Genomic DNA, 110,719 nt, shown 5'->3' on the forward strand with positions numbered 1-110,719 from the left:
TTATCCGCACGTCGGCAAGCTGGCCTTCATCGACAACGCCCTGGACGCCAAGAGCGGCACGATCAGCGGCCGGGCGATCTTCGCCAACGCCGACGGCCGGTTCACGCCGGGCCTGTTCGCCCGCATCCGCCTGGTCAGCGCCGCCGCCCAGACGGTGGCCCTGGCCCCGGACCGGGCGATCGCGACGGATCTCGGCAAGCGCTACGTCATCGTGGTCGGGGCCGACAACAAGGCCCAGTACCGCCCGGTCGAGGTCGGCCCGCTGGCCGGCAACCTGCGGGTCATCCGCCAGGGCCTCAAGCCCGGCGACCGGGTGATCGTCGGCGGCCTGCAGAAGGTCAAGCCCGGCGACGCCGTCGCCCCGGTGGCGGTGAAGACCGAAGCCGCCGATCTGGGCCAGCTGGAAGCCGGCCCCCGCAAGGTGGCCGCGGTCGCGACCGCCACGAGCCAGAACTAAAGCCCTCTCCCTTCCCCCTCGATGGGGGAAGGGCCGGGGATGGGGGGGTGACAGCAGCGCTGGCCGACAGACGCCGGCGCCTCTCACCGCCCTCAGCAGACACCCCCACCCCTGCCCCTCCCCCATCCGCCGACGGGAGGGGTCTCCAAACTCGTCCCTCCCCTCTCCGGACGCCCGCCATGAACTTCGCAAAATTCTTCGTCGGCAGGCCGCGGTTCGCCGCCGTCCTGTCCATCGTCATCTTCATCGCGGGGCTCGTGGCCCTGCCCAACCTGCCGATCAGCGAGTACCCCGAAGTGGTGCCGCCGACCGTGGTCGTGCGCGCGGCCTATCCCGGCGCCAACCCGTCGGTGATCGGCGAGACGGTCGCCGCGCCGCTGGAGCAGGCCATCAACGGCGTCGAGGGGATGATCTACCAGTCGTCCCAATCGGCCTCGGACGGGGCCATGATCCTGACCGTGACCTTCGCGCTCGGCACCGACCTGGATAAGGCCCAGGTGCAGGTGCAGAACCGCGTCGCCCAGGCCCTGCCGAAACTGCCCCAGGAGGTGCAGCGCATCGGCGTGACCACCAACAAGGCCTCGCCCGACCTGACCCTGGTCGTGCACATGATCTCGCCTAACAACCGCTACGACATGCTCTATCTCAGCAACTACGCGCAGCTGAACGTGCGCGACCGGCTGAAGCGCATCGACGGCGTGGGCGACGTGCAGATCTTCGGCGCCGGCGCCTACTCCATGCGGGTGTGGCTGGATCCGGAGAAGGTTGCCGCCCTGGGCATGACCGCCGGCGACGTCGTGCGGGCCCTGCGCGAGCAGAACGTCCAGGTGGCCGCCGGCCAGCTGGGCGCGCCGCCCTCGCCCAATTCGGGCGCCGAGTTCCAGCTGTCGATCAACGCCCCCGGGCGCCTGACCGACGAGGAGCAGTTCCGCGACGTGATCATCCGCGCCGGCGCCGACGGCCAGATCACCCGCCTGGGCGACGTGGCCCGGGTGGAGCTGGGCGCCAACAACTACGCCCTGCGCAGCTTGCTCGACAACAAGTCGGCCGTGGCCGTGCCGATCTTCCAGCGCCCCGGCTCCAACGCCCTGCAGATGGCGGCCGACGTCAAGAAGACCATGCAGGAGCTGAAGAAGGATTTCCCTGAAGGCGTCGACTACGAGATCATCTACGACACCACCGCCTTCGTGCAGGAAAGCATCGACTCGGTGGTCCACACCCTGATCGAGGCCATCATCCTGGTGGTCATCGTGGTGGTGATCTTCCTGCAAGGCTGGCGGGCCTCGGTGATCCCGCTGCTGGCCGTGCCCGTGTCGCTGATCGGCACCTTCGCCATCATGCTGCTGCTGGGCTTTGGGCTGAACGCGCTGACCCTGTTCGGCCTGGTGCTGGCCATCGGCATCGTCGTCGACGACGCCATCGTCGTGGTCGAGAACGTCGAGCGGCACATCACCAACGGCCTCTCCCCGCCCGAGGCCACCCGCAAGGCGATGAGCGAGGTCACCGGCCCGATCATCGCCGTGGCCCTGGTGCTCTGCGCCGTCTTCATCCCGACGGCCTTCATCACCGGCCTGTCGGGCCAGTTCTACCGCCAGTTCGCCCTGACCATCGCCATCTCGACGATCATCTCGGCGATCAACTCCCTGACCCTGTCGCCGGCCCTGGCCGCCGTGCTCCTGAAGTCACACGACGCGCCCAAGGACCGCTTCCAGAAGCTGATCGACCGCGCTTTGGGCTGGCTGTTCACGCCGTTCAACAAGGTCTTCCACCGCGCCTCGAACGGCTACGTCCGCGGCGTCAAGGCGACCCTGGGCCGCTCGACCGCCTCGCTGTTCGTCTATGGCGGCCTCCTGCTGCTGACGGGCCTGGCCTTCGCCCGCACCCCGTCCGGCTTCGTGCCGCAGCAGGACAAGGCCTATGTGGTCGCCGTCGTGCAGCTGCCCGACGCCGCCTCGCTGGACCGCACCGAGGCCGTGATCAAGCAGATGGGCGACATCGCCATGAAGACCCCGGGCATCGAGCACTCGGTGGCCTTCCCCGGCCTGTCGGCCAACGGCTTCATCAACAGCCCCAACGCCGGCGCGGTGTTCTTCCCGCTCAGCGACTTCAAGGACCGCCGCGGCAAGGAGCTCTCGGCCAACGCCATCGTCGGCCAGCTGAACCAGAAGTTCGCCGCCATCCCCGACGCCCAGATCGCGGTCTTCCCGCCGCCGTCCGTGCAGGGGCTGGGCACCATCGGCGGCTTCCGGATGCAGATCGTCGACAAGGCGGGTCTGGGTTCTGACGAGCTCTACAAGGCCACCCAGAACATCATCGCCAAGGCGCAGAAGGATCCGGCCCTGGCCGGCGTCTTCTCCAGCTACCAGGTGAGCGTGCCCAAGATCCAGGCCGACATCGACCGGGAGAAGGCCCGCGCCCAGGGCGTGTCGCTGACCGACCTCTTCGAGACCCTGCAGGTCTATCTGGGCTCGCTGTACGTCAATGACTTCAACCGCTTCGGGCGGACCTACGAGGTCAACGTCCAGGCCGACCAGAGCTTCCGCCTGCAACCCGAGCAGATGCTGCGCCTGCAGACCCGCAACGGCGCGGGCCAGATGATCCCGCTGGGCTCGTTCATCAGCTTCAAGGAGGCCACCGGTCCCGACCGCGAGATGCACTACAACGGCATGCTGACCGCCGAGATCAACGGCGGCCCCGCGCCGGGCTTCTCGACCGGCCAGGCCCAGAAGGCCCTTGAGGAACTGGCCAAGCAGGAACTGCCGGCCGGCATGGGCTTCGAATGGACCGAGCTGACCTACCAGCAGATCCTGGCCGGCAACACGGCGATCTACATCTTCCCGCTGTGCGTGCTCCTGGCCTTCCTGGTTCTGGTCGCGCAGTACGAAAGCTGGAGCCTGCCGCTGGTGGTGATCCTGATCGTCCCCATGACCCTGCTGTCGGCCCTGGCCGGCGTGCTGGTCACCGGCGGCGACAACAACATCTTCACCCAGATCGGCCTGATCGTGCTGGTGGGGCTGGCGTGCAAGAACGCCATCCTGATCGTCGAGTTCGCCCGCGAACGCGAGATCGAGGGCGACACGCCGCTGAAAGCGGTGCTGGAAGCCTGCCGCCTGCGCCTGCGTCCCATCCTGATGACCTCGATCGCCTTCATCATGGGCGTCTGGCCGCTGGTGGTGTCGCACGGGGCCGGGGCCGAGATGCGCCGGGCCATGGGCGTGGCGGTGTTCTCCGGCATGCTGGGCGTCACCGTCTTCGGCCTGATCCTGACGCCGGTCTTCTACTACGTGATCCGCCGTCTCAGCGGCTCGCGCTCGCTGGTGAAGAGCCAGCCCGCGCCGGCCGTGGAAGCGGAGGCCCACTGACCAACCTTCCCCTCCCCCTTCCCCTCCCCCGCGATGGGGGAGGGGCCAGGGGCGGGGGTGAACGCGGCGTCGGCCGGCGCCCCTTCCCCAACCGCCCAGACACCCCCATCCCCGACCCTTCCCCCAAGGGGGAAGGGAGACTCCCGAGGCTCCCATGACCCTCTTCCGTACAGCCCTCATCGCCGGCGCCTCGCTGCTGGCCACGGCCTGCGCCGTCGGCCCCAACTACAAGGCCCCCGTCGTCGCTCCCATCGCCCTGCAGAACGCCGCGCCCGCGGTCGCCTCCACCGCCGCCCCCGAGGCCCAGTGGTGGAAGGCGTTCGGCGACCCGACGCTCGACGCCCTGGTGACCCAGGCGCTCTCCACCAATCTCGACCTCGAGATCGCCGTGGCCCGGGTGAACGAAGCCCGCGCCCTCTTCAAGGACGCCCGCCTCGACGCCGCCCCGCGCGTCACCGCCACCGGAACCTACGCCGCCGCCGACCAGCAGCAGCCCACCTCGAACGGCCAGCGCGTCTATGGCGACACCTATCAGGCCGGCTTCGACGCCGCCTGGGAGCTCGATCTCTTCGGCCGCGTGCGCCGGGGCGTGCAGGCCGCCAGCGCCGAGGCCGGCGCGGCCCAGGCCGACCTGCGCGACGCCCAGGTCACCGTCGCCGCCGAAGTGGCCCGCAATTATCTGGAACTGCGCGGCGCCCAGGCCCGGCTGGCGGTCGCCCGCCGCAACCTTGAGACCCAGCGCGAGACCCTGCGCCTGACCCGCGTGCGGTTCGAGGCCGGGGCCGGCTCGCCCATCGACGTCGCCAGCGCCGAGGCCAGGCTCAAGGCCACCGAAAGCGCCATCCCTGAACTGGTCACCGCCGAGACCCGCGCCAACTACCGCCTGGCCGTCCTGACCGGCCAGCGGCCCGGCGCCCTCGACGTCCAGCTGAAGCCCCGCGCCCAGGATCCGGCGCCGCTGGTCACGGCCCTGCCGATCGGCGACGCCTCGACCTTCCTGCGCCGCCGGCCCGACGTGCAGGCGGCCGAGCGGCGGCTGGCGGCCCAGACCGCCAAGGTCGGGGTGGCCACGGCCGACCTCTTCCCGCGCGTCCGCGTCACCGGCTTCGTCGGCTTCCTCACCGGCACCGCCTCCGGCTTCGGCAACAGCGCCAGCCAGGCCTGGTCGGTGGCCCCGTCGGTCAGCTGGCCCGCCCTCGACCTCGGCGGCGCCCATGCGCGGCTGAAGGCGGCGGAGGCCCGCAACGACGCGGCCCTGGCGGCCTACGACAAGGCGGTGCTGACGGCCATCGAGGACCTGGAGACGGCGCTGGTTTCCTACCGCCAGCGCCAGGCGCGCCTGGCCAGCCTCGCCGACCAGGCCGCCGCCTCCCGCCGCGCCGCCGAGCTGGCGCGGATCCAGTACAAGGAGGGCGGCATCGACTTCCTGGTGCTGCTCGATGCGGAGCGTACGCTGCTGGGAGCGGAGGATGCTCTGACCGTGGCCGAGACGGGCGTGAACACCGACGTGGTGGCGATCTACAAGGCGCTGGGCGGGGGGTGGTCCTGAATCCTTCTCCCCTTGCGGGAGAAGGTGGCGGCCGAAGGCCGACGGATGAGGGGTCGCGCGGACAGTTCTGAGAGACCCCTCACCCGACCTCCCTCCGGGAGGCCACCCTCTCCCGCAAGGGGAGAGGGTTCAAAAAGGCCTCCCCCGTCCCTACCTGCACAGCTCCACCCAGGAGCCCTCGCATGGCCGCCGCCGACGCCCACCAGTACCAGCCCCGCGACGGCCACGGCCTGGCCCATGATCCGTTCAATTCCATCGTCGGCCCGCGCCCGATCGGCTGGATCTCGACCGTCGACACGGAGGGCCGCCGCAACCTGGCGCCCTACAGCTTCTTCAACGCCTTCAACTACACCCCGCCGATCGTCGGCTTCGCCAGCACCGGCTGGAAGGACACCGTGGCCAACATCCAGGCCACCGGCGTGTTCTGCTGGAACCTGGCCACCCGCGACCTGGCGGCGGCGATGAACATCACCTCCGCCCCCGCCGCCCCCGGCCAGGACGAGTTCGAACTGGCCGGCCTGACGCCGGTTGAAAGCAGCCTGGTCGCCGCGCCGCGCGTGCTGGAAAGCCCGGTGAACTTCGAGTGCCGCCTGACCCAGTCGTTCAAGCTGACCAATGCGAACGGCGACGAGGTCGAGACCTGGATGACCTTCGGCGAGGTCGTCGCCGTCCACATCGACCGCCGCCTGATCCGCGCGGATGGCGTCTATGACGCGCCCGCCGGCGAGCCGATCCTGCGCTGGGGCGGCCGCGGCGACTACGTCGCCGTCGAGCCCTCGGCGCTGTTCGAGATGATCCGCCCGACCAAGGCGTGACTCTAAACCACCTCTCCCAGAGGGAGAGGGAGGGGCCCATGCGCAGCATGGGAGGGTGAGGGGTTAGGGACCTTTCCGGACAGGGCGAGGACGAAGGGGATAGGACGTTCGACGTCTTACCCCCTCACCCTCCCACGCCTTCGGCGCGGGCCCCTCCCTCTCCCCATGGGAGAGGTAAATTCAAAGTCGCCCCAAACAAAAACCCTCCCGAACCGGCTGGCTCGGGAGGGTTTTCAAGGTCGCCGTAGCGAAGGCCTTAGACGTCGACTTCGGCGTCCAGGGCGTTTTCCTGGATGAACTCGCGGCGCGGTTCGACCAGGTCGCCCATCAGGCGGCTGAACATGTCGTCGGCGTCGTCGGCGTGGTTGACCTTGACCTGCAGCAGGGTGCGGGCGTCGACGTCGAGGGTCGTCTCCCACAGCTGGTCGGGGTTCATCTCGCCCAGACCCTTGTAGCGCTGGATGGTCAGGCCCTTGCGGCCGGCGTCGAGCACCGCCTGCACCAGGTCGAGCGGGCCACGGATCGTGGTCGACTTGTCCTTGCGGCGGAAGGTGGCGACGCCCGAGAACACCTCGGCCAGCTTGACCGCGCGTTCGGCCAGGCGGCGGGCGTCGGCGGCGTGCAGCAGCACGTCGTCGAGCACGACGCGCTCCGACACGCCGCGGCGCACGCGGCTGAAGACGAAGCCGGTGTCGCCGCGCTCGCCCGACCAGGGACCATCGCCCTCCTCGTTGTAGAGGTTCAGGCGGGCGGCGGCCTTGGCCGCGTCCGGGGTCTCGCCCAGCAGGCCAGCCAGGGCCGCCTGCTCGATGGCCGAGGCCGGGGCGCGGGTCGCCAGGCGGTCGATATTGCCCTTGGCCGAGCGGGCCAGCTGCACCAGGGCCAGCAGGTCCTGGCCGATCAGGCGCTCGCCCGAGACGAGGTCGAGTTCGGCCCCGTCAACGCCCTCGTCCACCAGGAAGGCGTCCATTTCGGCGTCGTCCTTGAGGTAGCGCGAGGACTTGCCCTTGGCGGCTTTGTAGAGCGGCGGCTGGGCGATGTAGATGTAGCCGCGCTCGATCAGCTGCGGCATCTGCCGGTAGAAGAAGGTCAGCAGCAGGGTGCGGATGTGGGCGCCGTCGACGTCGGCGTCGGTCATCAGCACGATCTTGTGGTAGCGCACCTTGTCCGGGTTGAAGTCGTCGCGGCCGATGCCGGCGCCCAGCGCCGTGATCAGCGTGCCGATCTGGTCGGACGACAGCATCTTGTCGAAGCGGGCGCGCTCGACGTTCAGGATCTTGCCGCGCAGCGGCAGGACGGCCTGGTTGTCGCGGTTGCGGGCCTGCTTGGCCGAGCCGCCGGCCGAGTCGCCCTCGACGATGAAGATTTCGGACTTGGCCGGGTCGCGCTCGGAGCAGTCGGCCAGCTTGCCGGGCAGCGAGGTGATGTCGAGCGCGCTCTTGCGGCGGGTCAGTTCGCGCGCCTTGCGGGCGGCTTCACGGGCCGCGGCCGCCTCGGCGATCTTGCTGACGATGGCCTTGGCTTCGTTCGGATGCTCCTCGAACCAGGTCGAGAGGCCTTCCTGCACCAGGTTTTCGACGGCCGGGCGCACTTCCGACGAGACCAGCTTGTCCTTGGTCTGCGAGCTGAACTTCGGGTCGGGAACCTTGACCGACAGCACGCAGGTCAGGCCTTCGCGGCTGTCTTCGCCGCCCAGGTTGACCTTCTCCTTCTTCAGGATGCCGGAGCTTTCGGCGTAGTTCGAAATCACCCGGGTCAGGGCGCCGCGGAAGGCCGAAAGGTGCGTGCCGCCATCCCGCTGGGGGATGTTGTTGGTGAAGCACAGCATGTGCTCGTGGTAGCTGTCGTTCCACCACATGGCGAGGTCGACCTCGACCTTGTCCTTGCGGCCCTTGACGATGATCGGGGCCTTGAGCAGCGGGGTCTTGGCCTTGTCGAGGTGGCGCACGAAGGCCTCGATGCCGCCCTCGTAGAACAGCTTCTCGACCCACGGCTCGGCGTCGCGGTTGTCCTTGAACCAGATGGTGACGCCCGAGTTCAGGAACGCCAGCTCGCGCAGGCGGTGCTCCAGGGTCTTCCGGTCGAAATCGATGAAGGCGAAGGTGTCCTTCGAGGGGAAGAAGGTCACTTCGGTGCCGGTCAGCACCTCGCCGGCCTTGGGGCCTTCGTCGCGCACCGGCGACACGCCGGTTTCCTTCAGCGAGGTCACCGCGTCGCCGCGCTCGAAGCGCATCTGGTGGATCTTGCCGTTGCGGTGGACCAGCAGTTCCAGCCAGTCCGACAGGGCGTTAACGACCGAGACGCCCACGCCGTGCAGGCCGCCCGAGACCTTGTAGCTGTTCTGGTCGAACTTACCGCCGGCGTGCAGCTGGGTCATGATGACCTCGGCCGCCGAGACGCCTTCGCCCTCGTGGATGTCGACGGGGATGCCGCGGCCGTCGTCGGTGACCGTCACCGAACCGTCGGCGTTGAGGATCACCTGGACCTTGGTGGCGTGGCCGGCCAGGGCTTCGTCGATGGCGTTGTCGACCACCTCGTAGACCATGTGGTGCAGGCCCGAACCGTCGTCGGTGTCGCCGATGTACATGCCAGGGCGCTTGCGCACCGCGTCCAGGCCCTTGAGGACCTTGATCGAGTCCGCGCCGTATTCGCCGGCGACGGCTTCTTCGGGAACTTCGGGGACTTGGCCTTCGGTATTCTCGGTCATTCGTCTTCCAGAGCCGTAGACTCAATGGGGGTCAGACCGGCCTCGCTGACGCGAACGCCCAGAGCCCGACCCTTGAGATGGTCGAACAGCGACTCGTCCGTGCCGGTGAGGAAGGCCTGGAGCTTGAGCGCCGTGAGTTCGTCGGCCAGAGCGGCTCGCCGGGTGAGGTCGAGATGCGCGGCGACTTCGTCGAGCAACACTATAGGATTCGGCGCGGATTCCGCACGCGAAAGTCTCGCCGCCTGGGCCAAAACCAGGTTCAAAATCAGCGCTTTTTGCTCTCCGGTCGAGCATTCCGAGGCCGGACGGTCCTTGTCGACGTGGAACACCGCCAGATCGCCCCGATGTGGACCGGTCAGCGCCCTGCCCGCGGCCCCGTCACGGGGTCGCGCGGCGGCCAAAGCCTGGGCCAGCTGAAGCTCGATCTCGGCCGCGTCGGCGCCGTCCAGGGCCATCTGCTCCCAGGCCCCGGTCAGGGCCAGGCGGGCCTGCGGGAAGGGCCGGTCGCCGCGGCTGTCGATCTCGGCCTGCAGGGCGGCGAGGGTCCGCGCCCGCGCCTGGACCATCAGCGCCCCGGCCCCGGCCAGCCTCGCCTCCAGCACCGTCAGCCAGGCCGGATCGGCGCTCGCCCCGCCGTCGGCGGCGTCGGTCAGCAGGCGCATGCGCTCGCGCTGGGCCTTGTCATAGGCGTTGGCGTGGCTGGCGTGGGCGGGTTCGGCGGCGAACACCAGCCGGTCGAAGAACTTGCGGCGGTCGGAGGCGGCTTCGAGGAAGAGGCGGTCCTGAGCGGGCGTCAGCCACATGGGGCGCACGTGGTCGGCCAGGCGGCCCGGCGGCACGGTCTCGCCCTCGATGCGGACGATGCGGCGCGCGGCGCCGGCAGCTTCCGTCCCCGTGCCGACCTTCAGGATCTCGCCGTCGGCCTCTTCGATCTCGGCCGCCACGGCCCAGGCCCGGCCCACGGCCTCGCCCGGCTGCCGGCGCCCGACCTCGGCCAGGCTCGACCCGCGCAGGCCCTTGCCGGGCGACAGCAGGCTGACGGCCTCCAGCAGGTTGGTCTTGCCCGCGCCGTTGGGCCCGAACAGGTAGACGCTGCGCCCGCCGGTCGAGAGATCGGCGCGCTCGTAGGATCGGAAGTCGGTGAGCCGCAGGCGGGCGATGGTGGCGGACGCCATGGGCGTCTCTTAAGGCAGGTCGCGCGGGACGCCAAACGCCCACCTGACCTTGGACGCCTATCCCTGCCAGCGGCGTCCGCCGGCATGGGCCAGCAGCCGCGGCGCGCTGCGCAGGCCGTGCAGCAGGTGAGGTCCGGCGACCAGCACCAGGGCCCAGGCCCCGGCGCTCAGCAGCACGACGACGATGCGGTCCCAGGCCAGGCGCATGGGGGTGTCTCCGATGGAAGCGACACCGCCGCGCTACGCTCCGATCGCGGCGGAATGGGGGCTTGGCGTAGACGTGGGAGGGTAAGGGTTTATGCCCTCGCCCCTCTTCTCCTCCCGTCATTCCCGCCCTTGTGGCGGGAAGCCCTGGTTCCGCTCGCAGGTGAAGCGCCAGCGACGTGCTGAGCACGTCGCCCCATCCGTTCTTGCGGCTGACAGAGGGGTTCCCGCCACAAGGGCGGGAATGACGGGAGTTTGGTGGTGAGAGCGGGCTATTCCCCCAGCCGGTAAGCACACAGCTTGTTGCCGTCGAGATCCCGGAAATAGGCGAAGTACGCCTTCGGCATGCGCTCGCCGGGCTGGCCCTCGCACTTGCCGCCCAGTTCGATGGCCTTGGCGTGGAAGGCGTCGACCTCCTCGCGGGTGTCGAAGTCGAAGCCGCCCATCATGCCGTTGCCGATGCAGGCGGGATTGCCGTCGTACGGCCCCAGCACCCCGAACATGCCCACGCCCTTGCCGCGATAGAGCCGCCCGCCGGACGGGTGCTCGAACAGGGGCCGCATGCCGATCGAGCCCAGCAGGGCGTCGTAGAAGGCCTTGGCCTTCTCCAGGTCGTTCGAACCGACGGTCATGTAGCTGATCTTCGCCATGGCGGCCTTCTCCCGTTTTCTTATGAAACGGACGGTGGCGCGGGGCGGCGGCGGGCGTCAAGGGGCGTGGTAATCCCTACTCCGCCACCGGATTTCACCAGCGCCCTCACCCGAAATACCCCCGCGCGACCTCCACCTCGGCCAGCCGCCACACCCCCGCAGCCCCCAGCAGCACGCGGCGCATCTCGACCTCGAAGATCGTCCGCGCGACGTCGCGATCGACCAGGTCGCGCACAGCAGCCTCGAACGGCGCATCCGGCGCGATCGCCCGATGCACGGCCGAGTTCATGACCGCCAGGTCCACGGCCGCCTCCAGCGAGGAGAAAGCGGCAGCGACCGCCTCCGACCGCTCGAACCAGGTCGCGCAGCCGGAAAAGTCGATCGCCTCCCACAGGGTCAGCATGCGGTCGAAGAGGTCGTCGAAGCGCTCCTCACGCAGCAGGCCCGCCGGACCTCCCCGGCTCACTGACCCGCGCCGGTCCCCAGCACCTTCTCCAGGAACTGGGTCTCGACCTCGCGACGGCGGTCGTTGTTGACCTTCTTGAGGAAGCCGTGGCCCTCGTCCTTGAACTGCACGTACCAGGTCGGAACGCCCTTCTCGCGCAGCTTCTCGACCACCTGGTCGGACTCCGACTTGGGCACGCGCGGGTCGTTCCAGCCCTGCATGACCAGCATCGGCTTGGTGATCTTGCCCACGTTGTTCAGCGGCGAGATGGTCTCGAAGGCCTTCAGCATCTTGGGATCGCGCTCGTCGCCGTATTCGACGCGGCGAAGATCCCGGCGATAGGCCTCGGTGTTCTTCAGGAACGAGACGAAATTGCTGATGCCGTAGCGCTCGACCCCGCCGGCCAGGCGGTCGGAATAGTGGGTCATCACCGCCAGCGACATGTAGCCGCCGTAGGACTGGCCGTAGACCACCACGCGGCTGGGATCGAGGTCGGGCTGGGTCTTGATCCAGTCCAGCAGCGCGCCGATGTCCTTGACCGAGTCCTCGCGCTTCTCGGCGTTGTCGAGGTCGAGATAGGTCTTGCCGTAGCCCGACGAGCCGCGAACATTGGTGACGATCACCGCTGCGCCGAGCTCGGCCACCGTGTGCTGGTGGAAGGCGTTGAACACCGGCCGCGACTGGCCTTCCGGACCGCCGTGGATGTCGATAATCACCGGGGCCCTCTTACCCGCCGCCAGCTTGGGCTTGTAGACGAAGGCCGGGATCGAGCGCTTGTCGAACGAGGCGAAGCGCACCAGCTCCGGCGCGACCAGGGCCGCGGGGTCCAGGCCGCCCAGTTCCGAGGCCGTCCAGCGGGTCACCTGGCCGCTCGCCACGTCGAGGCTCCAGGCGTCGCTGGAGGTGGTGGGCGTGGCCAGGGAGAAGCCGATCTTCGAACCGTCGGCCGAGAAGGCCAGGTTCGACACCACGCCGCCCGGCAGCTCCGGCTGCGGCAGGGCGCGGCGGGTGCGGAAGTCCTGCACCACCAGCTTCGAATAGCCGTCTTCGTTGACCACATAGGCCAGCACCCGGCCGTCGCCCGACAGCTTGAAGTCCTCGACGTCCCAGGGGCGCTCGCCCGAGACCAGGGCCTTCTTGCCGGTCGCCAGGTCGAACTCGACCAGCCGCATGAAGTCCGAGCCCTCGTCCGACAGCATCAGCACCGACTTGCCGCCGGGCGTGAACACGCCGCCGTCATAGGCGACCTTGCCCTTCGTGGGGTTCAGCTCGGTGGTCTTGCCGGTGGCGACGTCCAGCAGCCAGCGCTTGGACTGGCCGATCGAGAAGTAGCGGCCCAGCAGCACGGTCCTGCCGTCGGGCGAGACGTCGATCGGCGAGACCTGGCCCTCGCCCTGGAAGATCACCCGGCGGCCGCCTGGCGCGGCCGGGTCGCGCAGCACGACGTCGTAATTGGCCGAGCCCTTGGCCGCCCGGCTCCAGACCAGCACCTTGCCGTCGCCCGACCAGGCCGGCGACTGGTTGCGGGTCCCGGCTTCCGTCAGCTGGGTCTCCTTGCCCGAGGCGTCGCGGACGAACAGCTGGAACCACTCGTCGCCGCCGGTGTCCTTGGAGAACAGGATCTCGCCCCCCGTTGTCCCATTGGGCGGCAGGGTGTGGACGCCGCTGACCGGCTCGTCGTGGAAGGTCAGCTGGCTGCGGTCGGCGCCGGGGCCGGCGACCTTGTGGATCTGGTTGGTGTTGCCAAAGCACGTGACGATCAGCATGCCGCCGTCGGCCGCCCAGTCCTGGAAGGCCGCGCTACGGGCGTTCTGGTAGCGCGCCAGGCCCTCGCGGATCGAAGGATCGGCGACCGGCACGTTCTCGAGGATCTGATTGCCGATCTCGCGGCGCTCGACGGGGGTGGTCTGGGCCAGGGCGAGGGTGGAGACCGACAGCGCCAGGGCGGCGGTCAGGGCGAGCAGGCGAGGCTTCACGGGCGTCTCCGGTCGATCTAGCAGTTCAGATCCTGGGCCAGATCGCGCCAGCCCGGGTTGGTGCGTTCGATGAGTTCCAGCTTCCAGAGCCGCCGCCATTTCTTCATCTGGCGTTCGCGGATCAGGACGGACTCGCGGGTGTCATGGACCTCGTACCAGACGAGAATGCCGACATGGTATTTGCGGGTGAAACCCGGCCGGACTTTCTCCTGGTGCTCCCAGATGCGGCGGGCGAGATCGTCGGTGTGGCCGATGTAGAGCGTGCCGTTGCGGCGGCTGGCGACGATGTAGACGTAGAACGCCACGACCTGCCCCCGCCTGTGCGCGCTTACGCGCCATCCCCCACTCCGTAAAATCCCCGCGAAAGCGGGGACCCAGGTGTTTTATCGTCGAGCACCACGCGTTTCAGAAAAAGCCTGGGTCCCCGCTTTCGCGGGGATTTTACGGAAGAGAGAACCGAACTTTAGAGTTCGCGATCAGACCCGCAGCGGCATCAGCACGTACTTCACGCCCGGATCGACCGGGTCCACCACCAGGGTGGGCGAGGCCGGGTCGGCGAAGCGGAACTCGGCCTGCGGGCCGGCGATCTGGCCGCAGACGTCGAGCAGGTAGCGGGCGTTGAAGCCGATTTCGAAGGGCTCGCCGTCGTAGTCGACCTCGACCTCTTCCACGGCCTGGCCAGCTTCCATGTTGCGGACGGTCAGGGTGATGCGGCCCGGCTCGATGGCCAGCTTCACCGAGCGGCTCTTCTCGGCCGAGATGGTGGCCACCCGGTCGACGGCCTTGGCGAAGAGGTCGTTGTCGAGCGTCAGGATCTTGGCGTTGTCCTTGGGGATCACGCGCATGTAGTCGGGGAACGAGCCGTCGATGACCTTGGAGGTCAGGGCGGCGCGGCCGAACTCGAAGCGGACCTTCTGGGGCGAGACCTGCAGGTCGATCGACTCGCCGGCGTCTTCCAGCAGGCGACGGGCCTCGGCGATGGTCTTGCGCGGCACGATCACGCCCGGCAGGCCGGCCGAGCCCTCGGGGGCCGGCATCTCGGCCAGGGCCAGGCGGTGGCCGTCGGTGGCCACGGCGCGCAGCTTGGTCTCGCCGCCCTCGTTGACCGTGTGCAGGTAGAGGCCGTTCAGATAGTAGCGGGTCTCTTCGGTCGAGATCGCGAAGCGGGTCTTGTCGATCAGGCGCATCAGCTCGTTGACGTCGACGGCGATGCGGCCCGACAGGCCCTCGTTGCTCATCACCGGGAAGTCGCCGGCCGGCAGCACCGGCAGGTTGAAGCGCGAGCGGCCGGTCTGGATGACCAGACGCGGGTCGTCGCCCGAGAAGCTGAGCGACACGTCCGAGCCGTCGGGCAGCTTGCGGACGATCTCGTACAGGGTGTGGGCCGGGGCGGTGATCTGGCCGGGCACGTCGATCTGGGCCAGGCCCTCGTCGATGATCTCCATGTCCAGATCGGTGGCCGAGAACGAAAGCGTGTCGCCATCCGCCGACAGCAGGATGTTGGACAGGATCGGGATCGTGTTGCGCCGCTCGACGACGCTCTGCACGTGACCCAGCGCCTTCAGCAGCGCCGCCCGCTCGATGGTAAGCTTCATTTCTCGGTCCAGGCTGGACGCGGAACCGTCGTCGTCAAGAGAATCCCCCCGAGCGCCCGCCCCGTCGTCAATGGACCACGGACATTAGCGCAATCCCTGCCTCTGGGAAGAGCCTGCAAGGCCTTTGGCGCAAGCCATGGCTGTGGATCACGGGGGTGGATGTTGAAAACCTGTCCTCTTGATCGGTTTCGCCGATAGCTTATATTGATAATCAATCGCAACTAAGGCCGAAAGCCATGCGTCTCGCCCTGAAGACCGCCACCTACGCCACCATGCACCTGACCGTGGCCATCGCCGTCGCCTACGCCCTGACCCGCGACTGGCGCATCGCGCTCGCGGTGGGGATCGTCGAACCGATGGTCCAGACCGTGGCCTTCAACCTGCATGAGCGGGTGTGGAGCAAGGTGGGGAAAGAGAAGGCGGCAGCGTGAGGGACCGCCTCCAACCATCTTTGTCATCCCGGCCGTAGCGCAGCGGAGCGCCGGGACCTCCCACGGTTGCCGAAACTGCCGACGTGGGAGATCCCGGCTCTGCGGCGCCTCACGCCTCCGGCCGGGGTGACGATGAAAAGAAGGGTCAGTCCCTCCGCATCCACGTCAGCGTCCCAGGATCACCCGGCGCCAGGAAGTCCGCTTCGGTCTCCCAGGGAAAGCGCTCCTCGCCCATCAACCCCGGCCACAGGTCCTTCCAGTCAGGATTGCGCGCCTCGATCAGGTCGATCTTCCACGCGCGCAGCCAACGCTTGAGTCGCTTCTCGCGATCGATAGCGTCGCGCACGTCGTCGAAACCCTCGAACCAGACGAGGCGACGACAGTTGTAGCGCTTGGTGAAGCCGTCCTTGTCGCCGGTGCGGTGCTGCAGGACACGGGTCGGAAGGTCCGAGGTCACGCCCACATAGATCACGCCGTGTTTGCGGTTCGACATTATGTAGACGAAATAGACCACCTCAATCATGGGTTGATACTCACCCATGAGAGGCTGGTTGTCATGGTCGGCGTGGGAGATCCCGGCGCTTCGCTACGCTACGGCCGGGATGACAATTTATCAGATGAAGAAAAGGCCCCCTCCTTTCGGAGAGGGCCTCTTCATCAAGCCTTGGTGTCGAACGACCCGCCCGACTCTTCGCCGGAAGCCGCGTACGGATTGGCGGCGGCGGCCGGTTCGGCCGGGGCCGGGCCGGTGGAGCCCTTGGCGGCGACGGCCACCATGGCCGGGCGCACGAGGCGGCCCAGCAGTTCGTAGCCGACCTGCAGCACCGCGACGACGCCGCCGGCGGCGACTTCGTCCGAGGGCTGCTCCATCACCGCCTGGTGCAGGTGGGGATCGAACTTCTCGCCCTTGGTCGGGTCGACCCTCTTGAGGCCGTTACGCTCGAAGGCCGCCTGCAGCTCCTTCTCGGTCATCTCGACGCCGACGATGAAGTTCTTCACCGCCGCGTCCTGCGAATCACGCGGGCTGGCCGCCGTGGCGCGCGACAGGTTGTCGGCCGCGCCCAGCAGGTCACGGGCGAACTTCTGGATCGCGTAGGCGCGGGCGTCGTTCATCTCGCGCTCGGCGCGGCGCTTGACGTTCTCGGCCTCGGCCGCATAGCGCAGCGCCTGGTCCTTCATCGCCGCGATCTCGGCCTTCAGGGCCTCGATTTCCTGGGCGGCGTCCTCGGCTTCGAAAGCGACGTCTTCGGCCGGCGTCTGCTCGTCGGTCATTTCCAAACAGTCCTCATCCATCGATCATCCGGCCGAGCACGCGGGCGGTATAGTCCACCAGCGGGATCACCCGGGCATAGTTCAAACGCGTGGGGCCGATCACGCCGATCGCGCCCAACACCTTCTGTCGCCCCGTCATATAGGGCGCCGCGATCACGGAGGAACCCGAAAGCGAAAAGAGTCGCGTCTCGGCCCCGATGAAGATGCGCACGCCCTCGGCGTCGCGGACGTCGTCGAGCAGGCCGATCAGCTGGCCCTTCTGCTCCAGGTCGTCGAACAGCTGGCGCACCCGCTCCAGGTCCTCGCGGGCGCCGCCCTCGGCCAGCAGGTTGGCGCGGCCGCGCACGATCAGGGCCCGCTCGGCCCCCTCCCCGCCGCCCCAGGCGGCAAGGCCGTCCTCGACCAGGCGGGCGGCGGTCTCGTCCAGCTGGCGGCGGGCCGTCTCCAGCTCGGCGCGGATCTCGTCCTTGGCCTCGGTCAGGGTGCGGCCGCGCAGGCGGGCGTTGAGGAAGTTCGACGCCTCCTGGAAGGCCGAGGGCGTCAGCCCCGCCCCGCCGCGCATCAGCCGGTTCTCGACCGTGCCGTCCTCGAACACCATCACCGCCAGGGTCTGGCCGCCGCCCAGGGAGACGAACTCCACGTGCTTGACCCCGCCTTCGCGGACCGGGGTGACGACGATGCCGGCCCCGCCGGCCAGGCCCGACAGGATGGCCGAGGCCTCGTTCAGCGCCTCCTCGAAGGTGCGGCCCTTGGCGTAGAGGCGGCTTTCGATCTCGCGTCGCTCGTCCTCGCCGACGTCGCCCACCTCCAGAAAGCCATCGACGAACATCCTAAGGCCCGCGTGCGTCGGCATCCGCCCGGCGCTGGTGTGCGGACTGTCGAGCAGACCCAGCTGCGCCAGGTCCTGCATGGTGTTGCGGATCGAGGCCGGCGACAGCTGGATCCCGCCGCGCGACAGTGTGCGCGAGCCCACCGGCTCGCCGGTCTCCAGATAGGCCTCTACGACCCGGCGAAAGATGTCGCGGGCGCGGGCGTCCAGCTCGGTCAGGCCGGGCGTCCGAGCGATCGGTCCCGGAAAAAGCTGTGTCATGGCCCTTGGAGATAGGGTTGAGGGGCGAAAAAATCGAGCGGGGACTTGGAGGTTCCCGTCCGGGGGAGGATAAGCGGCGCCTTCAACCACGACTAGCCCCCGCCAACCAGACCGGAGTTTCCGAATGCGTCCGTCCGAACGCGCCCCCGACCAACTGCGCGCCGTCACGCTGGAAACCGGCGTCAACCGCTACGCCGAGGGCTCGTGCCTGATCGGCTTCGGCCACACCAAGGTGCTGGTCACCGCCACGGTCGAGGAGAACGTCCCCGGCTGGATGCGCAACAAGGGCGCCGGCTGGGTCACCGCCGAATACGGCATGCTGCCCCGCGCCACCCACACCCGCGGTCGCCGCGAGGCCGCCGCCGGCAAGCAGACCGGCCGCACCCAGGAAATCCAGCGCCTGATCGGCCGCAGCCTGCGCGCCGTGGTCGACCTCAAGGCCCTGGGCGAGCGCCAGATCAGCCTCGACTGCGACGTCATCCAGGCCGACGGCGGCACCCGCACCGCCGCCATCACCGGCGCCTGGGTCGCCCTGCGCCTGGCCACCAACTACCTGCTGGAAGAGGGCGTGCTGAAGGCCGACCCGATCCTGGGCCAGGTGGCCGCCATCTCCTGCGGCGTCTTCAAGGACACGCCGGTCCTCGACCTCGACTACGAGGAAGACAGCAACGCCGAGGCCGACGGCAACTTCGTGCTGACCGGCGGCGGCGAGATCGTCGAGATCCAGGCCACCGGCGAAAAGCGCGGCTTCACCCGCGGCGAGTTCGACACCCTGTTCGGCCTGGCCGAAAAGGGCATCGGCGAGCTGTTCGAATTCCAGCGCGCGGCGATCGGCAAGTAAGGGGGCGCGGCGCTCTTGAGCCCCTCTTCCATAGGGAGAGGGAGGGGCCCGCCGCGAAGCGGTGGGAGGGTGAGGGGTTTCACCGCCAACAGGCAAACCCACCCTGGCGCCAAGTTCGCCCGAGGCCGAAGCCCAAGCGCCGCGCTTAATTCGGCAAGTTTGTTACCTCTCACCCTCCCACGCCTTGCGGCGTGGGCCCCTCCCTCTCTCAAAGAGAGAGGGGTCACCGGGTGAACGTCGACCGCCCCCCTACCGCGCCGCCACCACCGTGATCTCCACCGCGTAGCCAGGATCGACCAGCCGCGCCTCGACCGTCGTGCGGGCCGGCGGGTTTTCGGGATCGACCCAGGCGTCCCAGGCCGCGTTCATGGCGTCGATCTGACCGATGTCGGCCAGATGGATAGTGGCGCTGAGCAGGCGCGCCTTGCTGGATCCCGCCTGGGCCAGGGTGTCGTCGATCTGGGCCAAGACTTCGCGCGTCTGCTCCAGCACCGAGCCGCCCACGGTCTCCTCGGCGACGTGGCCCGACAGGAACACCACGCCGTTGAAGACCACCGCGTCGCTCCACCGCGCCGCCTTGCCGATACGCTCGATCATTTTCGGGTCTTTCTCATGTCTCCCTTCCCCCTCGATGGGGGAAGGGTCGGGGATGGGGTTGACCTGCTGAGCGAGCCGCGGCGCACGGCCGCCGCCGTATCACCCCCACCCCTGCCCCTCCCCCATCAAGGGGGAGGGGTCAAGACGTCGCCTAAGCCAGGGCCCGGGTCGTCCAGTCGACGATCTGCGGCGCGCTCATCAGGCCGGCCTGGCGGGCGACCACCGCGTTGTCGCGGAACAGGATCAGGGCCGGGATGCCGCTGACGCCCAGGGCCGAAGCCGGCGCGGGATGAGCCTCGGAGTTCAGCTTCAGCAGGCGCACGCGAGGCTCCAGCTTGCCGGCCGCCGCCGCGTAGTTCGGCGCCATGGCCCGGCACGGCCCGCACCACGGGGCCCAGACGTCGAGCAGCACGGCCGCGCCTTGCGTCAGGCGGCGATGGCGGTCGAGGCCGGCGGCGTCGACCTCGATGGGCGTTGCGGTGAACAGGGCGCTCTTGCAGCGCCCGCACTTGCCGGCGCCGGGGTCGCGGTCTTCAGGCAGGCGGTTGGCCGCCCCGCAGGATGGACAGACGATTTGCATGGCCAGCAGGTGTGGCGCGGCGGCTCTCGCCGCAAGGGCGCCTTCAGTCCTCGTCGTGGCCCTCGCCCGGCCCGTGCTCGAAGGTCATCAGGTCGCCGGGCTGGCAATTGAGCTCGCGGCACAGGGCGTCGAGCGTCGAGAAGCGGATGGCCCGCGCCTTGCCGGTCTTCAGGATCGACAGGTTGGCGATGGTCACCCCGACGCGGTCGGACAGCTCGGTCAGCGACATGCGGCGTTCCAGCAGCACGCGGTCGAGATTGACGCGGATGGACATGGCGAGACGAACTCCGCGCTCAGATGGTCAGTTCGGCTTCGCGACGAAGGCGCGCGCCCTCGCGGAACACCTCGGCCAGGACGAACACCACCAGCACCGAGAACCAGGCGTTGAGGGTGAAGGAGCCGTCGACGACCTTCTCGCCGTCGATCAGCACCCGGGTCAGGGCCGCAAACACATAACGCCCGACCTCAAGGGCCGCCAGTATGCCGCCCACCACCCGCAGGCGGCGCACGTTCTCGGGGTGGAACGGGTCCCCTAAGGTCATGGTGGCGAAGATCTTGCGCAGCCGCTCGACGATGGCCATCCAGCCGCCCGACATCAGCGCCCAGCCGGCCAGGGCGGCGGCCGATCCCGGGCCGTTCTTGGCCAGGGGCTCGGCCAGTTCGCTGGGCAGGATCGAGGTCAGCAGGTCGGTGTTGAAGCTCAGCAGCAGCACCAGGATGGTCACCAGGGCCAGCAGGCTGACCCAGATCCACAGCACGTAGTAGCTGACGTCGAGAATGATCTTCAGGAAGCTCGATACCGAGCCCGGCCCCAAGGCGCGCATGGGCTTTTGTCCCCGCCAAATCGCACCGACTCGCTCCAAGGCCAGCCGGCGTGTTGAAGTCTAGAGCGAGTGGGCGAGGAACGTCACGGCCGAGATCGGCAGGCCCGCGATCAGCGCCACGGTCGCCAGGCGGAAGGCCGAGGTTTCCAGCAGGCTGAACAGGCGGGGCAAGGTCATCAGGGCGGTTCCAGGCGGGGGGACGGAGAAGCCTTTCTCCGATGACGCCAGGATCGCCGATCGGCGGCCAGCGAACAATGTCGCTTATCGATAAACGATATTAAACTTTCGCAATGATCGGGCCTTGCGGCGAGGGTCCGCCGGGGGTCTAACGGGCCGTCTTTTGTCGAGGAGCCGCGCGATGACCCTGAAACTGATCAACGGCCAGAAGATCGTCGCCGCCACCCACAATCCGGGCAAGGCCAAGGAACTGGCCGCCCTGCTCGACGGCCGTTTCGAGGTTCTGGCCGCCGGCGCCCTGGGCCTGCCCGAGCCGGACGAGACCGAGACCACCTTCGTCGGCAACGCCCTGCTGAAAGCCCGCCACGCCGCCGACCTGTCGGGCGAGGTCAGCCTTGCCGACGACTCGGGCCTGTCGGTCGCCGCCCTGGACGGCGCGCCCGGCATCTATTCGGCCCGCTGGGCCGGCCCAACCAAGGACTTCGCCCTGGCGATGGACAAGGTGGCCGAGCGCATCGAGGAAACGGGTTCCGAAGATCTCGCCGCCTGGTTCACCTGCGCGCTGGCCGTGGCCTGGCCGAACGGCGGCCCGGCCGTGGTGGTGCAGGGCGAGGTGCACGGCACGCTGGTGTTCCCGCCGCGCGGCGACAAGGGCTTCGGCTACGACCCGATCTTCATCCCCACCGGCCACGACCTGACCTTCGGCGAGATGGAGCAGGCCGCCAAGGACGCCATGAGCCACCGCGCCGTGGCCTTCGAGAAGCTGAAGGCGGCGCTGTTTGAGTGACGGCCTCCCTCCCCTAGGCCTCCCTCCCCTAGGCCTCTACATCCACTGGCCCTACTGCGCCCGCATCTGCCCCTATTGCGACTTCAACGTCGTGCGCGACCGGGGGCGGACCGACGAGCAGGCGGCGCTGGCCGACGCTATCGTCGCCGACATGACCGCCCAGCGCGCCCTGACCGGCGAACGCCGCCTGCTGTCGATCTTCTTCGGCGGCGGCACGCCCTCGCTGATGGACCCGGCCGCCGTCGCCCGTGTCATCGCGACCGCCAAGGCCCTGTGGAGCCCGGCCGACGACCTGGAGATCAGCCTCGAGGCCAATCCCACCGACGCCGAGGCCGGCCGCTTCGAGGCGCTGGCGCAGGCGGGCGTGGCGCGGCTGTCGCTGGGCGTCCAGGCGCTGGACGACGCCTCGCTGAAGATGCTGGGCCGCAACCACGACGCCGGCTCGGCCAGGCGGGCCGTCGCCACGGCCGCGCGCCTCTTCCCGCGCCTGTCGGTCGATTTGATCTACGCCCGCCCCGGCCAGACCGACGCCGCCTGGCGCGAGGAACTCGCCGAAATGCTGGCCTACGGTCCCGAGCACGTCTCGCCCTACCAGCTGACCATCGAGGCCGGCACCGCCTTCGACCGCGCGGTGGGGCGCGGCAAGATCGTCCCGCCCGACGAGGACCTGGCCGCTCAGTTGTTCGAAACGACGCAGGAGGTGCTGGAGGCCGCCGGCTTCGACGCCTACGAGGTTTCCAACCACGCCCGGGGACCGGCCGCCCGCTCGCGCCACAACCTCGTCTACTGGCGTGGCGTCGACTATGTCGGCGTCGGCCCCGGCGCCCATGGCCGCCTCACCCAGCCCTCGGGCAAGCTCGCCACCACCGCCCGCGCGAAGATCACCGACTACATCGCCGCCGTCGCCCGCGACGGGACCGGCTTCGAGCGCGAGGACCTCTCCGCCGTCGAGGCCGCCGAGGAGCGCCTGCTGCTGGGCCTGCGCATCGACGACGGCGTGGCCTTCGCCGAGATGGCCGCCCTCGACCTGCGCGCGGACACGCCCAAGGTGAAATCGCTGGTCGAGTCCGGGCTTCTGGTCGATGACCCTATGCGTCTGCGCGCCACGCGTCAGGGCAGGCTCGTGCTCGACCGGCTTACGGGCATGCTGGCGACCTGATAACTGTTCGCGACACCTTCTCCGGGGCAGCCCCCCACACAAGGATAGTTCCGCGTCTTGAGCCGTCTGCTTCCCCCGCCCGTCCTGTCCGACGCCCCCCTCGCGCCCGGCCTCTATCTCGTGGCCACGCCGATCGGGAACCTGCGCGACATCACCCTGCGGGCGCTCGACGTGCTGGCCGCCTGCGACCTGCTGCTGGCCGAGGACACCCGCGTCACCGGCAAGCTGCTGTCGGCCTATTCCATCAAGACCAAACTCGAACGCCACGACGAGCACGTCGCCGAGCGCGCCATCCCCGCCATCCTGGAGCGGCTGGAGGCCGGCGAGCGCGTGGCCCTGGTCTCGGACGCCGGCACGCCGATGGTCTCCGATCCCGGCTACCGCCTGGCCCGCGAGGCGATCGCGGCCGGCCATCCGGTGTTCCCGATCCCCGGCGCTTCCGCCGCCCTGGCGGCGCTCACCTTGGCCGGCCTGCCGACCGACCGCTTCCTGTTCGCCGGCTTTCCGCCGCCCAAGAGCGGCGCGCGCAAGACCTTCCTCGAGGAATTCGCCAACGTCCGCGCCACCCTGATCTTCTTCGAGGGCGCCTCGCGGGTGGACGACACCCTGGCCGACATGGCCGCCGTGTTCGGCGCCGATCGTCCGGGCGCGGTGTGCCGTGAACTGACCAAGCTCTACGAGACCTGCGTGCGCGGCCCGCTGGGCGAACTGGCCGTCGATCCCCGCTTCGAGGCTCCCAAGGGCGAGATCGTCATTCTGGTGGGCCCCGGCGAGGAGAAAGCCGCCAGCGCCGACGACGCCGAGGCCGCCCTGCGCGAGGCCATGAGCCGCCTGCCCCTGGGCGAGGCCGCCTCGGAGGTCGCCAAGGCCCTGGGCCTGTCGCGCAAGGACCTCTACCGCCAGGCCCTGGCCCTGAAGGAGGCTGGATGACGGCCGGTCCCTTCCGCGAGATCCGCAGCGCACGCGGCGCGGCCGCCCGCCGCTCCGGCCGCCGGGCCGAAGCGATCGCCGCCGCCTGGCTGATGCTGAAGGGCTACCGCATCCTCGGCTTCCGCCTGGCCACCCGCGCGGGCGAGATCGACATCCTCGCGCAACGCGGACGCGTCTTGATCGTTGTCGAGGTCAAGAGCCGGACGAGCCTGGAGGCGGCGCTGGAGGCGGTGAGCTTCGAACAACGGATGCGCCTGCGTCGCGCGGGCGCGCTGGCCGCGGCCTCGCGCGCCGGGCTGAAGGGCATGGCCGTGCGCCTGGACCTGCTGGCGATGTCGCCGGGCCGCCCGCCCCGCCACGTGCCCGACGCCTGGCCCGATGACGGGAGGGGCTGGGCATGACGCGCGACGAAGCCGAGGAAATCCTCACCCGCGCCGGCGAGCACGACGACGACGGCTTCCCGCTGTTCGAGGCGGCCACGGCCTGCGCCGTGCACGACGATCCCGACCGCGACGAGCAGCCGGCCCTCGACCTGGCCCGCTCGGCCGTCGAGCGCCTGAAGAGCCGCCTGAAATCGGAGTCGCCCGAGGAGGCCATCGCCGAGACCATGGCCGGCGACCTGCGCCTGACCGGCGACCTCCTGACCTACGACCACCCCGACAACGCCGACGTCATCGCCATCGCCGAGCGCCGCAAGGGCCTGCCCGTGGCCCTGGGCGTGTTCTACATCCACGCGGCCCGCGAGGCGGGGCTGGAGGTGTTCGGCGTCGACTTCCCCGGCCACTTCCTGCTGCGCATCGAGACCGACGAGGGGCCGCTGGCGCTGGATCCGTTCAGCGAGGGCCGGGTGGTGCTGCCGTCGGAGCTGTCGCGCCGGGCCCTGCGCACCGGCCTGATGCCCGATGTCGCTGCAAGGCTCGACCAGCTGATGGCCCCGATCTCCGACCGCGCCGTGCTGATCCGCCTGCAGAACAACATCTTCGCCCGCGCCCAGCAGGCCCGCGACTGGGCCCGCGCCGAGCGCTCGGCCCTGCGCCGCGCCCTGCTCGACCCCACCGACCACCACCCCTGGCTCGACGTCGCCGCCGCCCGCGAAGGCCAGGGCGCCCTGGCCGGAGCGCTGCAGGCCCTGTCGCGCGCGCAGACCCTGGACGGCGGGGCGACGATCGCCGCCCGAGCCGCACGCGAACGCGTGCGGCTCAGACTTAACTGAGGGAGGGCGGCGCGCGAACGCGTGCGGCTCAGACTTAACTAGAGAGGCCGCGCGGGAGCGGGTTAGGCTGCGGCTGAACTAGGGGTTGGGAAACAGGTGCGTCTGTACGCGCCAGGCCATCAGCCGGACAGCACCTCGACGTCCTTGCTTGGGGCCCATCCCGACGCGCAGGCCTCGGCGACAAGATGGTCCAACCCGGCGGCCTCGACTGGGCAAGGCTTCCGTGGCGTCGAGAAATGCACCTTGGTATGCATGCGGGTCTCATCGCACGTATAGACGACCGCGCCGGGGTCGAGCCGCGCAATGATCGGCGCCCCCTTCCGAAGCGTGGCCCGGACCACGACGACATGCGTCGCCTGGATCCGAGCATAGTTGCATTTCCAGGATGCTCCGCCAGCCGGCGGGTTTTCCGACGCCGGCTTCACCGGCTCGGCCTGAGCCGCACCGACAACCAAAAGCGCCAAAACAATGCAGGCAGGAAGACGCACGGCTCACCTTCTCGACGCTCGGATGACGAACTCTGGAGCGGCCACGAACAGGGCGCAAGCGCTCACATTCGCCGCCCTGAAGCCAGCTCTCTCTCGCATTCCGGCGCCTGTCGCCCTAACTAGACAGTCGCCGCGCGGGACCGCTCCCGCCCAAGCTGATCCGGAGTCGTCATGTCGCTGAGAGTCGCCGTCCAGATGGATCCCGTCCTGGGGATCAACATCGACACCGACACCACCTTCCTGATGATGATGGAGGCCAAGATCCGCGGCCATAAGCTGTGGTTCTACACGCCCGACAAGCTCTCCCTGGAGGACGGCCGGGTGTTCGCCCGCGCCCAGCCGCTGGAGGTGTTCGCCGAGAAGGGCGCGCACGCCAAGCTCGGCGAGACCGTCGTGCTCGACATGAAGGACGACGTCGACGTGGTGCTGATGCGCCAGGATCCGCCGTTCGACATGGCCTACATCACCGCGACCTATTTCCTCGAGAAGGTCCACCCCCACACCCTGGTGGTGAACAACCCGGCCGAGGTGCGCAACGCGCCCGAAAAGCTGTTCGTCACCGACTTCCCCGGCGTGCAGCCGCCGACCCTGATCACCTCCGACCACGAGGCGATCTACGACTTCCGCGCCCGTCACGGCGACATCGTCCTCAAGCCCCTCTACGGCGGCGGCGGCTCGGGCGTGGCCCGTCTGCTGGCGGACGATCCCAATCTCGACGCCCTGCTCGAACTGCACGCCATGATCAGCCGCGAGCAGGTCATCGCCCAGAAGTTCGTCCCGGCCGTCAGCAAGGGCGACAAGCGCGTGCTGCTGGTCGACGGCGAGCCGGTCGGCGCCATCAACCGCGTGCCGGCCGCCGGCCAGGTGCGCTCGAACCTTCGCGTCGGCGGCCGCGCCGAGGCCGTCGAGCTGACCGCCCGCGACAAGGAGCTGTGCGCCATCATCGGCCCTGAACTGAAGAAGCGCGGCCTGCTGTTCGTCGGCATCGACGTGATCGGCGACTACCTGACCGAGATCAACGTCACCTCGCCCACCGGCGCGCAGCAGTTGAAGCGGTTCAGCGGAATCGACGCCGCCGCGATCCTCTGGGATCGGATCGAAGCCATCCGATCAACCTCTGCTTGAACAAGTGTCGCTAGTATACTGAATCGTCACACTTTCTCAAAACGTTCGATTTTTGTTCTTGCTCCGAACCGGTCCCCATGCTGGACTTGTGGATAACTAGGACAAAAACCGGGGGATCGGGATGGCGGCCAAGGTCGTCACGGTGGCGTTCGAGGGCGTCGAGGCGCGTCGCGTCGACGTCGAGGTGCAGCTGACCGGCGGTCAGGTCGCCTTCGCCGTCGTCGGCCTGGCCGACAAGGCCGTGGCCGAAAGCCGCGAGCGCGTGCGGGGCGCCTTCGCCGGTCTCGGGCTGTCGATGCCGGGCAAGCGCATCGTCGCCAACCTGGCCCCCGCCGACCTGCCCAAGGAGGGCACGCACTACGACCTGCCGATCGCCCTGGCGGTGCTGGCGGTGATGGGCGTGGTCCCGGCCGACGCGCTGGACGGCTGGGCGGCGATGGGCGAGCTGTCGCTCGACGGCCGCATCGTCGCCTGCGCCGGCGCCCTGCCCGCGGCCATGGCGGCCGGAGCCATGGATCTGGGCCTCATCTGCCCCGAGGCCTGCGGGCCGGAAGCCGCCTGGGCCGGCGGCACGCGGATCCTGGCGCCGCGCTCGCTGGTGGCCCTGATCAACCACTTCCGGGGCAGCCAGATCCTCGGCGCGCCCTCCCCCGGCCCGGTGGTCGAGGGCGAGCGCGCGAAAGACCTGCGCGACGTCAAAGGCCAGGAGCAGGGCAAGCGGGCGCTGGAGATCGCCGCGGCCGGCGGCCACAACCTGCTGTTCGTCGGCCCGCCCGGCTCGGGCAAGTCGATGCTGGCCCAGCGCCTGCCGGGCCTGCTGCCACCGCTGACCTCGGGCGAACTGCTGGAGACCTCGATGGTCCATTCGGTGGCCGGGCTGATCGCCAAGGGGACCCTGACCCGCGCCCGCCCCTTCCGCAGCCCCCACCACAGCGCCAGCATGGCCGCCCTCACCGGCTGTGAATTTTCAGAGATAGTGAGATGAAATCTCAGTTTGTTCCCCCTCCGCAGCCTGAAGCGCCCACAGATAATTTTCAAAGAAAGAGAGACAGAATGCTATTTTATCGAAGAAGGTGCGACAAGATTGGAGACGGGCAATGACTCGGATCATCCCGCCAAGCCATCGGTCGATCACCGGCTCCCTCCCGACGCGCTTTCCCGCTCGGCAGCTTCACTACGAGTCGAAGCTGGAGCGCGACTTCCTGATCTTGCTGGAAATTGACACAGGCATTGAGGCGCTGACGACGCAGCCGGTCACACTTGATCTGGCCGTGGACGGGCGCCGTCGGCGCTACACGCCCGACATCCTGGCGACCTGGTGGGAAGATGCGCGCCAGCCATTCGGCAAGCGGCAGGTCGTGTTCGAGATCAAGCCCTACCAGATCCTCAAGCGGGACTACGCGGACTTAGCCCCAAAGTATCGGGCCGCCAGACAGCACTTTGCCGCCGAGGGCGTCGGCTTCAGGGTCGTGACCGATCGAACTATAAACTGTGCCCGGCAGGCAAACGCCGCGCTACTTGGTCCCGCGATGCGGCGGCCACTGTCGCAGGACATCATCTCCACCGTGCGCGCCATCCTCACCTATCCAGGCATCGCCAGCCGCTCCTTCGGTGAAGTCAAAAAGCTGCTGATCGCAGATGGCCTTTTGCGGGACACCGCCCAGCAGGCGCTCTTCCACATGTTGGGCATGGGCTACCTGGTGGCCGACCTGGACGTCCCGCTCAGCGATATGACAGCCATGCAATGGTGGGCGAAGCTGGCTGAAGAGGAGGCGGCGATTGAAACCGGCTAATTTCCGCGTCGGCGAAGAGGTCTCTGTTGGCGGACGCGCCGGCAGGTTCGTAAAGATCCTCGACTTCGACCGCTTCATGGTCCGGTTCGAGAGCGGCGAGGCGCGGGTCGTCACGGCCCAGGAAATCGACCACGAACCCGTCTTCAGCGCGCCGAAGCGCCATTATGACGATTGCAGCCCGGACGAAATTGAAACGGCCTATCGATGGCACGATACGCTTAAGCCGCTTCTGGAAAAGAGCGTGGAGCGTGGCGAGCGGGCGGCCTTTGTCGCCGCGGTCGCCGGCAAGTTGGCGACCAGCCCGGCGACGATCTATCGCCGCTTGGAACAATGGAACGGTGATCCGGTGAGCCTGTTGCCCGGCAAACGGCCCGGCGGGCAAGGACAGAGCCGGCTGGGCGATGAGCGCACAGCCCTGCTGGCGCATATCATCGACAAGGAATATCTCAATCGCCGCCAGCGGAATGTCGTGGAGGTCTACAACGACTTCGTGCTGCCCGCCTTTGCGGACGCCCAGCTGGCCGCGCCGGGCATGGTCACGCTTTATAGGCACATTGCCGAGGTAGACCCTATCCACGCGATCGAGCGACGCCAAGGGAAGCGCGCGGCGCGGGATGCTAAAGCATCCTTGATGGGTAAGTTCCCCTTCGGCACGGCTCCGCTCTCCTGCGTGCAGATCGACTATTGGCCCTACGACGCCGAGATCGTCGACGACATCTATCGGCTCCCGATTGGCCGACCCTGGCTGGCGCTATCCATCTGCACCCACACCTTCATGCCCACCGGCTTTGTTCTGACGCTCGACCCTCCGTCCGCCGGCGTCGCCGGCGCAGCCATCTTTCACGCCATTACCCGCAAGGAGGCCTGGCTTAAGGTACTGGGCGTGGACATGGTCTGGCCGGTCTGGGGCCTGCCTCAGATCATCATGGCCGACAACGCCAAGGAATTTCGCGGCACGATGCTTCGCCGCTTTCTGGCGCAGGAGGATCGCGAACTCCTCAACAGACCGGTCAAGCGCCCCCAGTTCGGCGCCCATATCGAGCGCTTCTTCGGCACCTTGGCCAAGAAGGTCAAATCAATGCCGGGGGCCACAGGGGCGAACGTTCAGGAACGCAAAACCCGCGACAGCGCCAAGACCGCCAGCCTCACCCTGCAGGAGATGGAACTCTATCTGCTCAGCGTGCTGAACGAGTACATGAACACGCCGCACTCCTCGCTCGGCCGCCTGACGCCCCTGCAGAAGTGGCGCTCATGCTTCTTCGAAAATGGCGTTCAGATTCGCGAACTCCCTGAGGAGCCCAGCAATCTAGAGCAGCTTCGCATCGAGCTGCTGCCCTTCAAGATGCTGACCCTCCAAGCCTATGGCGTGGTGTGGGACCTGATCAAATACGACTCCGACGAGCTGGTGGCGATGCGGCACCGCCACGCCCGTGAAAGGGGGAGCACCTTCACAGTACGCAGGGACCCCCGTGACATCAGCCGGACCTACATCTGGGACCCCGACAACAAGCGCTATCTGACCGTGCCCTATCGGCATGCCGAAGGCCCGCCCATGAGTATTTGGGAGTTGCGCGCGGTACGTGCAGACCTGAAGGCCAAGGGTATCAAGGCTTATACGGAGCTGACGATTTTCGACGCCTATAATGAGCGGCGCAAACGCCTCGCCCTCCTGGAGGAAGCCCAAAAGCTTACCCGCAAAGCTCAGCGGGACAACCAGCGCCGTCTCAGCCAAAATACCGCCATCGCGAGAGAGAAGGCCGTCATCGCCGCCGCGGCCCCAACGTCGCCGGCCGCGACGACGCCCATCGCTCGCGATAGGCCCGCGCCGCACGAGCCGACAAGCCGGGCCTTTTCGCTCACGCCGGCCGCGCCGCTCGTCGAACCTGACGACGACTATGATGATCTGGACATCTGATGGACTCGGTTGAAACTACGGCCGCCCCCCTCATCGAGGGGCTCGATCACCTTCACCCCAAGGCCCGCGCGCTCGTTGACCTACCTGTCGAGGAGCGGATCATCGCCCGCTGGCGCGGTCTGTGGATCGGCCACAAGGCGGCCGACAACATCTTTGCGATCCTGAACCGCTACTTGATCACCCCACCCTCGATCCGGCCGCGTAATCTGCTCATTTACGGGGAGTCCGGCCTGGGCAAGTCGACCATCCTGGAACGCTGGGAGACCCGCGTTCGCGCCGAGAACGCCAAGCGGGTGGAAAGCGAAGAGTTTGATGGGGCTGGCGACTGGATAGTGCTGCCGGCGATCCGAATTCAGACCCCGCCAGCGGGGGATGAGACTAAGCTCTACAACAACATCCTGCTGGAATTTGGGATGAGGCCCTCGCCCTCCATCAGCGTGGCCCAAAAGGAATTGATGGTCCGCCAGTCGATCGCCCGGTGCGGTGTGAAGGTGGTGCTGATGGACGAGTTTCACAACGCGCTGTCGGGCCGGTTCGACAAGCGGTTGCACTTCAACGTCCTGATCAAGAACCTCACCAACGAAACCGGCGTGCCGATCGTCGCGGCGGGCACCGCTGGCGTCGACCAGGTCTTTCATAAGGAAGATCAGCTCGACCGGCGCTTTAATCGGATCCATCTCGAGCCCATGAAACTAGACAACGAGTGGCGCAAGATCTTGCGGGCCTATGGCAAGCTGATCCCCTTGCGCCGCCCCAGCGACCTGACCGATCCATCGCTTTGCGAGCGTCTTTACACCCTTTCCAAGGGCGGCATCATCGGCGAGCTTTCCAACCTCCTCTATGACGCGGCCCTGGCCGCGGTCGACAGCGGCGAGGAGCGCATCACCGAAGCGCTCGTTCGGTCAGTCAGATGATCGACGAGGTCGAGGCTGTCTTCCAGGCCTGGAAGCAAAGCCCTGACCCGGCCAGATCGCGCCCCTGGCCCTATTGCCCCGCGCCTCGCCCAGACGAGCTGCTTTCGTCCTGGTTCCTGCGCATCGCCCATGGCTTAGGGCTCAAGCCCTACACCTTAGCCCATATGACGTGGCGCTCGACCCCGCCCCTCCTGACACGCGACATCGACAACTTCGCCGATCCCCGCATCGTCGGCGTGATGGCCGCCAAAACCCTCACGCCCGTCACGCGCGCCTGGGCCACGACGCTGGCGGCCTATGACGGATATCTTGTCGAACACTACGTTCCGGGTGGCAGGAACGATTGGGTGCTGCAGGTCGGCGTCCGCCACCGGATCAGGCGCTTGGCCGGGCTGCAATACTGCCCTGGCTGCCTGGAAGAGACGGGCTATTTCAAGCGAGCCTGGCGTCTTGGTTTCGTAACGTGCTGCCCTGCGCACGTCCGCCGGCTTCTTGACCGGTGCGATGGCTGTGGCGGAACATTGGAGCCTCACCGCGCGCCAGCGCTGCATATCTGCCCACGATGTGGATGGGACCTTCGTCAGGCCACCGCGCCGATGGCCAGCCGGCGGGCTTTGGAGCTGCAGACCCGGACCCTTTCGATCCTGGAGCGGGGCTGGGGGCATCTGGGCGCCAGCATCTTTAGCTGGAGCCACCTTTACTTCGGCAGCCTGAGGATCATCGCCAAGAGCTTGGCCTTTAATCCGCGCTCGGACGCTTTACGCAAAGCCGTGGTCAAGCACTACGGCGGCGATCCGTCGCCCTACCCCTATACCAAAGGCCAGTCGCTGGAGCACCTTGGTGTGGCAGAGCGCCACCGGCTTCTGGACCTAGTGGCGGCCGTGCTCAAACAATGGCCCAATCGCCTCGTCCAAACCTGCAAGGAAGCGCGGGTATGGCGAAGCTGGCTGCTGCGCGACGAGTTGAACCCACCCTACGCGATTGAACGCGTCGTCGCTGACCATTTGAGCCATGGCTTTTACAAGCCCAGTGACGCGGAGATCGCCGCGGTCCTGGCCTATCTTCGCAATACCGGCGCGACAGTGACCAAGGAGACCCTGCGTCGATGGGTGGGGGACTGCCAGGCGGTGACGGCGATCTTCAAGGCCGATGCGCGGGCGCGGTTTGAGGAATTCGCCGAAGATCTTGGCCTGCGCCAGCTCGACGACTAGCTAGGGTCCGCCGCCGCAGGATTGCCTTCCAGCCGGCCGATAGCCCGCTTGATCGCCCGAGCGTAAGAACCGTGATCGTGAAGCCAAGCATTGGCCCTACGCACGGTCGTCATTGGCAGCGCCAAGCCCGGCCGCCGCCACACGCCCCGGGATAGGGCGTTCACACGCAGCAGATCACCGATCATGTCGGCCGACATCAGATCCCCTCCAGGGTAGGAGAGGACACAGAGCGCCGAATAGCCGTCCTGGCCGATGACCGATGACGGCCCGCTGCCTGGCTCAGCGCTCTCGATTTCCAGGTGCTCGGCCTCAAAGAAGTAGATCCAGCCCCGATCGCCCCGCAGACGCGCGACCAGGGCGCGGCGCTGGCGCCCCTCCCTGGTGGTCGCCCAGTGCAGGACGCCGGCGCCGCTGTCCGTCGGATATCGCCAAAGCCCGTCGATACGATCGCTACCGGGCCCCTCCTTCGGCGCGACGATCTCTAGCTCACGGCGCAAGTCCACCGACAGCCTCTCAAGCGCGGCGATCGTGGAGGCTATGCGAGCCGGAGGCGGGCGGGAGACGTCCATCTTGGCCTGCACCTTGTCCTTTATGTTTAGCTTGATGGCCAGGCGACCGCGTCGCTCCGACTTGGGGCCGTGTCCGGCCGTCGTAGCCGCGCGGATCGGGCCATCGACCGGCACGATCTCGGTTTTCCCCGCGCCCAACTCTTCGGGCTCGACAGGGATATGCTCGATGGTCCAGCCCCCAGACGCTCGCTGATTGAGCGAGGTCTTCTGCATGACGCCCAGCGCCGCCCAGCTCGCCTGGCCGGTGATCACCTGGACGTCCTGGCTGATGTCGCCCTGGGCGCGCAGGCGCAGCCGCTGGGAGCTTGTATCGAGCGGAACCTCCCCCTCGTCGGACTCGACCCGGCCGGGGTGGAAAACACGAACGTGATCCAGGCCAAGATCGTATTCTATGTGCAAAATCCGCGTGACCAGGTGGCGCTTCTTGAGCTGGCCATCGGCTGCCCGGACCCCCACCCAACGTGTTTCGACCGTCCATGTGCTTGGCCTAGCGAACGGGAACGGTATGCGCACATGGGTGGGGCCACGTCCAAAGCCGTTGCGCCGCAAACTTTCGCAGACCTGGTTGAAGCTATAGCGCAGGCCATGTTCACCGCAGATCCGCGCGGCGGCGAGCACGTCCAGGTCGTCCAGGCCTCGATAGGCCCAAACCCTCAGAGATCTGCCGGCCTCGCCGTAGCGCCCCGATCGCTTAGGGTCGATGATCCGCCCCCGCAGGTCGGGCCAGATGTCCATGCCGCCTTCGATCATCAACCTCAGCCATTGGCTCGTTACACCGAACGTCGCCCTGGCCACCTCGATAGCCGGGACCCAGAGCATCCCGCCATCGCCGGTCATGACCAGAAAGAGCGGCGCGGCCGCTTCTTCGGTCAGCGGGTAAGCTGGCGTCCACGGTGCCGTAGGCGAAAGCTGATAGGCGGCCGTCCGCCCCAGCGGCAGATCCGACCACTTTTTCGAGGTACCGACAACTTCGACGCGGCTGGCCTTGCTCGGGGCCTGCTCTAGATAGGTGCCGTCGCGCCAGAGGCTCCCCACCGGCGTAAGCAGCAGCTGACCCAATCCAATCCAGATCGAGCAGGTCCGCGCCGCCGCTGGCGGCTGCCAGGACACCTTGTCCCAGCCAGCCTCGGCCAGGCTTACCTCGCAAGCAGCCTCGTCAACTTCGGTCGGTGCCCTGATCTTGCCGTGGCCAACGACCTGCCAAATCAAGCCGTCCTTGGGAAAGGCACCCAACGAGAGCTGCGCCCGAGCCTTTGTACGCATGGCTTACCCATTACCGTGGCCGCCGGCCGCGTCCTCATACGAGCCCACGGCGCTGGGCCAATCGGTAGCCGGCAAAGTTGTGCGATTCCTAAACTTCGCCGTGATTGTGTTGGTCAGCCTGCACAATCAAAGCTCGGAATGACCTGAACAGGCACCGTGGCTGTTGCGGTCGCTGGAGCAAGGCGCCGTATCGCTAAGCGCGACCACCGTGGCGATTGCGGCTAGCGAAGTCTGATCTTCCGACCGGGCCGGCTCGGAGGGCGAAGCTGCAGCACCCCGATGGTCCGTACACCAGGACCCACCGACGACCACGATGGCGAAAGTGAGCAACGAGAGGCCGAGGTTTAGCATCGCGCGGCAGTCCTAGTTCGCCAGCCAATCTGCGTCTGACTTGAATGGAGGACAATGGATAGGCGGGCAATCAGCCATCACCCGCCACCGCATCCAGCAACCGCAGAAAATGCATGATTTGCATGCGGCGCTCGGGTGACTTTCCGCCCATTCTTTTCACCAATCGCTGAAGGTCGGCGATCGACGGCGCAGGCCCCTCCAAGGGGGGCTGAACGCCTGCTCCATTAAGCCATCTCGTCAACTTAATCTGGGTTTTTGGCCCAGGTTTCAATTGCTTATTCAAAACGCGACTGATGTGCGGCTGTGACAGCCCGCACGCGCGAGCCAGGGCGCTCCGGCTCACGTCGTCCGCCACCATACGGGCGAGAATTGCATCGACTAGATCGACCGAAGTCATTGACTTGCGTGCACAAATTACATAATATTCCATGCATTACATGGAATGAGTCACCGTGCAACAGGTCATCGCCGGCATCGACGGTCACTATCGCTTTCTGGACCTGCCAGGCCCCGAAGCTGAGATCATGCCCGGCATCCAGTGGGGCGCCTTCGAACACATCCTCTCGCCCGCCTTCTGGGTCAGTCAGTCGTGGATGCAGGACGACGGCGGCGAGATTGATTTCACGCTGACCCAGTCTCTGCGGGAAGAAGTCGTTACGTGCCTTCTCGGGGGCCACGGCGCCCCGGCCGAAGTGGGCCTGGCGGCGTCCGCCCGGATTTTGGACGCCCTTGCAGACCAGGACTCCGGTCACCTGTCACAAGGGCGGCTGGAGGCGTTGTTGCTTGAGCCCCTCATCGTGAAGGGGCGGCCCGTGCGCTATCGCTTCGCCCGGCAAAGGGCGAAGTATCTGGCCGGCGCCCTGGTTGGCCTGGACGACATCGACGAGACGAGCCTGACCGACGTTGAGTTCCGCGACGCGCTGTGCGGACTGCCAGGGATCGGGCCGAAGACCGCCTCGTGGATCGTGAGGAATCGGCGCGCCAGCGACGCGGTGGCGATCCTGGACGTCCACATCATCCGCGCCTGCGAGCACATGACCCTCTTCCCGAACGGTTCTGATCCGGCCCGCCACTATCTGGATCTGGAAAGTCGTTTCCTGGACTTTTGCTCGGCCGGGGGCGTGCGCGCGTCAGTCGTGGACGCGGTGATGTGGCACACCATGCGATCCATGGATCGCAAGCTGCTGACCTCCCTCATTGACACCTCAAATTGCAATGGCGAAGCTTTGCCCCTCTTAAGTTGGGGCGAGCAGCAATGTCGGGATCAGGCGGAGGCCGCAGCGACGGCTACTTCAGCGGCGGCGGTTCGGGGAGCGGTAGCGGCGGCGGGCTAGGCTCTGGCGGCGGCCCCATCGATCCTTGCTCGATCTCATACAAGGGACCGATCAATAGCCCCAAGGCTGCCGTTCTGGGCGGGTCAAAGATCGGGGACACCCTCAGCGTCTCCGTCGACAGAACCGGCCGATCGCCGGTTTTGGCGGTCAAGACGATCGCCGGGGCCGAAGCAGGCTCCCTGACATTCAACGGCTACCTGAACATAATCAAATGTATCGATAGCGGCGCGCGCTATCTGGCCACGATCACAAACATTGCCGGCGGCGTCTACCAGGTTACGGTGGACCCGCAGTGACCCATGGCCTGACAATTGTTGGCGGCGTCTACGGCGAGACCTGCATCGAGCCCGCCTGGGATGCGGTCTTCGGCTCCGCCGGCCGAGCCGCCCACGCGGTGGAAACACTCGTCGATGGCCCGGTGGAACTTGTCACCTATGTCGCAACGGAAGCCCAGGCCACGGTTGAGGATCTCGCAACACGCTGCGGCGCGACCCTGAAGGCACACCCCGCAACCCAGTTCGTCAGCTTCAGCTACTTGCACCCGTTGGCGAGGCCCTCGATCTACCCACCTCCACCCCAGATCGCTCAAGCGCCCACCATCGCCGTCAAGGGCGACGTCGTCCTGCGCTACGGTATGATGGAAGGGGATGCCATCATCGATGCCGAGGTGGCGGTGTACGATCCCCAATCAGCCTTCGATCCGCGCCCCTTCTCAGAGAATGGCTCCAAAGCAAAGCGCCTAGCGCTCGTCTTAAATCGTACTGAAGTCCACGCCATGACCGGCATCGATGATCCGATATTGGCAGCCCGAAGCCTGCTGGAATCCGAAGGCGCTGAGGTGATCGTGCTCAAGAAGGGCAGCCATGGCGCTGTCGTCCTGACTGCCTCGGGAGAGCACCCCATCCCCGCCTACGAGACCCAATATGTGTGGAAGGTCGGATCGGGCGACGTCTTTTCGGCGACCTTCGCCGCGCTATGGGGCTGCCAGGGCATGGCACCCGACCAAGCCGCGGACCTGGCCTCGCGAGCGACGGCCAACTATGTCAACACCCGCTACCTGCCCGCCCCGGCAGTAGGCGCGCTGCAAGCACTGCAGTTTGCCCCGATCAAGCCAGGCGACGGCACGATCTATCTCGCCAGCCCTTTCTTCGATATCGGGCAACGCTGGCTCGTCGAGGAAAGCCTCAGCCTGCTCACCGCTCTGGGCGCATCTGTCTTTTCGCCCGTCCACGAGGTCGGCCCCGGCCCCGCCAGCTATGTCGCTCCCAAGGACATCGCCGGCCTAGAGGCCAGCAACGTCGTCTTCGCCATCCTCAACGGCCTGGACCCCGGCACGATCTTCGAGGTCGGGTATGCGATCAAGAAGGGTATCCCTGTCATGGCGCTGGCGCAGAACGTGAAAGAAGAAGATCTGAAGATGATCGAGGGCACCGGCTGCGAGATCACGGACGACTTCGCATCGGCGCTCTACCGCGCCGTCTGGAAGCTGCCCTGACATGCGAGCCATCCTCATGTCTGGCGGCATGGACTCCATCAGCGTGGCTTGGTGGCGCCGACCTGATGTCGCAATCTTCGTCGACTACGGCCAGTGCGCCGCCCAGGCGGAATTTGACGCCGGCACAGCGGCATGCGCGGCCATGGGCATCGAGCACCAGGCCATAAAAGTCGATTGCTCGCCCCTGGGCTCTGGCGACATGGCCGGAACACCAGCCTCTTCCGTCGCTCCGGTTCCGGAGTGGTGGCCGTTTCGCAATCAACTGCTGCTGACCCTCGCCGGGATGTTCGCGATCAAGCTGGGGGCAAAGAGCTTGGCGATTGGCGCCCTGCGCACCGACGGGGAGCATGCCGACGGCCGCCCGGAGTTCATCGAGCGGATTTCGGGCCTGATGGCGATGCAGGAGGGTGGCCTGACCGTCGAGGCGCCGGCCGTCGCGCTGGACGCCGTCGAGCTTGTCACCACGTCGGGCATTCCCCGCGAGGTGCTGGCCTGGGCGCACTCGTGCCACACGGGCAATCTGGCCTGCGGGCAATGCCGCGGCTGCATCAAGCATTATAAGACCTGGGAAGCCCTTGGCTGGGATGCTCACTGAAGAGCCTGCTCCACGTAGCGAACCGGGCGCGTGGTCAGATGCCTGGCCCTGCGCAACCCGCATCTTGTCGCTGCCGGAACCAACCTCCCCGCCGGAGAGGTCCTTCCTTGACGTCCTGCAGACCCGCCATTCGTCGATCGGCGGTCCAGTTCACATCCATGAGGTCGCCGCCCTTCTTTGGTATGTCATGGCGCCAACGCCTACTGGCGTGGGGCGCGCGGGTATAGCTACCGAGCATCGCCCCTATCCGACCGCCGGCGGACTGCATTGCGTCAGAGTCCTGCTCATCGACAGTGACCATCAGCTTGTCGCCCTTTACGATCCGACTGATCATCGCCTGCACGTCATCGACGCGCCCGGCCTGACGACGGCGAACGACCTGGATGTGGCAACGCTTCTCGGCCACAGGAGCGGCTGCTCCCTGCGCTTCGTCGGGGACTTGGCAAAGGCTCAAGCCGCATACACTTCACCCGAAACGCTGTTGCTGCGCGAAGCTGGCGGCCTTGCGTCGACCATTGGCCTCTGCGCCGAATGGCTTGGCCTTGCCGCCTGCCCATTGGGCTCGCTCGGAACTGGTCTCCTTGCCGCCCTAGGAGACTCGCAAGGCCAACTACTAGGTGTTGGGGGCATTCAAATTGGTAGCCGGTCCTACGGCCGGTGTCGGCGGATAGGCGCGTAACCGCGAACCTTCATCGGTGGAGCTGTGGCGAGCGGTTCGCCGGGTGGATTTTGCCGGTCGAACCTAGGCTTCAGCGCTTAAGGCCTAGCTTTGTGGGGACGGCGTGGTCCGCAACTCGCTGACCGATGGCCTCCGTTGCAATTGCTCGGCATAAGAGCGTTGCGCATCCCTCTGCCAACACTCGCCAACGGAGACCGGCTTGACCCTCGATGATCTCCCTGAAGATCTGCGCGGCTGGGCGACGGGCCAGGCGTGGACAGGCCTGCGCGCGATCCAGGAGATCGCCTGGGATCATTTCAAAGGGCCGGCCAGCCAAGATTGCGACCTCGTCGTCTGCGCGCCGACCGCGACGGGCAAGACCGAGGCGGTGTTTCTGCCCCTGGTCGCGGAGATGGCGAACTGGCCGGAAGCCGGTTTCGATATCCTCTACATCTGCCCGCTGAAGGCGTTGATCGATCAACAGGCCGCTCGCTTGCAATCCTTGCTGAACGTGCGCGCTCGATCAGTGACCGCCTGGCATGGCGAGGCTCGACGGGGCCGTGAGCAAGCCAGGCATCAGCCACAGGGTCTTCTGGTGATCACGCCGGAATCCCTGGAGTCGATTCTTCGGGCCGGTCCGGCGGCGACGATGTTCACCTCGCTGAAGGCCATCGTGATCGACGAGCTCCATGCCTTCTTCGACAATCCGCGCGGCGTGCAGATCATCGCCCAGCTGGCGCGCATCGACCGTATCGTCGGCCGCAAGGTGCGCCGGATCGGGCTTTCGGCGACCTTGTCGGACGATGTCGAGCCCGTGGTGCGCGCCTTCCTGCGGCCTGCCGAACCCAATCGCGTGGTGGTCCTCAAAAACGACACCGCAATCACGCAGATCGACTACGAGCTTTGCGCCTTCACCGACGGACCAAACCCGCAGGTGCCAGACCAGACGTTGACCGCGCGCGAGGCGCTGTTGAATGCCCTGCGCACCACTGTCGCCGAGCCAATGCTGGCCCCCGGCGCAGCGGTCTCCAAGACCCTGGTGTTCTGCAACGCCCGCGCCACGGTGGAGTGGTGCGCGACTGAACTGGCCAAGCCGAGGTCGGGGGACGACGCCGGATCTGACCTTTCCGGCCTCGTGTTCCCACACCATGGCTCCCTGGTCTCCAAGAAGCGCAAGGCGGCCGAGGCGGCTCTGAAGGACACAACGCAAAGCGCCCTGGTGGTGTCGAGCCCAACACTCGAATTGGGCCTGGACATCGGCGATATCGAGCGGGTCGTTCAGATCGATCCAGGGCCTAGCGTCTCGTCTCTGCGCCAACGCCTGGGACGCTCAGGACGGCGCTTCGGCAAGATCTCGCGCCTGACGATGATGGTGCGCGAAACGGCCATCGAGGACGGCGGCCACCCGCTGGCCTATCTGCATGTGGCGCTCTTCCAGAGTTTGGCCCAGCTCAGCCTGGTTCAGGCCAAGCGTTTCGAACCCCCGGAGGGACGGGCTCTGAACCTGTCGACCTTCCTGCAACAGGGCCTGTCGATGAGCGCCGGTGGCGCCGACTGGCCCGTGCTCGAAGAGGTTCTGATCGATGCTGGGCCGTTTCAAACGGCGGTGACGGACTATCGCGATCTGCTCGAACGCCTCGCCAGGCCCAGCCCCACGGAACCGGAATTGGTCAATCTCGACGAGCCACTGTTCACGGTCGAAGATGCGGCGGGGGGGCGCCGCTTTACGCTGAACACGGCGGGGCAGGGCCTGGTCGAGCGGGACGATTTCGGCGCGGCCTTTTCCGGCGGCCGCCAATACGCCGTCCGAGCTGGAGCCGAGACGCTCGGCAGCATTCCGGCGGGGCATAGCCTTCGGGCCGGGGATCCGCTGTTCTTCGCTGGGCGGCGATGGGTGGTGGCCCAGGTGCTGGAAAAGCCGCCGACAGTGTTCCTCAGGCCTTCCGGCGGCGGTCGGCCGCCCCGCTTCGCTGGCGCGGCGATCGCGCCAAGCAGTCTAGTCGTGGAGACCATGCGCGCCCTCTATGCGAGCGAGGTGCCGCTTCCCCAGGTTCGGCTAGACGCTACGGCCGAACGGCTGGTCGCGGAGGCGCGCGAGGCCTTCGCCCAACTGGGTTTAGCGACTGACCCCGTCCTTGCCCATGACGACGACGTCCTGCTCTTCCCCTGGGCCGGCTCGCGGGTTCAGGGCACCTTGATCGCCGCCCTGCGTCAGTTCGGTCTTTCGGCGGCGCCGGCCAATGTCGCCGTCGTTGTCATCCAGGCCACGTCAGACGCCGTGCGGGAGGCTCTGCGCAAGATCGGCGCGAACGAGGGTATGCCGTCGGCGGAGGATCTGGCGCGTTCGATCAAGGTTCTGCGGCTGGACAAGCACGACCGACGCCTGGGCCCGTATCTGCAACGCCGTAACTATGCTTCGGCCCGTTTCGACATCGACGGGGCGGTTCGAACCGCAGCGGCGATGGCCGAGGCTCAGTCGTAGCCGATCGCGATGAAGCCGGCATTGAGCTTCTGGGCGCTGATCTGCAGATCGGCGAGCAGAGCGGACAGAAGGCGGTAGGCCTTGACGTCAACGCCGTCGCCGCCGCCCACCAATTTAGCGCGGGCCGTAGTCCAGCTGTCTTTTCGGACATGAGGCTGCAAGACCACCAGCCGGCTGTCGTCAAAGAACTTGATCACCTTCAGCGCCTGGCAGAGGGCGGCTAGCTCGGCGGCGTGATCAGCCGCGGTGACGGCCGTGCCGTTGCGCCAGATCCGCGGGGTCGGATAGGTCTTCGCCTCCAGCTGCGCGGCCAGGTTGGCCCCGACGAAGTAGCGCATGTTCTTGCGCGCCTGGCTGACCACCTGCTCATAGGCCGAGACCGAGATTCGGCGGGCGGCCGCCGTCGACGCGGCGCCCTTGGCGTGGACTAGCCAGAGACGCCGGGCGTCCGGCTCGAAGAACACAAAGTCGGCGACCTCGCCGGCCCCATCGTCGCAGATGGCCCAGTAGTCACCGGTCGGATTGAAGTGCGTGGGAAAGTCGTGGAGGAGATAGTCAAATAGGCTGCGGCCGCCGGCGACGCCGATCGCCGCGAGATCGGCCACCTTCCGGGTCGGATCGGTGGCCGAGACCTTCATCGGCTTTTCCTGATCGACATCGTAGTTGGCCAGGCTCTTGTCCCAGGTCCAGGCATCGAACTTGACGTCGATATAGTCGAAGTGGCTGACCTTGCCGCCGGTCAGAACGTGGCCGGTATCGTACCAGACCGACAGCCGTTCGCGCAGGCCGTTGCCCTGGATGAGAAACTCAAGGAGTTCCAGGTCCGGATCGGTCGGCGAGACGTGCAACTGACTGATCACCGGCAGGCTGATGCCATCGGCGTCGGGCGTGGGCACCAAGGTGAGGGTCATGAGCTTGCGCCCAGTCTTATAGACCTCGAAGCTTAGGCCCGGCCCGCTGGGATCACCGCTGACCAGCCGCACCTCACCATCTGTGAACCAGGCGATCTCGATCTGCCGTTCTCGGGCCAGGCCGGTCTCGGCCGTTTCCTCGTCGACGGCCGTCAGATCGGTCGTCGGCCGCAAGGCGACCTCGAACGCGTCGCGCGCGTCGTGGATGGCGTCCGGGGCTGCGGCGCGTGCCAGGGTCGCATAGCCAGGCTGTTCCAGGCCGCCGGACAGAGGGGCTCCGGCCTCGGCCGCTTCGAGATGCCCGAAAAGTTCGTCCAGAGTCTTGGTGAAGTGGCTGATCCTTTTTCCCCGCTGGGACCACACACGCTGCTCGCCCAAGGCCAGGCCCAGGAACTTTGGCTCACGGGCCTCGTCGATCGAGACCGCGGAGAGCAGCCGGTACGTCTGGTCTGCGAACGGGTCGATGGCTTCGCGAAGATCGATGCCGCCCAGGCTTTTGCGGTCGGGTTTGGTCTTGGCGACCCGATGGATTCCGTCCAAAGCCGTCTGCCTCGCTGGGCCCGACAAGCAAACGTCCTGCAGGGTCTGGTCGGCGAACGGGTGCGCCACCGGCGCGGCGGTCAGGAGGGTCCCAAAACGTCCCGCGGTCACCCACTCGCGCACCTGGCGGGCGATGGGCGCCTGCGTGGCGTGAACGAAAAAGCGCCCTTCGGCGGAGGGGGCGCGACCGGTGCCCAAGAGGACAAGGTGCCAGTTCGATTGCCTGAACTCATCGGCGAGAGCGTCTCGAGATGAATCGTCGTCGGCAGGCGGCGCGACAAGGCCTTGGTCGAGGGCCTCGGCCAGACGATCCTTCGAGCGCGCGATCCAACTGGCGGGCTTGCTAACACGATAGGCCACGCCGACCATCGCCCAGCCGCCGATGGTCTGCGGCCCGATCAGCTGGATTTGGTCGATGTCCTCACGATCTTTGTCCTTCTTCGGGTCGGTGCGGACCAGGCGTTCGATCTCGCCCGCTAGGCGGGTGATGACGGCGCCGCCGTCAAGGCCGGCGATCAGCCGAAGTGGAAAGATCGCCAAGGAAGGATTGAGATCGGCAATCTTCAAGATCGATGGCGCCACGGCGACTTCTGGTCCCTTTGAAAACGAAATTTGGCGGTCATCCCGCCCGGCGCGCGGTGCGCCCTAGGCCAAGCGCCTCAGGCGGTCGCGACGAGCTGCGCCTCAAGATGCTCGCGGTAGCTCGCCAGGGATAGGCTGACAGTCTGGATCTCGGCCACCAGGGCGTCGAACTCCTGAAGCGTAGCGGCGTAGCTTCGGCCCGGTGCGTCAGGCTCATTTCCGCGTAAGCGCCCCCGGATCGCCTGGTCGATCTTTTCCCTAGTGTCGGGGTCGAGAAGATCGGGTCGCTCGAAATAGATCAGTCGCCGGGCCAGCTTCTTCAGCCGCGGGTCCTGGAAGCGGTCGATCAGCGCTGGCCGATCCTTCCAGGTGGCGGCATGGAAGCGCCGGCACACATCCTCGTCCCAGTCTTCGATGAAGCGCTCGTAGATCTGGAACTCGACGTACTTTGACTTCGGCCAGACCCTCTCGGAGGCGATGGCCGCGGTGACCACGCGCTGAACAAAAGCCTGGTCGCCGCGCACATTGGCGGCCGTCGTCTCCAGGTCAGCCTCGGTAAAGTCGCCCAGCAGGGCTTGGTCAAGCTCCCAAAGCTCGGCGAGAATCGGCGAGCCGTTGGCCTTCATGCGCAGGATCGGCCCATCGGGCTTTCCGATCTCGATCATCAACTCCGCCGGCGACATCCGCCGAAGCGCGGCGAGGTCCGCCGTGAGGTCCAAGCAGTAGCGCACGTTCTTGTCGGCGGGCTTGAAGCCGATCGCGGTTACCGGGTGGACGTCTTGGACACCCCTCTTGAATTCGAACACCGCGAACGCATCACGTTCGGCGATGAAGCTCAGAACCTCGGCCTTGTTTGAGAAACGCATGAAGCTCGACCACAGGATCGGCGCTTCAGCAGCGATCAGTCGACAAAGCGCCAGGGTGGTCGCGACATCGGCTGACGCGGTGTGCGATTGACCCGGATGGATTCCGTTGGCCCGGGCGAGGTCGGCTAGGCGGAAAACGCGCCGGCCGTCCGGACCGCGGACAGTCTTGAGAACGTCGGGCTGCAATGTCCCAACCACCCGCGCTAGCTTGAGGAGGTCGCCGCGCGAATTGCCATCCCTGTTGGTGACGTAGATCGGCGCCCGCAAGGACTCGTAGAAGGCTTGGCGCAGGACCTCTTCATCATAGCTGATGGAGTTAAAGCCGATGAACATCGACGGGGTCCAACGCTTCATCGTCCCGTAGATGTCACCGAGCATGGCGTCGTAGGACGGCCGCAATGGGTCTATCAGGTTCGCGTAGTGGCCGCCCGTGACATGCAAGGCGCCGGGTGAGGGCAGGATGTGGGGGCGTAGACGCCCCTCGAATTCGACCTGCTCCTGCACCACTAGGTTCGCGTCGGTGTGGACCGCGGCGAACTGCAGGATCTGGTCGAACCGTTTGTTGAGGCCGGTGGTCTCGAGGTCATAGATCACGAAGCCCATTGACCTGCCCGCCTACGACCGTTGGATCCGGTAGACCAGCGCGCTGGCGCTGACGTTGAAGCGCTTGGCCAGGGCTTGCACCGCGTCGTCGTCCTCTAGGTCGAGGGTTCGCCCATCGAGCGCGGCGGCGAGCAAAGGTTCTGGGATCAAGAGTTCCGCCGCGAAATTGTTCGCCTCGATCTCCCGGTCATCCGTGCCTTGGGACGCCAGGGTGTCGCGGCGAAGGACTCCTTTGTCGACATGGACACCCTCTGCCTCCAGCACATGACGGTGGAGGATCACGTGTCCAAGTTCGTGCGCCAAGGTGAACCGCTTGCGAGTCGGCGCATGAAGCGAGTTCACGCCGATCATTGCTTGGCCGTTCTTGATGAAAGCCATGCCAGACAGTTCGCCGTCGAATGGCGCGTATTGCACGATCACACCAGCGGCGCGGGCGATGCGGTCGAGCGGCACGGGCGCGGATTTGACGGCGTTGGTCTCAAAGAGGCGCAAGGCTTCCGCCCTGGCTTTCACCTTATCGGCCATGGTCAGCGTTTCCCGGCGATCTGGACGAACCGCTGCACCGCGGCGTGCTGCTGGTCGCTGAGCTGGCTTCCGTGCGTAGTGATCGGCGGCTCGTCGTCGGCGAAGACGAACGTCTCTGGGATAAGGTCGAGGACGGACCTGCATTCGAGCGCATTGGCCAGCCTAAAGACGTGGTGCAACAGAACCTTCTGGCGGCCGGTTTCGATATTAGCGAGCGAGGCGCGAGTCAGTCCGATCTGCGCGGCGATCTCGGCCTGAGTCTTGCCGAGCTTGCCGCGTGTGCGTGCGACGTTCTGGCCAAGCTGCCTGTAGATTTCCATATCGTCCATGGGAACATAATGACAACTTTAAAGGGTGGTGTCAATGGGGCTGACACTAAGTGTGCTTAACATAAACATTTAAAGCAAATAACGTGTGTGGTGTTGACTCTACGGCCGAGTCTCTGTCATCACCATTGTCGCGGGCTGGCAATTCCGCCTTAGCCCGCAGACAGAGGTGAACCACCCCATGACCCAGCTCATTCCCCAGGAGGAGAGCGCCATCGACCGAGACGCCGCCGGTGTTTTCTCGGTCGAGCTCGGCGACGAAACTTTCGAGTTCCGCCGCGTGCGCTTCGATGATCGCAAGGTCGTCGGCCTCCAGATCGCTGAAGCCGCCGGCGCCCATCCGATCGAAGCTTTCGTCATCCTGCGCCATCTGCGCTCGGGCGAGCTGGAGTCGATCCGCCCCACCGAGTCCGTCGACCTGGGTGAAGAGGGTGTGGAGCGGTTCTTCGTGATCCGCGGCGACGACCTCCACCGCTTCACGGTGGAGGGCCTGTCTATGGAGTGGCCGAAGGCGAAGCTGGCCGCCAAGAACATCAAGTTTCTGGCCAAGGCCGCCGAAGGCCAGGTGCTGGTCCTCGACAGCGAAGACGGCGACATCATCCTCGACGACGACGATCTGGTGGACCTGGCCGCCAAGGGCGTGGAGCGGCTGATGCTGCGCCACCCGCCCAAGACGGTGACGGTCTACTACAAGGAAGCGCCGTTCGAATTGGAGCGCGGCGTCTACACCACCGAACAGCTGATCGCGGTGTTCTCGGCGCCGGCCGGCTACCTGCTCGACTTGATCGAGCGGGACGGTGAGTTCCGCGAACTGAAGCCTGGCGAGTCGATCAAGGTCCGCGAGGGCCTGGAGTTCTCGTCGCACCCGCCGGCGGGGCACTCGTCGTGAGGGACCCGGCGTCGGAACTGCGCAAGCTGCGTCGAATCTGCCGCCGGGCCGAACTCCACGAAGAGGGCGGGCAACCGCTCGTCCATCTTCCGGAGTTGCGGGTCCAGTATGCGGGCGGGGTGGAGACGGTCGATGGCCTTCTCTCCCCCGGCCAGCACAGCGGCTACGTCTCGCGGCTTTTCCTGTCGAAGCCTCTTCCCGCCCGCGGTCAGAACTGGACCACGCACAACATCCTCGGCGCGCCCTGGCACGCCATGTCGTGGAACGGCGTCGATTCCAGCCTCGGCTGGGACGAAATCCTGGGCGCCCATCTGAGGCCTCTCCAATGATCGTGCACCTGAAGATCGACGGCCGCCTGCTGGACGAAGTCCGCAAGGACCTGCACCGGCCGCATCCCTTCGCCCACGAACGCGTGGGCTTCTTCACCGCCGGCGCCGCTGACCTGGGCGATCGGCTGCTGCTGACGATCCGCGGCTACACGCCGGTCGCCGACGAAGACTATGAGATCGACCGTAAGGTCGGCGCCAAGATCGGCTCGACGGCGATGCGCAAGGCGGTGCAGTCGGCCTACAGGCCGGCGGCGGCGCTCCTGCACGTCCACACCCACGGTGGCCGCGGCAGGCCGGACTTCAGCTGGGTGGACCTGAATAGCGCCGATGACTTCGTCCCCGGCTTTTTCGAAACCACGCCGCGCATGCCGCACGGCCTGCTCGTCCTTAGCAACGATGCGGCCCACGGCCTTTTATGGCTCGCCAACGACCGGGCGCCGGTCGCCATCGACCAATTCCAACGCATCGACGCGCCCCTGCAGCGCGAATGGGGGTCCCATGTCTTGGCTTGATCGACAAAGCTTCCTTGGCGCGGACAGCGACGCCAGGTTGGCCGCGGCGACCGTCGGCCTGGTGGGGCTCGGCGGCGGCAATTCCCACGTGGTCCAGCAACTGGCCCACCTAGGGGTCGGTGGTTTCGTTCTGCTCGACGATGACATCATCACCCTGACCAACCTCAACAGGCTGGTCGGCGGGACCTTGGACGACGTCAAGGCGGAGCGGCCGAAGGTCGACATCGCGGCGCGCGTAATCCGGGCGGTCAATCCGGATGCCCGCATCGTGATGCGCAAGGCCAAGTGGCAGGAGGTCGGCGACCTCTTGAAGGGCTGTGACATCGTTGTGGGCGGCCTCGACCACATCGGCTCGAAGGACGAACTGGAGGCCTTCTGCCGCCGCTTCATGATCCCCTATATCGACATGGGCATGGACGTGACGCCATTGCCCGGCGCCGGCCAAAGCCTGGTCAGCGGGCAGGTGGTGTTGTCCATGCCGGGAGAGCCCTGCCTGCGGTGCCTGCAGCTGGTCACCGACGAGCGGCTGAAGGCGGAGGCGCAGCGCTATGGCGTCGCCGGCAGCCGGCCGCAAGTGGTCTGGCCGAATGGCCTGCTGGCGTCGACCGCCGTTGGCCTCGTGGTCCAGTTGCTGACGCCCTGGGTGTCTGATCCGCCCCGCAGCGCCTATTTCGCCTACGACGCCAACCTGGGCACGGTGGCCCCCTCGGACCGCCTAGCCCGGCGGCGCGGCAAGCCTTGCCCGCACTACCCCGCCAAGGCGGTAGGCGATCCGATGTTCGACGTTCGCCGCTATCTCGAACGCCTCGACCAGCCCGCGTCCGTCGAACCGCCGGTCAGCGTCCCGGTTTCCCGCGCAGCCCGTTTGCTTGGCTGGATCCGCAAGCGTTTTGGCCGCGGATAATGTGAAGGGAGCGAGCGCTGTCGCGCTCGCCCCTAGGGCGGGTATCCTTCGACCTTCAAGCGACGAAGAAGCGGAAAGCTGATCAACGGCCCGCCCTCAAAGCCGGCGCGGCACGGTAACTTTCGGACATTCTCTTTCCCCGTCTCGCGCTAGTCCCTTCAGCGCGATGCGACCCTCGATTGTTATAGCCACGCTTGAGTGTGATCAACCATGGAGTGATCGCCGCGAGAGATTCTCATTTCGCGTTCACGACGGGCGCGCGCGCCGACCAAGTAACAGCTCCGGAGGCAGCACGGCGACGATGGGCCGAACTCCAGAGGCGCCGTAGTCACCCAGTCTCACCCTCTACTTGGGAGCGCCACCGTCCAAGAAGTGCACGCCGTCGCCCCGGATAGCGCTCGGCTTGGACAACCGCGCTGACCAGACGGTCGATACGGAAGGTCCTGAAGTCGGCACGCAGTTCGCACCACGCGGCCACGAAGCGGCGGTTCTCAATGAATCCCAGAGAGATCGGCCAGATCGTGCGTTCCGTCGGCGCCCCATGGAAATCCTGATAGGCGATGAGAACCTTCAACTGCTCTCGCATGGCCTGTCGGAAGAGCGCGAGATCTATCGTCTGGGCGGGGGGCGAGCGGTTCTCGACATGGAAGCCGTTATCATAAAGCTGCTCACGCAGTTCGCCCGGCAGCATGGCGTCAATCTTTCCGAGCGCGTTCTGGGCGGCTCGAGCTAGACCTCGATCGTCTTGTTGGCACACCCATTGGACGCCAAGGGTCAGGGCATGTAGTTCCTCTTCCGAGAACATCAGCGGCGGCAACAAGAAGCCGGGCTTGAGCACATAGCCAACGCCAGGCTCGCCTTCGATGTCCGCGCCCATGGCTTGCAGGGTGGCAACGTCGCGACGAATGGTGCGCAACGACACCCCAGCTTCCTGAGCGAGCGCTGTACCCGCCACCGGCTGACGATGACGACGCAACACCTGCATGAGGTCGAACAGGCGATGGCTCTTAGACATCTGGCAGTCTCTCCGAGACGGCGACTGTGAACTGCGTTAGCGGTCTTTCAAGCATTGCAACGATTTGGGGTAGGCGAACTTCTGCCGCCTACCCCCACTTCAGTCCGCGGGCGGTGGCCTATCGGGCGCTCACCGCGACGGTGTCAGCGAAAGCGCGCAGATCCTCCACGAACAGCGCCGGTTCCTCCCAGGCGCCGAAATGGCCGCCGCGCGGCGCGTTGGTCCAGTGGACGATGTTGAACCACCGTTCTCCCCACGCGCGGGGCGCGGGAAGAATGTCGTTCTCGAACACGATCACGCCGGCCGGCACGTCGTCTCGCGCCGGAGGCGCATGGCTTTCCGGATCCGCGAACACTTCGGCGTAGAGGCGCACCGACGTGCCAATCGTTTCTGTCGCCCAGTAGAGCGTCAGATTGGCGCAGAGACCATCGAGCCCGTAGGTCTGCTCAACATCGCCCCCCGTCCAGCTGCAGAACTTCTCGAGGATCCACGCCGCCAGCCCCGCCGGGCTATCATTGAGTCCGTAAGCGAGGGTCAGGGGCTTGGTGCCCTGAATGAAAGCATAGGCGCCCTCCATGAACTGCCAGCCCTGGGCCTGGCCCAAGAAGGCCTGTTCCTCCGGCGAGGGATCCTGCGGCGGAGGATAGTTCGAATGGACGTTGCTGAGGTGGATGCCCAGGAGCCGTTCGGGGTGGTGGCGCCGCAGCCGGTCGACGACCAGCGAGCCCCAATCGCTGCCGTGCGCCAGGAACTTCTCGTAACCGAGATCGCTCATCAGTCCCGCGAAGAGCCCGGCGATCCGCGTCCCGTTCATGCCCAGCTCCGACGGCTTTTCCGAGAAGCCGTAGCCGGGCAGTGCGGGCGCGACGACGTGAAAACCGGCTGCGGTAAGGCGCGGAATGACGTCGAGATACTCGAAGATCGAGCTGGGCCACCCATTCGTCAACAGCAACGGGACCGCGTTGGCCACTTCCGAGCGGGCGTGGATCAGATGAAGGCTGACGCCGTCTATGGTCGCGAGAAACTGGGGCAGCACGTTCAGGCGAGCTTCAGCCGCCCGCCAATCGAAGCCGTCCGCCCAGTACTCGCACAGGCGGCGCACAAAGCCGACGTCGGCGCCCTGCCGCCAGCCTGCGCCTTGGGCTTGGTCAGGCCAGCGCGTGCGCTTCAGGCGCAGACGCAGATCATCGAGCACCTCGTCGGACACGGCGGCGTGAAAGGGTTGCATGTCTGGATCTCCTCATTTCGTCATCACGGGTCTTCGGGGCGCTAAGCCGGAAGAACTGCTGCGGAAGCGTGGCGGAGAGTTAGCGCAGGCAGAGGACAGTTTTTGTCACCATGTTGCCGCGCACGATCACGCGTCTCGCTGCATTGCAAGCGCGCTGTGGCGGTCCCTCGAAGCGCCATGGCAGAGGCCGATCGTCGAACTCCGCTACGCCCTGTCTCGGGCGGTGAGGCGCGCTGCCTCTCGATCCGGCTTATGTTACCGAGCCGACCGAAAATTTCGCTCCTCGCCGGAATCTCCAGCAAGTTCGGATACCGTTTCAGCCAGAAGCTCCTCGGCAAATTGCCGTGGGACGGTAATGATCGGTTTAGGCGTAGGAAGAGGCCATGAGCTCAGATCATGAAATACGCGAGGCGCTTGCTGCGGCACGAGAACGCGGGCGCTTACGCGCCGCGCAGATTCTCGATGGCGAGGACATGTTGAGCGCGGACGCATTCGCCGAGTTGATTGGCCGCACCCAAGAAGCGGTGACTGCTTTGCTTAAAGGCGGCCAAGTGCTGGGTCTCAATGGCGGTGGGGGTGCCGTTCGCTTTCCAGCTTGGCAGGTCAACGCTGGAGGAGCGCCTTATCCTGAGTTGGCCTCTCTGCATCGATGCCTGGGCGGACCCTGGGCGGTCTATCGGTTCTTGGTCCAGCCACATGGAGCGCTCAATGGCTTGACTGGGCGTCAAGCTTTAGAGCGCGACCAAGGTAAAAGTGCGCTCGATGCAGCTGAAGGCATCGCCCAAGATTTTGACTGAACCGTGTGAAGGTCAACGCAAACCGGACATTGCCGGTTGAGACCAGTGGCGCACGGCGGACGGCCTCGCGTCCGTGCAAGGCAATCGCGAAAGCGGATAGTTATGCTCGCTGCTTTCCGGCTGGAGGTGCGGCTTCGCGGAAGCTAACGGCACGGGGTGATCCAATTCCGCTTCGATACGCCATTGAGCCTCTGCTGTGACGCGCGGCAGATATCGGACCAGTTCGAGTGATAGCCCGCTGATGCGTAAGCCGCGAAGATCGAGCCGAAGCGCCGACGATAATAGGCGAAGGTAGGCATAGATGGATCGGATTGGATCAGCCGCTCATTCAGGTAACCGTGCTTGCGCAGCAGGCGGCGCAGCATAGTGGTCATCTCATCCAGAGTGAGGCGTTTGCCTCTGGCGTTGTTCAAAACAGATTTCTTTTTTGGGATTGGTGGTTTTGGTGGAGCATTTCCGCGGCCTGCGCGACGGGCGGCGGCGCTTGCGAGCTCACCGCGAGTTAAATGAATCCCGATGCGCTCGTATGCAGCCTTCAAAGACCCGAAATGCAGCCGCAGATAATTGATGGAGGGCAGGTCCTGATCGGCTGCGATGAGCGGACCGGTGAGGTAGCCATGCTTGGCGTGCAGGCGTCGTAGACCCTCCAGTACGTCCTCTTCCAGACGCGCGTTGACCCTCTTCCAGTGCCAATGCTCGGGCGCGGGCGTATAGCCTATCAACGCGTAGGCGTGGCTGAGTTTGCCGAAGCGCGCACGAATAGCCTGCTGTGACGGAAGGTATGGCGTCGAGCTGATGACCGCAGCGTTGAGGCGGCCCTGCTCGTGTAAACACCGCTTAAGCCGCTCCAGCACCTCCTCCTTCGAGAGGAAGATCGGCCGATCCTGCACGCGTGCGCGCGCCTTCCTATAGATGCGCTCCGAAACAATCGGCGGGAAGTTTGTAACCTCGATCCATTCCTCACGCGGAACATGGCGCTTATTAGCTTTGAGGTATTGGCTAGTTTTTCCGTAGAAGACGCGTCCGGTGTAGATCTCGTTGTCTAGGATTTGCCGAACACGGCCTTGGTTCCAGGGCCCCTTCGGGGGATGGGGGCGACCCTGTCGGATAAGCTCGCGTGATATTGCCGTTTGGCCCATGCGCCGGTTTACGAAGAGTCGGAAGATTTCGCGGACTGTGGCGACCTCTGCGTCTGGTCCATGGATCAGTTTGAGATAGTCAGTATGTATCGCCTTGCGCTCGCCCGGCTGAAGTACCGTACGAATGAAGCCATCCTTTGTAACTACTTGGCGCCTGAGGCCGAAAGCTACGGTTGGGCCATTGTGCAGGCCAAGTTCGGCTTTGTGACGTTTTGCGCGGCGTAGCTTCTCGGAAAGCTCTCGGCTGTATTCGCCCGCCATCACCCGTTTAAGTGATTTTAGGATTGTTGAAGCAGGCGACCCATCATTCTCAAATGGCTCGCCGCAATAGTGAAGGGCGATACCTGCCTGTCGGCAGAGGAATTCATAATGTGCGGACTCATCGTGGTCTTGGAAGCGGCCCCAACGACTCACGTCGAGCACGAGCACTGCCTTGTAGTCCACTCCGCCGCCGACCACATCGGCGAGCAGTGATTGCAGTCCCTTGCGGCCTTTCAAAAGCAGGCCTGTCCGGCCGGGATCAATGTAGCTGCGCACGATCTCATAGCCCCGGCTCAGGGCGTACAAAGCAATTGCCGCTGACTGGTTTTCCAGCGAGTAGCGCTGGTGTTCCGTGGACATACGCAGGTACTGCGCGGCGGGAGTGAGGCGTGCGCCAGCGTCTTCGTTGGGCATGGCGGTCTCCATGATTGAAGGAGTAAGCCGTGCTGCACTTGTCGGAAAAGGGAAGGGCGCGGGACGATGTATTTCCAGTAATCCCAACGTGAGGCGATGGGTTCGCTCTCAACTTTGCGTGAAAGCAGCGCGCTAACGCTTCTCTTCCCAATGGGGATTACAGTGAGCCCCCCCTCACGGGGGCTGTCGTGCCAGCTTATGCGACTGCTTCGCATTATTGACGGCATAAGCTTGTTCTAGGGACAGCTCTAACCTTTACGGACATATGGGAAGGCGTCGCAGATCAACCCGCGTCGCATTATCTCTGATAATTCTCATTATCTTTGAAAATTCACACCGGCGGCGGGCTGAAGGCCAAGCCGGGAGAGGTGTCGCTGGCCCATAACGGCGTCCTGTTCCTTGATGAACTGCCCGAGTTCGGCGTCCAGGCCCTGGACAGCCTGCGCGCGCCGCTGGAGACCGGCGAGGTGATGGTCGCCCGCGCCAACGCCCACATCCGCTATCCGGCCCGCGTGCAGCTGGTCGCCGCCATGAACCCCTGCCGCTGCGGCCATGGCGGGGCCGGACGCGGCGCCTGCGGCAAGGCCCCGCGCTGCCAGCGCGACTACCAGGGCCGGGTGTCGGGACCGCTGATGGACCGCATCGACCTGGCCGTCGACATGCCCGCCGTCACCGCCGCAGACCTCGCCCTGCCGGCCTCCAGCGAAGGCTCGGCCGAGGTCGCCGCCCGCGTGGCCGCCGCGCGCCGCCTGCAAACCCAGCGCGCCGAAGACGTCATGCCCGGCACGCCCGAGGTCTTGAACGGCCGCGCCGAGGGCGAACTGCTGGAACGCATCTGCGCCCTCGACGAGCCCGGCCGCACCCTGCTGACCCGCGCCGCCGAAGCCGGCCGCCTCTCCGCCCGCGGCTGGACCCGCACCCTGCGCCTGGCCCGCACCATCGCCGACCTGGAAGGCGCGGCGTCGGTCAAGCGCGTCCACATCGCCGAGGCCCTGGCGCATCGCCGGACGGCGACGGCGGGTGAAATGGAAACCCTCTGATCCCCCTCCCCCCCACGAAGTGGTGGCGGGGCCGAGACTGGGCGCCGCGCCAGATCCTCCCCCTCTGGGGGAGGTGGCCCAAAGGGCCGGAGGGGGGTCGTTTTCAGCTTCCGCAGCGCCGACCTTTTCCCCCGTAAAATCCCCGCGAAAGCGGAACACCTGATCCCTCTCCCCTTGCGGGAGAGGGTGGCCTGCGAAGCAGGTCGGGTGAGGGGTCTCTCAAAACTGAAAGCTGCGCGCAGCGGGCAGGCCGGGCGGGGCGTCTCCCATCTGAGAGACCCCTCATCCGACGGCCTTCGGCCGCCACCTTCTCCCGCAAGGGGAGAAGGATCGGGGGATACGCACGCTGCTCACACGGCGTAATCGGAAAAGAGTCCAACCAACTCAACGCCATACAACTTTATAACCCCAACTTATCCCCACCTGTTCAACCCGCCCCATAATCATCCCCATCCCAGCCATGGGGAGGGCTCTTGGTACCGGCCCGAGTTAGCGGCTGAGATCGCATCGAGCGGGGCCGCTTGGAGCGTCATGGGAAGGGCGGGTTTGCAGGATCGCTCAGAAGGCGTGATTGGGCCGCCAGCCGTTCCGTGACGAGACAAGCGGGTCGACAGGGTCGGGATCGTTTCAAACCGGCCTAACAGGATCAGCCGAGGCGCCGCCGGATCACCGCGGGGCTATTGGTCCTGCCCGTCCGAGGGACAACCGGGTCCAGGGCTGAAAGAGGCCCGCGCCCCCGGTCCTTCGAGCCTACGGTGCGGCGGAGCGGTCTGACGAAGCCGAAACGCTAAAACATATCACGGTCTCCGGGCTCCGCCCGGCCGCTCCGCGCCTCCCCGACCTAACGCGCCTTCGCGCGGGAGATCGCAAACCCGTGTCCCTCTCCCCTTGCGGGAGAGGGTGGCCTCCCGGAGGGAGGTCGGGTGAGGGGTCTCTCAAAACTGAAAGCTACGTGTAGCGGTCAGGCCGGGTGGAGGCGTCCGATATCTGAGAAACCCCTCATCCGACCTGCTTCGCAGGCCACCTTCTCCCGCAAGGGGAGAAGGGCCGCGAACCTGACCTTAACCCGCGCCCCCTACACTCACGCGCCATGACCAAGACCCGCGACGCCGTCACCGCCGAACAGCTGGCCACGTTGAGCCACGAGTTCCGCACGCCCCTGAACGGGGTGCTGGGCATGGCGCGTCTGCTGGAAAACACCAAGCTCACCGCCGAGCAGCGCTCCTATGTCGCGGCCCTGCGCGAGAGCGGCGACCACCTGCTGAGCCTGGTCAACGACGTGCTCGACTTCGCGCGCCTGGGGGCCACGGCCCTGGAGCTGCATCTGGCCCCCGTGCACATCGAGGACCTGCTGCGCCAGGTCGCCGAGCTGATGAGCCCGCGCGCCCACGAGAAGAAGATCGAGATCGGCTGGGCGGTCGAGCGCGGCCTGCCGCCGCTGCTGGCCGACGAGGGCCGCCTGCGCCAGGTGCTGCTGAACTTCGCCGGCAACGCCGTGAAGTTCACCGAAAAGGGCGGCGTGCTGATCACCGCCCGCGACGTCGGCGAGGGCCGGGTGCGCTTCTCGGTGGCCGACACCGGGCCGGGCGTCGCGCCCGAGCAGCGCGAAAGCATCTTCGAGGCCTTCGTCCAGACCGATCCCTCGCACCAGGCCCAACTGGGCGGCGCGGGCCTGGGCCTGGCCATCGTCGCCCGCCTGGCGGCGGCCATGGACGGCGCGGCCGGCGTCGGCGAAGCCTCCATCAAGGAAGGGGGCGGAGGCGGCGCCGACTTCTGGTTCGAGGCTCCGTTCGCCCGTCACGAAGAAGCCCCCCCCGCCCCGCCGCTGGAAGGCCGGTTCGTCGCCGTGGTCTCGCCCAACCCGGTGGTCCGCGAGGCCGTCGGCGCCCAGGCCATCGCGTCGGGCGCCTGGGTCAGGAACCTGGCCGGCCTCGACAAGATCGCGACCCTGCCCGCCGCCACCGTGCTGCTGGTCGACGCCGCCCTGGCCGCGCCGGATCGTCCGCTGGCCGCCCCCGCCGGCCGCGCCGCCGTGGCCCTGCTGACCCCCGACCAGCGCGACCTGATCCCCAGCCTGTCGAAGGCCGGCTTCAGCGGCTATCTGATCAAGCCCCTGCGCCGCGCCTCGCTGGTCACGCAGGTGCTGGCCGCCAAGCCGATCGACGCGGCCCTTGAGGCCATCGTCACTCCGGCCGAGGCCCAGGACGACCGCATCGCCCCGGCCGCCGCCCCCGGCGCCCGCGTGCTGCTGGCCGAGGACAACCCGATCAACGCCCTGCTGGCCCGCACCCTGCTGGAGCGCGAGGGCTGCACGGTCGACCGCATCGCCAGCGGCGACGAGGCCGTGGCCGCCCTGTCGCGCGGGACCTACGACCTGGTGTTCATGGACCTGCGCATGCCCGGGCTGAACGGCCTGGAGGCCACCCGCGCCGTCCGCGACAAGGGCGTCGAGACCCCGATCCTGGCCCTGACCGCCGACGCCTTCGACGAGGACCGCCGCCAGTGCCTGCTGGCCGGCATGGACGACTTCCTGGTCAAGCCCCTGACCCCCGCCGCCCTGCGCGAGGCGCTGTCGCGCTGGACCGGCCCGGACCGCCCGCGCCGCTGGACGAACGTCGCGACGCGCGCCAAGGTCGCCCGCTGACGGCGGTTTTCCCGTCGCCTCGGGGGAAGACCGCATGAGCCAGGACAGCACGCCGACCGCGGCGCCGCCCAAGAAGAGCCTGCTCGGCGCCCTGTCCGTGTTCGGCGAGCGGCGGGCCCTGGCCCTGCTGGGCCTCGGCTTCGCCTCGGGCCTGCCCTACATGCTGATCTTCGACACCCTGTCGCTGTGGCTGCGGGACGCTGGCCTGTCGCTGTCGGTGATCGGCTTCTTCAGCCTGGCCACCCTGTCGTTCTCGCTAAAGTTCCTGTGGGCCCCGCTGATCGACCGGACCAAGATCCCGGTCCTGCACGGCCTGCTCGGCCATCGCCGCGCCTGGATGCTGGTCTGCCAGGCCGGGATCATGCTGGGACTGTGGGCCATCTCGACCCTGAACCCGGCGACCAATCTGGGCCTGCTGGCCGCCCTGGCCGTGCTGACCGGCTTTCTGACCGCCAGCCAGGACATCGTCATCGACGCCTGGCGCATCGAGGTGGCCGACGCCGAGCGCCAGGGCCCGATGGCCGTGGCCGTGCAGTGGGGCTATCGCGGGGCCATGGTCATGGCCGGCGCCGTGCCGCTGATCCTGGCCGAGCGCTTCGGCTGGAACTTCTCCTACGCCCTGATGGCCCTGGCCGTGCTGATCGGCGTCGGCGCCACCCTGTGGGCCCCGCGCGAGGCCGCCCACACCATCCGTCCGATCCACACCGACGACGTCGCCCAGCCCCAGGCCCTGGTCGTGGTCGAATGGCTGCTGCGCCTGGCCATCATCGCCCTGGGCGCCCTGATTCTGGGCTCGGGTCTGGCCGGCGACGCCGGCCTGCTGTCGAAGCTGGTCGGGGGCGAGGCCCTGGCCGACGCCTGGACCGCCAAGCCCAACGGCGTCTGGCTGCAGCTGTTCGGCGCCCTGGTCGGCCTGGGCGTCATCGTGATCGCCGCCTGGCCGATCCCCGGCCTGCGCACCAAGCCTGGCGTCTACATGTCCAAGGCCTTCGGCGAGCCGCTGAAGGAGTTCACGACCCGCTTCTCGGGCGTGGCCGGCCTGATCCTGGCGGCGATCTGCGTCTACCGGGTCTCGGACTTCGTGCTCAACATCATGAACCCGTTCTACCGTGATCTGGGCTTCTCGCTCACCGAGATCGCCGAGATCCGCAAGGTGTTCGGCATCATCGCCTCGATGATCGGCGTGTTCCTGGGCGGCGTTATCGTCGCCCGCTTCGGCCTGATGAAGGCCCTGATCATCGGGGCCTTCGCCCAGCCGATCAGCAACCTGGGCTTCGCCGTCCTGGCCGTCAGCGGCCACAGCGTGCCGATGCTGTTCACCAGCATCTGCCTGGACAACATCTGCGGCGGCATCGCCGGCACGGCGCTGATCGCCTACATGTCGAGCCTCACCAGCGCCGGCTTCACGGCCACGCAGTACGCGCTGTTCTCGTCGCTCTACGCCCTGCCGGGCAAGCTTGTGGCCTCGCAGTCGGGCCGCATCGTCGAGGCCTCGGCGGTCGCCGCCGAACACGGCGGGCCGCTGGGCGCGCTGAAGGCCCTTTTCGCCCGCTTGCCGCCCGAGACCTTCGCCGCCGCCGGCGCCAAGCTGAACGTCAGCGGCGCGGCCATGGGCGCGGGCTATGTCGCCTTCTTCGTCTACACCGCCCTGATCGGCGTGGTGGCCATCGCCCTGTCGTTCCTGGTCGCCGCCCGCCAGCCCAAGGTCCAGGCGCTGAAGGACGCGGCGGCGGCCGAAGCCGCCGCCTAGTCTCCGTCCCTAGCAGGCGCAGATCAGCGGATAGTTGGTCGTGTCGGCGATGGTGGTCATGCCGTAATACTGCACCAGCACCGACTCCGCCGTGCAGAACGCCCCCTCGACCCAGGCCTGGTCGTTGGAATAGGCCTCGCCGATGATGAAGAGGTTGGCCGCCGTGGCGCCGGGCACGAGGCCCGTCGGCTGGCGGATGCGCTGCATCACGTCGCAGATGTCGTAGTGGGCGGCCCAGGCGTGATAGCCGGCCCCGAACGGATTGAGCGAGAAGTCGTCGAAGATCGACTCCACCGGCCAGGGGATCTGGTGGGCGGCGTTCGGATCGCCCCAGTGCACCTTGGCCAGCTCCAGCAGCACCATGCGGATCATGGTGTCGGTCGCCTTCCGGGGGCCGAACAGCACCTGGTAGTCCTGGTCGATCGGCACCTTGCGGCGCTCGCCCACCCCGATCTCCAGCTCCTGCCAGAACTGCACGTACTGCATGTCGTCGTACGAGGCCAAAACGCCGTACATGGGCTTGTCCGTCCCCTGGCTGTTGTTGCCGAAGTAGTAGACCTGGCGCAGCGGCAGGTCGGTGATGGTGGGGCCGAAGACGTTGTCCTTGCCCGACAGGTCCGGCGGATAGGGCACGTCGGCGTCGGTCCACCACGGACGGTCGAAGAACAGCATCACCCGCATCGACGGCTGGCGGATCACCCCGTCCATGTAGAGCTGCACGCCCTCGGCGTTGAGGATGTCCAGCGTGCCGGCCGGCATGTCGGCGTAGCGCGTGGCCTCGGCCACGAGATCCAACGAGGCCGGCGGCATGGCCAGGAAGGCGTTTTGCGTGGTCTGGACCTCGCCGCCCTTGAACGGGTTCTCGGCGCTGGCCAGGCGGTAGTTGACCACGTCGTCCTCCAGCCACACCGAGTGCAGGCGCGTGCGCTGGGTCAGGACGAGGTCCACCCCCGCCTTCTGCGCCGCCGCCAGGGCCTGCTGGTAGAGCTGGACGAAGACCTGGGAATAGCCGCCGTTGACGGTCTTGAACGCCCCGCCCGGCGCGAATTCGCCGTTGTAGACGGCGGCGTTGGCGGCGTTCCAGTTGATGACGTTGGAGGTGTAGCCGCCGGCGTCGGCGGCGTACTCGTAACCCTCGTTGCCGGCCTGGTCGTAGAAGACGTTCCAGTAGCCGATGTTGCCGGCGATCGCGCCCGGCGGATAGACGAACGAGTTGAAGGTGTCCGGCAGCCGGCCCGAGCCGTAGAAGGCGCACTGCTGAGTCCGGGTCGAGACCGGCGCCGTCCCGGTGATCAGGGCCGAGATGTTCGAGAACAGGGTGGCGGCCGGCTGCTCGTTGTTGCCCGGCGTGTTGTAGGGCGCGGGGTGGGTCGCCAGGTCGTTCTGGTAGATGTGCTCCTCGCGCAGGAACAGCAGCGGGTTGTCGGTGGTGTTGAAGTCGATGACCTTGTCCGACAGGCCCAGCGCCTGGATGGTCAGGGTGACCAGCTGGTGGCCCTGCGTGCCGTCCCACTCGATGAAGCGCATGCCGCCCGCCTCGATGTAGGACTGCTTGGGATCGTCGAAGCAGAAGTGGGTGACGATGCGCCCGGCCGGCAGGCGCGTGCCCGAGCCCGGCCCGTCGAAGGCGTAGTCGCCCCACTCGTAGAGCTGGATCACATCACCCGCGACGGCCTTGCCGCCCGTGACCAGCCGCCAGGCCGTGTAGAGCCCCGCCGGCCCCGCGCCGAAGATCGTATAGGTCGTCGCCATCGCCGCCTCCCCGCCGGTCGCCACGCGCGACCAAAAATTGCATTCGAGCGATTACGCGCGTCGCGGTCCGGGGCGGCTGTGCGAAACCAGACAACCGCCCAAGAAAACGGGGCAAAGAAAAAGGCCCCGGATCGCTCCGGGGCCTTCGTCGTCAGGGCTGACGCCCGCCTCAGTCGGCGACCGTCGCGGTGTCGACCGGGGCTGCGTGATGCTCGTCCGAGCCGTGCGACCACTTCTTGAGGAAGGGCGACAGCAGCAGGAAGATCACGCCGATGCCGGCGGCGATCAGGCCGATGACGTTGAACACCTGCAGCGAGGTGCGCAGCGCCGCCTCGGGGTCCAGCACCTGGCCGCCGACGGTTTCCACCGTCGTCAGGCCGGCGATGAAGCCGCCGACGTACTGGGCGATGGCCACGGCCATGAACCACACGGCCATGACGAACGACACCATCGAGGCCGGCGACAGCTTGGTCATCTGCGACAGGCCGACCGGCGACATGCACAGCTCGCCGGTGGTGTGCAGCATGTACATCAGCACCAGGAAGAACAGCGGCATGCGGAAGGCGCCGTCGGCGAAGGTCGAGCCCCACTGCAGGACCAGGAAGCCCAAACCGACTTGAAGCAGCGCCAGGCCGAACTTGACGACCGGGTTGGGATCCTTGCCGCGCCGGCCCAGGAACGTCCACAGGGCCGCGAACACCGGGGCGAAGATCAGGATCCAGCCGGCGTTCAGGGCCTGGGTCTGGGCGGCGTTGAAGCTGGAGTCGATCCAGAAGGTCGAGGCCGGGTCGAGGCCAGCCGCCTTCAGCTGACCCGGAGTGGCGATGGTCACCGCGCTTCCGAACAGGTGGATCGGCGCCGACGTCAGGTTCAGGTTGACGTTGGTGGCCGCGAACAGGTTCAGCGACGAGCCGGCCTGCTCGAACAGGGTCCAGAACACCACCGCGCCGAAGATCAGGAACATGGCCAGGCCCAGACGCTCGCGCTCGACCTTCTCGACCTTGGTGAACATGAACCACAGGATGTAGCCGATCGAGCCGATCATCCCCAGGGTCAGGGTCACGCCGACGATGGCGCTGCGCTGGACCAGGAAGAACACCACGCCCACCGCCAGCAGCGACACCAGGTAGATCAGGTGCTCACGGCTCAGCGGGCCGGCGACGTTCTGCTTCAGCGCCTTGGCGTCGGGCGCCTCGCCCTTGCCCATCAGCAGCGGCTTGCCCAGCACGAAGACGACGAAGCCGGCCAGCATGCCGATCCCGGCCAGGCCGAAGCCGGCCCACCAGCCGACCTTGACGCCCAGATAGCCGCACAGCAGCGAGGCCCAGAACGAACCCAGGTTGATGCCGTAGTAGTAGAGGGTGAAGCCCGGATCCCGGCGCGGGTCGCCCTGCGGGTAGAGCTGGCCGACGATGGTCGAGATGTTGGGCTTCAGGAAGCCGACGCCGACGATGATCAGCGACAGGGCCAGCCAGAAGATGTTGAGATAGGTCGGGTCACGGCCCTCGACGCCCAGCTTGTACTGGCCCTTGGGCAGCACGGCCGGCAGCGGCGCGTCGGCCGCCAGGTTCTTGATCTCGAAGTCGCCGGCCTTGTTGGCCGAGATGTCGTAGGGCTTGCCCGCCACGATCAGGCGCGCCACGCGGTCGTCGCCGCGGCCTTCGGCCTGGAATTCGTAGGTCTGGCCCGCATAGGCCAGGGTCTGGGTCGCCGGCTTGCCCTCGACCGCCATGGTCAGGTGGCCGGCCACCAGCAGCAGGGCGCCGAAGGCGACGGCCTTGCGGGTGCCCAGCCACTTGTCGGCCAGGAAGCCGCCGATCAGCGGCAGCAGGTAGACGAGCGAGGTGTAGGAGCCATAGTGGGCGTTGGCCACCTTCGGTTCGAACAGGAAATGTTGCGTCAGATAGAAGATCAGGATCGCCCGCATGCCGTAGTAGGAGAAGCGCTCCCACATCTCGGCGAAGAACAGGATGATCAGCCCCTTGGGGTGCTCTTTGATAAGCTGCAGGAATACCGGCAGACCCGTCAATAACGTGACGAGCACGCCAATAACAATGACAATGCTATTCATTCTCGACCTTGACTGTATTCAAGTCAGATAGGGCGACACCAACGGTCGTTTCGCCCTCCCCTCCCCAGTTCGCGGGGAGAAGATCACGCGGCTTTCCGTTTCACAAGCAAAGGCTTGCCGGAAGGGAGCGCTTGCCCCGCCCCGCGCGTTTCAGTGGCGACAGGTTCCGCAACGACACCCGCAACGACTGGGGAACGCGCATGCAATCGTCAAATCCCGACCATCCGATCACCTGCGCCCGCGAGAGCGGCCGCGTGCGGGTGCTGTTCGAAGGCCACGAGATCGCCGACAGCGACGACGTCCTGGTGCTCCGCGAGGCCGACTATCCGCCGGTCCGCTACTTCCCGCGCGGCGACGTGGCCATGGCCTTCCTGCGCAAGTCCGACAAGACCACCCGCTGCCCCTACAAGGGCCAAGCGACCTACTACACGATCTATCGCGACCGGCAGATCATCGAGGACGCCGTCTGGTCCTACGAGTCGCCCCTGCAGGGCATGGACCGTCTGGCCGGGCGGCTGGCCTTCTATCCGCAGCATGTCGACTTCCAGAACGACGCGCTCAGCCCGGCCGAGTCCGCCGCGATCCCCGGCGCGGCCCCGCGCAGCGCCCACGACATCGACGAGATCGTCCGCCACACCGACAGCGGCTCGGGCAGCAGCCAGGCCGAGCACTGGGAGGCCAATGTCTCGATGCCCGACGACGAGGCCTGGGAGGGCGACGAGGACCAGGTGATCGGCCGTCCGTACCACGGAACGGGCTCGATCTAGGGGTTAGGTCGGCCCGTCGACACAAGTCGCTGTATGAAAACACACATTTTTGTCACTCCACGGCGCCGTTCGCCCTTGCCAAGCGTTGCAACCCAGGAGATCGTCTCAAATGAAACCGTCCGCTCCCTCCCCCAGGGAGAACAGAGACGGAGGAGGAAGCCATGGCCTATATCAGCCTGGAGGCGCGCCACCAGACCGCGTCGCCCCGCCGCCGGATCCGTTGGGAGCGCGTCGCGATCGTCGGCGCCAGCCTCGGCCTCTGGGCCGGCATCATCGCCCTGGCCACAGCCCTTTCCTGACCCTTCGGCGCGGACAGCTCGCGCGCCGCTTGGCCGCGAGATGTCCATGCCCCTGAATCCCTGCCGCCCGATCTCCATCGGCGTCGCCCGAACGGCCGCCGACGTCTATGACTATGCGCGCCGCCCCGAGACCATGCCCGAATGGGCCGCGGGCCTGGGCGGCGGCCTGCGCGCCTCCGCAGAACCCGACATCTGGATCGTCGACACGCCCGAGGGGGAGGCCCAGGTGCGCTTCTCACCCGACAATCCCTACGGCGTTCTCGACCACTGGGTGACCCTGGCCGACGGGACCGAAGTCTCGGTTCCCCTGCGCGTGGTGGCCAACGGCGACGGCGCCGAGGTCACCCTGACCCTCTTCCGCCTGCCCGACATGGACGACGCCGCCTTCGAGCGCGACGCCCAGGCGGTGACCCGCGACCTCGAAACCCTGAAGGCGCGCCTGGAAGGCTGAGGCCGCAAGCGTCGCCGGAGGAACCGCCACACTCACCCCAGGGTTTGGCTACCGGTCCCCGCAACACCGCCGGGACCAACGAGGGCAGGCCATGGACGATGGTTTCATCACCAAGCGCGGAACAGGCGACGAAACCCATCAACAGGTTCCCAAGGACGGCCCGCACGATGCCGAGGGCCACCTGACCACCAACCAGGGCGTCCGGGTCTCCGACAACCAGAACCAGCTGAAGTCGGGCCCGCGCGGCCCAGTGCTGCTGGAAGACTTCGTCCTGCGGGAAAAGATCTTCCACTTCGACCACGAGCGCATCCCCGAGCGCATCGTCCACGCGCGCGGTTCGGCCGCCCACGGCTTCTTCGAACCCTATCCGGCGGCGGCCAAGCTCAGCAAGGCCGACCTCTTCCAGCGTCCGGGCGAGAAGACCCCGGTGTTCGTGCGCTTCTCCACCGTGGCCGGCGGCGCGGGCAGCGTCGACACGCCCCGCGACGTGCGCGGCTTCGCGGTGAAGTTCTACACCCAGGAGGGCAACTGGGATCTGGTGGGCAACAACATCCCGGTGTTCTTCATCCAGGACGCCATGAAGTTTCCCGACCTCGTCCACTCGGTGAAGATGGAGGCCGACCGCGGCTATCCCCAGGCCGCCAGCGCCCACGACACCTTCTGGGACTTCATCAGCCTGATGCCCGAGGCCACCCACATGATCATGTGGGCGATGAGCGACCGGACCATTCCGCGCAGCTTGCGCACCATCGAGGGCTTCGGCGTCCACACCTTCCGGCTGATCGACGCCCGGGGGAAGTCGACCTTCGTCAAGTTCCACTGGAAGCCCAAGCAGGGCGTGGCCTCGACACTCTGGGACGAGGCGGTGAAGATCGCCGGCGCCGATCCCGACTTCCAGCGCCGCGACCTGTTCGAGGCCATCCAGCGCGGCGACTTCCCCGAATGGGAGTTGGGCGTGCAGGCCTTCGACCAGGCCTTCGCCGACGGTTTCGAGTTCGACGTCCTCGATCCCACCAAGATCATCCCCGAGGAGGTGCTGCCGATCACCCCGATCGGCCGCATGGTGCTGGACCGCTGGCCCGACAACTTCTTCGCCGAGACCGAGCAGGCGGCCTACTGCCCGGGCAACATCGTGCCGGGCGTCGACTTCACCAACGACCCGCTGCTGCAGGGGCGCCTGTTCTCCTATCTCGACACCCAGAAGAGCCGGCTGGGCACGTCCAACTTCCACCAGATACCCATCAACGCGCCCAAGTGCCCGGTGATGAACTTCCAGCGCGACGGCATGATGCAGATGCTGCAGCCCAAGGGCCGCGCCAACTACGAGCCCAACAGCCTGGCCGAAACGGCCGGCGAGATCGGCGGGCCGCGCGAATGCCCGGCCACCGGCTTCCATACCCACGAGGCCGCCGACCGCGACGACGAGCAGGGCGACAAGCTGCGCATCCGCCCCGAAAGCTTCGCCGACCACTACAGCCAGGCGCGCCTGTTCTTCCGCTCGCTCGACCCGGCCGAACAGGCGCACCTGGCCTCGGCCCTGGTGTTCGAGCTGTCGAAGGTGGGGATCGAGGCGGTGCGGACACGGATGCTGTCCAACCTGGTCAATGTCGATCCGGAGCTGGCGGCCCGGGTCGGCGACGGCCTGAACATGCCCGTGCCCAAGGCCTCGAAGACGGCGGTTCCGGTGCGGGACCTGCCGCCCTCGCCCGCCCTGCGGATCGTCAACGGCCCGCGCGCCCCGGCCGAGCTGAAGGGCCACGTGATCGGCGTCCTGGTCGCCGACGGCTCCGACGCCAAGGCGGTCGATCGACTGAAGGCGGCGATCGCCAAGGCCGGCGCCGTGGCCAAGGTGATCGCCCCGAAGATCGGCGGCGCCAAGGGCGCGGACGGAACCCTGATCCCGGCCGACGGGCAACTGGCCGGAACGCCGTCGGTGACGGTGGACGCCGTGGCCCTGGTGCTGTCGGACGACGGCTGCGCGGCCCTGCTCAAGGAAGCCGCCGCCGTGCAGTTCGTCATGGACGCCTTCGGCCACCTCAAGGCCATCGGCGCCAATGAGGCCGCAAAGCCCCTGCTGGACAAGGCCGGGATCGAGCCGGACGAGGGCGTGACCGGCCTGGGCGAGGATTTCCTCGCCGCCGCGGTCAAGCGATTCTGGGACCGCGAACCGAAGGTGCGGACCCTGGCTTAAAACCCCTCTCCCCTTGCGGGAGGGGGCAGCCTCGCGAAAGCGGGGTGTCGCACATACAGAAACGCCGCGACGGCTGTTCAGCTGTCGCGGCGTCTTGCGTTGGGGAAACCCCTCATCCGTCGGCTGGCGCCGACACCGTCTCCCGCAAGGGGAGAAGGTGGATCAGAACTCTTCCCAGGCGTCGGCGTCCACCTTCAGGGCGGCCGAGCCTTCGCTGGCGAAGGCGGCGGCGCGGGCTTGCGCGGCGCGGGCCGGGCTGGCGGACGGGCGCGAAGCGGGAGAGGCCGCGCGCGGAGCCGAGGCGACCGCGGCGCCGCCGGTGACCTTGAAGCGGCCGACCTGCACGGCCAGTTCGCCGGCCTCGCCCTTCAGCGAGTGGGTGGCGGCGGTGGCTTCCTCGACCATGGCGGCGTTCTGCTGGACGACCTGGTCCATCTGGTTCACGGCGCTGTTGACCTGGTGCAGGCCGGTGGCCTGCTCCTGGGCGCTGGCGGCGATCTCGCCGACCAGGGCGTCGATGCTGGCCACCTGGCTGACGATGGCGCGCAGGGCCTCGCCGGTCTGGCCGACCAGGGACACGCCCGAACCGACCTGCTGGGTCGAGGTCGAGATCAGACCCTTGATCTCCTTGGCGGCCTCGGCCGAGCGCTGAGCCAGGGCCCGCACTTCCTGGGCGACGACCGCGAAGCCCTTGCCGGCGTCACCGGCGCGAGCCGCTTCGACGCCCGCGTTCAGGGCCAGCAGGTTGGTCTGGAAGGCGATCTCGTCGATCACGCCGATGATGTTGCCGATCTGACCCGAGGACTGCTCGATGCCGGCCATGGCGCTGACGGCCTGGTCGACGATCCGGCCCGAACGCTCGGCGCCGGCGCGGGCGTCGGCCACGAGGCCCGAGACCTCCTTGGCGCCGGTCGCGGTCTTGCGGACGGTGGCCGTGATCTGGTCGAGCGCCGCGGCGGTCTCTTCCAGGCTGGCGGCCTGCTGCTCGGTGCGACGCGACAGGTCGTCGGAGGCCTGGGCGATCTCTTCCGAACCGGCGCGGATGCCGCCGGCCGCGCCGTTGATGCCGCGCATGGCCTCTTCCAGGCGAGCGACGGCGGCGTTGAAGTCGGCCTTCAGCTGTTCGGTTTCCGGGGCGAAGCGGGCGGTGATGCGGAAGGTCAGGTCGCCGTTCGACAGGTGGTCCAGGGCCTCGGCCAGGGCGGCGACCGCGACGGCGTCTTCCTGGGCCTTGGCGGCCTTCTCGGCTTCGACCCGAGCGCGCTCGCTCTCGGTCAGGCGACGCTGCTCGACGGCCTCGCCTTCCAGGCGCAGCTTGTGGATGGCGGCGTCCTTGAAGCTCAGCACGGCCTCGGCCATCTGGCCGACCTCGTCCTTGCGGCCTACGGCCGGGACTTCGATGCTGTTGTCGCCGCCGGCCAGGCGGCGCATGGCCGCCGTCATCGCCGCCACCGAGGCGCCGATGGTCGCCGACAGCATCCAGCCCATCACCCCGGCGATGGCCAGGGCGACGACGCCGCCGATCGCCAGCGACAGGATGGCCGTGTCCATGGCCGACTTCATTTCCTTGGCCCGCAGCGCCACGCGGTCCTTGGCCGCGGCGGTCAGTTCCTGCTGCACGGCGCGGATCTGCGACAGGCTCTTGCGGCCCGTCAGTTCACCGGCGGTGACGCGGCCCATCACCGGATCGTTGGCCATGGCCACCTGGACCGGCTCGGCGATCGTCGTGCGCCAGTCGGCCATCGCCGCGCGCAGGCGCTGGATGCGGGCCTTCTGCTCGGCGACCGTGGTCTTGGCCTCGAAGGCGTCCAGCGCCTGGTCGAATTGGCTCGCATTGTCCTTGTAGGTCTGGGCGAAGTCGGCGTCGCCGAGCAGGGCGTAGGCCCGCAGGGCGTTCTGCTGTTCCAGCACCAGGTTCATCACCGACTGGGCGTCGGTGGCCAGCGACTGGCTGCGCTGGCTGGAGACGGCGGCGTCCTCGATGCGCTGCAGGCTGGTGAACACCACCGCCGACGAGGCGATGAAAGCGATGATCAGCGCGCTGAACGCGATGCCCAGCTTCGTCGAGATCTTCAAGTCGTTGAAACGCATTTCGCCCAGCCCTCAACCTATCATTCGATAAGACGAGGAACTGGGCGATAAAACTTAAGCACAGATTGCAAAATGCAGGAATAACAACGCTATATCAGAAATCTAGATGCGACAAAGAACCGCATCACCCATCTGAACAGTCGTAAGTTCACCTCCGAGATCACGGGTACGAGCCCCCGAATCCAGAGCGGCCTTGACCGCCGCCAGCAGACGATCGGCGGCTTCGACTTCCTTCAGCGACCAGCGCAGGGCCATCTCGAACGACAGGATGGCGGCCAGCGGATTGGCCAGGCCCTTGCCGGCGATGTCGGGCGCCGAGCCGTGGATCGGCTCGTACAGACCCGGCTTGTTCGGATCGCCGATGGCGGCCGAGGGCAGCATGCCCAGCGAGCCGGTCAGCATGGCCGCCGCGTCCGACAGGATGTCGCCGAACAGGTTGTCGGTGACGATGACGTCGAACTGCTTGGGGGCGCGCACCAGCTGCATGGCGCAGTTGTCGGCCAGGATGTGCTCAAGCTCGACGTCGGGATACTCGCGCTTGTGCAGTTCGGTGATCACCTGCTTCCACAGCAGGCCCGACTCCATGACGTTGGACTTCTCGGCCGAGTGGACCTTGTTCTTGCGGCCGCGAGCCAGTTCGAAGGCCACGCGCCCGGCGCGCTCGATCTCGCTGGTCGTGTAGAGGGCGGTGTCGAAGCCCTTCTTCTGGCCGTCGGGCAGGGTCTCGATGCCGCGCGGCTCGCCGAAATAGACGCCGCCGACCAGCTCGCGGACGAACATGATGTCGAGGCCCGAGACCAGTTCGGTCTTCAGGCTGGACGCGCCGGCGAGGGCCTCGAAGCAGTAGGCCGGACGCAGGTTGGCGTAGACGTTCATCGCCTTGCGCAGGTTCAGCAGGCCGGCCTCGGGGCGCAGGTGGCGCGGGGCGTCGGCCCACTTGGGACCACCGACCGCGCCCATCAGCACCGCGTCGCTGGCCAGGGCGCGATCGCGCACCTCGTCGGTCAGCGGCGTGCCGTGCGCGTCGTAGCTGGCGCCGCCGTAGATGGCTTCCTCGACCACCAGGTTCGGCGTGAGCGCGGCCGCGACGCGGCGCACCTCGGCGCAGACTTCCGGACCGATGCCGTCGCCGGGGAGCAGGAGGAGCTTAGCCATTTCAGATCTCGCGATAGTCAGAAACGTCAAAAGAGGACATGCGGCGGTCGTGGACGCCGTGCTCGGCCTGAGCCGCGCGCCAGAGCGCCATATGCGGCGAAGCGCGATGGAAGGCCAGAGCCGCTTCGTCGGTGAAGTGCTCGAACACCAGGATCAGGCCGGGATCAAGCGGATCCTCGGAGAGGGCGTAGGCCAGGCACCCCGGCTCGCCGCGCGATCCGGCCACCTGGGCCGCCAGGTGCGGCCGCAGGCTCTCCAGGCGCTCGGGCGCGAAGCGGATGGAGCCGGCGAGGATCAGGGTCATTCTGGTAGCCTCCCCCTTCCCCCTTGATGGGGGAAGGGTCGGGGATGGGGGTGAAGCTGCGCGTCAAGCTGAAGCGAGGCGGCGACTGTGTCCACCGCCGTAGTCACCCCCACCCCAGCCCTCCCCCATCAAGGGGGAGGGAGCAAGCGGGCTATTCCAGCCAGGGCTGGCCGATGGCGCGCTTGCTTTCGAAGACGTCGATGTCGGTGGCGTGCTGCAGGGTCTCGCCGATGGCGTCCAGGCCCTTGAGCATCTTCTGCTTGCGCACCGGATCGATCTGGAAGGCGAAGGTCTTGCCCGAGGGCGAGATCACCGTCTGGGCTTCCAGGTCGATGCTGACCATGTGGTTGCCGCCCTTGGCCTCGTCCATCAGGAGCGAGACCTCGTCGGGCGCCAGCACCACCGGCAGCAGGCCGTTGTTGAAGCAGTTGTTGTTGAAGATGTCGGCGAAGCTGGTCGAGATCACGCACAGGATGCCGAAGTCCATCAGCGCCCACGGGGCGTGCTCGCGCGAGGAGCCGCAGCCGAAGTTGTCGCCGGCGATCAGCACGGACGAGCCCTTGTACTCCGGCCGGTTCAGCACGAAGTCGGCGATCTCGTTCCCCGCCGGATCGAAGCGGAAGTCGAAGAACAGGCCCTTGGCCAGGCCTTCGCGCTCGACGGTCTTCAGGAACTGCTTGGGGATGATCTGGTCGGTGTCGATATTGGCCAGCGACAGGGGCGCCGCGCGGCCGTCGAGACGGGTGAAGGGCTGCATTCGCGCCTCTCCTAGTTCTTCAGGGTCTGGGTGATGGCCCAGCGTTCGGTGCGGCCGTTCAGCTGGCCGCTGCTCGGATCGGTGAGAACGGTCTTGCTCTCGCAGTCGGCCTTGACCGGCAGGCCGATCTTCAGGTCGATCTCGTAGAGACAGCCGCTGGTGTTCTCGAACTTCATCTTGGCGAACATCGCCTTGACGTCGGGCTTCTGGGCGTCGGGACCCATCTGGGCGGCCATGGCCTCGATCATCTTGGCGATGATCGCCGTGGTCGACTCCGGATCCAGGCTCCGGCTCCAGCGCACCACGCCCACGCCGCGCGCCTCGTCGATCTTCTCGATCGAGACGACGCCCTTGGCCTTGATCGCGCCGCCGCCGAACGGGCTGGCGATCTCGTCGTCGTAGGTCAGCGGCTTGCCGACCTCCAGCTCGACGTTCACCGGCACGGTCAGCAGGCTGTCTTCCTTGAGCATGACCGTGGCGGCCTGCTCGGGGCTCATCCTGGCGAACATGCTCGTCACGGCGCCGATGGCCTTGGCCGCGTCCGCGTCGTCGCCGGCCAGGGCGGTCAGCGCCTTGGTGACGTCGGCGACCGTGGCCGGCCAGTCCTCGATCGACACCGGCGAGAGGCTTTCGTCGGCGTCGTAGACATAGGTCCGCGCCAGCATGCCCTCGAGCGCGGCCTGCACCTTGGCCTGCTGCGCGGCCGTGCCGACCTTGGGCAGTTCCGTCGACACCGGCTTCAGCGTCACGCGGTAGCCGTCGCCCCGGGTCTCGATCGTCTTGGCGTAGACCGTCTTGCCGCCGATCGGCGCGGCGGCCTTGCCGTCACGGATGTCCTCGCGGCTCTTGACCACGACCATCTCGACCTGCGCCGTCTTGGGCAGGTCGAGCGGCGCGGCGAAGGTCGAAGCCGCCGCCAGGGCGAGCAGCAGGCTCACGACAGCAGGGTCCGCACGTCGACCAGGTGGCCGGCGATCGCCGCCGCCGCCGCCATGGCCGGCGAGACCAGGTGGGTGCGGCCGCCACGGCCCTGACGGCCTTCGAAGTTGCGGTTGCTGGTCGAGGCGCAGCGCTCGCCCGGCTCGAGGCGGTCGGGGTTCATCCCCAGGCACATCGAGCAGCCCGGCTCGCGCCAGTCGAAGCCGGCGGCCTTGAAGATGGCGTCCAGCCCCTCGGCCTCGGCCTGTTCCTTCACCAGGCCCGAGCCCGGCACGACCATCGCCTTGACGTGCGGGGCGACGAGGCGGCCGTGCAGGAAGGCTTCCTGCACCACCGCGGCGGCGGCGCGCATGTCCTCGATGCGGCTGTTGGTGCACGAGCCGATGAAGACGCGGTCGATCCTGGCTTCCGAGATCGGCTGGCCGGCGGTCAGGCCCATATATTCGAGGGCCCGGTGGGCGGCGGCGCGCTTGTCGGCCGTGCCGAAGCTTTCCGGCTCGGGCACGTTGCCGGTCACCGGGATGACGTCCTCGGGGCTGGTGCCCCAGGTGACCATCGGCACGAGGGCAGAGCCGTCGATGACGACGGTGCGGTCGAAGACGGCGCCTTCGTCGGTGAAGAAGGTCTTCCAGTGGGCCACGGCCATGTCCCAGGCCGCGCCCTTGGGCGCGGCGGGCTTGCCCATGACGTATTCGAAGGTGGTTTCGTCGGGCGCGACCAGGCCGGCCTTGGCGCCGCCCTCGATGGTCAGGTTGCAGAGGGTCATGCGGCCCTCCATCGTCAGGCCGCGCACGGCCTCGCCGGCGTATTCGATGACATAGCCGGTGCCGCCGGCCGTGCCGATCTCGCCGATGACGGCGAGCGCGATATCCTTGGCGGTGACGCCGGGGCCCAGCTGGCCGTCGACCCGAACCAGCAGGTTCTTGGCCTTCTTCTGGCGCAGGGTCTGGGTCGCCAGCACGTGCTCGACTTCCGACGTGCCGATGCCGTGGGCCAGGGCCCCGAAGGCGCCGTGGGTCGAGGTGTGGCTGTCGCCGCAGACGATGGTCATGCCCGGCTGGGTGCGGCCCTGCTCGGGACCCACCACGTGGACGATGCCGTTGCGGATGTCGCCCATCGGGAAATACTCGATCCCGTTGTCGGCGACGTTGCGGCCAAGCGTCTGGAGCTGAAGGCGCGCCTCCTCGTCGGCGACGGCGTCGACGCCGGCGGCCTGGTTCTCGGTCGGCACGTTGTGATCCGCCACGGCGAGCGTGCGGTCGGGCCGGCGCACGGGGCGATGCGCGGCGCGAAGGCCGGCGAAGGCCTGTGGCGTCGTCACCTCGTGGATGAGATGCAGGTCGATGTACAGGATGGCCTCGCCGTCGGCTTCGCTGACGACGTGGGCGTCCCAGATCTTGTCGTAGAGGGTCTTTGTTGCGCGGGTCATAGCGCCTCGCATCTAGGCCCGAAGCGGTGGCGCGTAAAGCGTGGATGCGCCGAAAATCCGCTGTGTGATCGCCGAGCGACGACTGATCTTGCCCCAGACACGCAAGGATCGCCGGATCGGACGCACATTTCTTGCCCGAGCCCGCGACATAGCGCCGCCACGACGTCTCCTAGAACGACTAAGGGCGCGCCGGTCGTAGAGACCTGTCGGCGCGCCCTGACATCGTTTTCAACACTCCAGGGGCCGATGGCTCCACCTGAAGAGGGCCGTCCACTAGAAAGGAGACGGTCTGGAAGCCCGTCGACTGAGCGGCGGGGGTGACAGCATTCAGCGCCTAGAACGCGGTTCTGTCAACAAGCGTGCGAACGCACCAAGCTTCACCTTGCGAGCGACGCGGCCGCGATCCTCGTCTGCCCCGGCCGCGAGCGGCAGATCGGCCCGGCGAAGACGTCGCCGGAAGGTTCGACCAGGGACGAGGCGGACGGCTGGGCCGCGCCGCCGGGAGCGATCGCCAGCAACGTCAAAAGACACCCAATCGTCCAGATCCGTCGCATGTCGCCCCCGCTTCATCGACTTAACCTGAGATTGCGCGCGATCCGGCGCTGTGCACAAGCGCACAAGCAAAGGGCGCACAGGCAAAGGGCGCACAAGCAAAAGGCCCCGGCGTTTCCACCGGGGCCTTCGATCCTCTCGCCGAAGCGGAAGGGCTTATTCGGCGTCGCGACGAACGTTGACGCGCTCGGCGATACGGGCCGACTTACCGCGACGGTCGCGCAGGTAGTACAGCTTGGCGCGACGGACGACGCCGCGGCGCTTGACTTCGATGCTTTCGATGCTCGGCGAGAGCAGCGGGAACAGACGTTCCACGCCTTCGCCGAACGAGATCTTGCGGACGGTGAAGCTCTCGTGGACGCCGGTGCCGGCGCGGGCGATGCAGACGCCCTCATAGGCCTGAACGCGCTCGCGCTCGCCTTCCTTGATCTTCACGTTGACGCGCAGGGTGTCGCCGGGACGGAAGTCCGGGATCGCGCGGACGGCCAGCAGACGGGCCGCTTCTTCTTGCTCGAGCTGAGCGACGATGTTGATCGCCATGATCATTTCTCCTTGGGCTTACCCGTTTTCGGGCCGCCTTTTGCCTGTTGATTGGCGAGATGCGCTTCCCAGAGATCGGGCCGCCGCTCGCGGGTCGTTTCTTCACGCATACTGCGCCGCCACTGGTCGACCTTCTTGTGGTCGCCCGACAGCAGCACCTCGGGGATGTCGAGCCCTTCGAACGTCCGCGGCCTGGTGTACTGCGGATGCTCGAGGAGACCGTCCTCGAAGCTTTCTTCCAGCGTGCTCTCGATGTTCCCCAGCACACCCGGGGCCAGTCGAACGCACGCCTCGATCACCACCATCGCCGCCGCCTCGCCACCGGCGAGAACCGCGTCTCCGACGGAGACCTCCTCGAACCCGCGGGCGTCGAGCACCCGTTGATCCACCCCCTCGAAGCGGCCGCACAGCACCACGATGCCGGGCGCCTTGGACCACTCACGAACGCGCGCCTGGGTCAGGGGCCTGCCCCGGGCGCTCATGTACAAAAGCGGCCGTCCGCCCAGGTCCACGCTGTCGAGCGCAGAGGCGATGACGTCCGCTTTTAGTACGGCTCCCGCGCCGCCACCCGCGGGGGTGTCGTCGAGGAAGCCGCGCTTATCCTTGGAAAAGGCGCGAATGTCCAGTGTTTCCAAACGCCACAGGTCGGCCTCCTTCCAGGCGGTCCCGATCATCGAGACGCCGAGCGGGCCGGGGAAGGCCTCGGGGAACATGGTCATGACGGTGGCGGTGAACGGCATGGGCGCGGTTTAGCGGGAGATGGCGGGATTGTCGAAGGGGGACCCCCTCAGTCGCTCCGCGACAGCTCCGCCAGAGGGGGAGCATCTTTGCGCCGGCGCTTTCTAAATCCTCCCCCTCTGGGGGAGGTGGCCCGGAGGGCCGGAGGGGGCCTTTCGCCGCACGCTTTTGGAAAACCGGCCCACATCTGCTATATCCCCGCCTCGACCCCGCACATTCCTCGAATTTCCCGGACCGCCCCTTGAGCGTCACCCTCGACCTGTCCCGCGTCGCCCCTGCTGAAAAGCAAACCGGGGCCGATGCGGCCAAGCCGCCCGTCAACCTGTCGGGCCTGACCCGCCCGCAGCTGATCGCCGCCCTGACGGAGAGCGGCGTGGTCGAGCACGGCAAGGCCAAGATGCGCGCCACCCAGGTGTTCCGCTGGATCCACCACCGCGGCGTCACCGACTTCGCCCAGATGAGCGACGTCGCCAAGGAAACCCGCGCCCGCCTGGCCGAGACCTTCACGATCGCCCGCCCCGAGGTGGTCGAGCGCCAGGTCTCCAAGGACGGCACCCGCAAGTGGCTGATCCGCATGGCCCCGGGCATCGAGGTCGAGACGGTCTATATTCCGTCGGTCGGCCGGGTCGGCGCCCTGTGCGTCTCCAGCCAGGTCGGCTGCACGCTGAACTGCAGCTTCTGCCACACCGGCACCCAGCCCCTGGTGCGCAACCTGACGGCCGCCGAGATCGTCGCCCAGGTGCAGATCGCCAAGGACGACCTGGCCGAATGGCCGTCCGACAAGGAAGACCGCCTGCTCTCGAACATCGTGTTCATGGGCATGGGCGAGCCGCTCTACAATCTGGGCCAGGTGTCCGACGCCATCGAGATCATCAGCGACAACGAGGGCATCGGCATCTCGCGTCGCCGGATCACGGTCTCGACCTCGGGCGTCGTGCCGATGCTGGGCAAGCTGGGCGAGACGACCCAGGCCATGCTCGCCATCAGCCTGCACGCCACCAACGACCCGCTGCGCGACGAACTCGTACCGCTGAACAAGAAGTACCCGATCGCCCAGCTGATGGACGGCATCCGCGCCTATCCGGGCCTGTCCAACGCCCGCCGGGTGACCTTCGAGTACGTGATGCTGAAAGGCGTCAACGACAGCCCCGACGAGGCCCGGGCGCTCGTGAAGCTGATCAAGGGCATCCCCGCCAAGATCAACCTGATCCCGTTCAACCCGTGGCCGGGCAGCCAGTACGAGTGCTCGGACTGGGGCGCGATCGAGACCTTCGCGGCGATCCTCAACAAGGCCGGCTACTCCTCGCCGATCCGCACCCCGCGCGGCCGCGACATCCTGGCCGCCTGCGGCCAGCTGAAGAGCGAGAGCGAGAAGGTCCGCGCCAGCGCCCTGCGCAAGCTGTCGATGGCGGCCATGGCCGGCATGCTGGAAGAGGAAGACGACGCGGGCGCGCCCTCGCCGCGCTCTCCCTGACCATTCTGGCGGCGGCGCCGGCCGGCGCGACTCTGCCGCGCGGCCGCCCCTACTGGACGCCGACCCCGGCCCAGGTGGCCAAGCTGGAATCCCAGACCTCGCGCAAGCCGGGCATGGCCCCTACCTGGCGCTACGGCCGCGACTACGCCGGCGTCACGCTGGACGACCGCAAGATGATCGTCGGCCGCTGGGTGCGCGACGACAGCGGCCGCACCATCGGCGTGCGTATCGGCCCGCTGTCGGCCATCCCCGACATCGCCGACGGCGGCTGCTCGGTCGTCTCTGTGATGTACGACGTCAAGACCGAGCGCCTGGTCTCGATGACCTGCAACGGCGAGGGCTAAGCGTCGTGCCGGGGCCTTGGGGCAAGACCCGCCTCGCGTTGTTCGCCCTGGCGATCGCCTGCATGGGCGGCGCGGTGTGGGGCGGCCTGTGGCCGCTGCTGATCATCACCGTCCTGCTCCAAGCCGCCAACGCCCTGCTCTTCAAGTGCCCGCGCTGCGGCCTGGATCTCGGAGCCTGGAGCGCGGGGCCGTTCCATGGCCTCTCGGAAATGCACTTCGGCGCCTTCCCCGCCGACTGCCCGCGCTGCGGCCGCTCGCGGCTCGACGTCCGCCCCGCCCAGAGGCTGCGCGCACCCGAACCCTGGCCGCGCTGACCCGCCTGAGGCGAGCCCTCTACGCAAGACTCGCCGACCCGTGTTAGAGCTTGCCCCTTCAGTCCCCGGGGGTCGCGTAACCATGCCTCAGATCCAGTCGCCCGAGATTCAGGCCTTCGCCAACGGCCTGCTGACGACCCTGACCCATGTGGGCGTGACCATGGTCATGCTCATCGCTGGGGCCGCCATCTACATCCTCCTGACGCCCCATCGCGAGATCAAGCTGATCCGCGAGGGCAACGCCGCCGCCGCCGTGTCGCTGGGCGGGGTGCTGACGGGCCTGGCCATTCCGCTGGCCGCCTCGCTGGCCGCCTCGACCTCGGTGATCGAGATCCTGCTGTGGGGCGTGGCCACCCTGGCGCTGCAGTTGCTCGTCTTCCGCCTGACCGACATGATGCTCAAGGGCCTGCCCGAGCGGATCAACGAGGGCGAGGTGTCGGCCGCGGCCCTGCTGGTCGGCGCCAAGCTCGCCACCGCCATCATCATCGCCGCCGGCGTGGCGGGCTGAGGCGGAGGGACGAACCGGAGCGGGGCGCGTGCATTTCCCCAAGCTTCCAGACTGGCTGGTCTACGGCGCCGTGGTCGCCGCCCTGCTGGTGGTCGCCGTCGGCCGCCAGGAGCGCGCCGACGCGCCTCCGCCGCCGCCGCCGGTGCCCGGCGAGGAAGGCGTGCCCCTGGGCCCCGCCTCGCCCTTCGACCCGTCGATCGTCGTCCAGGTGCCCGACAAGCAGGAGCCGGCCTCGGGCACGGCCTTCTCGGTGGGGACGCAGGGGATCTGGCTGACCGCCCGCCACGTGGTCGACGGCTGCAAGTCGGCCGCCATCCTGGTCGCCGACGGACGCGGCGTGGCCGCCAAGGTCATCATCGATCCACGCTTCGACGCCGCCATCCTGACCACCGAGGGCGGCGCCCCGGCCATGCCGATGAACACCGGCGATCCGCGCAAGGGCATGCGGGCCTTCCACCCCGGCTTCCCACAGGGCCACGCCGGCGAGGTCGCCTCGCGCCTGATCGGCCGCGAGAACCTGGTGATCCACGGCCGCGGCGCCCGCACCGAACCGGTGCTGGTCTGGGCCGAGGTCGGCCGCACCGACAATCTGAAGGGCACCCTGGCCGGCCTTTCCGGCGCCCCGGCCCTCGACAGCGCAGGCAGAGTGATCGGCGTGACGGTGGCCGAGTCCCCGCGTCGCGGCCGCATCTACACCACCGCCCCTGAAAGCCTGCGCGCCCTGATCGCCCGCTCGCCCCGCCGCGGCGGCGACACCGGCGTTCCCGAGTTCGCCCCGGGCGAGTCCATCACCACCGACAACTACGGCCGCATCGCCGACGGCCTGCGGCGCGACCTGCGGGTGGCCCAGGTGGTCTGCCTGGCGGTCTGAGCCGGCGCGAGGCCCTCTGTACGTACAAGATTGACCTGGCGTCCTGACGGCTCGGCTGTTCCGGTCGACGGTGATCGGCGCTTGCTTGCGAGCCCGGACAGCCGGAAGCTAGGCCCAGATGAGACGCGAACCCAAGAAATCCGAGACGCTGCAGGTCCGCCTGCCCCACGGCATGAAGCGCGACTTCATGCAGCGGTGCGAACAGGAGAACCGCCCGGCGAGCGACGTGCTTCGCGACTTCATCGACGCCTATCTGGCCCGTCCGGTGGAAATCCTCACATCGGAGAAAGCCGTGATGATCCGCAGGACCTTCGTCTATCCCGCCCTCGCCCTCGCCGCCCTGGTCGGCGGCGTCGTGGTGCTGGCCCCCGCCACCAGCCAAGCCACCAGCCTCCGCGCCGACTTCGCCGCCCTCGACGAAGACGACGACGGCCTGCTGAGCCTCGCCGAATTCAAGCGCCCCGACGACGGAGTGACCTATTCGGTCGTCCCGCCGGACGATGCCAGGCCGAGGAAGACAGGCTTCACCCTCGGCTCGCCCGGCCTGGCCGCCACCTTCGACCGCCTGGACATCGATCGCGACAAGCGACTGAGCTTCGAGGAATATCGGGTGATGCGCGTGGGCGCGGCCATGGCGGTGTTCAAGTTGGGCGATACTGACCGCGACCAGCGGCTGACGCGAGACGAATACGTCGCCGGCGCCACCTTTCCGCCCGACGCGGTGGCTCAACTGAAGGCCAAGGCGCCCGATCCCTTGATCGAGCTGGCCGTCAGGAAGATGCGCAAGGAGGCCATCGCCCGCTTCCAGCGCCTCGACGTGGACGAGGACGGCCTGCTGACCCTCGACGAGATCACACCGGGCTAGGAAGGCTCTTCTTCAGGGCGGCGGTGCCTTGAGCGCGTTGGACCAGAGTTTAGACGGCTTCGCCGTCCGACGCGCTCAAACCCATATGAATTGTAGCCGCCCGACACCGCCTCAGAATCGCCCCTTACGGCCACTTCACCTCGGGCGGCATGGAGCTGAGGATCGACTCGACGTTGCCGCCGGTCTTCAGGCCGAACATCGTGCCGCGGTCGTAGAGCAGGTTGAACTCCACGTAGCGGCCGCGCTGGATCAGCTGCTGCTCGCGCTCTTCCGGCGTCCAGGCCTCGCCCATCCGACGACGGACCAGGGTCGGGTAGATTTCCAGGAACGCCCGGCCGACGTCCTGGGTGAAGGCGAAGTCGCGCTCCCAGTCGCCGCTGTCGTGGTGGTCGTAGAAGATGCCGCCGATGCCGCGCGGCTCGTTGCGGTGGGGCAGGAAGAAGTACTCGTCGCACCAGGCCTTGTACTTGGCGTGCCAGTCTGGATCGTACTTGTCGCAGGCACGCTGGTAGGCGGCGTGGAAGTCGATGGCGTCCGGAAAGTCCTGCTGGCGCTGGTAGCCGAGCAGCGGCGTCAGGTCGCCGCCGCCGCCGAACCAGCCCTTGGTGGTGGCGATGAAGCGGGTGTTCATGTGCACGGCCGGCACGCGCGGATTGGTCATGTGCGCGATCAGGCTGATGCCGGTGGCGAAGAACCGTGGATCCTCGGCCGCGCCCGGCATGGTCTTGGCCATTTCCGGCGGGAAGGTCCCGAACACCGTCGAGACGTGCACCCCGACCTTCTCGAACAGGCGCCCGTGCATCATGCCCATCACCCCGCCGCCGCCGGCCGCGCGATCCCAGGGCTTCAGCTCGAAGCGGCCCGGCTTGTCGCCATAGAGCGCGGCGGGGGCCTCGTCCTCCAGGGTCTCGAAGGCGGCGCAGATCTGGTCGCGCAGGCTCTCGAACCAGGCCTTGGCGCGGGCCTTCTGAGCGTCGAGATCGGAAAGGGTGTCGGCTTGTTGCGTCATGGGATCGGCTTAAGCCCAAGCCCGATCCCGCGCAAATCCGGGAGGCCGCATAAGGGGTTTTGCGGAGGATCCAGATCAAAAAAGGGACCCAACTCCTCCCCCGTAAAACGGGGGAGGAGGCGCGGCGCCATCGGCGACGTGACGGAGGGGGCGACGGCCGGCACGGCGCCCAGTCTCGCCCCCTCCACCCCTTCGGGGTCCCCCTCCCCCGTTTGCACGGAGGAGGAGAAAGCGCCCCAAAAAGCAAAAGGCCCGGGATCGCTCCCGGGCCTTCCGTTCTCGACAGGCGAGAAGCCTTACTTGCCGGCGGCGGTGAGCGCGCTCAGCAGTTCAGGCACGGCGGTCTTGTAGTCGGCGACCAGGCCGTAGTCGGCGACCTGGAAGATCGGCGCGTCGGCGTCCTTGTTGATCGCGACGATCACCTTGGAGTCCTTCATGCCGGCCAGATGCTGGATGGCGCCCGAGATGCCCACGGCGATGTAGAGCTGCGGGGCGACGACCTTGCCGGTCTGGCCGACCTGGTAGTCGTTCGGGGCGTAGCCGGCGTCGACCGCGGCGCGCGAAGCGCCGACAGCGGCGCCCAGCTTGTCGGCCAGGGGCTCGATGACCGCCTGGAATTCTTCGGCCGAGCCCATGGCGCGGCCGCCCGAGACGACGATCTTGGCCGCGGCCAGTTCCGGACGGTCCGACTTGACCATCTCTTCGCTGACGAAGCGGGTCTTGGCCGCATCGGCGCCCGAGACAGCTTCCACCGAGGCCGAGCCGCCCTCGCCGGCCGCCGGGAAGGCGGTCGGACGGACGGTGATCACCTTCTTGGCGTCGGACGACTGGACGGTCTCCAGCGCGTTGCCGGCGTAGATCGGGCGCACGAAGGTGTCGGCCGACACCACTTCGACGATGTCGCTGATCGGCGCGACGTCGAGCTTGGCGGCGATGCGCGGGGCGAAGTTCTTGCCGCCGGCGGTGGCCGGAACGAGGATCGCATCGTAGTTGCCCGCGATGGCCAGGGCGGCGTCGGCCTGGGCTTCGGCGATCCCGTGACCCAGAGCGTCGCTCTCGGCGGTCAGCACCTTGCGGACGCCGGCGATCTTGGCGGCTTCGGCGGCGACAGCCGAAACGCCCGAGCCCAGCACCAGCACGTCCACGTCGCCCGACAGCTTCAGGGCGGCGGTGACGGTCTTGTGGGTGCCGTCGCGCAGGTGCGCGTTGTCGTTATCGGCGATGACGAGAACGGCCATTACAGCACCCCCGCGGTCGTGAGCTTGGAAACGAGGTCGGCGGCGGACTCGACCTTGACGCCCGCCGAACGCTTGGCGGGCTCGGTGACCTTGACGACGGTCAGGCGCGGAGCGACGTCGACGCCGTAGTCGGCGACGGTCTTCTGCGCGATTTCCTTCTTCTTGGCCTTCATGATGTTGGGCAGAGACGCATAGCGCGGCTCGTTCAGGCGCAGGTCGGCGGTGACCACGGCCGGCAGGTCGACGTCGAGCGTCTGCAGGCCGCCGTCGACTTCGCGGGTGACCTTGGCGGCCGAACCCGAGATCTCGATCGCCGAGGCGTAGGTCGCCTGCGGCCAGTCGAGCAGGGCCGACAGCATCTGGCCCACGGCGTTGTTGTCGCCGTCGATGGCCTGCTTGCCCATCAGGACGAGGCCCGGCTGCTCTTCGGCCACGACGGCCTTCAGCAGCTTGGCCACGGCCAGCGGCTCGAGGTCGGCGTCGCTGGTGATCAGGATGCCGCGGTCGCCGCCCATGGCCAGCGCCGTGCGGATGGTTTCCTGGGCTTGAGCCGGGCCGATCGAGACGATGACGACCTCGGTCGCCGCGCCCTTTTCCTTGAGGCGCACCGCCTCTTCGACCGCGATCTCGCAGAACGGGTTCATCGACATCTTGACGTTCGCCAGGTCGACGCCCGTCTGGTCGGCTTTCACCCGAGCCTTCACGTTGTAATCGATAACCCGTTTGACCGGGACCAGAACCTTCATCGGTCTACGCCGCCTCCTGGCTGCTCTTTCGAGGTTTCCCCTGCTTGGACAATCGACTTAGCGCGTCCGCACAGGTTTGCAAGTTTCCCCTAACGTAAGCGTAATGCTCTTTTTCAGGGATCATTCAAACAAATGTACGACACCTTCCGCGCGCCGTCAGCGCCGTCCGGCGCTCCGCCTCGCGAAATGGGGCTAGCCACATAGCGCGGCCGGTGCTTAAGACGCCGCCATGAACCGCACGATCAACCGCCTGAAGATCATCTTCATCGGCATCTTCCTCGCCAGCATCGTTGGCGTGTTCGGCTATCATTACCTGTGGGTGTGGCCGAAGGCGAAGTGCGAGGCGCGAGGCGGCGCCTGGGCCGGCAAATGGCTCAAGTGCGGCACGATCTATCCGATCGAGCAGTTGACCGGCCGGCCGGCGAACCTGCCGCCGATCAACACCGACACCTCCAAGATGGAAGGCCCGTCGGTCCGGAACCCGGAAAAGAAGTAAGGCCCCTCGGCTCAGGGCCGGCGGATCAGGCCGAGGGCTCGCCCTCGCCCTCGCCTTCGCCCGACTCGGCGCGCTTGGCCGCGCGTTCGGCGGCTTTCTCGGCGGCTTTTTCCGCGGCCTTGGCCGCCTTCAGGCGCTCGCGTTCCTGGCGTTCGAAATTGTAGTTCGGCTTGCGGGCCATGGCGGCTCCCTTTGTAAGAAAGTCCGCGCAGTCAGGCGCGGGCCTTACGCGCGGCGTAACGTGCGTCGCGCTTGGCCTTAGCTTCAGCGTTGGTGAGCGCCTTACGTTCCTTACGCGCTCCACGCTTGGCGGCAAGCGCTTCTTCGGCCAAAGCCGCCTGAGCCTGGTCTTGGGCCGCCTGTTGCTCGACGGCTTCCGCCTTGATGAGCGCCCGCGCGGCGGACCGCTCCTTGCGAACCGCGGTCAGTTCGGCCGCGCGCAGGGCGGCGCGGTCTTCGAATTGGGGATCGGTGACAGCCGCCTTGGGCTTGAACTTGGCCAGCAGGGCCGCCTTGGCCTGCGCCGCGGTCTTGAGGCGATCGGCATGGCCGACGTTTTGGAATGAACTCATGAGATCCCTTCACGAAAACGCCCGCGGGAGGATCCCGCGGGCGAATTGAGACGTCGAGATCAGGCGGCCTGGAGTTGGCCGGCCGACATCTTGCCGCTGCGCTGGTCGCGCTCGAGTTCGAAGGCGACCTTCTGGCCTTCGTTCAGCGAGCCGAGGGTCGAGCGCTCGACGGCCGAGATGTGGACGAACACGTCCGCGCCGCCGTCGTCGGGCTGGATGAAGCCGAAGCCCTTGGTGGAGTTGAACCACTTCACGGTGCCGGTAGCCATGGGAGAGTATCCTTAAGACAGGTGTAGCCGCACGGCCGTAATGGTCCGCGCGATCAAATTTTCGGAGAGGTTTTGGGTAGACTCGGGCGCTCGATCCGAAGAACAAGCGTGGAGAGCGGCCGAACCATTTCGATATTCGATCGCCAAATCATGCGCGCCTGTGGATTATTTCACAAGCGATTTCGAATCTTTTTCATTTCCACAAGCGGCGCCAGGCCGCTTTCATTTTTGGAAAATCTCGTCACGACCTGCTCGACCGACGCCTTATTTCGATCGTCCCGGATCGAACGGCCAAGCTCGGCGTTATCATCGCCATGCGTAAAGTTCCCCCCACTCCCCGTACGGGCGCCGGCGCCCTGACCATTTCCCGCCAGCGGCAGGACATCGACTTCTCGCTGCTGATCACCGGCGGCTCGGCCGCGCGGCGTGCCGGCAAGGGCAGCCTGACCGGCGAGCCGGCCGCGATGCGCGAGGCCTTCCGCGCTGGCGGCGGCCGCCTGACCCTGGACGACGGCGTCGAGCACGACATCGCCATCGTCGCCCACACCGAGGGCGAAGGCACGGTCTACTTCGAACTCCGCTAGACGCGAAAATCGCTTCGCCTCGGTCGGCCAGGCTGGCCGAGGCGTCCGACTCTGTCGCAACATGAGAACAAAATAGGAACTGTCGAAAACGGGGGCCGGATCCAAGGATCACGCCGCCGCGGTCGACGCAGCCGCCCGCCGGGAATTTTCCACCGGCGTGGCTTCAACCCAAACCTATTGAACCAAAAGGTATTTCAGACATGCATAGCTTCCAGCCTCTACGCGGCCGGGCGTCCAAACGCGCGATGGCCGTAGCGGCCGCCTTGTGCCTGGCGTCACTGACCCCGGCCGCGGCATTGGCCGCCAACGGCCCCGGCGCCACCGTCGGCGCCATCCGCTGGGACGCCTGGGTGGGCGACACCAGCACCAACGGCGTCATCGCCGGCTCGCACATCGGTCTCGAGGTCGAGGGCGCCCTCGGCCCCAACCAGTTCCACGATCGGATCCCGTTCTACGGGGTCGAGACCTCGACCAGCAGCGTCCAGGTGCGCCAGCTGACGCAAGGCCAGATGGACGCCGACATCGCCTACGCCAAGCGGGCGGGCATCAACTACTGGGCCTTCTGCTACTACGCCGACGGCAGCGGCATGGACATCGCCCGCAACCTCTACCAGGCCAGCACCCAGCGCGAGGGCCTGAACTTCACCCTGGTGCTCGGCCCGGGCTCGATCCCGACGCCGACCCTGGTGACCGAGATGGCCAAGCCGCACTTCCAGAAGGTGCTGAACGGCCGGCCGCTGCTCTATCTGTTCGGCTTCTCGGCTGACAGCTATGCGGCCAGCTACGTGACCGAGGTGCGCGCGGCGGCGGCCACGGCGGGCCTGCCCAACCCGTACATCGTGGTGATGAACCCCACCTCGTCCACCGCCGCGAGCATCGCCTCGACGGTCGGGGCCGACGCGGTCAGCGCCTATGCCGACAGCCCGATCAACGGCGCGGCCTATTCGCAGGTGATCAGCCAGAACAGCGCCAACTGGAACAACCACAAGGCCACCGGCCACAAGGTGGTGCCCTGGGTCACCGCCGGCTGGGACAACCGCCCCCGAGCGCTCTATCCGCAGAGCTTCGTCAGCCCCACCCCGCCGACCAACGCCTGGGCCCAGCAGGCCACGGCGGCCGAGGTGGCGACCAACCTGCAGAACGCCCTGACCTGGAACCAGAACTTCGCCGCGACCGCCGACGCCAACACGGTGATCATGTACGCCTGGAACGAGTTCGACGAGGGCGGCTGGCTGACCCCGACGCTGTCCAAGGGGACCGACCGCATCGACGCCCTGTCGAACGCGCTGAAATACGCCAGCTCGTCCAACTGGGACGCCGGCCAGACGGCGCGGGGAGCCTTCGACGGCGACCCGTCCACCAACTGGCAGGCCGCCTCGGGCTTCGCCAATCAATGGGTGGAGATCGACTTCGGCAAGGACTCCACCTTCAGCCAGGCGACGATCAGCGAGTATGGCGCCCGCACCACCGGCTACCGGATCGAGTACCTGAACGGCTCGACCTGGAAGACGGCCTATACCGGGACCGGCATCGGCGCCTCCAGCACCGTGACCTTCCCGGCGGTGACCGGCCGCAAGGCCAGGCTCTACTTCACCTCGGGGATCGACACGCCGATCATCTACGAGGCCAGCCTGAACGCCACGCCGAACGTCTCGGCCAACCTCGCGCTGAACCGCTCCTACACGGCTTCGTCGCAGTGGGACGCCACCCAGGGCGCGGCCAAGGCCTTCGACAACGATCCGAACACCAACTGGCAGGGCAGCGGCGCCAACATCGCCGGGACCTGGCTGGAGGTCGACTTCGGCGTCCGCAAGCCGTTCAACACCGCCACGATGTCGGAGTTCGGCGATCGTACGGGCGGCTACCGGATCGAGTACTGGGCCGGCCCCACGGTCGGCTGGACCACGGCCTACACCGGCACGACCATCGGCGCCTCCAAGACGGTGACCTTCCCGACGGTCAACGCCAGCAAGGCCCGCATCTACTGGACCTCGGGGACCTACACCCCGATCATCTACGAGGCCTCGTTCGGCCTGAACTGAGGTGACACGGCGCCTTCTCCTTCAAGGGAGAGGGCGCCGGCTTGCTGGCCCCTCCCCCCATGGGGGAGGCGGCCGCAGGCCGGTGGGGGACCGTTTTCAGCTTTCGAAGCGTCGGCCGATCTCGCACGGCCTCCCCCCACCGATCGCTACGCGATCACCTCCCCCATAGGGGGAGGTTTCGTTAAACCGCCATGCCCTGGACGACCGCCTTCAGGCGCTCGATCACCGACAGCTTGTCCTCGATGAAGTCCTGGTCGATCCACCAGATCTCGACCTCGCGCATCACCTCGCCGACGAGCGGCCCCTTGCCGACGCCGGCGCGCATCACTTCCTCGCCGGTCAGCGGGAAGGACGGCTGATCCCAGGTCTCGGCCAGGGCCAGCAGGGCGCGCCACTGAGGGGTGGTGGCCAGGCGGGTCGAAGCGGCCCAGGCCAGCTTCACCCGGTCGGTGAAGGTGCGCAGGCCCAGCGCATAGACGGCCCGGCGGGCCTCGCGCGGGCTCATCCACGAGACGATGCGCGGCGAGGTTCCCACCGCCTCGGCCAGCCGCTCCTTCAGGGCGTTGGACAGGCGCAGGCGCTCGGCCAGTTCGCGGGCCAGGGCCACGTCGTCGGGGATCAGGGCGGCCAGGCGCAACTCGACGTCGTTCTCGAACAGCTGCTCGGTCTCGATGGCGACCAGGCCGTCCAGGCGCGCCAGCGATTTGACGAACGGCAGGATCGCCGCCAGCACGCCGGTCGCCGCCATCAGCCGCAGGGCCGGACGCGGATCATCGGCCGCCAGCAGCTTGAGGATTTCCTTCTGGGTGCGCTCGGCGGCGCGGCCCGAGACCAGGCCCTTCAGCGCCTTGCAGGCGGCCAGGGCCTTCTGGTCGGGCTCGCCCTTGCCGTACCAGGCCTGGAAGCGGAAGAAGCGCAGGATGCGCAGATAGTCCTCGCGGATGCGGGTCATCGGCTCGCCGACGAACACCACCTTGCCGTCCTTGGCGTCCTGCACCCCGTGTCCGGTCGGGTCGTAGAGCCGTCCCTCGCCATCGACATAGAGGGCGTTGAAGCGGAAGTCGCGGCGCTGGGCGTCTTCTTCCCAGGCATGGGTGAAGGCCACCACCGCCCGGCGACCGTCGGTCGAGACGTCACGGCGCAGGGTGGTGATCTCGAACGGGATCTTCTTGGCCACCGCCGTCACCGTGCCGTGGTCGACGCCGGTGGGGATGGCCTTCAGGCCCGCCTCGCCCAGGGCCTCGATCACCTGGTCGGGCGTCAGGGTGGTGGCGATGTCGATGTCGTCGACCGGCTTGCCCATCAGGGTGTTGCGCACGCAGCCGCCCACGAAGCGGGCGCAACCCGGCCGGCCCTTGGCCTCGAGCGCGGCGATCACCGCCTTGGTCTCGGGCCATTCCATCCACGGCGCCTTGCCGATGGTCTGGGTCTGCACGCGAAGTCCCCCTTTACGCAACGGCAGGCCGTCTCCCGTTGGCGCGGGTGGGACGTCCTGCTTTCAAACGACTATTTCAGGGAATGGCTCGACCCGCCAAGAGGGGAAACACCATCGTCCCCAACTGTCGGGACATCCGGATGCAACCGTTCGTACAGCGCCCGCAACATCCCGGCCGTCGCGCCCCAGATGAACCGCTCGTTCCACGGCATGGCGTAGAAGTAGCGCGGCCCCGTGGGCGTGTCGCGATGCTGGCGCTGGTGGTTGGCCGGGTTCATCAGGAAGTCGAACGGCGTCTCGAAGACGTCGGCCACCTCGTCGGGATTGGCGATCAGCGTGCAGTCCGGATCGACGAAGCCGACCACCGGCGTCACGTAGAAGCCCGTCACCGTGGCGTAGCCGTTCAGCAGGCCGGCCACCTCGACGAAGCGCGGGTCCAGCCCCACCTCCTCGTTGGCCTCGCGCAGGGCCGTGCCCCAGGGGGTCTCGCCCGGATCGCAGCGCCCGCCGGGAAAGGCGACCTGGCCGGTGTGGCTGCGCAGCGCGTCCGAGCGGCGGGTGAGGATGACGTTCAGCGTGTCGCCGCGCTCGACCAGGCCGATCAGCACCGCCGCAGGCCGCAGGGCGTGCGGATTGTCCATCTTCAGGCCCGGATTGAGGTCGTAGTCCGAACGCCAGACGTTCTCCACGGTGGGATCATAGGCCTCGATCGGGTCCAGGCGCTCGCGGATCCAGGCCCGCCGCGCCGCCACGTCCGTCCGCGGGATCATGCAGCGGGTCCGATCGGGAACCAGGCGCCGTTCGACGAAACGCCCAGGCGCGGGCCGTCCGGCGTGTCGCCCTCGGCCGCCATCTCGACCAGCTCGTAGAACACCGGGCGGGCGATCAGCGCCTCCAGCCCCCGGCGCACGTGCAGATAGGGTCGAGGCTCGCCGGTGGCGGGATCCTCCTCGACGCGGATGGCGTTTTCCGGCCCCGCCTCGACCTCGTCGCCGACATTGGTCAGGAAGCGCAGGGCCTCGCCTGCCCGATCGACGCGCACGGCGATGAACGGCGCGTCCTCGACCACGATCTTCATCTTCTCGACCGGGGTGACCAGGTGGAAGCCGTCAGGGTCGCGCCGCAGGATGGTCGAGAACAGGCGCACCAGGGCCTCGCGGCCGATCGGCGTGCCCTCGTGGAACCAGACCCCGTCCTTGCGGATGCGGATGTCGATGTCGCCGCAGTGGGCGGGGTTCCACAGATGCACCGGCGGCAGGCCGCGCTCCCCCGCGGCCTTGGCGGCGTCGGCGACGCCTTGAAGTCCGGTGCGGGCTGTGTCGGAGGGCATGGCCCTCAGGTAGGCCATGCGCGCTCCCGGCTCAAGCGATGCTGGCCTAAGCGAGCGCGACGCGGCCTTCGAAACCTTCGTCGCCGCCGGGAACCAGGGCCTTCAGCAGCACCCGGCGCTGGTCGGCCGGACCCGGCATCACGACCTTGGCGGCCGGCGCGGCCGAAAAGCCGATGCGGGCGAAATAGGGCGCGTCGCCGACCAGCAGCACGGCCTTCCAGCCGGCCTTGGCGGCGGCGGCGCAGGCGGTCTCGACCAGGGCCTGGCCCAGGCCGGCGCTGCGCTGGGTCGCGTCGACCGCCAGCGGGCCGAGGAACGCGACCGGCTTGCCGCCGATAGTCACCGGCCACAGGCGCACGCTGCCGATCACCGCGTCGCCGCGCAGGGCCACGAACGAGCAGTCGTCCAGCTTGCGATTGCCCTCGCGCAGCCGCTCGGACGACTTGGCGAACCGGCCCGGCCCGAAGGCGCGATCGACCAGCGCCTCGACGGCGGCGGCGTGGCGCGGAGCCTCGACCTCGATGGCGGGAGCATCTTGAGGAATAGCGGCGACGAAAGAAGCAGAAGAAGCGGTCATGGGGCGACGAAAGATCCGGGTACGTACTGGGGCTTTATCCCCGGTGCGTGACGCGGCCGCGACGGCCGCCTTTCCGGGGCGTTCAGGCGCGGACCGAAGTCGGCGCGGCGCAGGTTCGTCGCAGGCGTCGCATGAGCGGCGCTCCCGGTGGCAGAGGCGGGCGGCATAGGGCCGTATGACCCCGACGTCAACGAAATCGACGGCCTTATGAGACAAACGCGATTGCGACGCTTCGCCTCAAGGGGCAGGGTCCGCGCCGAAATGTCAGACCCCTCCTCGCCGGCCGACGCCGAAATCGCCCCCGACACCTCGACCCGCGCCCTGCTGCGCGAGCGGGACTATCTCTGCTTCTGGGGGGCGCGCTTCGTCGGCACGCTGGGGGTGCAGATCCAGGCCGTGGCCCTGGGCTGGCAGGTCTACGCCATCGCCCGCCAGACCATGTCGGTCGGCGAGTCGGCCTTCATGGTCAGCATGATCGGCCTGGCGCAGTTCGTGCCGCTGTTCCTGCTGACCCTGCTGGCCGGCGAGACGGCCGACCGCCGCACCCGCAAGCACATCGCGATGATCACCCTGGGGATCGACATCGTCAGCGTGCTGATCCTGTTCTTCCTGGCGATCAAAGGCGTCCACGCCCTGTGGCCGATCTTCGTCGTCGCCGTGTTCTTCGGGGCCAGCCGCGCCTTCATGGCCCCGGCCACCGGCGCCATGGGGCCGATGCTGGTGCCCCGGCCGCTGCTGCCCCGGGCGATCGCCTGGAACGCCCTGGCCTGGCAGGCCGGCTCGATCGTCGGCCCCGCGCTGGGCGGCCTCTTGCTGGTGCATTCGGCGGGCCTGGCCTTCGGCGGCGCGGCGGTTCTGTATGTCGTCGGCCTGCTGCTGCTGTCGGCCATCCGCCGGCCGACCAAGCCCGAGGCCCAGCCCGGCTCACGCCTGGAGCTTATCAAGGAAGGGCTGGCCTATGTCTGGAACAACAAGATCGTCTTCGGCTCGATCTCGCTGGACCTGTTCGCGGTGATCCTGGGCGGAGCCACGGCCCTGCTGCCGGTCTTCGCCCGCGACGTGCTGCACATCGGCCCCGGCGGCTTTGGCCTGCTGCGCGCCTCGCCGGCCATCGGCGCGACCCTGGTCGGCCTCTATCTCGCCAGCCAGCCGATCCGCCGCCACGCCGGCCGGATCATGTTCGCCGGCGTGTTCGTGTTCGGCGCGGCCACCGTGGTCTTCGGCCTGTCCAAGCTGGTCTGGCTGTCGGTGGCGTCGCTGGCGGTGCTGGGCGGGGCCGACATGCTGTCGGTCTATGTCCGCCAGACCCTGGTGCAGATCGTCACCCCCGACGCCATGCGCGGCCGCGTCTCGGCCGTCTCGGGCGTGTTCATCAGCGCTTCCAACGAACTGGGCGAGGTCGAGAGCGGCGCGGTCGCCTGGCTGCTCGGCCCCGTCGGCGCGGCGGTGTTCGGCGGCCTGGGCGCCATGGTCGTCACCGGAACCTGGGCCTGGCTGTTCCCGGCGCTGCGCAAGGCCGACCGGCTGGAGTAGCGCCTCAGCTCGCCGCCAGCCGCTCCAGCGCTTCGCCCGTCATCCGCCGCACGATCCACTCGTCCATCGCCGCCGCCCCGAGGCTGTCATAGAAGGCGATCGACGGGGCGTTCCAGTCGAGCACGGCCCATTCCAGCCGCCCCAGGTTCTCGGCCACGCAGCGGCGGGCCAGGTTGGCCAGCAGCGCCTTGCCCGCGCCCGAACCGCGCGCGGCCGGCCGCACGAACAGGTCCTCCAGATAGATCCCGTGCCGGCCGACGAAGGTCGAGAAGTTGTAGAACCACAAAGCAAAACCCACCGGCTCGCCGTCGATCTCCGCGATGTCGCAGAAGGCCTTGGGATGCTCGCCAAACAGCGCCGCCTCGATGTGGGCTTGCGTGGCCTCCACCGCGTGCAGCAGCTTCTCGTACTCCGCCAGGTCGCGGACGAACGACAGGATCAGGGCGGCGTCTTCTGGCGCGGCGGGACGGATGGTGACGGGCATGGCGGTTTCGAATGACTTCCTGGAGTTCGTGCTGGAGCAACTGGCCCCGCTGGGAGCGCTGAAGCCCAAGCGGATGTTCGGCGGAGTCGGCCTCTACGCGAACGGCCTGTTCTTCGCGATCCTCGACGACGACACCCTCTACCTCAAGGGCGACGAGGCCCTCAAACCCCAGTTCGAAGCCGCAGGCGGCCACGCCTTCGATCCCTTCGGCGAAGGCAAGCCCATGGCCTACTGGAGCGCCCCGGCCGAGGCGATGGACGATCAGGATTTGCTGGTGGAATGGGCGCGGAAGGCGCTGGAGGTGGCGGCGCGGAAGAAGCGGTGAGGCGTCAGCCGCCGGACACCCGCAGCAGCAAATCCACCAGCGGCCGGTTGACATAATAGTTGCTGCGTCCCTGGCTGTGCTTCTCGATCAGCCCTCCGGCCGCCAGTTCGTCCAGATACTTGGCCGCCGTCTGGCGCACGACGCCCAGCTCGTTCTGCACGAACTCGATCCGCGTGTAGGGGTGGCGGAACAGGTTGTTGAGCAGGTCCTGCGAGTAGATCTTGGGATGCCCTGTTCGCAGGCGCGCCTTGTATTCGGTCATCAACGCAGCGACGCCCTGCACCAGCGCCAACGTCTGGATCGAGGTCTCGGCGACCGCACGCAGCATGTAGAGCAGCCAGGGCTCCCAGGCGCCGTCGTCCCGCACCTGCTGCAGCAGGCGATAATACTCGGCCTTGTTGGTGATCACATAGCGGCTGAGATAGAGGATCGGGATCTCCAGCAACCCGACCTTGGTCAGGTACAGCACGTTGAGAATGCGGCCCAGACGACCGTTGCCGTCCGGGAACGGGTGGATGCTTTCGAACTGGTGGTGGATCAGCGCCATCTTGATGAGAGGGTCCAGATCGCTGACCGCATCGTCGTTCACGAAACGCTCCAGCGCCGTCATGTGGGCGATGATGGCGTCCCGATCCTGCGGCGGCACGTAGACGATCTGGCCGGTGACATCGTTGTAGAGCGCCGTCCCTGGCGTGGCGCGAAAGTCGCCGCCGGTGCGCTTGAGCACCTGGAACATCTCGACGAGCATGTTGTTGGTCAGCAGCCCGTCACTCTCGCGCAAGCGGTCAAAGCCGCGCTTTAGAGCATCCCTGTAGAGCGCGACCTCCTTGGCGGGACCGCCCTGCCCCGCTTCGAGCAGAAGGGTGGCCTGGAACATCTCGTCCTGGGTGGTGACGATATTCTCGATTTCCGAACTGGCGCGCGCTTCCTGAAGCGACAAGGTGTCGATCAGGATGCCCTGGTTGGGAATCGTGCCGGCGCGCCCCTTGAGCTCGGCCAGATAGCGGTGCGCTCGCGCCGCCTCGCGCAGCACCGCCGTCGTCTCCAATTCCACTGCCGGCGGCAGCGGCGGAATGACATAGGTCGGCTTTAACACGTCGCACCCATCATGTTAAAGAAATCTCATTTCGATAACACGTTGAGCGCGACATGTAAAAGAAAGCCGCGCTTTCTAACCGATCACCACCCCCGGCGGCGGGACGCTGTCCTCCGGCACGAAGAAGTCCGGCATCAGGCTGGCCGTGGGATCGACGCGGTACTGGTCGAAGTCGCGTACGCCCTCGCCGTAGAGGAACGTGTCGTCGATCAGGAACTGACCGGTGAGCTCGCGCGAGGGCTTCTCGAAGATCGCGTGGGCGGCGTCGGCCATGATTTCGGGGGTCCGGCAGTGGCGCAGGCCTTCCTCGCCGGTCAGGGCGAACTGAATGGCGGCGGTGGCGATGCCGGTGCGCGGCCACAGGGCGTTGAAGGCGATCCCGTCGCTCTTGAACTCCTGCGCCATGCCCAGCACGCACATCGACATGCCGAACTTGGCCATGGTGTAGGCCACGTGGCCGCCGAACCACCGCGGGCTCATGTCGAGCGGCGGCGACAGCATCAGCACATGCGGATTGGCCGACTTCTTCAGGTGCTGGATGCAGGCCTTCGACGTCAGGAAGGTGCCGCGCGTATTGACCTGGTGCATCAGGTCGTAGCGCTTCATGTCGGTCGACAGCGTGCCGGTCAGCGAGATGGCCGAGGCGTTATTGACGAGAATGTCGATGCCGCCGAACCGCTCGACGGCCTGATCGACCGCCGACTGCACGCTGGCCTCGTCGCGCACGTCGACCACCAGCGGCAGGGCCGTTCCGCCGGCCGCGGCGATCTCGTCGGCGGCGGTGTAGATGGTGCCGGGCAGCTTGGGATGCGGGTCGGCGGTCTTGGCGGCGACGACGATATTGGCCCCGTCGCGCGCGGCCCGCAGCGCGATGGCCAGGCCGATGCCGCGGCTGGCGCCGGTGATGAACAGGGTCTTGCCCGCAAGGCTCATGGTCGTTTCTCCCTTTTGCCGGCGACCATGCGCCGTTGACGCGGGGGGCGGCAAGAATTCAAACAATCGTTTGACTTGTGTTCGAGCCTGCCGCCTACTCCCGGCGACGAACGGGAGGCTCGCCATGGCCTGGGATTTTCTGGTCGCCAAGTCCGACCTGCGCCGCACGGAATTTCGCGAGACCGAGCCGCCGCCGCTCGAGGACGGCCAGGCAAGGCTGGCGATCGAGACCTTCGCCCTGACCGCCAACAACATCACCTACGCCGTGTTCGGCGAGGCCATGCGCTACTGGGACTTCTTCCCCGCGCCGGAAGGCTTCGGTCGGGTGCCGGTCTGGGGCCACGCCCGGGTCGAGGCCTCGGCCCATTCCGACATCGCCGTCGGCCAGCGGTTCTACGGCTACTGGCCGATGTCGACGCACCTGACGGTGCAGGCCAAGCCCGGCCGCACCGGCTTCGCCGACGTCTCGCCCCACCGCGCCCAGCTGGCGGCGGTCTACAACCAGTATCAGGCGGTCGGCGCAGACGACGGACTGGAGGCGCACAAGGCGCTGCTGCAGCCCCTCTTCATCACCTCGTTCCTGATCGAGGACTTTCTGGACGAGAGCGCCCTGTTCGGGGCTAGGTCGGTCATCCTCTCCAGCGCCTCGGCCAAGACGGCGATCGGCCTGGCCCACCTGCTCAAGCGCCGGGGCGCCGCCAGGGTCGTGGGCCTGACCTCGCCGCGCAACGTCGCCTTCGTCGAAGCCTTAGGCGTCTACGACCAAGTCGTGACCTATGCCGACCTGCCGGCGGCGCCGATCGAGCGTCCGGCGGTGTTCGTCGACTTCGCCGGCGACGCGGCCGTGCTGCGCAGCGTGCACGAGACCTTCGGCGAGGATCTCGCCTTCTCCCTGCTGGTCGGCGGCACGCACTGGGAGACGGAGCGCGGCGGCGGATCCCTGCCCGGCCCCAAGCCTGTGTTCTTCTTCGCCCCCGACCGCATCGCCAAGCGCCGCCAGGACTGGGCGCCCGGCGAGTTCGAAACCCGCTACGGCGCCGCCTGGGTTCCCTTCGTCGCCGACGCGCCCCGCTGGCTGACGGTCGAGCGCGGCGAGGGTCGAGAGGCGATCCAGCAAGCCTTCCTGGCCCAGGTCGACGGCGGAACCTCGCCCAGCGTCGGGGTGGTGCTGGCGCCCTGAGGCCCAGCAAGCCAAGGCCGCAAAGAAAAAGGCCCGGCGGTGTTCCCGCCGGGCCTCTCTGATCGCAGCCGTTCGCCGGAAGTCTAGAAGTCCGCCGACAGGGTCACGAAGCCCATGCGCGGGGCCTGGGCGTAGGCGGTGTAGCCGCCCGAGTTGCTGGTCACGTTGGCCGTCGAGACGCCCTTCTTGTCGAAGAGGTTGGTGATGTTGGCCGAGACGCGCAGGCCCTTCACCAGGCCGTCGGCCGGCATGTCGAAGGTGTAGCCGGCCTGCAGATCGACCAGCATCATCGACTTGACCGACAGGTCGTTGAGGTAGGTCACGTTGCGCTTGCCGACATAGTCGCCGCTGATCTGGGCGTCGAACTTGCCTTGGTTGAAGCGCAGCACGGTCTTGTTCATCCACTTGGGCGTCAGCGGCACGGTCTTGCCGCCGGTCGCCACGGTGACGGGGGTGCTCACGCCGCCCACGACGGTGGTTCCGCTCTGATAGTCGGAGTCGTACTTGGCCTCGTTGTAGGACAGGGCGTTGTAGAGCTGGACGTGCGTGCCGAACTTCAGCGTGCCGGCCACGTCGACGCCCTTGGAGGTGACGCCGCCGACATTGGCCAGGATGGCCGGACCGGGGTTGATGAAGCTGTAGGGCGCGATGTTCAGCAGGCGGTTGCTGAACTTGACGTCATAGGCGTTGATCTGGCCCTCGACGCCGGTGATCGGGCCCCAGGCCACGTCGTGGCGGCTGCGCAGGCCAATCTCGTAGGTCCAGGAGGTCTCGGGCTTCACCGTCTGCTTGAACAGGTCGAAGGCCGCCTGGGTGCCCAGGCTCCACGGCGAGAAGCCGTAGAAGTTGCTGCCCGCGCCGTACGGAATGAACTGGCGCATGTTCTGCTGGACGTTGACGAACACCTGCTCGCTGTCGGTGGCCTCCCACAGCAGGCCGGCCTGCGGCAGGAACCACTTGTTCGACTTGATGCTGCCGGTCGGATAGTGGACCGGCACCGCCACGGTCGGCAGGTTCTGCTGGTTGATCGGGAACTTGCCAGTGGCGTCCTGCAGGCTCGACTTGAAACCCGCCTGCAGCAGCAGCTTGGGCGTCACGCGCCACTGGTCCTGCAGGTGCAGCTGGATGTCGTTGACGTAGAACTCGGCGGCGTACTGGGTCAGCACCTTCTTGCCGCGCGGCACGTCGTAGGGCGACAGGTTGTTGTTGGCGGCGCTCATCGGATACCAGGCGCGCTGCTGGGCCGATTCATTGTGCTCGAACCAGACGCCGCCCTTGATCTGGTGATCGCCCAGGGTCCACTCGGCCGTCGAGGTCAGGCCCGAACGGTTGATGCGGTACTCGGTGGTGCGCACCGCGTTCCCCGAACCGCCGAACAGGTTGACGATGTTGGTCAGGGTCGCGGCGCTGGTGTTCGAGCCGACCACGAGGCTCGGATAGTAGGTGGCGAACAGCGCCGGCAGGCCGGCGGTGTTGATCGGGCCGGCCACGATGCCGCGGCCGAAGTTGTAGTGATGATAGGCCTGGTTGGTCCAGGTGAAGTCCTCGACCGGCTTCCAAGCGTACTTGACGTAGGTCAGGATGTCCTCGCGCTGGGCGGCGCTGAAGCAGTTGGAGAAGTTGTTGCCCTGGGCCGTCGGGGGGGTGCCGGGGCCGCCCGTCAGGTTGCTCGAGCAGGCCGCCAGGTTGGGATAGAGGAACGGGCGGGTATAGGGCGTGTAGCTGGCCGCGGCCGTGGTCTGCTGGTTGCCAAAGGCCGTGGCGTCCTCGTTGGGCTCAACCTTCATCTGCCAGTCGGCGTAGAAGGTCAGCACGCCCTTCTCGGCCTCGCGATCGACCTTCAGGTTCACCTGGTGGCCGCGCTGGTGGCCGTCGAAGTCCCAGGCCTTGGCGTCGTGGCGCAGGTACGACAGGTAGCCCTTGAAGCCGCCGGCGATCTCGCCGGTGTCGAGGCGCAGGAAGGTGCGGCTGGTCTCGTTGCTGCCGACGGTCTGGCGCACGGTGAAGCCGCGCTCGGCCGACGGGTCGCGGCTGAAGGTCTCGATGGCGCCGCCCAGATTGCTGGTCGAGGCCACGCCCAGCGAGCCGGCGCCCGACGACAGGGTCACGCGGGAAACGTTCTCGCTGGTGATGGCGCGCGACACCGACAGGCCGTTGTAGTTGCCGTACTGCTGGTCGCCCAGCGGCACGCCGTCGAGGGTGAAGCCCAGCTGCTGGGTCGAGAAGCCGTGGACGAACAGCGACAGGTTCTGCTCGTTGTTGCCCCACGGATCGGCGGTCCGATAGACGACGCCGGGCAGAAACTGGATGGCCTTCAGCGGGCTGGCGCCGGGGAGGACGCGCTGGATCTGCTGGGCCTGCATGGCCACGGCCGAGCGGGTCTCGCTCTGGCTGGTGACGATGACCTGCTCGACGGCGGTCGAGTCAGGATTGGCGGCGTCGGCGGTCGCCGGAACCGCGGCGGCGTCGGCCGCCTGGGCGCTCGTCGCCAGCAGGGCCACGAGGGCCGCGCCGCAGAACATCAGGGCCGAGCGGCCCTTCGTGTTGAAAGTCATATCCATCCCCTTGTGCGCCAGGCGGCGCGCTGGGGTGGCGGATATGGCGGTCGCAAGACGCCGTTACGTCGATCGCGCGAAGGTTAGATGACGCCCGACAGGCGAGGTTCGCGCCCCTTCTAAACCTCCGCTACGCCCTGGGACCCGGCCGCCCGCCCCCTGCCCCGTCCCGGCCGGACCGGCGGCAGTTCGTAGTCCAGCCGCACCACGCCCATGGCCAGGGCGGCCGTCCCCCGCAGCACCAGCCCCCGCGGCGCGCCGGTGCGTTCGGGAAAGAGGCGCAGGCCCTCGCCCAGCAGCACCGGCGCGATCAGCAGCGACAGACGGTCCAGCGCGCCTTCCTCGGCGAAGGCGGCCAGCAGGCCCGCGCCACCCACCACCCAGGCGTCGCCGTCGTCGAGGTCGCGCAGGCGCTCGATGAGTTCCGACACCCCCTCGCGCCAGAACTTCACCCCGCGCTGCACCGGATCGCCCCGTCGCGAGGTGACGACGAAGCCGCGCTTGCCGGCATAGGGCCAGCCCGTACCCAGGCTCGGGATCAGGTCGTAGGTGCGCCGGCCCATCACCACCGTGCCGACGTCGTCGATGAAGGCGCCATAGCCGGGATCGACCTTGCGGAACGGCGCCAGCCACTGCACCCCGCCGTCCGCGTCGGCCACGCAACCGTCGAGGCTGGCGGCGATGAAACCGCGGATCAGCGCCATGCCCCTTCCCCCTCGCCCCGCCTCTTCGCGTCTCGGTCGAGTCCACAATACGGAACATTACAGGAACATCAAGCGTCGTTAACCGATTTCGGATTCGCGATTAACCGTCGGCTAACCATGACCGTTCATTCCCGGGTAACCACGGGACTCCATGATTCCCTTGGGTGTTTTTCAGGGAAGCGGACATGTCCTTCGGGCCGGAAACCATCATCCAGGGCGACTGCATCGAGGCGATGAACGCCCTGCCCGAGAAGTCGGTCGACCTGATCTTCGCCGATCCGCCCTACAACCTGCAGCTCGGCGGCGACCTGCTGCGTCCGGACAACTCCAAGGTCGACGCGGTCGACGACCACTGGGACCAGTTCGAGAGCTTCGCCGCCTACGACAAGTTCACCCGCGAGTGGCTGAAGGCCGCCCGCCGCGTCCTCAAGGACGACGGCGCGATCTGGGTGATCGGCAGCTACCACAACATCTTCCGCGTTGGCGTGGCCGTGCAGGACCTGGGCTTCTGGATCCTCAACGACGTCATCTGGCGCAAGACCAACCCGATGCCCAACTTCAAGGGCACCCGCTTCGCCAACGCCCACGAGACCCTGATCTGGGCCTCCAAGAGCCAGAACGCCAAGCGCTACACCTTCAACTACGACGCCCTGAAGATGGCCAATGACGAGGTGCAGATGCGCTCGGACTGGACCATCCCGCTGTGCACCGGCGAAGAGCGCATCAAGGGCGCCGACGGGAACAAGGCCCACCCGACCCAGAAGCCGGAAGCCCTGCTCTACCGGGTGATCCTGTCGACGACCAAGCCGGGCGACGTGATCCTGGATCCGTTCTTCGGCGTCGGCACCACCGGCGCGGCCGCCAAGCGCCTGGGCCGCAAGTTCATCGGCATCGAGCGCGAGGCCGAATATGTCGGCCACGCCAAGGAGCGGATCGCCAAGGTCATCCCGATCGCGCCGCAGGACCTGGACGTCATGGGCAGCAAGCGGTCTGAGCCGCGCGTGCCGTTCGGCACCATCGTCGAGGCCGGCCTGCTGCACCCGGGCGACACCCTCTATTGCTCGAAGGGCAATCACGTCGCCAAGGTCCGCCCGGACGGCTCGATCGCGGTCGGCGACCTGTCGGGCTCGATCCACAAGATCGGCGCCATGGTGCAGTCGGCCCCGGCCTGCAACGGCTGGACCTACTGGCACTTCAAGACCGACGCGGGCCTGGCCCCCATCGACGTCCTGCGCGCCCAGGTGCGCGCCAGCATGCCCCATGCCTGACCGGCGCTAGCGTGAAAGAAGGCCCTATCGGCGTTCGCCGCTACTGGACGATCGGCTGCCTGGCCATCGTGCTGACGGTGCTGTGCGGTCCGGCGGTTCCGGACAAGGCCGGCCCGGTCAGCCTGGTCGGCCCGCTGATCGAGATCGTCGGCTGCGCCATCCTGGTGCTGATCGCCCGCCGCCGGCTGGACGCGAAGGCCAACCTGGCGTTCATCGGTCCCGTGGTCGGCGCGGCGATCCTGTGGGCTGTCTATCTCTGGGTAAACCAAGGAGGCTTCGGCCCGAAACCCGGACCCACCGCCTGGCTCGGCGTCACCCTGCTGGGCGTGGCCATGGGCGCGGTTCTGCAGTTCCTGATCGTCGGCTTCATCGGCCAGGGCGGCCGCACCAAGGCTTGAGCCCGTGGACGAAGCGCTGCCCGATATTCCCTTTCCGCCTTCGCTGATGGAGATCGAAGTGATCTCCGATCGCGGCCTGCGGCTGGTCGTCGAGGCCGCGGAGGGCGAGACCTTCGAACTCAGTTGGGAGGTCACGGTTGGCGTTCTGGTGCGGGGCGACCCTTTTCCCACCGGCGGCCCCAGCACCCAGACCCTGATCGAGGGACCGCCCGACAGCCCGTTCCTGACCTTCATTCGCGCCGGCAGCCATGCCGATCCCTATTACGTCGCCGCCATGCAGGGCTTTCCGCCCGATCCACCGAACGTGCTGCGGCACTGGGCGCTTTGCACCCACGAGGCGTTGATCGAGGTGGCCTCTCTCTATCCGCCGACGGTGAAGCGGCTGGCCTGAAGCCAAGCCGCGACGCGCCTTGAATCCCGGCGTCGCCAGATCCCCGCCCGCCCAGATCTCGGCCGCGCTTGACTCCCTCCCCCGCCTCGCTCATTGACCGCCTTGACCCTCGCGGGAGACGTCGGGATTCGCTCCCGAGGCCGAAGGCGCAACCGCCCCGGAAACGCTCAGGCAAAAGGACCGCGCGGGTTTAGGAACGCTGGAAAGTGGCAGCTTGCGAGAGCTGCCCGCCGAAGGAGCAAGGGCCTGGCTCAGGTCCGGAATCTCTCAGGTCAAAGGGACAGCGGGGGCGCTATCGCCAGGCGAAAGCCGGGCTTGCAGCGCCGTCCCCGTTTGGAGCCCTCCGCGTGTCCACCGAAGACCTCAAGAAGACCCCGCTCTACGACGCTCACGTCGCCGCCGGCGCGCGCATGGTTCCGTTCGCGGGCTACCACATGCCGGTGCAGTACAAGGACGGCGTGCTCAAGGAGCACCTGTGGACCCGCGAGCACGCGGGCCTGTTCGACGTCTCGCACATGGGCCAGGCCCGGCTGCGCGGTGAAAACCCGGCCAAGAGTTTCGAGAAGGTGGTCTCGGCCGACTACCAGGGCCTGAAGGCCGGCAAGCAGCGCTACGGCGTGCTGCTGAACGCCGACGGCGGGATCATTGATGATCTGATGACCGCCCGTCCCGACGACGACGGCCTGTTCGTCGTGGTCAACGGCGCCTGCAAGGACAACGACTACGCGATCATCGCCCGCGAGCTGGCCGGCGAAGCCACCGTCACCCGCCTGGAAGACCGCGCGCTGCTGGCCCTGCAGGGCCCCGAGGCCACCGCCGTGCTGGCCGCCCACGTGCCGGAAGCCGCGCAAATGGTGTTCATGGACGCCCGGGCCCTGACGGCGTTCGGCGTCGACGCCATCATCTCCCGCTCGGGCTACACCGGCGAGGACGGCTACGAGATCTCGGTTCCGGCCGACGCCGCCGAGCGCATTTGGAACACCCTGCTGGCCGACGAGCGCGTCAAGCCAATCGGCCTGGGCGCCCGCGACAGCCTGCGCCTCGAAGCGGGCCTGCCGCTCTACGGCCACGACCTGGACGAGACCGTCTCGCCGATCGAGGCCGGCCTGAACTTCGCCGTCGGCAAGAGCCGCCGCGAGGCCGGCGACTTCCTGGGCGCAACGCGCATCGCCAAGGAACTGGCCGGCGAGCTGTCGCGCGTCCGCGTGAACCTGAAGGTGCTGGAGGGCGCCCCGGCCCGCGAAGGCGCCGAGATCGCCGACGCCGACGGCGCCGTGATCGGCAAGGTCACCAGCGGCGGCTTCGGCCCCAGCTTCGGCGGCGCCATCGCCATCGGTTTCGTGCCCCCGGCCTACGCCGTGCTCGGGTCGCAGTTGAAAGTCATCGTCCGGGGCAAGCCGGCGGCCGCCGAGGTCGTCGCCTCCCCGTTCGTTCCCACCCGTTACGTCCGCAAACTCTAATCCACCAAGGGCCAGACCATGCGCTTCACCAAGGACCATGAATGGGTCGCCGTCGAAGGCGACATCGCCACCGTCGGCATCACCGCCTACGCCGCCGAGCAGCTGGGCGACGTGGTGTTCGTCGAAGTTCCGGAAGTCGGCAAGACCGTGGCCCAGGGCGAAGGCCTGGCCGTCGTCGAAAGCGTCAAGGCCGCCTCCGACGTCTACGCCCCGGTGTCGGGCGAGGTCGTGGAAGCCAACGCCGAGCTGGGCGATGCGCCGGAAACCGTCAACGCCGTGCCGGAAAGCGGCGGCTGGTTCGCCAAGCTGAAGCTCTCCAACCCGGCCGAGGTCGACGCCCTGATGGATCGCGACGCCTACGAGGCGTTCCTGGCGACGCTCTAAGGCAGAACCCTTCCCCCTTGATGGGGGAAGGGCAGGGTTGGGGGTGACCCCGCCGCCGTAACCACCCCCATCCCCGACCCTTCCCCCATCGAGGGGGAAGGGAGCAGGAATTTCCCATGCGCTACCTCCCCCTGACCCCCGAAGACCGCGCCGACATGCTCGGCGTGATCGGCGCGGGCTCGATCGACGAACTGTTCGTCGACGTGCCGGCCGTCGCCCGCCGCAGCGAGCCTGTGGACCTGCCCCACCACGCCGGCGAGCTGGAAGTCGAGCGCGAGATGCTGCGCCTGTCGCGCCGCAACCGCTCGGCCGCCGAGGGGCCGTTCTTCGTCGGGGCCGGGGCCTATCGCCACCACGTGCCGGCCACGGTCGACCACATCATCCAGCGGTCGGAATTCCTGACCAGCTACACGCCCTACCAGCCGGAAATCGCCCAGGGCACGCTGCAGGTGCTGTTCGAGTTCCAGAGCCAGGTCGCCGCCCTGACCGGCATGGAGGTGGCCAACGCCTCGCTCTATGACGGCTCCACCGCCACGGCCGAGGCCGTGATGATGGCCCAGCGCGTCACCCGCAAGACCAAGGCCGTGCTGTCGGGCGGCGTCCACCCGCACTATGTCGGCGCGGTCGAGACCCTGGCCCACGCCGCCGGCGTGACCACCCTGCGCCTGCCGGCCGCCATCGACGCCGAGGACGCGGTGATCGCCGCGATCGACGCCGACACCGCCTGCGTCGTCGTCCAGACCCCCAACGTCTTCGGCACGGCCACCGACGTCAGCAAGATCGCCGAGGCGGCCCACGCGGCCGGCGCCCTGCTGATCGTGGTCACCACCGAGGCCGTCTCGTACGGTCTGCTGAAGTCGCCGGGCGCCATGGGCGCCGACATCGCCGTGGCCGAGGGCCAGTCGATCGGCAACGGCCTGAACTTCGGCGGCCCCTATGTCGGCCTCTTCGCCTGCAAGGAAAAGTTCGTCCGCCAGGCCCCCGGCCGCCTCTGCGGCGAGACCGTGGACGCCGACGGCAAGCGCGGCTTCGTCCTGACCCTGTCGACCCGCGAGCAGCACATCCGCCGCGACAAGGCCACGTCGAACATCTGCACCAACAGCGGCCTGTGCGCCCTGGCCTTCTCGATCCACATGAGCCTCTTGGGCGAGCAGGGCCTGCGCCAGCTGGCCTCGCTGAACCACCAGAAGGCGCTGGCCACGGCCAAGGCCCTGGCCGCCATTCCGGGCGTCGAGATCCTGACGCCCCGGTTCTTCAACGAGTTCGCCGTGCGCCTGCCCAAGGACGCCGCCGAGGTCGTCGAGACCCTGGCCGCCCACGGCGTCATCGCCGGCGTGCCCTATTCGCGGCTGGAGCCGGGCTCGGGCCTGGACGACGTGCTGCTGGTCGCGACCACCGAGACCACGCTCGACACCGACATCACCTTCTTCGCCAAGCTGCTGGCCGGAGCCGTCCAATGAGCATGAACAATGTCGGACGTCCCACTCGTCCCGAAGCTTCGAATGACGACGCCGGCTTTACCTCCCTGTCGGGCGGTCGCGGCCTGCTGCAGGACGAGCCGCTGATCTTCGAACTGGGCGGCTGGACCAAGACCGGCGTCGACCTGCCGGACGCCGTCGCTCCCGACAGCGCCCTGGCCGGCCTGACCCGCGACGACGCCATCGGCCTGCCGGGCCTGAGCGAGCCGGAAGCGGTGCGCCACTACGTGCGCCTGTCCCAGAAGAACCACGCCATCGACCTGGCGCTCTATCCGCTGGGCTCGTGCACGATGAAGCACAACCCGCGCCTCAACGAGAAGATGGCGCGCCTGCCGGGCCTGTCGGACATCCACCCGCTGCAGCCGCAGTCGACGGTGCAGGGCGCCATCGAGCTGATGGACAACCTGGCCCACTGGCTGAAGACCCTGACGGGCATGCCCGCCGTCGCCCTTTCACCCAAGGCCGGCGCTCACGGCGAACTCTGCGGCCTGCTGGCCATCCGCGCCGCCCACGAGGCGGCCGGCAACGGCCACCGCAAGACCGTGCTGGCCCCGACCAGCGCCCACGGCACCAACCCGGCCACGGCGGCCTTCTGCGGCTATACGGTCGTGGAAATCGCCCAGACCGACGACGGCCGCGTCGACCTCGCCGACCTGGAAGCCAAGCTCGGCGACCACGTGGCGGCGATCATGGTCACCAACCCCAACACCTGCGGCCTGTTCGAGCGCGACGTCGTCGAGATCGCCCGCCTGACCCACGCGGCGGGCGCGTACTTCTACTGCGACGGCGCCAACTTCAACGCCATCGTCGGCCGGGTGCGCCCGGGCGACCTGGGCGTCGACGCCATGCACATCAACCTGCACAAGACCTTCTCGACGCCCCACGGCGGCGGCGGTCCGGGCGCGGGTCCGGTGGTGCTGAGCGAGGCCCTGGCCCCGTTCGCCCCCACTCCGTGGGTGGTGCATGACGACGGCGGCTACAAGCTGATCGAGGAAGCCGAGGGCGTCGCCGCCCAGGCCTTCGGCCGGATGAGCGCCTTCCACGGCCAGATGGGCATGTATGTGCGCGCCTACGCCTACATGCTCAGCCACGGCGCCGACGGTCTGCGCCAGGTGGCCGAGGACGCGGTGCTGAACGCCAACTACATCAAGGCCCGTCTCAAGGACCTGATGAGCCCGGCCTTCCCCGAAGGTCCGTGCATGCACGAGGCGCTGTTCGACGACGCCTGGCTTGAAGGCACCGGCGTCACCACGCTCGATTTCGCCAAGGCGATGATCGACGAGGGCTTCCACCCGATGACCATGTACTTCCCGCTGGTGGTGCATGGCGCGATGCTGATCGAGCCGACCGAAACCGAGTCGAAGGCCGAACTCGACCGCTTCATCGAAGCCCTCCGTCTCCTCGCGGAATCGGCCAAGGCCGGCGAGGTCGCGCGGTTCAAGAACGCCCCGCACCTGGCCCCGCTGAAGCGCCTGGACGAGACCCTGGCGGCCCGAAAGCCGAAGTTGAAGTGGAAACCTGTTGCCCCCGCGCCACTCGCAGCGGAATAGGCGCAACACAGGCACGAAAGCGGAACGGGGCGCCTTTACGGAAGGGCGCCCCGTTTCCATATGCACCGTGTGGGAAGAGGGGGCCGGCGCTTTGTCGGAAACCGGCGGACCACATACCCCGTTCAGCCCCCCATGAACTTCGCCATCGCCATGACGCCCGTGCGCCTCTCCGCCGCCGACGAACTCGCCCGCGAGCTTCTCGGCCGGATTATTCGCGGCCTGCTGGTGGCTCTGGGCCTGGTGTTCATCGCCGCGGGTTTTCTGATCGCGCCCCTGCCCGGCCCCATGGGCGTGCCGCTGACGGTCATCGGCCTGATGCTGGTGCTGCGCAACTCGTTCAAGGCCCGCAAGCAGTTCGTGCGCTTCCAGCACGCCCACCCCAAGCTGGTCTTCCCGCTGCGCCGCCTGCTGCGTCGCGAGCCTGAAGTCGTGCTGGTGGCCTGGCAGCAGGTGCTGCGCATCGAAAAGCTGGTCGTGCCGCGCCGCTGGCGGGTGGCCAAGCGCTGGCGCAAGTCCTTCAAGCGCCGGGGCCAGGTCAACCCGCGCGGCCAGTGAGCCCCCGCGACCCCAGGGTCGTCCGTCGCCTGTCGAGCCTGCGCCGCAGGCGACTGGCCTTCGTCCTTCGTGAGACCCTGGCCCGCGTCGCGCGGCTGCTGCTGATCGCCCTGGGCTGCCTGATCCTGCTGGCCGGGGCCATCCTCACGCCCCTGCCCGGCCACGTCGGCCTGCCGCTGCTGGTCATCGGGCTGATGGTGGTGCTGCGCAACTCGTTCCAGGCCCGCCGCCGCTTCATCCGCTGGCAGAAGCGCCACCCCAAGCTGATCTTCCCGATCCGCCGCCTGATGCGCCGCGAGCCGGAGATCCTGCTGGTCGCCTGGCAGCAGCTGCTGCGGAGCGAGAAGGTGTTCCTGCGCCGGCCGGCCTGGCGCGTGCTGAAGCGGGGCCGGAAGGCTGTGCGGAAGTGGCTGAGGAAGCGAGCGGCCGCCTAGAAACCCTCTCTCTTTGAGAGAGGGAGGGGCCCGCCGCGCAGCGGTGGGAGGGTGAGAGGTTTCGCCGCTAACAGGCAAACCCCAAGCCCTATTCAAACCGCAGCTCTGACCACCGCGCCTCATCCGGAAAGAGTGTAACCTCTCACCCTCCCACGCCGATGGCGTGGGCCCCTCCCTCTCTCTCAGAGAGAGGGATCAAAGGACAAAAGAAAAAGGCGCGGCCCTTGCGAGCCGCGCCTTTCGATCTTCAGCCGTCCTGAAGGACTACTGCAGCTTGCTGCCGATCTGGCCGATGGCCGCGTCGAGCAGAGGGTCGGCGCCGGTTCCGACGCGGGCCAGGAGCACCGCCTCGGCCGCCTGGGCGGCGAGGTCGACGGCCGCGGCCTTGACGTCCGCGGCGGCCTGGGCCTCCGCCTGGGCGATCTTGCGCTCGGCCATTTGGGCGCGGCGCGTGATCTGCTCCTCGAGCTTTTCCTTGGCCTCGGCCGCCAGACGGACCGCGTCCGCCTTGGCCGCCTCGAGCATGGCCGAAGCCTGGCGCTCGGCTTCCTCGCGCTGGGCCTTGACCTCGGCGAGCAGGGCTTGCGCCTCCTCGCGGAGCTTCTGGGCTTCGTCGAGTTCGGCCTGGATCTTGGCGGCGTAGCCGTCAAGCGCGCCGAACAGGGCACCCGGCAGGACCTTCAGAACGACCAGCAGGCCGAAGAAGATCACCAGGGCGACCAGCACCCAGAACTCCGGGTTGGAGAAGCTGAACAGGGATTCGTGTTCCATGGTCCGCTACTCCTTAGGCCAGAGCCGTCTTGAGCTCGGCGGCCGAAGCCGCCTTGCCCGTCAGCTTCTCGACGATCGCGCCGGCCGTCTCCTCGGCCACCGTGCGGACGTGGCTCATGGCCTCGTCGCGGGCGGCCTGGATCGAGGCTTCCGCCGCGGCCAGCTTTTCGGCCAGCACGGCTTCTTCCTTGGCCTGGCGCTCGGCGGCTTGCGCCGAAGCCTGGGCCTTGGCGTCCGCCGCGGTCTTCTGGGCCTTGGCGCGAGCCTCGGCCACCTCGGCGGCGGCCGCGCGGGCCTGCACCTCGGCTTCGTCCTTCAGACGACGGGCGTCGGCGATGTCGCCGGCGATCTTGGCGCCGCGCTCGTCGATCGCGCCGCTGACGCGGGGCAGCAGGCCCTTCGACAGCACGATGTAGAGAACGGCGAAGATGAGCAGCAGCCAGACGATCTGACCGCCCCAGTGCTGGAACTGGAGCTGCGGAAGACCGCCGCTTTCGTGTCCGGGGGCTTCAGTCGTCGCGACCGTGCCGTGATTTTCCGTCGCCATGGGCGAGGGCGCCTCTCAGCTAGCGCCTGCGGCCCGAAACGGACGAGCAGGCTCGGTTCTTAAAGATCAAAGCGCGGCGAAGGCCGGGGACCGGCCGCCGCCGCGCTCAGAGGATTACGAGAAGAGGATCAGGAAGGCGATGACCAGGGCGAAGATGCCCAGGGCTTCCGTCAGCGCCATGCCGAGGAACAGCATCGGACGCTCTTGAGCGGCGGCGGTCGGGTTACGCAGCGCGCCTTGGAAATAGTTGCCGAACATGACGCCCAGGCCGATGCCCGCGCCGATCATGCCGAGCATGGCCAGGCCAGCGCCGATGTACTTAGCGGCTTCCGCTTCCATTGTGAGGCTCCTTGAGAATTCAGAGATAGGTTGAAGAGAAAAGGGTGATCAGTGGCTGTCGAGGTGCACGACGTCATTGATATAGACGCAGGCAAGCACCGCGAACACGAAGGCCTGCAGGAAGGCCACCATGAACTCGAGGGCCGTCAGGGCGACGACGGAGGAAAGGGCCAGCAGCGAACCGGCCCAGCCGATCGCGCCGAGACCGCCCAGGGCGATCACGAAACCGGCGAAGATCTTCAGCACCACGTGGCCGCCCAGCATGTTGCCGAAAAGACGAAGACCCAGGGTGATCGGACGGATCAGGAACGACAGGATCTCGATCGGCACCAGTAGGAAGTACAGCGGCCACGGCACGCCCGACGGCGCGAACAGCTTGAAGAACTTCAGGCCGTTCTTGGCGAAGCCGACGGCGACCACGGTCAGGATGACCATCAGGCCCAGGGTCAGGGTCACGGCCAGCTGCGAGGTGGCGGTGAACACCAGGAACATGCCCTGCAGGTTCATGAACAGCACGAACGCGAACAGGGTGAAGATGAAGGGCAGGAACTTCTTGCCGTCGTGGCCGATGATCGACTCGGCCAGGCCGTCGACCAGTCCATAGAGCATCTCGCCCACGGTCTGCAGGCGGCCCGGAACCACGGCGCGGCGGGCGGCGACGGCGTAGAACGCCACGACCAGGGTCGCGGCCAGCAGCATCGCGGCCACCGAATTGGTGATCGACAGATCGATCGGAAGACCGAAGACGTTCACGGTGGGCAGTTCCACGACCTTCTGGATCTGGAACTGGTGCATCGGATCGGCCATCGGCCCTAGTCTCTCTTCTGTTTGGGGGCGGTGGACCCGCCTCCCGTGTGTACATCCTCGGCCTGGGCCTTGGACGCCTGCGCGCTCAGTTTCGTCGCCTTGCGGACGACGGAGAATATCGCGAGACCGGTTCCGACCAGCAGACCGCCGATCATTCCCCAGGGCCCCGTACCGACGTAGTGGTCGAGCAGCCAGCCGAAGCCCAGCCCCACCAGAACGCCCCCGATCAAATCCGCCAGGAGGCGATAGCCGTCCTGGGAAGCCTTCTCGTCCGCCGCCTTGGCGGGTTTTTCCGCCGCCTTCCGCGCCTCGAAAGCGTCGAGCCGAGCGTCCAGGCTCTTGAAAGCCTCGTCGTTCGGTTCGTCGGCCTTGGGCATGGGAAGCGGTCAGGTCCGAAAGCGCCCGCAGACGCGCCTGAAGAAGGCGCTTTTTCGGCCGGCTTGATCGCGGCGGAACCTATAGGGCGCGCTGCGGTGCGTCAAGATTGTGGAGAAACTGCACAAGGCACTGTTTTGACGGGGGAATTTCCGCAGGGTCAGCCAATCCGCGGAATCTGGGTCTCCGGGACGGCCCCGCCGCTGGCGATACCCCCGGCGCGCGACGATCCGTCCGACGAAGAGCGTGGCGGCTCCAATTGCTTTTTTCGCCGTTTTGGGGTTTAGGAGGCGCGCCTCTCCAACAGCACGAAGATTCATGTCCTACCTGAAGAACACCGGATTCGCCGATCGCATCACCGCCCAGCAGGAAGCCAAGAAGGCTATGCTGGCCAAGTTCAAGCCGAAGGCCACCGTTCAGGATCCTGATTTCGACAAGCGCGATGAACAACGCGCCGCCGAGCTGGAAGCCGTTCGCGTCGCCCGCGCCGAAGCCAAGGAAATCGCCCGCCTCGAAGCCCTGGCCCGCCAGGAAGAGATCGCGGCCGTCAAGCGCGCCGAGCGTAAGGAACGCAAGGCTGTCGAAGCCGCCGAGCAACGCGTCCGCAAGGAAGAAAAGGCCGCGGCCCGCGAAGAGCTGAAGGCCCTGGGCCGCAACAGCAAGGCCTCGCGCGCCCACCAGTGGGCCCACCTGATCGGCTGATCCGAACGATGGGGAGACGTGCTATCGGCCGCCTCCCCTTCCTTCACCCGCCGCCTGCCGCCGCCCGGCTCCCGGGCGGCTTTTCGCGTTTGTAGGGATCGCCATGGAACATCTGAGCGTCCAACTGCTCGTCATCCTGTTCGGCGTGGCCTTCGTGGCCGGAACCCTGGACGCCATCGCCGGCGGCGGCGGCCTGATCACCCTGCCGGCTCTGCTGCTTTCCGGCCTGCCGCCGATCGCGGCCCTGGGCACCAGCAAGCTGCAGAGCACCTTCGGCTCGGTCTCGGCCACCCGGGCCTTCGCCAAGCGCGGCCTGATCGACTGGAAGACCGCCTGGCCGATCGCCCTGGCGGCGGGCCTGGCCGGCCTGGCCGGCGCACTGTGCGCCAGCCTTCTTTCGCCGCGCGCCTTAGCGGCGCTCGTGCCTGTATTGCTGATCGTCATCGCCGTCTATTTCGGCCTGTCCAAGGCCCTGAAGGCCGAGGACGGCCCGGCCCGCCTGGCCCTGCCGGTGTTCGCCGGCTTCGTCGCGCCGATCGTCGGCTTCTATGACGGCATCTTCGGCCCGGGCGCGGGGGCCTTCTACATGGTCGCCATCGTCACCCTGCTCGGCTACGGCGTGCTGAAGGCCACCGCCCACACCAAGCTGGCCAACGCCGCCAGCAATGTCGGGGCGCTGGCGCTGTTCATCCTCAAGGGCGCGGTGATCTGGCCGATCGGCCTGGCCATGGCCGTCGGCGCCTTCCTCGGCGCCCAGCTGGGCTCGCGCCTGGCGGTGCGGTTCGGGGCGCGACTTATCAGGCCGCTGCTGGTGACGATCTCCTGCGCCATGGCGATCAAGCTGCTGGCCGATCCGAACAATCCGCTGCGGCATGCGGTGGCCGCCCTCTTCTGATCCCTCTCCCCCTGCGGGAGAGGGTGGCCTCCGAAGGAGGTCGGGTGAGGGGTCGAAAATCGGCGCCGCTTCGCCCAGCCGTCAGATCAGACGCAGCGGAAAGATCTGAGAGACCCCTCATCCGTCGGCCTTCGGCCGCCACCTTCTCCCGCAAGGGGAGAAGGATTATTGCGCCGCGACCAGCTCCTCGGCGGTGCTCAGATCCACGCTCACCAGCTGGCTCACCCCGCGCTCGGACATGGTCACGCCGAACAGGCGGTCCATCCGGCTCATGGTCACCGGATTGTGGGTGATGGCGATGAAGCGCGTAAGCGTCCGGCGGCGCATCTCGTCGAGCATGTTGCAGTAGCGATCGACATTGGCGTCGTCGAGCGGCGCGTCGACTTCGTCCAGCACGCAGATCGGGGCCGGATTGGCCAGGAAGACGCCGAAGATCAGGGCGCTGGCCGTCAGGGCCTGCTCGCCGCCGCTCATCAGGCTCATGCTGGCCAGGCGCTTGCCGGGCGGACAGGCGAAGATCTCCAGCCCCGCTTCGAGAGGA

Annotated in this window: 111 protein-coding genes, 2 pseudogenes and 1 riboswitch (2 of these 114 only partly in view); of the genes and pseudogenes, 58 read left to right on the plus strand and 55 right to left on the minus strand. The window is 67.4% G+C overall.

The window, feature by feature from the left end:
* The 4 genes from AC07NG_RS06125 to AC07NG_RS06140 form a co-directional block, all read left to right on the plus strand.
* Positions 1-457: the 3' portion of an efflux RND transporter periplasmic adaptor subunit gene (locus tag AC07NG_RS06125; protein ID WP_494592716.1), read on the plus strand. Its footprint begins 719 nt before the window's first position; 457 of the gene's 1,176 nt are visible here — the last part of the coding sequence; its start codon lies beyond the left edge, outside the window; its stop codon occupies positions 455-457.
* A 179-nt stretch (positions 458-636) separates the two neighbouring features.
* Complete coding sequence (locus tag AC07NG_RS06130; RefSeq protein WP_487290670.1) at positions 637-3,819, plus strand: efflux RND transporter permease subunit; 3,183 nt, start codon at positions 637-639, stop codon at positions 3,817-3,819.
* Positions 3,820-3,973: 154 nt separating this feature from the next.
* On the plus strand, positions 3,974-5,368 hold the full coding sequence (locus AC07NG_RS06135; RefSeq protein WP_494592717.1) for an efflux transporter outer membrane subunit: 1,395 nt from the start codon (positions 3,974-3,976) through the stop codon (positions 5,366-5,368).
* Positions 5,369-5,550: 182 nt separating this feature from the next.
* The gene (locus AC07NG_RS06140) at positions 5,551-6,183 is read left to right on the plus strand and encodes a flavin reductase family protein (RefSeq protein WP_494592718.1); all 633 of its coding nucleotides are present in this window, start codon (positions 5,551-5,553) and stop codon (positions 6,181-6,183) included.
* A 256-nt stretch (positions 6,184-6,439) separates the two neighbouring features.
* On the opposite strand, the gene gyrB is transcribed toward AC07NG_RS06140, so the two are convergent.
* The 8 genes from gyrB to dnaN form a co-directional block, all read right to left on the minus strand.
* Entirely contained in the window at positions 6,440-8,890 is a 2,451-nt protein-coding gene (gyrB, locus tag AC07NG_RS06145; RefSeq protein WP_494592719.1) for a DNA topoisomerase (ATP-hydrolyzing) subunit B, read from the minus strand.
* A complete protein-coding gene (gene recF / locus AC07NG_RS06150) occupies positions 8,887-10,065 on the minus strand; it encodes a DNA replication/repair protein RecF (RefSeq protein ID WP_494592720.1) in 1,179 nt (392 codons plus the stop codon). Before recF ends, gyrB begins: the two co-directional genes overlap by 4 nt.
* A 57-nt stretch (positions 10,066-10,122) precedes the next feature.
* Complete coding sequence (locus AC07NG_RS06155) at positions 10,123-10,272, minus strand: hypothetical protein (protein ID WP_494592721.1); 150 nt, start codon at positions 10,270-10,272, stop codon at positions 10,123-10,125.
* Between the two features lie 269 nt (positions 10,273-10,541).
* The gene (locus AC07NG_RS06160; protein ID WP_494592722.1) at positions 10,542-10,919 is read right to left on the minus strand and encodes a VOC family protein; all 378 of its coding nucleotides are present in this window, start codon (positions 10,917-10,919) and stop codon (positions 10,542-10,544) included.
* Positions 10,920-11,025: 106 nt separating this feature from the next.
* Positions 11,026-11,385, minus strand: coding sequence for a hypothetical protein (locus tag AC07NG_RS06165; RefSeq protein WP_110120415.1), 360 nt, complete (start codon positions 11,383-11,385; stop codon positions 11,026-11,028).
* Positions 11,382-13,340, minus strand: coding sequence for a S9 family peptidase (locus AC07NG_RS06170; RefSeq protein WP_494592723.1), 1,959 nt, complete (start codon positions 13,338-13,340; stop codon positions 11,382-11,384). Before AC07NG_RS06170 ends, AC07NG_RS06165 begins: the two co-directional genes overlap by 4 nt.
* Before the next feature lie 17 nt (positions 13,341-13,357).
* The gene (locus AC07NG_RS06175) at positions 13,358-13,645 is read right to left on the minus strand and encodes a GIY-YIG nuclease family protein (protein WP_487290662.1); all 288 of its coding nucleotides are present in this window, start codon (positions 13,643-13,645) and stop codon (positions 13,358-13,360) included.
* A 171-nt stretch (positions 13,646-13,816) separates the two neighbouring features.
* A complete protein-coding gene (dnaN, locus tag AC07NG_RS06180) occupies positions 13,817-14,935 on the minus strand; it encodes a DNA polymerase III subunit beta (RefSeq protein ID WP_110120418.1) in 1,119 nt (372 codons plus the stop codon).
* A 236-nt stretch (positions 14,936-15,171) separates the two neighbouring features.
* Here dnaN and AC07NG_RS06185 point away from each other — a divergent pair, with 236 nt between their 5' ends.
* The gene (locus tag AC07NG_RS06185; RefSeq protein ID WP_494592724.1) at positions 15,172-15,366 is read left to right on the plus strand and encodes a DUF2061 domain-containing protein; all 195 of its coding nucleotides are present in this window, start codon (positions 15,172-15,174) and stop codon (positions 15,364-15,366) included.
* Positions 15,367-15,511: 145 nt separating this feature from the next.
* Here AC07NG_RS06185 and AC07NG_RS06190 read toward each other — a convergent pair whose 3' ends face one another.
* From AC07NG_RS06190 to hrcA, 3 genes are all read right to left on the minus strand, one after another.
* On the minus strand, positions 15,512-15,889 hold the full coding sequence (locus tag AC07NG_RS06190; protein WP_494592725.1) for a GIY-YIG nuclease family protein: 378 nt from the start codon (positions 15,887-15,889) through the stop codon (positions 15,512-15,514).
* Positions 15,890-16,023: 134 nt separating this feature from the next.
* Positions 16,024-16,638: a nucleotide exchange factor GrpE gene (gene grpE / locus AC07NG_RS06195; RefSeq protein WP_494592726.1), complete on the minus strand. Its 615-nt coding sequence runs from the start codon at positions 16,636-16,638 to the stop codon at positions 16,024-16,026.
* Positions 16,639-16,651: 13 nt separating this feature from the next.
* Positions 16,652-17,728, minus strand: coding sequence for a heat-inducible transcriptional repressor HrcA (gene hrcA, locus AC07NG_RS06200; RefSeq protein ID WP_110120421.1), 1,077 nt, complete (start codon positions 17,726-17,728; stop codon positions 16,652-16,654).
* 124 nt (positions 17,729-17,852) lie between these two features.
* Between hrcA and rph the strand changes: the two genes are divergently transcribed.
* Positions 17,853-18,569 (plus strand): ribonuclease PH, encoded by a 717-nt coding sequence (rph, locus tag AC07NG_RS06205; protein WP_110120422.1) that lies wholly within the window; start codon positions 17,853-17,855, stop codon positions 18,567-18,569.
* Between the two features lie 249 nt (positions 18,570-18,818).
* On the opposite strand, the gene AC07NG_RS06210 is transcribed toward rph, so the two are convergent.
* The 4 genes from AC07NG_RS06210 to AC07NG_RS06225 all read right to left on the minus strand — a co-directional run bounded on the left by AC07NG_RS06210 (position 18,819) and on the right by AC07NG_RS06225 (position 20,570).
* Complete coding sequence (locus tag AC07NG_RS06210; protein ID WP_494592727.1) at positions 18,819-19,166, minus strand: RidA family protein; 348 nt, start codon at positions 19,164-19,166, stop codon at positions 18,819-18,821.
* A 151-nt stretch (positions 19,167-19,317) separates the two neighbouring features.
* Positions 19,318-19,746 (minus strand): thioredoxin domain-containing protein, encoded by a 429-nt coding sequence (locus AC07NG_RS06215; RefSeq protein WP_494592728.1) that lies wholly within the window; start codon positions 19,744-19,746, stop codon positions 19,318-19,320.
* Between the two features lie 43 nt (positions 19,747-19,789).
* A complete protein-coding gene (locus tag AC07NG_RS06220) occupies positions 19,790-20,020 on the minus strand; it encodes a helix-turn-helix domain-containing protein (RefSeq protein WP_110120425.1) in 231 nt (76 codons plus the stop codon).
* A 19-nt stretch (positions 20,021-20,039) separates the two neighbouring features.
* On the minus strand, positions 20,040-20,570 hold the full coding sequence (locus AC07NG_RS06225) for a DUF2975 domain-containing protein (protein WP_110120426.1): 531 nt from the start codon (positions 20,568-20,570) through the stop codon (positions 20,040-20,042).
* A 358-nt stretch (positions 20,571-20,928) separates the two neighbouring features.
* Between AC07NG_RS06225 and rdgB the strand changes: the two genes are divergently transcribed.
* From rdgB to AC07NG_RS06250, 5 genes are read left to right on the plus strand one after another with little or no spacing between them, the layout of a single operon-like run.
* On the plus strand, positions 20,929-21,534 hold the full coding sequence (gene rdgB, locus AC07NG_RS06230; protein ID WP_494592729.1) for an RdgB/HAM1 family non-canonical purine NTP pyrophosphatase: 606 nt from the start codon (positions 20,929-20,931) through the stop codon (positions 21,532-21,534).
* Positions 21,527-22,693, plus strand: a complete 1,167-nt coding sequence (gene hemW, locus AC07NG_RS06235; RefSeq protein WP_494592730.1) for a radical SAM family heme chaperone HemW — start codon at positions 21,527-21,529, stop codon at positions 22,691-22,693. Before rdgB ends, hemW begins: the two co-directional genes overlap by 8 nt.
* A 57-nt stretch (positions 22,694-22,750) precedes the next feature.
* Positions 22,751-23,623 (plus strand): 16S rRNA (cytidine(1402)-2'-O)-methyltransferase, encoded by an 873-nt coding sequence (gene rsmI, locus AC07NG_RS06240; RefSeq protein WP_492855756.1) that lies wholly within the window; start codon positions 22,751-22,753, stop codon positions 23,621-23,623.
* Positions 23,620-24,024 carry a YraN family protein gene (locus AC07NG_RS06245; RefSeq protein ID WP_494592731.1) on the plus strand — a complete coding sequence of 135 codons (405 nt, stop codon included), beginning with the start codon at positions 23,620-23,622 and terminating at the stop codon, positions 24,022-24,024. Before rsmI ends, AC07NG_RS06245 begins: the two co-directional genes overlap by 4 nt.
* Positions 24,021-24,836: a SirB1 family protein gene (locus AC07NG_RS06250; RefSeq protein ID WP_487290654.1), complete on the plus strand. Its 816-nt coding sequence runs from the start codon at positions 24,021-24,023 to the stop codon at positions 24,834-24,836. Before AC07NG_RS06245 ends, AC07NG_RS06250 begins: the two co-directional genes overlap by 4 nt.
* Positions 24,837-24,955: 119 nt before the next feature.
* Here the strand turns inward: AC07NG_RS06250 and AC07NG_RS06255 are convergent, their stop codons facing one another.
* Complete coding sequence (locus AC07NG_RS06255; RefSeq protein ID WP_494592732.1) at positions 24,956-25,324, minus strand: hypothetical protein; 369 nt, start codon at positions 25,322-25,324, stop codon at positions 24,956-24,958.
* Positions 25,325-25,495: 171 nt separating this feature from the next.
* Here AC07NG_RS06255 and gshB point away from each other — a divergent pair, with 171 nt between their 5' ends.
* From gshB to AC07NG_RS06285, 6 genes and pseudogenes are all read left to right on the plus strand, one after another.
* On the plus strand, positions 25,496-26,449 hold the full coding sequence (gene gshB / locus AC07NG_RS06260) for a glutathione synthase (protein WP_494592733.1): 954 nt from the start codon (positions 25,496-25,498) through the stop codon (positions 26,447-26,449).
* A gap of 121 nt (positions 26,450-26,570) precedes the next feature.
* Positions 26,571-27,407: pseudogene (locus tag AC07NG_RS06265) on the plus strand (ATP-binding protein); the annotation flags it as partial.
* A gap of 139 nt (positions 27,408-27,546) precedes the next feature.
* Entirely contained in the window at positions 27,547-28,242 is a 696-nt protein-coding gene (locus AC07NG_RS06270) for a TnsA endonuclease N-terminal domain-containing protein (protein WP_494592734.1), read from the plus strand.
* Complete coding sequence (locus AC07NG_RS06275; RefSeq protein WP_494592735.1) at positions 28,229-30,157, plus strand: TnsB C-terminal domain-containing protein; 1,929 nt, start codon at positions 28,229-28,231, stop codon at positions 30,155-30,157. The genes AC07NG_RS06270 and AC07NG_RS06275 overlap by 14 nt, the downstream gene beginning before the upstream one ends.
* Positions 30,157-31,071, plus strand: a complete 915-nt coding sequence (locus AC07NG_RS06280) for a TniB family NTP-binding protein (RefSeq protein ID WP_494592736.1) — start codon at positions 30,157-30,159, stop codon at positions 31,069-31,071. Before AC07NG_RS06275 ends, AC07NG_RS06280 begins: the two co-directional genes overlap by 1 nt.
* Complete coding sequence (locus tag AC07NG_RS06285; RefSeq protein ID WP_494592737.1) at positions 31,068-32,282, plus strand: TniQ family protein; 1,215 nt, start codon at positions 31,068-31,070, stop codon at positions 32,280-32,282. Before AC07NG_RS06280 ends, AC07NG_RS06285 begins: the two co-directional genes overlap by 4 nt.
* On the opposite strand, the gene AC07NG_RS06290 is transcribed toward AC07NG_RS06285, so the two are convergent.
* Positions 32,279-34,114, minus strand: coding sequence for a hypothetical protein (locus tag AC07NG_RS06290; protein ID WP_494592738.1), 1,836 nt, complete (start codon positions 34,112-34,114; stop codon positions 32,279-32,281). The genes AC07NG_RS06285 and AC07NG_RS06290 overlap by 4 nt on opposite strands.
* Before the next feature lie 803 nt (positions 34,115-34,917).
* Between AC07NG_RS06290 and AC07NG_RS06295 the strand changes: the two genes are divergently transcribed.
* From AC07NG_RS06295 to AC07NG_RS06320, 6 genes are all read left to right on the plus strand, one after another.
* Positions 34,918-35,799 carry an 8-oxoguanine DNA glycosylase gene (locus AC07NG_RS06295; RefSeq protein WP_494592739.1) on the plus strand — a complete coding sequence of 294 codons (882 nt, stop codon included), beginning with the start codon at positions 34,918-34,920 and terminating at the stop codon, positions 35,797-35,799.
* Positions 35,800-35,939: 140 nt separating this feature from the next.
* Entirely contained in the window at positions 35,940-36,095 is a 156-nt protein-coding gene (locus tag AC07NG_RS06300) for a hypothetical protein (RefSeq protein WP_494592740.1), read from the plus strand.
* Entirely contained in the window at positions 36,092-37,294 is a 1,203-nt protein-coding gene (locus AC07NG_RS06305) for a PfkB family carbohydrate kinase (protein WP_494592741.1), read from the plus strand. The genes AC07NG_RS06300 and AC07NG_RS06305 overlap by 4 nt, the downstream gene beginning before the upstream one ends.
* 1 nt (position 37,295) lies before the next feature.
* Entirely contained in the window at positions 37,296-37,889 is a 594-nt protein-coding gene (locus tag AC07NG_RS06310) for a 7-cyano-7-deazaguanine synthase (RefSeq protein ID WP_494592742.1), read from the plus strand.
* A gap of 64 nt (positions 37,890-37,953) precedes the next feature.
* The gene (locus AC07NG_RS06315; protein WP_494592743.1) at positions 37,954-38,568 is read left to right on the plus strand and encodes a nitroreductase family protein; all 615 of its coding nucleotides are present in this window, start codon (positions 37,954-37,956) and stop codon (positions 38,566-38,568) included.
* 199 nt (positions 38,569-38,767) lie between these two features.
* Positions 38,768-41,029 carry a DEAD/DEAH box helicase gene (locus AC07NG_RS06320; protein WP_494592744.1) on the plus strand — a complete coding sequence of 754 codons (2,262 nt, stop codon included), beginning with the start codon at positions 38,768-38,770 and terminating at the stop codon, positions 41,027-41,029.
* Here the strand turns inward: AC07NG_RS06320 and AC07NG_RS06325 are convergent.
* The 4 genes from AC07NG_RS06325 to AC07NG_RS06340 all read right to left on the minus strand — a co-directional run bounded on the left by AC07NG_RS06325 (position 41,020) and on the right by AC07NG_RS06340 (position 45,385).
* A complete protein-coding gene (locus AC07NG_RS06325) occupies positions 41,020-43,062 on the minus strand; it encodes a hypothetical protein (RefSeq protein WP_494592746.1) in 2,043 nt (680 codons plus the stop codon). The genes AC07NG_RS06320 and AC07NG_RS06325 overlap by 10 nt on opposite strands.
* A 77-nt stretch (positions 43,063-43,139) precedes the next feature.
* Complete coding sequence (locus AC07NG_RS06330; RefSeq protein WP_494592748.1) at positions 43,140-44,531, minus strand: exonuclease domain-containing protein; 1,392 nt, start codon at positions 44,529-44,531, stop codon at positions 43,140-43,142.
* Positions 44,532-44,543: 12 nt separating this feature from the next.
* The gene (locus tag AC07NG_RS06335) at positions 44,544-45,056 is read right to left on the minus strand and encodes an ImmA/IrrE family metallo-endopeptidase (RefSeq protein WP_494592750.1); all 513 of its coding nucleotides are present in this window, start codon (positions 45,054-45,056) and stop codon (positions 44,544-44,546) included.
* 2 nt (positions 45,057-45,058) lie between these two features.
* Positions 45,059-45,385: a helix-turn-helix domain-containing protein gene (locus tag AC07NG_RS06340; protein ID WP_494592751.1), complete on the minus strand. Its 327-nt coding sequence runs from the start codon at positions 45,383-45,385 to the stop codon at positions 45,059-45,061.
* Positions 45,386-45,563: 178 nt separating this feature from the next.
* On the opposite strand from AC07NG_RS06340, the gene AC07NG_RS06345 reads away from it, so the two are divergent.
* The 4 genes from AC07NG_RS06345 to AC07NG_RS06360 are packed head-to-tail and all read left to right on the plus strand — an operon-like array spanning position 45,564 to position 48,016.
* Complete coding sequence (locus AC07NG_RS06345; protein WP_494592753.1) at positions 45,564-46,271, plus strand: multiubiquitin domain-containing protein; 708 nt, start codon at positions 45,564-45,566, stop codon at positions 46,269-46,271.
* Complete coding sequence (locus tag AC07NG_RS06350) at positions 46,268-46,600, plus strand: hypothetical protein (RefSeq protein WP_494592755.1); 333 nt, start codon at positions 46,268-46,270, stop codon at positions 46,598-46,600. Before AC07NG_RS06345 ends, AC07NG_RS06350 begins: the two co-directional genes overlap by 4 nt.
* Positions 46,597-47,112 carry a hypothetical protein gene (locus tag AC07NG_RS06355; protein ID WP_494592757.1) on the plus strand — a complete coding sequence of 172 codons (516 nt, stop codon included), beginning with the start codon at positions 46,597-46,599 and terminating at the stop codon, positions 47,110-47,112. Before AC07NG_RS06350 ends, AC07NG_RS06355 begins: the two co-directional genes overlap by 4 nt.
* Complete coding sequence (locus tag AC07NG_RS06360; RefSeq protein WP_494592759.1) at positions 47,099-48,016, plus strand: HesA/MoeB/ThiF family protein; 918 nt, start codon at positions 47,099-47,101, stop codon at positions 48,014-48,016. Before AC07NG_RS06355 ends, AC07NG_RS06360 begins: the two co-directional genes overlap by 14 nt.
* Positions 48,017-48,344: 328 nt before the next feature.
* Here the strand turns inward: AC07NG_RS06360 and AC07NG_RS06365 are convergent, their stop codons facing one another.
* Both AC07NG_RS06365 and AC07NG_RS06370 read right to left on the minus strand, forming a co-directional pair.
* Positions 48,345-49,031 (minus strand): helix-turn-helix transcriptional regulator, encoded by a 687-nt coding sequence (locus tag AC07NG_RS06365; protein WP_494592761.1) that lies wholly within the window; start codon positions 49,029-49,031, stop codon positions 48,345-48,347.
* Between the two features lie 118 nt (positions 49,032-49,149).
* The gene (locus AC07NG_RS06370; protein ID WP_494592763.1) at positions 49,150-50,259 is read right to left on the minus strand and encodes an epoxide hydrolase family protein; all 1,110 of its coding nucleotides are present in this window, start codon (positions 50,257-50,259) and stop codon (positions 49,150-49,152) included.
* A gap of 383 nt (positions 50,260-50,642) precedes the next feature.
* On the opposite strand from AC07NG_RS06370, the gene AC07NG_RS06375 reads away from it, so the two are divergent.
* Positions 50,643-51,056: a hypothetical protein gene (locus AC07NG_RS06375; protein ID WP_494592765.1), complete on the plus strand. Its 414-nt coding sequence runs from the start codon at positions 50,643-50,645 to the stop codon at positions 51,054-51,056.
* Between the two features lie 143 nt (positions 51,057-51,199).
* Here the strand turns inward: AC07NG_RS06375 and AC07NG_RS06380 are convergent, their stop codons facing one another.
* Positions 51,200-52,870: a recombinase family protein gene (locus tag AC07NG_RS06380; RefSeq protein ID WP_494592767.1), complete on the minus strand. Its 1,671-nt coding sequence runs from the start codon at positions 52,868-52,870 to the stop codon at positions 51,200-51,202.
* Positions 52,871-53,199: 329 nt separating this feature from the next.
* Here AC07NG_RS06380 and AC07NG_RS06385 point away from each other — a divergent pair.
* From AC07NG_RS06385 to AC07NG_RS06395, 3 genes and pseudogenes are all read left to right on the plus strand, one after another.
* Positions 53,200-53,910: pseudogene (locus AC07NG_RS06385) on the plus strand (ATP-binding protein); the annotation flags it as partial.
* 1,090 nt (positions 53,911-55,000) lie between these two features.
* A complete protein-coding gene (locus tag AC07NG_RS06390; RefSeq protein ID WP_494592769.1) occupies positions 55,001-56,554 on the plus strand; it encodes a response regulator in 1,554 nt (517 codons plus the stop codon).
* Positions 56,555-56,588: 34 nt separating this feature from the next.
* Positions 56,589-58,304, plus strand: coding sequence for an AmpG family muropeptide MFS transporter (locus tag AC07NG_RS06395; RefSeq protein WP_494592771.1), 1,716 nt, complete (start codon positions 56,589-56,591; stop codon positions 58,302-58,304).
* Positions 58,305-58,313: 9 nt separating this feature from the next.
* On the opposite strand, the gene AC07NG_RS06400 is transcribed toward AC07NG_RS06395, so the two are convergent.
* Complete coding sequence (locus AC07NG_RS06400) at positions 58,314-60,056, minus strand: flavin monoamine oxidase family protein (protein ID WP_494592773.1); 1,743 nt, start codon at positions 60,054-60,056, stop codon at positions 58,314-58,316.
* A 169-nt stretch (positions 60,057-60,225) separates the two neighbouring features.
* The gene (locus AC07NG_RS06405; protein WP_487292123.1) at positions 60,226-62,127 is read right to left on the minus strand and encodes a peptide MFS transporter; all 1,902 of its coding nucleotides are present in this window, start codon (positions 62,125-62,127) and stop codon (positions 60,226-60,228) included.
* Positions 62,128-62,327: 200 nt separating this feature from the next.
* Between AC07NG_RS06405 and AC07NG_RS06410 the strand changes: the two genes are divergently transcribed.
* The 4 genes from AC07NG_RS06410 to AC07NG_RS06425 all read left to right on the plus strand — a co-directional run bounded on the left by AC07NG_RS06410 (position 62,328) and on the right by AC07NG_RS06425 (position 65,835).
* Complete coding sequence (locus AC07NG_RS06410) at positions 62,328-62,894, plus strand: DUF427 domain-containing protein (RefSeq protein WP_487292124.1); 567 nt, start codon at positions 62,328-62,330, stop codon at positions 62,892-62,894.
* Positions 62,895-63,055: 161 nt separating this feature from the next.
* Positions 63,056-63,193: a hypothetical protein gene (locus tag AC07NG_RS06415; RefSeq protein WP_487292125.1), complete on the plus strand. Its 138-nt coding sequence runs from the start codon at positions 63,056-63,058 to the stop codon at positions 63,191-63,193.
* Positions 63,194-63,239: 46 nt separating this feature from the next.
* A complete protein-coding gene (locus tag AC07NG_RS06420; RefSeq protein WP_492855766.1) occupies positions 63,240-63,644 on the plus strand; it encodes an SRPBCC family protein in 405 nt (134 codons plus the stop codon).
* A 91-nt stretch (positions 63,645-63,735) separates the two neighbouring features.
* Complete coding sequence (locus AC07NG_RS06425; protein ID WP_494592776.1) at positions 63,736-65,835, plus strand: catalase; 2,100 nt, start codon at positions 63,736-63,738, stop codon at positions 65,833-65,835.
* A 162-nt stretch (positions 65,836-65,997) separates the two neighbouring features.
* Here AC07NG_RS06425 and AC07NG_RS06430 read toward each other — a convergent pair whose 3' ends face one another.
* From AC07NG_RS06430 to trmD, 8 genes are all read right to left on the minus strand, one after another.
* On the minus strand, positions 65,998-67,926 hold the full coding sequence (locus AC07NG_RS06430; RefSeq protein ID WP_494592778.1) for a methyl-accepting chemotaxis protein: 1,929 nt from the start codon (positions 67,924-67,926) through the stop codon (positions 65,998-66,000).
* A 102-nt stretch (positions 67,927-68,028) separates the two neighbouring features.
* On the minus strand, positions 68,029-69,081 hold the full coding sequence (leuB, locus tag AC07NG_RS06435; RefSeq protein ID WP_492855769.1) for a 3-isopropylmalate dehydrogenase: 1,053 nt from the start codon (positions 69,079-69,081) through the stop codon (positions 68,029-68,031).
* A 1-nt stretch (position 69,082) separates the two neighbouring features.
* Entirely contained in the window at positions 69,083-69,385 is a 303-nt protein-coding gene (locus tag AC07NG_RS06440) for a putative quinol monooxygenase (RefSeq protein ID WP_494592780.1), read from the minus strand.
* Between the two features lie 151 nt (positions 69,386-69,536).
* A complete protein-coding gene (gene leuD / locus AC07NG_RS06445; protein ID WP_492855771.1) occupies positions 69,537-70,142 on the minus strand; it encodes a 3-isopropylmalate dehydratase small subunit in 606 nt (201 codons plus the stop codon).
* An 11-nt stretch (positions 70,143-70,153) separates the two neighbouring features.
* Positions 70,154-71,080 carry a hypothetical protein gene (locus AC07NG_RS06450; protein ID WP_487292131.1) on the minus strand — a complete coding sequence of 309 codons (927 nt, stop codon included), beginning with the start codon at positions 71,078-71,080 and terminating at the stop codon, positions 70,154-70,156.
* Entirely contained in the window at positions 71,077-72,510 is a 1,434-nt protein-coding gene (gene leuC / locus AC07NG_RS06455; RefSeq protein ID WP_487292132.1) for a 3-isopropylmalate dehydratase large subunit, read from the minus strand. Before leuC ends, AC07NG_RS06450 begins: the two co-directional genes overlap by 4 nt.
* 708 nt (positions 72,511-73,218) lie before the next feature.
* Entirely contained in the window at positions 73,219-73,602 is a 384-nt protein-coding gene (gene rplS, locus AC07NG_RS06460) for a 50S ribosomal protein L19 (protein ID WP_487292134.1), read from the minus strand.
* Between the two features lie 2 nt (positions 73,603-73,604).
* Positions 73,605-74,342: a tRNA (guanosine(37)-N1)-methyltransferase TrmD gene (gene trmD, locus AC07NG_RS06465; protein WP_110122138.1), complete on the minus strand. Its 738-nt coding sequence runs from the start codon at positions 74,340-74,342 to the stop codon at positions 73,605-73,607.
* A gap of 239 nt (positions 74,343-74,581) precedes the next feature.
* Between trmD and rlmN the strand changes: the two genes are divergently transcribed.
* The 6 genes from rlmN (at position 74,582) to AC07NG_RS06495 (ending at position 78,716) form a co-directional block, all read left to right on the plus strand.
* Positions 74,582-75,814, plus strand: coding sequence for a dual-specificity RNA methyltransferase RlmN (gene rlmN, locus AC07NG_RS06470; RefSeq protein WP_494592784.1), 1,233 nt, complete (start codon positions 74,582-74,584; stop codon positions 75,812-75,814).
* A 113-nt stretch (positions 75,815-75,927) separates the two neighbouring features.
* Positions 75,928-76,158 (plus strand): hypothetical protein, encoded by a 231-nt coding sequence (locus AC07NG_RS06475; RefSeq protein WP_494592786.1) that lies wholly within the window; start codon positions 75,928-75,930, stop codon positions 76,156-76,158.
* Between the two features lie 5 nt (positions 76,159-76,163).
* Complete coding sequence (locus AC07NG_RS06480) at positions 76,164-76,472, plus strand: hypothetical protein (protein ID WP_492855776.1); 309 nt, start codon at positions 76,164-76,166, stop codon at positions 76,470-76,472.
* An 82-nt stretch (positions 76,473-76,554) separates the two neighbouring features.
* Positions 76,555-76,980, plus strand: coding sequence for a DUF350 domain-containing protein (locus tag AC07NG_RS06485; RefSeq protein WP_487292137.1), 426 nt, complete (start codon positions 76,555-76,557; stop codon positions 76,978-76,980).
* Positions 76,981-77,008: 28 nt separating this feature from the next.
* Positions 77,009-77,851, plus strand: a complete 843-nt coding sequence (locus AC07NG_RS06490; protein WP_487292138.1) for a S1 family peptidase — start codon at positions 77,009-77,011, stop codon at positions 77,849-77,851.
* A 118-nt stretch (positions 77,852-77,969) separates the two neighbouring features.
* Entirely contained in the window at positions 77,970-78,716 is a 747-nt protein-coding gene (locus tag AC07NG_RS06495; RefSeq protein ID WP_494592790.1) for an EF-hand domain-containing protein, read from the plus strand.
* Positions 78,717-78,840: 124 nt separating this feature from the next.
* Here AC07NG_RS06495 and hemF read toward each other — a convergent pair whose 3' ends face one another.
* The 3 genes from hemF to AC07NG_RS06510 all read right to left on the minus strand — a co-directional run bounded on the left by hemF (position 78,841) and on the right by AC07NG_RS06510 (position 81,709).
* Positions 78,841-79,725, minus strand: coding sequence for an oxygen-dependent coproporphyrinogen oxidase (gene hemF, locus AC07NG_RS06500; protein ID WP_494592792.1), 885 nt, complete (start codon positions 79,723-79,725; stop codon positions 78,841-78,843).
* Positions 79,726-80,021: 296 nt separating this feature from the next.
* Positions 80,022-80,963: an electron transfer flavoprotein subunit alpha/FixB family protein gene (locus AC07NG_RS06505; RefSeq protein ID WP_492855779.1), complete on the minus strand. Its 942-nt coding sequence runs from the start codon at positions 80,961-80,963 to the stop codon at positions 80,022-80,024.
* Complete coding sequence (locus AC07NG_RS06510) at positions 80,963-81,709, minus strand: electron transfer flavoprotein subunit beta/FixA family protein (protein ID WP_487292142.1); 747 nt, start codon at positions 81,707-81,709, stop codon at positions 80,963-80,965. The genes AC07NG_RS06505 and AC07NG_RS06510 overlap by 1 nt, the downstream gene beginning before the upstream one ends.
* Positions 81,710-81,938: 229 nt before the next feature.
* Here AC07NG_RS06510 and AC07NG_RS06515 point away from each other — a divergent pair, with 229 nt between their 5' ends.
* The gene (locus AC07NG_RS06515) at positions 81,939-82,205 is read left to right on the plus strand and encodes a hypothetical protein (protein ID WP_487292143.1); all 267 of its coding nucleotides are present in this window, start codon (positions 81,939-81,941) and stop codon (positions 82,203-82,205) included.
* A gap of 25 nt (positions 82,206-82,230) precedes the next feature.
* Here AC07NG_RS06515 and AC07NG_RS06520 read toward each other — a convergent pair whose 3' ends face one another.
* The 3 genes from AC07NG_RS06520 to AC07NG_RS06530 are packed head-to-tail and all read right to left on the minus strand — an operon-like array spanning position 82,231 to position 83,046.
* Positions 82,231-82,386 (minus strand): hypothetical protein, encoded by a 156-nt coding sequence (locus AC07NG_RS06520; RefSeq protein ID WP_492855780.1) that lies wholly within the window; start codon positions 82,384-82,386, stop codon positions 82,231-82,233.
* 31 nt (positions 82,387-82,417) lie between these two features.
* Positions 82,418-82,777 carry a DUF6481 family protein gene (locus tag AC07NG_RS06525; RefSeq protein WP_492855781.1) on the minus strand — a complete coding sequence of 120 codons (360 nt, stop codon included), beginning with the start codon at positions 82,775-82,777 and terminating at the stop codon, positions 82,418-82,420.
* A 59-nt stretch (positions 82,778-82,836) separates the two neighbouring features.
* Positions 82,837-83,046 (minus strand): cold-shock protein, encoded by a 210-nt coding sequence (locus AC07NG_RS06530; protein WP_110120022.1) that lies wholly within the window; start codon positions 83,044-83,046, stop codon positions 82,837-82,839.
* A 314-nt stretch (positions 83,047-83,360) separates the two neighbouring features.
* On the opposite strand from AC07NG_RS06530, the gene AC07NG_RS06535 reads away from it, so the two are divergent.
* Both AC07NG_RS06535 and AC07NG_RS06540 read left to right on the plus strand, forming a co-directional pair.
* A complete protein-coding gene (locus AC07NG_RS06535) occupies positions 83,361-83,630 on the plus strand; it encodes a hypothetical protein (protein WP_487292145.1) in 270 nt (89 codons plus the stop codon).
* Between the two features lie 245 nt (positions 83,631-83,875).
* Positions 83,876-85,672 (plus strand): galactose-binding domain-containing protein, encoded by a 1,797-nt coding sequence (locus AC07NG_RS06540; RefSeq protein ID WP_494592796.1) that lies wholly within the window; start codon positions 83,876-83,878, stop codon positions 85,670-85,672.
* A gap of 181 nt (positions 85,673-85,853) precedes the next feature.
* On the opposite strand, the gene AC07NG_RS06545 is transcribed toward AC07NG_RS06540, so the two are convergent.
* The 4 genes from AC07NG_RS06545 to AC07NG_RS06560 all read right to left on the minus strand — a co-directional run bounded on the left by AC07NG_RS06545 (position 85,854) and on the right by AC07NG_RS06560 (position 89,014).
* Positions 85,854-87,074: a CCA tRNA nucleotidyltransferase gene (locus tag AC07NG_RS06545; protein WP_494593065.1), complete on the minus strand. Its 1,221-nt coding sequence runs from the start codon at positions 87,072-87,074 to the stop codon at positions 85,854-85,856.
* 104 nt (positions 87,075-87,178) lie between these two features.
* Positions 87,179-87,877, minus strand: coding sequence for a CoA pyrophosphatase (locus AC07NG_RS06550; RefSeq protein WP_487292147.1), 699 nt, complete (start codon positions 87,875-87,877; stop codon positions 87,179-87,181).
* A complete protein-coding gene (locus tag AC07NG_RS06555; protein ID WP_494593067.1) occupies positions 87,874-88,437 on the minus strand; it encodes a DUF1285 domain-containing protein in 564 nt (187 codons plus the stop codon). Before AC07NG_RS06555 ends, AC07NG_RS06550 begins: the two co-directional genes overlap by 4 nt.
* A gap of 46 nt (positions 88,438-88,483) precedes the next feature.
* Positions 88,484-89,014: a GNAT family N-acetyltransferase gene (locus AC07NG_RS06560; RefSeq protein ID WP_494592798.1), complete on the minus strand. Its 531-nt coding sequence runs from the start codon at positions 89,012-89,014 to the stop codon at positions 88,484-88,486.
* 261 nt (positions 89,015-89,275) lie between these two features.
* Between AC07NG_RS06560 and AC07NG_RS06565 the strand changes: the two genes are divergently transcribed.
* Positions 89,276-90,547 carry an MFS transporter gene (locus AC07NG_RS06565; RefSeq protein ID WP_494592800.1) on the plus strand — a complete coding sequence of 424 codons (1,272 nt, stop codon included), beginning with the start codon at positions 89,276-89,278 and terminating at the stop codon, positions 90,545-90,547.
* Between the two features lie 4 nt (positions 90,548-90,551).
* Here AC07NG_RS06565 and AC07NG_RS06570 read toward each other — a convergent pair whose 3' ends face one another.
* Positions 90,552-91,031 (minus strand): GNAT family N-acetyltransferase, encoded by a 480-nt coding sequence (locus AC07NG_RS06570; protein ID WP_494592802.1) that lies wholly within the window; start codon positions 91,029-91,031, stop codon positions 90,552-90,554.
* On the opposite strand from AC07NG_RS06570, the gene AC07NG_RS06575 reads away from it, so the two are divergent.
* The gene (locus tag AC07NG_RS06575; protein WP_494592804.1) at positions 91,030-91,356 is read left to right on the plus strand and encodes a TfoX/Sxy family protein; all 327 of its coding nucleotides are present in this window, start codon (positions 91,030-91,032) and stop codon (positions 91,354-91,356) included. The genes AC07NG_RS06570 and AC07NG_RS06575 overlap by 2 nt on opposite strands.
* Positions 91,357-91,360: 4 nt before the next feature.
* On the opposite strand, the gene AC07NG_RS06580 is transcribed toward AC07NG_RS06575, so the two are convergent.
* Both AC07NG_RS06580 and AC07NG_RS06585 read right to left on the minus strand, forming a co-directional pair.
* Positions 91,361-92,452 carry a Fic family protein gene (locus tag AC07NG_RS06580; RefSeq protein WP_494592806.1) on the minus strand — a complete coding sequence of 364 codons (1,092 nt, stop codon included), beginning with the start codon at positions 92,450-92,452 and terminating at the stop codon, positions 91,361-91,363.
* Positions 92,453-92,527: 75 nt separating this feature from the next.
* Positions 92,528-93,385 carry an SDR family oxidoreductase gene (locus AC07NG_RS06585; protein WP_494592807.1) on the minus strand — a complete coding sequence of 286 codons (858 nt, stop codon included), beginning with the start codon at positions 93,383-93,385 and terminating at the stop codon, positions 92,528-92,530.
* A 124-nt stretch (positions 93,386-93,509) separates the two neighbouring features.
* Here AC07NG_RS06585 and AC07NG_RS06590 point away from each other — a divergent pair, with 124 nt between their 5' ends.
* Entirely contained in the window at positions 93,510-94,565 is a 1,056-nt protein-coding gene (locus tag AC07NG_RS06590; RefSeq protein ID WP_494592809.1) for a DUF2855 family protein, read from the plus strand.
* An 83-nt stretch (positions 94,566-94,648) separates the two neighbouring features.
* On the opposite strand, the gene AC07NG_RS06595 is transcribed toward AC07NG_RS06590, so the two are convergent.
* Together AC07NG_RS06595 and AC07NG_RS06600 are read right to left on the minus strand one after the other, a co-directional pair.
* Positions 94,649-97,120 carry a TonB-dependent receptor gene (locus tag AC07NG_RS06595; protein WP_494592812.1) on the minus strand — a complete coding sequence of 824 codons (2,472 nt, stop codon included), beginning with the start codon at positions 97,118-97,120 and terminating at the stop codon, positions 94,649-94,651.
* Between the two features lie 119 nt (positions 97,121-97,239).
* A complete protein-coding gene (locus AC07NG_RS06600; RefSeq protein WP_494592813.1) occupies positions 97,240-97,824 on the minus strand; it encodes a dihydrofolate reductase family protein in 585 nt (194 codons plus the stop codon).
* A 185-nt stretch (positions 97,825-98,009) separates the two neighbouring features.
* Here AC07NG_RS06600 and AC07NG_RS06605 point away from each other — a divergent pair, with 185 nt between their 5' ends.
* The 9 genes from AC07NG_RS06605 (at position 98,010) to AC07NG_RS06645 (ending at position 105,742) form a co-directional block, all read left to right on the plus strand.
* On the plus strand, positions 98,010-99,092 hold the full coding sequence (locus tag AC07NG_RS06605; RefSeq protein WP_492855792.1) for a site-specific DNA-methyltransferase: 1,083 nt from the start codon (positions 98,010-98,012) through the stop codon (positions 99,090-99,092).
* 11 nt (positions 99,093-99,103) lie between these two features.
* A complete protein-coding gene (locus AC07NG_RS06610) occupies positions 99,104-99,490 on the plus strand; it encodes a hypothetical protein (protein WP_494592815.1) in 387 nt (128 codons plus the stop codon).
* 4 nt (positions 99,491-99,494) lie between these two features.
* Positions 99,495-99,881, plus strand: a complete 387-nt coding sequence (locus AC07NG_RS06615; RefSeq protein ID WP_494592817.1) for a hypothetical protein — start codon at positions 99,495-99,497, stop codon at positions 99,879-99,881.
* A 102-nt stretch (positions 99,882-99,983) separates the two neighbouring features.
* Positions 99,984-100,074: riboswitch (glycine riboswitch) on the plus strand.
* Positions 100,075-100,228: 154 nt separating this feature from the next.
* Positions 100,229-101,341: a glycine cleavage system aminomethyltransferase GcvT gene (gcvT, locus tag AC07NG_RS06620; RefSeq protein WP_494592819.1), complete on the plus strand. Its 1,113-nt coding sequence runs from the start codon at positions 100,229-100,231 to the stop codon at positions 101,339-101,341.
* Positions 101,342-101,359: 18 nt separating this feature from the next.
* Positions 101,360-101,725 (plus strand): glycine cleavage system protein GcvH, encoded by a 366-nt coding sequence (gene gcvH / locus AC07NG_RS06625; protein ID WP_487292163.1) that lies wholly within the window; start codon positions 101,360-101,362, stop codon positions 101,723-101,725.
* A 116-nt stretch (positions 101,726-101,841) separates the two neighbouring features.
* A complete protein-coding gene (gcvPA, locus tag AC07NG_RS06630; protein WP_494592821.1) occupies positions 101,842-103,185 on the plus strand; it encodes an aminomethyl-transferring glycine dehydrogenase subunit GcvPA in 1,344 nt (447 codons plus the stop codon).
* Positions 103,182-104,753: an aminomethyl-transferring glycine dehydrogenase subunit GcvPB gene (gene gcvPB, locus AC07NG_RS06635; protein WP_494592823.1), complete on the plus strand. Its 1,572-nt coding sequence runs from the start codon at positions 103,182-103,184 to the stop codon at positions 104,751-104,753. Before gcvPA ends, gcvPB begins: the two co-directional genes overlap by 4 nt.
* 132 nt (positions 104,754-104,885) lie before the next feature.
* Positions 104,886-105,308 (plus strand): hypothetical protein, encoded by a 423-nt coding sequence (locus tag AC07NG_RS06640; protein ID WP_110120041.1) that lies wholly within the window; start codon positions 104,886-104,888, stop codon positions 105,306-105,308.
* Positions 105,305-105,742 (plus strand): hypothetical protein, encoded by a 438-nt coding sequence (locus AC07NG_RS06645; protein ID WP_494592825.1) that lies wholly within the window; start codon positions 105,305-105,307, stop codon positions 105,740-105,742. The genes AC07NG_RS06640 and AC07NG_RS06645 overlap by 4 nt, the downstream gene beginning before the upstream one ends.
* Positions 105,743-106,006: 264 nt before the next feature.
* On the opposite strand, the gene AC07NG_RS06650 is transcribed toward AC07NG_RS06645, so the two are convergent.
* The 5 genes from AC07NG_RS06650 to AC07NG_RS06670 form a co-directional block, all read right to left on the minus strand.
* A complete protein-coding gene (locus AC07NG_RS06650) occupies positions 106,007-106,513 on the minus strand; it encodes a F0F1 ATP synthase subunit B (protein WP_110120042.1) in 507 nt (168 codons plus the stop codon).
* Positions 106,514-106,526: 13 nt separating this feature from the next.
* On the minus strand, positions 106,527-107,060 hold the full coding sequence (locus tag AC07NG_RS06655; RefSeq protein ID WP_110120043.1) for a F0F1 ATP synthase subunit B family protein: 534 nt from the start codon (positions 107,058-107,060) through the stop codon (positions 106,527-106,529).
* Between the two features lie 114 nt (positions 107,061-107,174).
* Positions 107,175-107,399, minus strand: a complete 225-nt coding sequence (locus AC07NG_RS06660; protein ID WP_108505567.1) for a F0F1 ATP synthase subunit C — start codon at positions 107,397-107,399, stop codon at positions 107,175-107,177.
* 48 nt (positions 107,400-107,447) lie between these two features.
* Positions 107,448-108,206, minus strand: a complete 759-nt coding sequence (locus AC07NG_RS06665; RefSeq protein ID WP_110120044.1) for a F0F1 ATP synthase subunit A — start codon at positions 108,204-108,206, stop codon at positions 107,448-107,450.
* 5 nt (positions 108,207-108,211) lie between these two features.
* Positions 108,212-108,583, minus strand: a complete 372-nt coding sequence (locus tag AC07NG_RS06670; RefSeq protein ID WP_487292167.1) for an AtpZ/AtpI family protein — start codon at positions 108,581-108,583, stop codon at positions 108,212-108,214.
* A 316-nt stretch (positions 108,584-108,899) separates the two neighbouring features.
* Between AC07NG_RS06670 and AC07NG_RS06675 the strand changes: the two genes are divergently transcribed.
* Positions 108,900-109,283 (plus strand): DUF6481 family protein, encoded by a 384-nt coding sequence (locus tag AC07NG_RS06675; RefSeq protein ID WP_487292168.1) that lies wholly within the window; start codon positions 108,900-108,902, stop codon positions 109,281-109,283.
* Between the two features lie 103 nt (positions 109,284-109,386).
* Positions 109,387-110,178 carry a TSUP family transporter gene (locus AC07NG_RS06680; protein WP_494592830.1) on the plus strand — a complete coding sequence of 264 codons (792 nt, stop codon included), beginning with the start codon at positions 109,387-109,389 and terminating at the stop codon, positions 110,176-110,178.
* A gap of 165 nt (positions 110,179-110,343) precedes the next feature.
* Here AC07NG_RS06680 and smc read toward each other — a convergent pair whose 3' ends face one another.
* Positions 110,344-110,719: the end of a chromosome segregation protein SMC gene (smc, locus tag AC07NG_RS06685; RefSeq protein ID WP_494592832.1), read on the minus strand. It continues 3,071 nt past the right edge of the window; only the last 376 of its 3,447 coding nucleotides appear in the window; its start codon lies off the right edge, out of view — the gene reads right to left on this strand; the stop codon is at positions 110,344-110,346.

This window comes from Caulobacter sp. GW821-FHT10C03 (assembly GCF_059415485.1).

Excerpts from the sequence above, each read along its gene's own strand:
- AC07NG_RS06130 (WP_487290670.1), top strand. The coding sequence starts at position 637 with ATGAACTTCGCAAAATTCTTCGTCGGCAGGCCGCGGTTCGCCGCCGTC.
- AC07NG_RS06135 (WP_494592717.1), top strand. The coding sequence starts at position 3,974 with ATGACCCTCTTCCGTACAGCCCTCATCGCCGGCGCCTCGCTGCTGGCC.
- AC07NG_RS06140 (WP_494592718.1), top strand. The coding sequence starts at position 5,551 with ATGGCCGCCGCCGACGCCCACCAGTACCAGCCCCGCGACGGCCACGGC.
- gyrB (WP_494592719.1), bottom strand. The coding sequence starts at position 8,890 with ATGACCGAGAATACCGAAGGCCAAGTCCCCGAAGTTCCCGAAGAAGCC.
- recF (WP_494592720.1), bottom strand. The coding sequence starts at position 10,065 with ATGGCGTCCGCCACCATCGCCCGCCTGCGGCTCACCGACTTCCGATCC.
- AC07NG_RS06155 (WP_494592721.1), bottom strand. The coding sequence starts at position 10,272 with ATGCGCCTGGCCTGGGACCGCATCGTCGTCGTGCTGCTGAGCGCCGGG.
- AC07NG_RS06160 (WP_494592722.1), bottom strand. The coding sequence starts at position 10,919 with ATGGCGAAGATCAGCTACATGACCGTCGGTTCGAACGACCTGGAGAAG.
- dnaN (WP_110120418.1), bottom strand. The coding sequence starts at position 14,935 with ATGAAGCTTACCATCGAGCGGGCGGCGCTGCTGAAGGCGCTGGGTCAC.
- AC07NG_RS06185 (WP_494592724.1), top strand. The coding sequence starts at position 15,172 with ATGCGTCTCGCCCTGAAGACCGCCACCTACGCCACCATGCACCTGACC.
- AC07NG_RS06190 (WP_494592725.1), bottom strand. The coding sequence starts at position 15,889 with ATGATTGAGGTGGTCTATTTCGTCTACATAATGTCGAACCGCAAACAC.
- grpE (WP_494592726.1), bottom strand. The coding sequence starts at position 16,638 with ATGACCGACGAGCAGACGCCGGCCGAAGACGTCGCTTTCGAAGCCGAG.
- hrcA (WP_110120421.1), bottom strand. The coding sequence starts at position 17,728 with ATGACACAGCTTTTTCCGGGACCGATCGCTCGGACGCCCGGCCTGACC.
- rph (WP_110120422.1), top strand. The coding sequence starts at position 17,853 with ATGCGTCCGTCCGAACGCGCCCCCGACCAACTGCGCGCCGTCACGCTG.
- AC07NG_RS06210 (WP_494592727.1), bottom strand. The coding sequence starts at position 19,166 with ATGATCGAGCGTATCGGCAAGGCGGCGCGGTGGAGCGACGCGGTGGTC.
- AC07NG_RS06215 (WP_494592728.1), bottom strand. The coding sequence starts at position 19,746 with ATGCAAATCGTCTGTCCATCCTGCGGGGCGGCCAACCGCCTGCCTGAA.
- AC07NG_RS06220 (WP_110120425.1), bottom strand. The coding sequence starts at position 20,020 with ATGTCCATCCGCGTCAATCTCGACCGCGTGCTGCTGGAACGCCGCATG.
- AC07NG_RS06225 (WP_110120426.1), bottom strand. The coding sequence starts at position 20,570 with ATGCGCGCCTTGGGGCCGGGCTCGGTATCGAGCTTCCTGAAGATCATT.
- rdgB (WP_494592729.1), top strand. The coding sequence starts at position 20,929 with ATGACCCTGAAACTGATCAACGGCCAGAAGATCGTCGCCGCCACCCAC.
- AC07NG_RS06245 (WP_494592731.1), top strand. The coding sequence starts at position 23,620 with ATGACGGCCGGTCCCTTCCGCGAGATCCGCAGCGCACGCGGCGCGGCC.
- AC07NG_RS06250 (WP_487290654.1), top strand. The coding sequence starts at position 24,021 with ATGACGCGCGACGAAGCCGAGGAAATCCTCACCCGCGCCGGCGAGCAC.
- gshB (WP_494592733.1), top strand. The coding sequence starts at position 25,496 with ATGTCGCTGAGAGTCGCCGTCCAGATGGATCCCGTCCTGGGGATCAAC.
- AC07NG_RS06270 (WP_494592734.1), top strand. The coding sequence starts at position 27,547 with ATGACTCGGATCATCCCGCCAAGCCATCGGTCGATCACCGGCTCCCTC.
- AC07NG_RS06280 (WP_494592736.1), top strand. The coding sequence starts at position 30,157 with ATGGACTCGGTTGAAACTACGGCCGCCCCCCTCATCGAGGGGCTCGAT.
- AC07NG_RS06285 (WP_494592737.1), top strand. The coding sequence starts at position 31,068 with ATGATCGACGAGGTCGAGGCTGTCTTCCAGGCCTGGAAGCAAAGCCCT.
- AC07NG_RS06290 (WP_494592738.1), bottom strand. The coding sequence starts at position 34,114 with ATGCGTACAAAGGCTCGGGCGCAGCTCTCGTTGGGTGCCTTTCCCAAG.
- AC07NG_RS06310 (WP_494592742.1), top strand. The coding sequence starts at position 37,296 with ATGCGAGCCATCCTCATGTCTGGCGGCATGGACTCCATCAGCGTGGCT.
- AC07NG_RS06330 (WP_494592748.1), bottom strand. The coding sequence starts at position 44,531 with ATGGGCTTCGTGATCTATGACCTCGAGACCACCGGCCTCAACAAACGG.
- AC07NG_RS06335 (WP_494592750.1), bottom strand. The coding sequence starts at position 45,056 with ATGGCCGATAAGGTGAAAGCCAGGGCGGAAGCCTTGCGCCTCTTTGAG.
- AC07NG_RS06340 (WP_494592751.1), bottom strand. The coding sequence starts at position 45,385 with ATGGACGATATGGAAATCTACAGGCAGCTTGGCCAGAACGTCGCACGC.
- AC07NG_RS06345 (WP_494592753.1), top strand. The coding sequence starts at position 45,564 with ATGACCCAGCTCATTCCCCAGGAGGAGAGCGCCATCGACCGAGACGCC.
- AC07NG_RS06355 (WP_494592757.1), top strand. The coding sequence starts at position 46,597 with ATGATCGTGCACCTGAAGATCGACGGCCGCCTGCTGGACGAAGTCCGC.
- AC07NG_RS06360 (WP_494592759.1), top strand. The coding sequence starts at position 47,099 with ATGTCTTGGCTTGATCGACAAAGCTTCCTTGGCGCGGACAGCGACGCC.
- AC07NG_RS06365 (WP_494592761.1), bottom strand. The coding sequence starts at position 49,031 with ATGTCTAAGAGCCATCGCCTGTTCGACCTCATGCAGGTGTTGCGTCGT.
- AC07NG_RS06370 (WP_494592763.1), bottom strand. The coding sequence starts at position 50,259 with ATGCAACCCTTTCACGCCGCCGTGTCCGACGAGGTGCTCGATGATCTG.
- AC07NG_RS06375 (WP_494592765.1), top strand. The coding sequence starts at position 50,643 with ATGAGCTCAGATCATGAAATACGCGAGGCGCTTGCTGCGGCACGAGAA.
- AC07NG_RS06380 (WP_494592767.1), bottom strand. The coding sequence starts at position 52,870 with ATGCCCAACGAAGACGCTGGCGCACGCCTCACTCCCGCCGCGCAGTAC.
- AC07NG_RS06390 (WP_494592769.1), top strand. The coding sequence starts at position 55,001 with ATGACCAAGACCCGCGACGCCGTCACCGCCGAACAGCTGGCCACGTTG.
- AC07NG_RS06395 (WP_494592771.1), top strand. The coding sequence starts at position 56,589 with ATGAGCCAGGACAGCACGCCGACCGCGGCGCCGCCCAAGAAGAGCCTG.
- AC07NG_RS06400 (WP_494592773.1), bottom strand. The coding sequence starts at position 60,056 with ATGGCGACGACCTATACGATCTTCGGCGCGGGGCCGGCGGGGCTCTAC.
- AC07NG_RS06405 (WP_487292123.1), bottom strand. The coding sequence starts at position 62,127 with ATGAATAGCATTGTCATTGTTATTGGCGTGCTCGTCACGTTATTGACG.
- AC07NG_RS06410 (WP_487292124.1), top strand. The coding sequence starts at position 62,328 with ATGCAATCGTCAAATCCCGACCATCCGATCACCTGCGCCCGCGAGAGC.
- AC07NG_RS06415 (WP_487292125.1), top strand. The coding sequence starts at position 63,056 with ATGGCCTATATCAGCCTGGAGGCGCGCCACCAGACCGCGTCGCCCCGC.
- AC07NG_RS06420 (WP_492855766.1), top strand. The coding sequence starts at position 63,240 with ATGCCCCTGAATCCCTGCCGCCCGATCTCCATCGGCGTCGCCCGAACG.
- AC07NG_RS06425 (WP_494592776.1), top strand. The coding sequence starts at position 63,736 with ATGGACGATGGTTTCATCACCAAGCGCGGAACAGGCGACGAAACCCAT.
- AC07NG_RS06430 (WP_494592778.1), bottom strand. The coding sequence starts at position 67,926 with ATGCGTTTCAACGACTTGAAGATCTCGACGAAGCTGGGCATCGCGTTC.
- leuB (WP_492855769.1), bottom strand. The coding sequence starts at position 69,081 with ATGGCTAAGCTCCTCCTGCTCCCCGGCGACGGCATCGGTCCGGAAGTC.
- AC07NG_RS06440 (WP_494592780.1), bottom strand. The coding sequence starts at position 69,385 with ATGACCCTGATCCTCGCCGGCTCCATCCGCTTCGCGCCCGAGCGCCTG.
- leuD (WP_492855771.1), bottom strand. The coding sequence starts at position 70,142 with ATGCAGCCCTTCACCCGTCTCGACGGCCGCGCGGCGCCCCTGTCGCTG.
- leuC (WP_487292132.1), bottom strand. The coding sequence starts at position 72,510 with ATGACCCGCGCAACAAAGACCCTCTACGACAAGATCTGGGACGCCCAC.
- rplS (WP_487292134.1), bottom strand. The coding sequence starts at position 73,602 with ATGGCGATCAACATCGTCGCTCAGCTCGAGCAAGAAGAAGCGGCCCGT.
- trmD (WP_110122138.1), bottom strand. The coding sequence starts at position 74,342 with ATGCCGTTCACCGCCACCGTCATGACCATGTTCCCCGAGGCCTTCCCC.
- AC07NG_RS06475 (WP_494592786.1), top strand. The coding sequence starts at position 75,928 with ATGGCCCCTACCTGGCGCTACGGCCGCGACTACGCCGGCGTCACGCTG.
- AC07NG_RS06485 (WP_487292137.1), top strand. The coding sequence starts at position 76,555 with ATGCCTCAGATCCAGTCGCCCGAGATTCAGGCCTTCGCCAACGGCCTG.
- AC07NG_RS06495 (WP_494592790.1), top strand. The coding sequence starts at position 77,970 with ATGAGACGCGAACCCAAGAAATCCGAGACGCTGCAGGTCCGCCTGCCC.
- hemF (WP_494592792.1), bottom strand. The coding sequence starts at position 79,725 with ATGACGCAACAAGCCGACACCCTTTCCGATCTCGACGCTCAGAAGGCC.
- AC07NG_RS06505 (WP_492855779.1), bottom strand. The coding sequence starts at position 80,963 with ATGGCCGTTCTCGTCATCGCCGATAACGACAACGCGCACCTGCGCGAC.
- AC07NG_RS06510 (WP_487292142.1), bottom strand. The coding sequence starts at position 81,709 with ATGAAGGTTCTGGTCCCGGTCAAACGGGTTATCGATTACAACGTGAAG.
- AC07NG_RS06515 (WP_487292143.1), top strand. The coding sequence starts at position 81,939 with ATGAACCGCACGATCAACCGCCTGAAGATCATCTTCATCGGCATCTTC.
- AC07NG_RS06520 (WP_492855780.1), bottom strand. The coding sequence starts at position 82,386 with ATGGCCCGCAAGCCGAACTACAATTTCGAACGCCAGGAACGCGAGCGC.
- AC07NG_RS06525 (WP_492855781.1), bottom strand. The coding sequence starts at position 82,777 with ATGAGTTCATTCCAAAACGTCGGCCATGCCGATCGCCTCAAGACCGCG.
- AC07NG_RS06530 (WP_110120022.1), bottom strand. The coding sequence starts at position 83,046 with ATGGCTACCGGCACCGTGAAGTGGTTCAACTCCACCAAGGGCTTCGGC.
- AC07NG_RS06535 (WP_487292145.1), top strand. The coding sequence starts at position 83,361 with ATGCGTAAAGTTCCCCCCACTCCCCGTACGGGCGCCGGCGCCCTGACC.
- AC07NG_RS06540 (WP_494592796.1), top strand. The coding sequence starts at position 83,876 with ATGGCCGTAGCGGCCGCCTTGTGCCTGGCGTCACTGACCCCGGCCGCG.
- AC07NG_RS06545 (WP_494593065.1), bottom strand. The coding sequence starts at position 87,074 with ATGGAATGGCCCGAGACCAAGGCGGTGATCGCCGCGCTCGAGGCCAAG.
- AC07NG_RS06550 (WP_487292147.1), bottom strand. The coding sequence starts at position 87,877 with ATGATCCCGCGGACGGACGTGGCGGCGCGGCGGGCCTGGATCCGCGAG.
- AC07NG_RS06555 (WP_494593067.1), bottom strand. The coding sequence starts at position 88,437 with ATGCCCTCCGACACAGCCCGCACCGGACTTCAAGGCGTCGCCGACGCC.
- AC07NG_RS06560 (WP_494592798.1), bottom strand. The coding sequence starts at position 89,014 with ATGACCGCTTCTTCTGCTTCTTTCGTCGCCGCTATTCCTCAAGATGCT.
- AC07NG_RS06565 (WP_494592800.1), top strand. The coding sequence starts at position 89,276 with ATGTCAGACCCCTCCTCGCCGGCCGACGCCGAAATCGCCCCCGACACC.
- AC07NG_RS06575 (WP_494592804.1), top strand. The coding sequence starts at position 91,030 with ATGGCGGTTTCGAATGACTTCCTGGAGTTCGTGCTGGAGCAACTGGCC.
- AC07NG_RS06570 (WP_494592802.1), bottom strand. The coding sequence starts at position 91,031 with ATGCCCGTCACCATCCGTCCCGCCGCGCCAGAAGACGCCGCCCTGATC.
- AC07NG_RS06585 (WP_494592807.1), bottom strand. The coding sequence starts at position 93,385 with ATGAGCCTTGCGGGCAAGACCCTGTTCATCACCGGCGCCAGCCGCGGC.
- AC07NG_RS06590 (WP_494592809.1), top strand. The coding sequence starts at position 93,510 with ATGGCCTGGGATTTTCTGGTCGCCAAGTCCGACCTGCGCCGCACGGAA.
- AC07NG_RS06595 (WP_494592812.1), bottom strand. The coding sequence starts at position 97,120 with ATGACTTTCAACACGAAGGGCCGCTCGGCCCTGATGTTCTGCGGCGCG.
- AC07NG_RS06600 (WP_494592813.1), bottom strand. The coding sequence starts at position 97,824 with ATGGCGCTGATCCGCGGTTTCATCGCCGCCAGCCTCGACGGTTGCGTG.
- AC07NG_RS06605 (WP_492855792.1), top strand. The coding sequence starts at position 98,010 with ATGTCCTTCGGGCCGGAAACCATCATCCAGGGCGACTGCATCGAGGCG.
- gcvH (WP_487292163.1), top strand. The coding sequence starts at position 101,360 with ATGCGCTTCACCAAGGACCATGAATGGGTCGCCGTCGAAGGCGACATC.
- gcvPA (WP_494592821.1), top strand. The coding sequence starts at position 101,842 with ATGCGCTACCTCCCCCTGACCCCCGAAGACCGCGCCGACATGCTCGGC.
- gcvPB (WP_494592823.1), top strand. The coding sequence starts at position 103,182 with ATGAGCATGAACAATGTCGGACGTCCCACTCGTCCCGAAGCTTCGAAT.
- AC07NG_RS06640 (WP_110120041.1), top strand. The coding sequence starts at position 104,886 with ATGAACTTCGCCATCGCCATGACGCCCGTGCGCCTCTCCGCCGCCGAC.
- AC07NG_RS06650 (WP_110120042.1), bottom strand. The coding sequence starts at position 106,513 with ATGGAACACGAATCCCTGTTCAGCTTCTCCAACCCGGAGTTCTGGGTG.
- AC07NG_RS06655 (WP_110120043.1), bottom strand. The coding sequence starts at position 107,060 with ATGGCGACGGAAAATCACGGCACGGTCGCGACGACTGAAGCCCCCGGA.
- AC07NG_RS06660 (WP_108505567.1), bottom strand. The coding sequence starts at position 107,399 with ATGGAAGCGGAAGCCGCTAAGTACATCGGCGCTGGCCTGGCCATGCTC.
- AC07NG_RS06665 (WP_110120044.1), bottom strand. The coding sequence starts at position 108,206 with ATGGCCGATCCGATGCACCAGTTCCAGATCCAGAAGGTCGTGGAACTG.
- AC07NG_RS06670 (WP_487292167.1), bottom strand. The coding sequence starts at position 108,583 with ATGCCCAAGGCCGACGAACCGAACGACGAGGCTTTCAAGAGCCTGGAC.
- AC07NG_RS06675 (WP_487292168.1), top strand. The coding sequence starts at position 108,900 with ATGTCCTACCTGAAGAACACCGGATTCGCCGATCGCATCACCGCCCAG.
- AC07NG_RS06680 (WP_494592830.1), top strand. The coding sequence starts at position 109,387 with ATGGAACATCTGAGCGTCCAACTGCTCGTCATCCTGTTCGGCGTGGCC.